The sequence below is a fragment of the Xanthomonas sp. WHRI 7064 genome, from assembly GCF_040202355.2.
GTDB classification, from domain to species: domain Bacteria; phylum Pseudomonadota; class Gammaproteobacteria; order Xanthomonadales; family Xanthomonadaceae; genus Xanthomonas; species Xanthomonas arboricola.
The window spans coordinates 4,124,894-4,240,236 of record NZ_CP167821.1; the positions used below are offsets into that span (position 1 = coordinate 4,124,894).

Sequence of the window (115,343 nt, forward strand, 5' to 3'; positions counted from 1 at the left end):
GCCCCGAAGGTGCGCAGCTTCATCGACTACCTGGTCGACAGCATGGGCGATCCCGGGCGCTGATGAGCCCGGCAACAGTACGTCCCGTCGATGGTCATTAACCTGACACGGCATGTGTGGTCACAATCGGGGCCCCCTCGACCCACAGGACTGCGCATGAGCAAGATCGCCATCATCTACTTCAGCGGCTACGGCCACACCGTCAAACTGGCCGAGGCCGTGCATGCCGGCGCCGCCAGTGTCGGCGAGGCCACGCTGTACCGCATCGATCAGGACGGCAACCTGCCCGACGACGCCTGGGAGGCGATCGGCGCAGCCGACGCCATCATCTACGGCAGCCCCACCTACATGGGCGGGCCGGCGTGGCAGTTCAAGAAGTTTGCCGACGCCAGCTCCAAGCCGTGGTTTGCGCAGGCCTGGAAGGACAAGATCGCCGCCGGCTTCACCAACTCGGCCTCGGTGAACGGCGACAAGTACGCCACCATCCAGTATTTCTGGACGCTGTCGCAGCAGCACGGCCAGGTCTGGGTGGGTACCGGCCTGCTGCCGTCCAACACCAAGGCGCACGGTCCGCAGGACATCAATTGGACCGCCGGCTCGGCAGGCGCGCTGGCGATCTCGCCCTCCGATGCCTCGCCGGAAGAAGCGCCGCGCAGCGGCGATCTGGAAACCGCCAAGCTGCTCGGCAAGCGCGTGGCCGAATTCGCCGGCAAGCTCAAGGGCTGAAGCGGCCAGTGGTAGCGCCTACATAAGAACACCCGTGCATGGCGGTGGGCCCTGGCCTGCCGACATGCGCGGGCTCTTGCGTTGAGTCGCGTCGCCCGCCCGCCTTTTGCGCGCTGTGCTGCCGACTGCTTGGCTGTGCGCCGTTTGCCTGCGCGCTCGGCGGACGCCACGGCAGCCCGCCAGCCGCCCATGGCCCGTCATCGCATGGGCCACATCGTGCTAACGCACGTCGCCGCATCCTCCCCTGACTTGTTCGCCGCACGGAGTTTCCTCCACCATGCAAACCCGCACGCTTGGCCGTTCCGGCCCCACCGTCTCTGCGCTCGGCCTCGGCTGTATGGGCATGAGCGCGTTCTACGGCGATCGCAGCGACGAGGCCGGCTCGATCGCGGTGATCCATCGCGCCCTCGACCACGGCGTCAGCCTGCTCGACACCGCCGACATGTACGGCCCGCACACCAATGAAATCCTGGTCGGCAAGGCCATTGCCGCGCGCCGGCACGAGGTGTTCCTGGCCACCAAGTTCGGCATCAAGCTCGACCCCAACGACCCGTCGGTGCGCGGCATCGACGGCAGCCCGGACTATGTGCAAGCGGCCTGCGAAGCCAGCCTGCGCCGCCTGGGCGTGGAGCACATCGACTTGTACTACCAGCACCGCGTGGACCCCAATGTGCCGATCGAAGACACCGTCGGTGCGATGTCGCGGCTAGTCGAACAGGGCAAGGTGCGTTTCCTGGGGCTGTCGGAAGCCGCTGCAGCCACCATCCGCCGTGCGCATGCGGTGCATCCCATCACCGCGGTGCAGACCGAATACTCGCTGTGGTCGCGCGAGCCCGAGGACAACGGCGTCTTTGCCACCGTGCGTGAGCTCGGGATCGGATTCGTTCCGTATTCGCCGCTGGGCCGCGGGTTCCTGACCGGCGCATTCGCCTCGCCGGACGACTTCGAGGCCGACGATTACCGTCGCCATTCGCCGCGTTTCCAGGGCGAGAACTTCACCCGCAACCTGCAACTGGTGGAGCAGGTCAAGGCGATCGCCGCCGACAAGGGCATCACGCCGGGGCAGCTGGCGCTGGCCTGGGTGCTGGCGCAGGGCCAGGACCTGGTGCCGATCCCGGGCACCAAGCGGCTGGCCTACCTGGAAGAAAACCTGGGCGCGCTCGATGTGGCGCTGATGCCGGACGAGCTCGCACGCATCGATGCGATCTTCCCGTTGCAGGCCGCATCCGGTACGCGGTATCCGGAAGCGATGATGGGCGCGCTCAGCCGCTGAGCGTGCTCACGTGAGTGCACGCAGTCGCAGCTGTGCGGCGATTGCGTGCGCTCACGCCATCGCACCGGTATGGCTCGCACACTTGGCATCACCACCGTCCGAGTGCCACGTCCTGCCATGCTGTCGTTCGTAATCCCCGCCCATGACGAGGCCGCGCTGATCGGCCAGACGCTGCAATGCCTGCAGGCCTGTGCGCAGGCCATGCAGCTGGACTACGAGGTCATCGTGGTGGCCGATGCCTGCGAGGACGACACCGCCGCCATCGCGCGCGCGGCCGGTGCGCAGGTGCTGGAGGTGCAACTGCGCCATATTGCCGCCACCCGCAATGCCGGCGCGCAGCAGGCGCAAGGCGATCGCCTGCTGTTTCTGGACGCCGATACGCTGATCAACCCGCAGGTGGTCGGCGCGGCGCTGGCGGCGCTGGATAACGGCGCGGTCGGCGGTGGCGCGCAGGTGCATCTGCAGGGCAGGCGCGCCTGGTTCGAACGCATGGCGCAGGCGACGTTCGGCTGGCTGTTCCGTCTCAGCGGCATTGCCCCGGGCTGCTTCCTGTTCTGCACGCGCGCGGCATACGTCAGCGCCGGCGGCTTCGATACGCGTTACTACGCCGGCGAAGACGTGGCATTGAGTCGCGCGCTGGCACGCTGCGGGCGGTTCGTGATCCTGCGCCAGACCGTACACACCTCCGACCGCAAGCTGCGCAGCTTTTCCAAGCGCGAGCACCTGAGCCTGCTGTTGCGCTTTCTGTGGCGCGGGCGCGGCATGCTGCAGACCCGCGATGCGCTGGGTTTCTGGTACCAGCGCCGGCGCTGAACCGCGCGTGTCCGCAGGCCGCCAGGCCGGCTGCGCGCTGCCATCGCGTCGGGACGTGGCGACGGCGGCAATTTACACTGGTATGTCTGTTTTTCGTTTCCGAGTTGTACTCGCATGGCTCTTCTGCACCGTCCTGTCCTGATCGCTGCGCTGTCGGCTGCCCTGCTGAGCACCGCCTCGTGCCACCGCGATGGCACCTCACCGGCAACGACGGGGCACGCCAAGCCCGCGCCCACCACGCCCAAACTGGGCGATTTCGGTTTTGATGCGGCAGGCATGGACCGCAGCGTGGCACCAGGCAACGACTTCTTCAGCTACGCCAGCGGCAACTGGGTCAGGACCACCCAGATCCCGGACGACCGCTCCAGCTTCAACAGCTTCGTCAGCATCGCGATCGAGACCGAGCAGCACAGCCGCGACATCATCGAAGGCGCCGCCGCCAACGACCGTGTCACCGGCGAAGACAAGCAGATTGGCGATTACTACGCGGCCTACATGGACGAAGCCGGGATCGAGGCCAAGGGCGTGCGCCCGGTACAACCGGAACTGGACGCGATTGCGCAGCTGGATGACAAGCAGGCGCTGGCGCGCACCCTGGGCGGCCAGCTGCGCGCCGATGTGGATCTGCTCAACTCCACCAACTTCCACACCGACCGGCTGTTCGGTCTGTGGATCTCGCAGGATCTGCATCACCCGGGCCGCTACGTGCCGTATCTGGTGCAGGGCGGCCTGGGCATGCCGGACCGCAGCTTCTATCTGGACGACGGGCGCATGACGCAGATGCGCGACGCCTACCGCGCGCACATCGTCAAGCTGCTGGAACTGGCCGGCATCGACGACGCGGCGGCCAGGGCCGAGCGGATCCTGGCCCTGGAAACCGCGATGGCGCGCGTGCATGCCACCGCCGAACAGACCAACAACGTGCAGGCCGGCGCCAACCCCTGGAAACAGGCCGATTTTGCGCGTAACGCGCCCGGCCTGGACTGGGCGCCGTTCTTCGAAGCGGCCGGCCTGAAGGCGCAGCAGGACTTCATCGTCTGGCAGCCCGGCGCGGTGACCGGGTTGTCGGCGCTGGTGCGCTCCGAGTCGCTGCAGACCTGGAAGGATTACCTGAGCTTTCGCGCCCTGGACCGCGCCTCGCCGTATCTGTCCAAGGCCTTTGCCGATGAGCGCTTTGCGTTCTACGGCACCACGCTGGAAGGCACACCGCAACAACGGCAGCGCTGGAAGCGCGGCATTGACGCCACCCACGCGGCCCTGGGCGAAGCGGTGGGCGAGCGCTATGTGCAGAAGTACGTCAGCGCCCAGACCAAGACGCGTGCCGAGGAGATGGTCAGGAACATCGTCACCGCCTTCGGCAAACGCATCGATGCGCTGGAGTGGATGAGCCCGCAGACCAAGCAGCATGCCAAGGCCAAGATTTCCGGGCTGACGGTGGCGGTGGGCTATCCGGACACCTGGCGCGACTACAGCGCGCTGGATGTGCGCCGCGACGACGCGCTGGGCAATGTGCAGCGCGCCGAGCTGTTCGAGTACCGGCGCAATCTGGCCAAGCTGGGTAAGGCCGTGGATCACCGCGAGTGGTACATGCTGCCGCAGGAGGTCAACGCGCTGAACGTACCGCTGGAAAACCGCCTGCTGTTTCCGGCCGCGATCCTGCAGCCGCCGTTCTTCGATCCGGCCGCAGACGATGCGGTGAACTACGGCGCCATCGGCGCGGTGATCGGCCACGAGATCAGCCACAGCTTCGACAACATGGGCGCGCAGTTCGACGAACATGGCGAACTGCACAACTGGTGGACGCCGCAGGACCTGAAAAAGTTCGAGGCCGCCGGCAATGCGCTCGCCGCGCAGTTCAGTGCGTACAAGCCGTTCGACGACCTGAGCGTCAACGGCAAGCTGACGCTGGGCGAGAACATCGCCGATGTCGCCGGCCTGGCCACTGCCTACGACGCCTATCAGCTGTCGCTGCAGGGCAAGCAGCCGCAGACCATCGACGGTTTCAGCCCGGACCAGCGCTTTTTCCTGGGCTTTGCCCAGGCCTGGCGCGGCAAGTACCGCGACGCGGCGCTACGCAACGCCGTACTCACCGACGTGCACGCACCCGGACGCTTCCGCGCGCAGACCGTGCGCAACCTCGATGCCTGGTATCCGGCGTTCAATGTGCAGCAGGGCGAGCAGTTGTACCTGCCGCCCGAGCAGCGGGTGCGGATCTGGTAGCAGACGCGGCGACGTCAAAATCCACGCCACACCCCTCTGGACATGGCTTGCACAGTAAACTGGGCGGACGGGGCGTCTTGATTCGGCCGAGCGTACCTGACCAGTGACTTGCTGGAAGTATGCAGTAAGCGGGAAGACGGGGGCCGACTCCTGATATCGGTACTGAAAGCGGACGTGATAGACGTGCACTTCGAGAGAGATGACGTTCCCGGGGGGATTGCCGGCCATACGCCTTTTGCCACTTGTCTGGCAGGCTTCGCGGCCTTTCTGGCGCTGTCCACCTTAGTGTTGATGGTCTGCCATGCAAGGGCTCTGACCTTTTCAACTGCCTGCTACGGGATAGGGCTAGCCGCCGCGCTTACGGTCACGGCAATGACGGTACAGATATGGCGTCAGGTCATGCGCTTAGAGAACCGTGGGCAGCGCTGGCACTTTGCCGGTGCGTTAACCTTGGCGATGCTGTCGGGCCTGATGGCCATGTCCATCAATCGCCCTGATGTGGACGACTCGATCTATGTCCCAAAGTCCCTGTTCTACCTGGAACATCCGGATGCACAGATCGACTCACAGGTCACGTGGTTGGCTGCGGTGGAGCAACGCCCAATTTCAGGTGTCTTTCCCTACTACGAGTTATCACAGGCTGCACTTGCACATCTGACGGGACGTCCGTATCTGGACCTTTACCATGTATTGTTACCTGGCATCGTCGGATTTCTGATGTATTCTGCGGCACTCGTCTTGCTCGGTCTTTTCGAAAACCGTCCAAACACAGTGCTTCTATGCAGTCTATTCTATCTACTGTTGATTTTTCTTCTGGGAGAAACACACCGCAGCTACGGGAATCTGAGCATTGCGCGCGCCTTCCATGGCAAATATATGTTCCTGTCCGTAGGTGCACCTAGCTGGATCTATTTTTCCTTGCGTTACCTGAGGCGTCCCAGCTGGTCACATTGGCTGATACTGGCCACGCTTGGCCTGGCCATGGCTGCAGCAACGCCGACGGCAATGATCTTTCTTCCTTTTCTTGCGCTGACCATCGCTTTCGCGAATCACATGCAGCTTTCCATTCGGCTGCCCAATGCTACCGACCTGGCCCAGGGACTACGTTATGGAGCCACGCTGATTCCGGTAATCCTCATGGCAGTCAGCTTTCGCTTCTATGCCGTGGACAATATTTCGGCCGGTAGCCAGATCAACGCGGGATTCCCGAAATCCTTCGCCGATCAGCTTGGCTTGATTGTCAATCCAGAATATCCACTGACACCGTGGCTATTTACCGTGTCCTTGCTGGCGATGCTGGCATTCTCGCCATACCGCCGTTTTTTTGCTGCATGGGTAATGGCGCTAGGCGTCATGCTGCTCAACCCTTGGATTTCCGATGTCGTGATTCAACATCTCACCACGGAGAACATCTACTGGCGCCTATTCTATCTCTTGCCATTCCCTTTGATGCCTGCACTGGCATTGGGTCTAGTTGTCAACGCCGGGCGCATCGGTGCCGCTTTGACAGTGCTAATAGTGTCGATCACTGGTTTTTTCGCACTGCGGGGGCCTACCTCGGTGCTCAGGCCCGAGAACGGCGCGACACTATCAACACCCGGCTATAAAATCGGCGAAGCCGACCGCGCGAGCTCGGAACAGGCGATCCGATGCGGGAATGCAGGCACGATCCTCGCACCGACCCAGATCGCGAGCAACATGCTGCTGTTGTCTGCGAGTTTTCCGCAATACATGATGCGCGACGATTATCTTGGCCTGATGTTATCCAGTGTTCCCAGCCAGATTTCATTGGAGCAGCGGAAGGCGGCAAGCGCCTACCTGTATCTGGACGATGGATCTACGATGGCGTCACTTGCATTCCGGACGCTGATCAGCTCGTCCCTTGCACCAGAACATATCCTTACCAGGGAGAGCGCCATCAATTTCAAGACGATATCCACTCAATTGACCGAGGCTGGTTATGTGGACCGGTGTGGCATCTCTGGCGGCTATCGCTTGTTCAGCCGCTTAAGGAACGATGCGCAATGACCAAGAAAGTCGCGATACTGCAGTCGAACTATATCCCTTGGAAAGGTTATTTTGACCTCATCGGCGCAGTGGATGAATTCATCCTCTACGACGATATGCAATACACCAGACGGGATTGGCGCAATCGAAACCAGATAAAAACACCGCAAGGCGTTCAGTGGCTAACGGTTCCGGTTCTATCGAAGGGCAAGTATCACCAGACAATTGCCGAAACTGAGCTCGATGGCGACGAGTGGACAGCATTGCACTGGCGAGCGCTCTCTCAAAACTATCGTCGTGCGCCTTTTTTTGCTCAGGTCGCAACCTGGCTGGAGCCACTCTATTTCGCTTCCTACACCCACCTTTCTCAGATGAATCGATGCTTCATTGAAGCAATTTGCCGTCAACTGAACATCACAACCCAGATCAGCAGCTCGACTGATCGCGTGATGCTGGAAGGAAAAACCGAACGACTGGCCGACCTATGCGCACAGGCAGGCGCCACCGAATACCTTTCAGGACCTGCGGCCAAGAATTACATCGATGAGGCTGTCTTCCGTGAGTTTGGCATCGCGCTGACCTGGTTCGATTACGCAGGATACTCGCCCTACCCGCAGTTATGGGGAGAATTCACCCATGGCGTCAGCGTGCTCGACTTACTCTTCAACTGCGGTCCAGATGCGCACAACTACATGAGATACGCACGCCCATGAAGCTGTCGATCGTTGCGACGCTATACCAGTCGGCGCCTTACTTGAGGGAATTTCACTCGCGAGCAACGGCGGCGGCGCGGCATTTGGCTGGTGATGATTACGAGATCCTGCTGGTCAACGATGGATCCCCGGACAAGAGCCTTGAGCTAGCCCTAGCTATAGCTGAGACAGACCCAATGCTAGTGGTCATCGACCTGTCCCGCAATTTCGGTCACCATAAAGCGATGATGACAGGACTCGCTCATGCCAGTGGCGAACTTGTTTTTCTACTCGACAGCGATCTCGAGGAGGAGCCGGAATGGCTGCATCAGTTTTTTGAAAAGATGCAGCGCGACGATTGCGATGTCGTCTATGGCGCTCAGCAACGACGCAAGGGCGGCATATTTGAGCAATGGAGTGGTGAGTGGTTCTACCGGGCATTCAAACTACTGACAGGCATGATGCTTCCCGAAAACGTGGTAACCGCAAGGCTGATGCGAAAGCGCTATGTGTCAGCACTTGTAGAACATCGTGAGCGCGAAGTTTTCATGGCCGGGCTCTGGCATATCACCGGCTTCGACCAGCGCGCCTGCCCTGTCAAGAAGCACAGCACCAGCGAGACCACTTATACATTGCACCGAAAACTCTCGCTGCTGATAAATTCAGTAACCTCGTTCAGCAATGTCCCGCTGGTGAGCATTTTTTACACAGGCGTAGCAATTTGCTGCATCTCTGTTGCCTACATTAGCTACCTACTCATTCACTGGGCGTTTCTGGCACGACCACTCAGCGGGTGGACATCGGTGATGGCTTCGATCTGGTTGCTGGGGGGCATGATCATTTCGTTTATAGGCATCATTGGCATCTACCTCTCCAAGATTTTCTCCGAAACCAAGCAGCGTCCCTATACGATCGTGAGGCAGATCCATGCAAAGCGGAAAGGCTGAGCTTCTTGCTGAAGTTGCAGGCTATTACAACGAAAAACTCGCCCAGTATGGAGAGACCGCCAAGGGAGTCGATTGGAATAGCGAAGCAAGTCAGTCGCTAAGATTCGAGCAGTTAAGCAAGATCAGTCAGGGCGTTGAAGAATACTCGTTGAATGACCTTGGCTGCGGCTATGGCGCACTCTATGAATTCTTGCGTGACCGAGGGTGCGTTGACTATGCCGGCTTCGACGTTTCCGCAAACATGATCGATGCGGCGCAGAAGCGCTATCAAGGTGATGCGCACGCACGTTTCGCCGTAGCAGGCGAACCGGACCGTGTCGGCGACTATGGTGTCGCGAGCGGCATCTTCAACGTTCGCCTCGATCAGGCTGAAGAGCGCTGGCAAGCGTATGTCGAGAACACGCTCGACATACTGGACCGAACCAGCCGCCTTGGTTTTTCGTTCAACTGCCTCACCAGTTATTCCGACCCCGATCGCATGCGCCCCAATCTTTACTACGCAGATCCATGCCACTACTTCGATCTATGCAAGCGACGCTATTCGCGCGATGTAGCGCTACTGCATGACTACGGGCTTTATGAATTTACGATTCTCGTAAGGAAGCAACGATGAGCAAGCAATCGCTGGTGATTTTTGGCTCGGGCGACATTGCGCAACTCGCCCATTACTATTTCAGCCACGACTCCGACTATGAAGTCGTAGCTTTCACCGTAGATGCCGCCTACGTACAAGGGGATTCCTTCTGCGATCTACCGGTCATCGCCTTCGAGCAGCTGACCGAGCACTATCCTCCCGAGAGCCACCTTGTTTTTGTGGCACTGAGCTATTCGAAGCTGAATTCCATCCGCAAGGAAAAATACCTTGCGGCAAAACAGGCAGGATATCGACTGGCAAGCTATATCAGTACCCGTGCCACTCTACTGAACGATGGCATGGTAGGCGAGAATTGCTTCATTCTTGAAGACAACACCATCCAACCGTTCGTGCAAATCGGCAACAACGTCACCTTGTGGAGTGGCAACCATATTGGTCACCATTCCATCATCCGAGATCATTGCTTCCTTGCTTCGCACGTGGTCGTTTCCGGCGGCGTCACGGTCGACGAGCAATGCTTCATCGGAGTCAATGCAACGTTGCGTGATCATATCCACATTGGCACCAGGACGGTCGTGGGTGCAGGCGTGCTGCTATTGGGTGATGCCGCCGCCGACGGGCTCTATATCGGCAGCGCAACAGAGCGCTCCCCTGTTCCCAGCAACCGGCTTAAGAAGATATGAAGCGAAGTCAATGGAGCACGGATCTGCATGCACGGCAGACAGCAACGCACCAGCTGAGCAATCACTGATGGCTCGTCCACTGGATTATCTTTATATCGTTGCCACCATTGTGTTCACGGTGTATGGGCAACTCATCTTGAAGTGGCGTATCGGCAAGTTGGGCGCACTGCCCACCGAAGCGCTGGCCAAGCTTAAATTCCTGGTGATGCTGCTACTGGATCCGGCAATCTTTTCCGGCTTTGCAGCCGCATTTCTGGCGTCGCTCGCCTGGATGGCGGCAATGACCCGCTTCGAACTCAGCCATGCATATCCCTTTATGAGCATGAACTTTGTCATCGTGGTATTGCTGAGCGCCTGGCTACTGTCCGAGCCATTGACCTGGCAACGACTGATCGGTGTCGGCTTGATCGTGGTAGGCACTGTGGTTGCTGCACGTGGCTGATTCATCGCTCGCGCATGGCTCACGCGTTCGTTGGACGCAAGCGAGCACGCTTGCATTTAGCGGCCTCCTGGTCTTTTTGCTATGCCTATGCTGGCCGCCGCGCTGGGAAACGAACGATGACGTAGGCATGTCCATGCTTGCGCACGGATATGGTATCGCGGCAAGCGGCAGCCCGAATATCGTCTTCTCCAATGTGGTCTGGGGTTATTTGGTACGCGCGCTACCTAGCATCGCGGGCGTTGATGGTTATTCGATCGCTACCCTGGGCGTTCTGGTACTGGTCGGCGCAGTCATTCTGCATGGACTCATGCGCCTCGGCAGTCACTGGCTGACCGCAATGGCTGCAGTACTGCTGCTGTTGGTGCGGCCGGTATTATTTCCGCAGTTCACTGTCAATGCGGGCCTACTTGCCGTCGCGGGATTGGTTTGTCTTGCCGTCCATGCGCGTCAGCGCAGTCTCTATGCTCTCTGGTGCGGTGTAGTGCTGTTGTTTTTCAGCTACCTGGTTCGTAGCCAGGAGTTGCTGCTGGTACTGGCGGTAGCGTTTCCTCTAGTCGGTTGGTTCATCCCGCAATCTTCGCGCGGTAGCCCCAGGTTGCTGCACCGTCGCAGGGCCCTGGCACGAATCGACACCCACTGGGTTGCGTTGGGTACGCTTGCGTTGTCAATGCTGATCGCCGGATGGCTGGATTGGCATGCATATCAGACTGTCGACTGGCAAGCTTTTCGTGAGCTCAATTTGAGCCGCGCTCCGTATACGGACTTTGGTGCGGCGCAGTCGCTACTACAGCGGCCGGAACTGCTTGCCCGGTACGGTTATTCCAGCAATGATCTTACCCTGATCTCGCGTTGGTTCTTTGTCGATCCGGCACTGGCCAATCCCGATGCGCTGACGTCCATGCTTGCCGACGCTGGATTTGTCCTTGTGCGCGATGGCGGCCTGCAATCTGGCTGGAAAGGACTACAAACCCTGCTGCACCCGGTCTTGTTGCCGCTGCTCATTCCCGCAGTGGTGTTGGCGTTACTCAGGCCAAACATGCGTGTCGGACTTGCCTGGCTCATGTGCATCGGCGCGCTGTTCGCTCTAGGGTTTATCGGTCGACCCGGCGTCATTCGCGTCTATGTGCCAGTACTTTCCCTGCTGTTGATCGCTCCGCTGCTGGCCCAGTCGACGTCGAACCGAGGCTCCCGCATCATCGCGGCCTTGCTTCTTACCGCGGCCGGAGTGGCCGCCGTCAATGCAGTCGCCGCATCACGAGCGACGCGCGAGCAAGACATGTTGATGCGTCAGAACCTGCGTGAGCTACCGCATGGATCGGTTGCCAGTTGGGGAAGCACCTTTCCGCTGGAGGCAGCCTATCCGGTGCTAGGCCAGGCTCCCGCAAGTCACAGTTATAGTCTCTATTCGCTAGGGGCCTTCACACTTGTTCCCAATTCTGTCGCTGCCAGCCAGACACGTGCGGGGCGCGGCCTGATAACCCAGTTCAAACAGCCAGTCGGGCTCACCTTGTTCGGCAATGACCAGCTATTCGATTTACTGGATGTCTATTGCCGGGAGCGCCTGCACGGAACACCACTGGTATTGCAGAACTGGCAATCAGCCAATCTCCACGCAACCAGGCGACGCTGCATCCAGCACTGAGCCGAGCACGTCGCTCATCCCGATCACAACCTATGTCTTCAACCTACGGATTCGCCGCATGACGACCGACACGATTCCCTTCAACTGGCCGCACATGACGGGGAAGGAGCTGTATTACATCGCAGAATCGCACTTCAATGGTCGGCTCGCCGGAGATGGTCCGTTCACCCGGCGCTGCCACGGATGGCTGGAAGCACGCACCGGTTACCGTGCACTTCTGACGCACTCCTGCACCGCAGCACTGGAGATCGCTGCCTTATTGCTGGATATCCAGCCGGGCGATGAGATCATCATGCCGTCGTACACATTTGTCTCGACCGCCAATGCGTTCGCGCTACGCGGCGGTGTGGCGGTGTTTGTGGACATTCGCGAAGACACCTTGAATCTGGACGAGACCCTGGTGGAGCAGGCGATCACCCCGCGTACGCGTGCCATCGTGCCGGTCCATTACGCCGGCGTCGCATGTGCAATGGACAGCATCCTGGACATTGCCGAACGACATGGGTTGCACGTCGTCGAGGATGCTGCGCAAGGCGTTATGGCGAGCTACAAAGGCAGCCCATTGGGTGCGCTTGGCCACATAGGCGCATACAGCTTTCATGAGACCAAAAACGTAATCTGCGGAGAAGGAGGAGCGCTGTTGGTACGTGATCCGGAGCTTGCGCAACGAGCCGAGGTCATTCGCGAAAAAGGTACAGATCGCAGCCGCTTCTTCCGGGGCGAGATCGATAAATACACCTGGCAAGAGCTGGGATCCTCGTTCCTGCCAGGTGAACTCACTGCGGCATTTCTATGGGCGCAATTGGAAGAAGCAGAACGCATCACCCAGGGAAGGTTGAAGACCTGGCAGCGCTATCATCAGGCCCTGCAACCACTCGAACAGACCGGCGCATTAAGACGTCCGATCATTCCGGACGACTGCCAGCACAACGCACATATGTATTACGTGCTTCTGGAGGATGGAAGTGAACGTCAGCGGGTTATGGAAACGCTCAAGGCGCAGGGTATCGGTTGCGTGTTCCACTATGTCCCGCTGCACACGTCTCCAGCAGGTCGACGCCATGGTCACGCGGCAGGCGACCTTCCGGTAACAGAGCGCCAGGCCGAACGGCTGCTGAGGCTTCCGCTATGGACGGGCCTGAGCGAAATGCAACAGGATCGTGTCATCGAAGCCTTGCAGCGCGCGTTGGCCTGAGCGTATCTGTAGCGTAGCTTGTGCCCGCCGGTTCTGCGGAACCGGTAAGGGTCCATGCGACATAACAAGTCATACCTCGACAGAGAAGTCGCTTCATGCCAGAACGCTGGAAAAAACTAGGCTTGGTCTTCGAGGCAAACGGACAACGCCCCTGGCTTGTTTCGCATGCTGCGGTACCGATTGCAGAGCGCATCGGAGCAGATCTTTATCGCATCTATTTCAGCAGCCGTGATCAACACAATCGCAGTGTGACCAGCTGGATAGTGATCGACATCCGCAGGCCGCAGGATGTGCTTGAGATCGCCTCGGAGCCGGTCCTGCTTCCCGGGCAATTGGGAGAATTCGACGACAGCGGTGCAATGGCAACCTGGCTCGCCGAGCAAGGCGAGCGTCGCTACCTGTATTACATAGGCTGGAACCTTGGCGTGACAGTGCCGTTCCGCAATGCGATCGGTCTGGCGATGTCTCCAGCTGAAAAAAACCTGTTTACTCGTTACCGCCCAGGTCCAATTGTCGATCGTTCGCCGGACGAGCCGCATTTTTGTGCGAGCTGCTGTGTGATTCCAGGGACGGATCTTTGGCGCATGTGGTACCTGTCCTGCACCGGTTGGGAGCTGCGCAATGGAAAGCCGGTGCATCGTTATCACATCAAATACGCCGAATCGCTAGATGGGATCCACTGGAACCGCGATGGCACGGTCGCCATCGATTTCGTCGACGCGCAGGAATATGCAATCTCCCGCCCATCTGTCATACAAGATCCGGATCGTTGGCGCATGTGGTACTCCTACCGTGGGCAAGCGTACCGTATTGGCTATGCCGAATCCGTGGATGGAGTGCGCTGGCAGCGGCTCGATGCACGCGCCGGTATTTCGCCGTCGGAAGCCGGATGGGACTCGGAGATGATCGAGTACCCATTCGTTTTCGACCACGATGGTCAGCGCTATATGCTCTATAACGGTAACGACTACGGCCGCAGCGGATTTGGCCTCGCCATGCTCGAACGCGACTAGTTCCCGTGCACTTTCCAGGCATGGTCGACAGCCGCGCGCTGCTTCCTGTCAGCAGTAGCTAGTCCGCCATCGTGCCACGCGTGGAATCAACGCCGACAGGCCACTCCAGCAACATCGTCTGCGGCAGCTGCATGCGGCGGCAGGCGCGTGCGGACAGCCCGTCGCGTAGCGCGATGCGGAACAAGGGCGACAGGCTGCGCAGCAGCCGCGCCGACGCATGTGCCTGTGCGCGCTGCGTGGTGGTGCGGCCGAGCATGTCGCTGGCCCAGCCCGGCAACAGGGCGGTACCGGCACCGAGGAACACCCCGCGCGACAGACCGGCCGCCGGCACCGGCAACTGGATGCTGGTGAGGATGTCGAGCACCTCGCGCGAGCGCGTGTCCATGCGCAATTGCCCGCGCACGGTGGCGAAATACGCATCGACCTGCGCCTCGCTGGCGGGCACATCGGTGGCGCCCAGCGCTTCGGCGACGCGGCGCGCTTCGTCGTAGTAACGATCGGCGATGTGCGCCGGCACGTCGCGGCAATAACGTCGGCAGCCCTGCAAAAAACCGTAGGCTTCGGTGACGTGCACCCAGGTCAGCAACTGCGGGTCGTTGGCGTCGTAAGGCACGCCGTCGGCGGTGTGGCCGTGGATATGCGAATGGATGCTGCGCACGCGGGCGATCAATTGCTCGGCTTCGGCGCGCGGAGCGTAGGTGGTGCCGGCGACGAAGTTTGTGGTGCGCCGCAACCGCCCGATCAAATCGGCGCGGAAGTTGGAATGGTCGTAGACCCCGGCCAGCGCGCGTGGATGCAGCAGTTGCAGCATCAATGCGCACAGTCCGCCGGACAACATGCCGGGGAATTCGGAATGCACGCGCCAGGTGACGCTGTCGGGCCCGAAGATGCCGGGATCCCCGAGTGGCTGGTCGTAGTCGATGGTGCTCTGGCCACGCGGAAACGCGCCCAGCACCCAGCGATGGATCTGCCTGGCGGCGGGAGCAGTGAGGGTACGCAGGACGGCTGACATGCGCGCAAGGATACCTAGGCGGCTGCAAGACCGCGTCGTGGTGCTGAGGGGCTGGGATTGGGGATCTGGGATTTGGGATTGGTGAAAGGCGGCGGCGTGTGCGCTGTTCGTCTCCATGCGCACCGACCGTCTCGACGGGTGCTTGCCCGCCTGTCGCGGGACCTTGCGCGGCATGCGTGCTTGCGCGGCGTTCACGCGATCTGTACACCGGACTGGGTCGCGCCGGTCGCAACCGCCACGGATGCAATCACGCAGGCGCGAGTGTGCAGTGCAACAAGAATGGCGGCGCACCGCAGCTGCAATCGCCCGGCAAACGCTGCAAAGCGCCTGAATACCGCGATTTGTGCGCCGGTGCGCAGGATTGGCTGGCCTTCGGCGCATAGCAGGCATTGCCAAGCACGGCGAAAGTGCTAGAACTAGGCCGTCCGCGCACCGGCCAGCATCACTGCCAGCCGCTGCCCGGTCGCTCCAGGGCACCGGCGCGTTGCCGGGTGCAGCAAGTCGTTCGTACCAGCCATCCGTCAGGAGCTTGTCATGATCGCTTTGTTCCAGGGTTTGGGCCTGCTATTGCAGGACAACGCACTCCATCGGCTCTCCTTCGACGAGCAGGTCGCGCACTGGCGCGAAAAGACCGACGAACAGCTCGACCAGGAGCTCAATCTGCTCAAGGTGGCCAAGAAACAGTGGGTGATCGCCTCGATCATCGGCTGGCAGGCGATCTCGCTGGTGCTGCTGGGCGTGATCACCCACCAGCTGTGGCAGAACGACTACCACCTCACCTTCAGCCGCGTGGTGATCATCTTTACCTCGTGGGCCTCGATCCTGTTCGTCATGTGGTACATCGCCGATCTGTTCGACCACAGCGCCGGTTTCGAACGCTGGCTGCGCGCCTTCAACAGCCGCGCACGGGTCACCCCGGATGCCGACTCGGTCGAATGCGTGGCCGATGCGCTGGACATGACACGCCGTTATCCGGAAGTGCTGCGCTACAAGCAGGAGGTCAGTTCCAGGCGCGAATTGCGCCACGAGGACATCGTCAACATGCGCGAGATGGGGCGGCTGCGTCGCTACACCGAATTGTTGCGTGATCTGGACCGCTTTGATGGTGCCCCGCGGCTGGTGGCCAATACCGCTCCCCACAGCGCGGCGGCGGGGACGCTGGCGTAGCGGTGTGGCGATGGATGCGGTGGTTGCCGCAAGGCATCGGCAGGGCCGCGCGTCGGGCGAAACGTCCTGATTGATGCGCCCGCTATCCGATCGCAACACGGCGTGCGCTGCCAGGCGGGGCCAATCGCTGCACTCCATCGCGTGCATGGCGACCAACAAAAAAACGGCCGGTGCAGTGCACCGGCCGTTCCTGTTTGCGACGCTCGGAGACAGGCGCCTGCTCGATACGTCATCAGCGATCAGGCGCTCACGCCTGCGCGACGGCCTTCTCCACCGACGGCGTACGCCAACCGCTGCGCACGCCCCAGATGTAGAACACCGCGCCGACTGCAGCCACTACCGCAAGATCGGTGCCGTAGCTGAGATAGCCATGGCCGCCGAAGTCGCTGCTGCCGGCCCAGGACAGCAGCGCGATCGTCGGCAGGTAGCAGATCATCCAGGCCGCGCCCTTGAGGTTGCGCCCAAGATCCGGCCAGCCCTGCTTGGCCTGGTAGTAGCAGTACACCGGCAGCGCCACGACCATCAGCAGGATGATCTCGCCGGTCAGCGGCCAGCGCGCCCAGTACAGCAGCTCGGTCGCCATCACGAAGGCCACGCCGGCCAGCACCGGCAGCGCGGCGATGCGCAGCGGGCGATGCAGCTCCGGCGCGTGCCGACGTAGCGCCATCGCGCTGATCGGGCCGGTGAGGTAGGAAATGATGGTCGCCACCGAGATCACCGCTGCCAGCGTGCCCCAGCCGCGGAAGAAGAACAGGAACACGAACGACACCGCCAGGTTGAAGAACATCGCCATGCGCGGCACGCCCCAGACCGGGTGCAGCTTGCCCAGCACCGAGGGCATGGTGCCGTTCTTTTCCATGCCGTAGACCATGCGCGCGGTGGTGGCGGTATAGGTGATGCCGGTACCGCTGGGGCTGACGAATGCATCGATGTACAGCAGCATCGCCAGCCAATGCAGGTTGACGATGATGGCCAGCTCGGCGAACGGCGAGCGGAAATCGATGCCGTGCCAACCGGCCTTGGCCAGCAGGTCCGGCGGTACCGCGCCGATATAGGCCACCTGCAGGATCACGTAGACCACCGTGGCCAGCGCGATCGAGCCCAGCACCGCGAACGGAATGCTGCGGCCCGGGTTGCGCGCTTCACCGGCCAGGTTCACCGGGCTCTGGAAGCCGTTGAAGCTGAAGACGATGCCGGCGGTGGCCACCGCGGTGAGCACCGCGGCCAGGTCGATCACGTGCGCATCGCCGTGGATGCCGACGCTGAAGTTTTCGCTGTGGAAGCCGCTGGCGATCAAGGCCACGCCGGTCGCCGCCGGCACCACCAGCTTGAACACGGTGATCAGCGTATTGGAGCGCGCGAACAGCTTGACGCTCCAGAAATTGAGGAAGAAATACACCAGCACCAGCACCGCCGAGATCAGCAGGCCGGGCACCGACAACTCCCCGGCCCCACCGGGTGCCTGCACATACAGTCCCTGCGCCCAGGCCCATGGCCAGGAGGCCATGTACTGCACCGAGGCCTCGGCCTCGACCGGGATCACCGACACGATCGCGATCCAGTTGGCCCAGCCGGCGATGAAGCCCACCAGCGAGCCGTGCGAGTAATGGCTGTAGCGCACCATGCCGCCGGACTCGGGGAACATCGCGCCCAGTTCCGCGTAGGACAGCGCGATGGTGGTGATGATCGCCGCACCCAGAATCCAGGCCCAGATCGCACCGGGGCCGGCCAGGCCGGCGGCGCGCCAGGCACCGAACAGCCAGCCGGAACCGATGATCGAGCCCAGGCCGGTGAGCATGAGGGCGAAGGGGCCAACGTCGCGGCGTAGCGATTGTTCGGACATGAGAAGCCTGGCAGTGAGGACGCCGTGAACCGGCAACAAGCCCGCAATGATCGCAGAAGCGGCCGCGGATCGTCAGTGCGTATTCAGGCTTGCGTCCGGTTGCAGCATGGCTTGCTACATAGTTGAAACATGTTTTCGCCGAGCCAGGACTGCAAGGCCCGCTCAGCCATGGCAGTCGGCGCTGGGCGCGCTGGTATCCACACAGGTATGCGCCTGACGCGGAATGCCGCGCAGTTCGCGCACCTGCCCCGGTGTCAGCGCAAAGCTGTCCAGCGTCCTGCGTGCGCAGGCCGGCGTGCCCGTGGTGTTGCCCGCAGCAGGCGCGGCGCAGTGTTCCTCGTACACCAGGTAATGGCAGCGACCGCTGCTGCTGGCCAGGCAATGCACATTGAGATCGGTGGCGGTGGCCAGGGTCTTGCTGAAGATCACGTCCTGGCCATTGCTGGTGGCGCGGGTGATGGAGGTGGTGCCGTTACGGTCGTGGCAACCGGCCAACGCAAGCAGGCAATACACGAGGGAGGCGATCAGGCGCATATCAGCAATCCTTTCAGTCGATGCGATCGGGGGAACTACATGCCGCGGAACAGGCTCATGAAGGGCTGGCTGACGGTGAGCGTTTCGCTGCGCCCGCGCAGCGCCAGGCGGCCCTTGCCGGTGTCCTCGCGCACCACCGAAGCGACCGCCTTCATGTTGACGATGGTGGAGCGGTGGATCTGCTTGAACACCTGCGGGTCCAGCACGTCGAGCAACTCGCGCAGCGGCGTGCGCAGGATCGCCTCGCCGGCGGCGGTCATCACCGTGGTGTATTTCTGGTCGGCCTGGAAATACGCCACCTCGTCCAGCGCGATCAGGCGCGTCTCGCGGCCGCTGCTGGCGGTGAGCCAGGCCAGTGGCGGCGCGACGCTGGGGGCAGCAGGGCGTGCGGACAGGCGCTTCAGCAAGGTCTCCAGCAGTTGGCCATCCGGCTGACCGGCGGCGGCGCGCTGCTGCACGCGCTGCCAGGTGGCCTGCAGGCGCTCGCGGCTGATCGGCTTGAGCAGGTAGTCCACCGCGCCGTGTTCGAACGCATCGATGGCGTACTGGTCGTAGGCAGTGACGAACACCACCTGGGTACGCGGGCTGACCTCGCGCAGCGCACCCGCCACCTCGATGCCGGTGAGCCCGGGCATGCGGATATCCAGAAACACCACATCCGGCTGCTGGGTGGCGATGGTCTCCAGCGCGCTGGCGCCGTCTTCGCATTCGCCCACCACCTGCAGCTGCGGGCACACCTCGGCCAGCAGCGCGAGCAGGGACTGCCGCAGCAACGCTTCGTCTTCGGCGATCACCGCACGCAGCGCGCTCATGCCTGCACCTGCGCGGTGGAGCTGTGCGCGCCGCGCAAGGGCGGCGGCATGCGTGTGGCGGTCATCTGCGCCGGCAGCGGCAGGCTGATGGTGGCGGCCACACCGCTGGGGAAATTGGACACGATGGCAAAGCTCGCCTTGCCGGCGTAGATCAACTGTAGCCGCTCGCGCAGGTTCTTCAGGCCGATGCCGGTGCCTTGGGTGTGGGTGCCGAAGCCCTGGCCATCGTCGGCCACGGTCAGCGTGGCGTGGTCGTCGACGCGACGCGCCAGGATCCATATCGTGCCGCCGCCGGGCTTGGGTTCCAGCCCGTGCTTGATCGCGTTCTCCACCAGGGTCTGCAGCATCATCGACGGCAGTTGCAGCGCGCGCAGCTCGTACGGCACCTCCACCTGCAGGGCCAGCCGCGTGCCCATGCGGATGCGCAGGATTTCCAGATAGGCCTGGGTGCGTTCGAGTTCCTCGCCCAGGGTGGAGATGGCCCCGTCGGCGCTGGGCAGCGAGCTGCGCAGGTACTGGATCAGGTGCCCGATCATGATCTCCGCGCGCGGCGGGTCGGTGCGTGCCAGCACCTGTGCGCTGGCCAGCGTGTTGTAGAGAAAGTGCGGCTCGACCTGGGCATGCAGCAGGTTCAGGCGGGCCACCGCCAGTTCCTTTTCCATCACCGATTGCTCGGCCGCGGCCTGCTCGTCGCGACGTTGCTCGCCGACCCGGCGCACCACCGCGCGATTGATCGCCTCGGCGTTCTCGTAATTGCTGCCTTCGTCCACCGCGAACAGGTCCACCCAGGCGCCGGCGTCGGGCTCGCACAGCACGGTGACGCTGCTGGTGCCCTGCCCCGGCGTGATCGTCACCAGTACCTGATTGCGCTTGATCGCAAAACGCGCGAACAGGTTCCAGCGCGAGGGCTGGCGTCCTTCGTAAGGGTCGATGCGGCGCACCTTGGCGCGGATCAGCAGGCTGCCGGGCGCGCATTCGATGTCCTGCACGCGCGGCAACGCGCGCACGGCCTCTTCGACCACAGCGAAGCTGGCCTGCACGTCCAGCGGCACCTCGATCTGGCGGCGCTGGCGGGTCGACAAGGTGTCGTGATCCAGCCGCCCGGCGATCAGGCGCACCCGCCGTACATGCGTGATCGCACTCATCAGGGCCAATGTCAGCAGCACCACGCAGATCAACCCGAAGAACGCGCCCGTGGAGCCGAACAACTGCGCCCACATGATCCCCGCCACCACCAATGCGGCGGCCCAGGCGAACACGATACGCACGATCAGGAAGACGCTGGCAGACACGGTGACGACTCGTTGGGTTGGGACGCGGCGAGCATAGCCGGCAAGCGATCGGGCGAAAGCCCCGGGCGACGAATGGCCGCCGGCGCGGCCTCAATTGCCCGGATCGCGGTGCGAAACCGGCCTAGTCGGCGGTGGCAGGCACAGATGCGCGCGGTATGCTCGGCGTGCGCGACCGGCGACTCTGCGGTGCCGGTCGCTGGCGCGCAGCGCAGGGCCTGGCGTTTACCGATACTGCACCGCGCGCGCTACGCGTGGCCGGCCGCGCGGGCACCGTTATCCCAATCACCTTCTCTACATCGCTCAGGAGCCGCATGCACCGTCGTCATTTCCTGCACAGCGCCGGTCTCGCGCTCGCGGCCGCTTCCAGCGGGAGCTGGGCCGCGACCGGCAAGGCGGCCGCTGCGCCGTCTTCGCCGCTACCCGCCATGCCGCCGGGCGCCTCGCCCGACCAGTTCGCCGCAGCGCCGCCGCTGGCGCCGATCCGTGCGGCGGTCGATCGCATCATCGCGATCAACGGCTGCACCCGTCCGTTCCGTGCACAAGGGCCGCGGATCGAGGCCGAGCGCATCGGCCGCAAGACGGTGGTGCACAACTACGGACATGGCGGCAGCGGGTGGTCGCTGTCGTGGGGCGCGGCCGAGCATGCGCTGCGGCTGGTGCGTGCCGCCGATGCGGATGCGCGCGAGCTGGCGGTGATCGGCTGCGGCGCGATCGGGCTGACCACCGCGCTGGTGGCGCAACGCGCGGGCCTGCGCGTGCGCATCTATGCGCGCGAGCGCCTGCCGGACGTGCGCTCGTTCTACGCCACCGGCGTGTGGTCGCCGGACTCACGCGTGTGCACCAGCGAACACGCCAGCGCGGATTTCAAAACCCGCTGGGAAGAGATGGCGCGCATCTCGTTTCGCCGCTACCAGACCCTGCTGGGCCTGCCGGGCGAGCCGATCGAATGGCGCGATGGCTATGCGTTGTCGGATGTGCCGTTCGATCAACCGAGCGCATCGGCCGAAGCGCATGAGCCGGACTACCCGCCACTGGAGCGCGACCTGCTCGACGATCTCGGCCCACGCTCGCAACCGGTTGCGCCCGGCAGTCATCCGTTTCCGGTGCCGTTCGTGCGCCGCTACAGCCAGCTCACCTTCAACCTCAGCGCCTATGCGCGCCTGCTGATGGACGACTTCCTGCAGGCCGGCGGCGAGCTGTACACGCGCAACTTCGAGCATCCGCGCCAGTTCGGCCAGCTGCGCGAGAAGATCCTGGTCAATGCCACCGGCTATGGCGCGCGCGCATTGCTTGGCGACGACAGCGTCATCCCGGTACGTGGGCAGACCGCACGCCTGATTCCGCAACCGGAAGTGACCTACGGGTTGGTCTGGCGCGGCCACAATCTCAATGTGGTGCCGCGTCGCGATGGTTTGCTGGTGCAGTCGCAAGGTGCCCACGATTTCAACAACCCCGATGCCACGCCGGATCACGCCGCGTCCGCAGCAGCGGTCCGCGAGCTGGCACGCTTGTTTCCTGCGCGCTGAATCGGTTTTCCCGCGCGTTGCGCTCAGGACTCGCCAAGCGAGGCCTGCAGCGCGCGGGCCAGTGCGGCATCGCCGCTGACCAGCTCGTCCCACCGCAAGGCCACGCCTTTGCGTCGGCCTTTTTCGACTAGCTTCAGGCCCTGCGGGTCGATGATCAAGGTATAGGCCTGCTCGCCGATCTGTAGCTCACGGCGTAACGGTTTGTCCAACGGCGTCATGGCAACTCCAGGGGCAAGAACGAGCCATCGGTTGTAGCGCATCAGCCTGCAACGGCGTGCATTCCCCGTCGTGCATGCCGCGCGGTGCCGATGCAATCGCTGCGCGTCCGTATCGACATCCGCGCAATGGCATCGACATCGGCACAGGCGCACCGGTGCCGCATGCAAGGCCGCGGTGTGCCTTGTGCGCACGCATCTCGAGGAGCCGGCATCAACCTCGGTCGCTTGCAGTGCAATGGCCACGGCTCGGCGCTGGCGAATCAAGTACATGCGCATCATCACCGCGCCACTCACGGCACAGGTCGTTATCGCCTCGGCATCACCGCATCCACCGATCGCGCTAACACGCCGACGATTAGCGTAGCGACCATGCGAGACAGCGTGAGCAAGCACGACAACAACGCTGCATTGCAGGCTTGGCGTGAGGCCAGGCAATGCGATGCCGAAGTGATGACGCAACTGGCTCGCACGCAATTGAAGGCAAGACGCACACACGCTGCACCGCACTGTTTATCCACCTATCCATCCAAAGGAGCCGCCCATGGCGATCAAGACAATTGAAGAGCTTTTCGTCCACGAGCTGTCGGACATCTACAGCGCAGAAAAGCAGTTGACAAAATCGCTGCCGCGTCTGGCACGTGCGGCCACCGAACCCAAGCTGGTGGAAGCGTTCAAGCTGCACCTGGAAGAAACCCAGGGCCAGATCGAACGCATCGACCAGATCGTCGAACTGCTTGGCATCAAGCTCAAGCGCATCAAATGTGCTGCGATGGAAGGCTTGGTCGAGGAAAGCCGCGAGGTGATCGACGAGATCGAAGAAGGTCCGGTACGCGATGCGGCACTGATCGGCGGCGCACAGAAGGTGGAGCATTACGAGATCGCCTCGTACGGCACCATCGCTGCGATTGCAAAGCAGCTCGGCTACACCGATGCGGTGAGCTTGCTGCTGTCGACGCTGGAAGAAGAAAAGGCCACCGATGAAAAGCTGACCCTGCTCGCCGAGCAAGGCGGCAATCAAAAGGCATCCAAGGCCAGCAAAGCGGCCTGATGCATCGCGCGGGCGGCGCTGCCGCCTGCGTGTGTCCGCATCCCGCGGGCAACCCCCACCCGTAGCCAGCCTCAGGTTTCTGCGCGCATGCCGCGTTGCAGTTGTCGCCGGGCGCCAGCCAGGAAATACGATCCATGTTTATGCATAACAAGCGTCTGATGTACACCGTTCGCGTTGCCGAACCCAATCCGGATCTGGCCACGTTGATGCTCGAGCAGTTCGGCGGACCGCAGGGCGAACTTGCTGCAGCAATGCAGTATTTCACCCAGGCATTGGGCGAAGACGATCCGGGCCGCAAGGATCTGTTGTTCGATATCGCCACCGAAGAACTGAGCCACCTGGAAATCATCGGCTCGATCATTGCCATGCTCAACAAGGGCCCGAAGGCCGTGTTGTCCGAAGGCATGGAAGAGGCGATGGAGATGCGCTCCATGACCCAGAACAGCACCAGCCACACCCAGCAGATCCTGTACGGTGGTGGCCCGGCGCTGGTCAACTCCAGTGGCGTGCCGTGGACATCGGCCTATGTCGATTCGATCGGTTGCCCGACCTCGGACATGCGCTCCAACATCGCTGCCGAAGCACGCGCCAAGCTGGTCTATGAGCGCCTGATCACCGTCACCGATGATCCGGGCATCGTGGATGCGCTGCGCTTCCTGATGACGCGCGAAGTGGCGCACCAGAAGTCGTTCGAGAAGGCGTTGTACTCGATCGAGCCGAACTTCCCGCCGGGCAAGCTGCCGGGCGACCCACGCTTTACCGACATCTACTACAACATGTCGCAGGGCGAAGGCGATACGGTCGGCCCGTGGAATGCCGGCGAGCAGTGGGACGTGGTGGCAGACCGTGAGCTGCAGTCCGCAGTCGACGGTGGCGATGGTTCGGCAACGGTTGCGCTGGATGCGACCCAGACCGAGGCATTGGATGCAATGTCGCTGCGCCTGCTGTCCAATCCAGAACTGGATCGGGTGACCGGTGCAGACCTGGGCGCAGGCCCGGGTGCCGGCTCCACCACCGGCGATATCCAACGCTGATCTTCAGCGCTAGCAGTTGCCGAGACTGGCCCGGGTCGTTCGCGACCCGGGCTTTTTAATGCGCACCCTACTGTGGGCAGCAGGCTGCATGCAGTTGGTCGTCTTGCGGTGGCTATCGTGACAACGTCTGAGTGTGGTCTGCGACGCCCGTGCAACACGGGTGGCTCATACAAGATGCCGAGGAATGCGCAAGGTTACCGGACGGCTGAAAAGAAAAGAGGCCCGACGGGCCTCCTGGTGTCACTGCGTGCCCACGCCTCTCACACCGGCGCGGCCTGCTGGGCATGCGCTTCGCTGGCCCACTCCGGCCGCACGCCTGCCGCAGTGGCGCAACGCTCCAGCCGCCATGGCAGTAGATGACGCATGGCCTCCTCGCCACTGACCTGTAGCCATTGCGTGGCATCGCCTTCGACGCATAACGGGCGCTGTGTCGGCAGGCTGGTCGAGGAAGCGACCAGTAACGAGAACCCCATCTGCAGGCGGCCACCGATATCCATGACATTGCGCAGGCCCGCGGCGTACAGCGCGCCACCGTCCTGACTCAACCAGGTCGCCGACGTGGCGCCATCAGCCGATGCGGCGCAGACAAAGCCACACAGCGGGATCAGGCAGCGCTGGGTTTCCCAGATGGCGAGGTCCACGCGCCCCAGCCACTCCGGCTCCTGGGTATTGATCGAGCGCTGCTGTCCCGGAGCACGTCGACCGAAGGTTGCACGCTCCTCGCGTTTGCCGCCACGGTCGGCAACCAGAATGTCGGCATCGGCACCGACACCGATCTCGACCCAGGCATTGCTCGCAACGCGGCCCGACAACTGAAGAATGCGCGTAATCATGTTTACTCCACTGTGCATCTTGATGACAGCAGGAGCTACGCACAATACGCGCCAAGTTTTTGGGATGCCGCGCAACGATGCACTGCAATGGTCTTGCATGACGGCCGTGGCATCGGCACCGTCGCGAGGTGCGAATCCGTCGCAACATCTGCACGCACGCGCAGGATTTTCCGTGAGGGGCGCGTCGGGATGCTCAGCATTTCGCACATCGGCATGGCAGCGCCCGCCAGAGTGCGCACGGACTGCACGCGCGCGTGCAGGTGTCTAGCGGTCGTGCAGCGAGGTCAACGGCAACTGGATCTCGCATTCCAGGCGTGTATCGCTGAGCTCGTAACGCGTCTGTGCGCCATGGCTGTACGGCAGCGCCTTTTCGATCAGACGGCGGCCGAATCCGCCGGCCTGGTCGCGGTCGTCGCGTCGCTGCTGGCTGGCGCCTTCTTCGATCCACGACAGCACCAGACGCGCGGAGGCGTCGTTGGCGGACACCACGTCCCAGCGCACCGACAGCGTACCGGTCTCCACCGCCAGCGCCCCGTACTTGAGCGCATTGGTTGCCAGTTCGTGCAGCGCCAGCGCCAGCGTCTGCACGGTGGACTTGCGCAGCGCCACGTCCGGGCCTTCCACCACGATGCGCTGTTGGTCGGGCTCGGCACCGAGCGCATCCAGCTCCATCCGCAGCAGCGCACCGATGGTGGTGGGTACGTTGTCCGACTGCGACAACAGCCCTTGCACACGCGACAACGCAGAGAGCCGGTCGTCGAACCTGCCGGCGAATTCCGGCATGCTGTGGCTGGTCTGGACGGTCTGCTTGGCAACCGACTGCACCACGGTGATCAGGTTGCGGGTGCGGTGCTGCAATTCGCTGACCAGCACGCGCTGCTCGTCCTGCAGGCGGCGCAGATTGTCTGATTCGGTCGAGGTTCCCAGCCATTCCAGCACCTGGCCGCGCTCGTCCAGCACCGGCGCACTGCGCGTATGGAACCAGCGGTAGCCGTCTTCAGCTGCGTTGAACAGGCGATGCTCCACATCCAGCCCGCCGGTACGCGTACTGTCGTGCCAGGCATTCAGTGTCAGCTCGCGCTCGTCCGGGTGCACCGCCTGCAGCCAGCCCAGTTCCAGGCTCTCGCCATCGCGTTGGCCGGTGTAGCTGGACCATTGCGGGCTGGACCAGGTCCAGCGGCCGCCATCGAGCGAGCGCCACACCAGTTGCGGAATGCCTTCCATCAAGGTGCGCAGGCGCTGCTCGCTGCTGCGCAACGCGCGCTCGGCGCGCGTCAGCGGAGTGACGTCCATGAAGGTCAACACTGCACCGCCGATGAAGTTGTTGACCGTGCGGTACGGCAGCACGCGCACCATGTAGCGCGCACGGGTGGCGGGGTTTTCCACCTCGCGGTCCAGCACCGCCAGCGTGCGGATCACCCGGCGCACGTCGTCCTGCAGCTCGTCGTAGGCCACGTGCAGCTTGATGTTGCTGATCGGCCGGTGGATGTCGCTTTCCACCAGCGGCAGGATGTCGGTGACCGCGGGAGTGAAGTTGGTGACGCGCAGCTCGTTGTCCAGGAACACGGTGGCGATCTGGGTGCTTTCCAGCAGGTTCTTCAGGTCGCTGTTGGCATGCGCAAGTTCCTGCACGCGGTGAGCCAGCTCGCCATTGACCGTGGTGACCTCCTCGTTGACCGACTGCAGTTCTTCCTTGGAGGTTTCCAGCTCTTCGTTGGCGCTCTGCAGTTCTTCGTTGAGCGACTGGTACTCCTCGTTGGAGGACTTGAGCTCCTCGTTGGTGCTCTCCAGCTCCTCGATCATCGACTGCAGCCGCTCGCGGGTCATGCGCAGCTCGTTCTCCAGCGCCTGCACGTGCGCATTGTCGGACACGGTATCTTTCGGCGGCGCCAGCTCGGCCAGTTCACGCGCTTCCACTTCCTGGAACAACACCACATAGCCGCGCGGCACGTCCGAATCGGAGGTCGGCTCCACGAACAGGTCCACCGCCAGGGTCGCCGCGTCCTCGTGCATCTGGATGCCCCTGGCCTGCACCGGCGTCATGTCCGCTTCGGCACGGCTGAGCGCGCTGCGCAACTCCAGGCGCAGGTCGCGGTGAACCAGGTTGAGCAGGTTGAGGCTGGGCGCGCCGCCGCCGGGACGGATGAAACGCCCGGCCTGCGAGGAGAAATGCAGCACGTCGAAATGCTCGTCCAGCACCGCATAGGCCGGGGCATAGCGATCGGCGATGCGCTCGCCGGCGCGCACCAGCGCATTGCTGACACTGCGCTGCTGGCGGTTGGCCGCCGGTGCATGGCCGTCGAGTCCGAGCGAAGACGACGGGAAGGTCGCATGCATGCGGCTGTCGGCATCGATCTTCTGGAACACGCGGAAGCTGCGCTCCACCGGTGCGAACAACTTTGCATGCCGCGAGACGTTTTCGGCGTTGCCCAGGAACAGATAGCCGCCGGGTTTGAGGGCGAAGTGAAACACCGGGATCACCCGGTTCTGCAGCTCGGCATCCAGGTAGATCAGCAGATTGCGGCACGACACCAGATCCAGCCGCGAGAACGGCGGGTCCTTGACGATGCTGTGCTGCGAGAACACGCATAGCTCGCGCAGCTGCTTGCTCACCACATAGGTATCGCCCTCCTTGACGAACCAGCGCTGCAGGCGCTCCGGCCCCACGTCGGCGACGATGCTGGACGAATAACGCCCCACCCGTGCGATGGCCAACGCCCGCCCGTCGATGTCGCTGGCGAAGATCTGGATGCGTGGCGCCACGTCCAGCGTCTGCGCGTGCTCGCGCAACAGCATCGCCAACGAATAGGCCTCTTCGCCGGTGGAGCAGCCCAGCACCCACACCCGCAGGTGATCGCCCGGCTGCTTGCCCTGGAACAGGCGCGGAATCACCTGCTGCTCCAGAAACTCGAACTCGCGGCGGTCGCGGAAGAACTGGGTCACGCCGATCAGCAGATCGTTGAACAGCAGCAGCGGTTCGTCGAAGCGGCTGCGCAGCTGCTCCAGATACTGCTCCAGCGTGTCCACCTGCACCACCTGCATGCGTCGCTGCACGCGGCGCAGGAAGGTGGCGCGCTTGTAGCCGTGGAAATCGTGGCCGGTGGCGTTGCGCAGGATGCTGGCGACCTGGCTGAGCTGATCGTTCTCGCTGCCGTTGCGCACGCCCACCGGTGCCGGATGACCGAAGCGATGGTGGCGTTGCATATGCGCCGCGATGCGTGCGGCCACGCGCGGCAGCGGCAGGATGTCGTCGCTGATGGCGGCCGGGTTGCCGGCACTGCGCAGATCCATGCCATGTAACGACGGGTCGTCCACCGCCAGCGCCAGACCGCCGCATTCCTTGATGGCGGCGGTGCCCAGGGTGCCGTCGCCATCGAAGCGGCCCATGATCAGGCCGATCACGTTGCCGTCCTGGTCGTGCGCCATCGAAACGAAGAAACTGTCGATCAAGCCGTGATCGCTGGCCTCCTCCAGGGGGCGCAGCCGCAGCCGGCCTTCTTCCAGGGTCACCAGGGTCTGGCTGGGCGGCAGGTAAATGCGCCCGGGATGCAGCGCATCGCCATCCTCGGGCGCCAGCAGCAGGCTGGATTGCGGGCCGAGCAACTCGCGCAGGCGCGGCTCGTCCAGCAGATGACGATCGCGCAGCAACAGCATGATGACCAGATTGGGCGCGCCGGTGACCGCGTCGAGCAGTTCGGCCAGGCGGGTGGCATCCAGACCATCGGCACCGACACCGAGAATGAATAACGGCGGTGGCGCCACGGCCTCGTGCGCAGGAGGCGCTGCGGTGTCGTCGCAGGAAGTGTCGTCGTCAGTCATTGCAGCCATCGCATCAATCGCGCCGGGTGTGGGCGCAATCGTCAATGATGGCGCAAACCTGCCTCTACTGCTACGCGACGTCTGAGCGATACAGCTGCCTTGCACAGACCGGTACTGGAAGCGCCTGCTTACGCGCGGCGTTAACCGACGCGACGCGCACTATGGCTTGCGCGTCGCCAGACAGCGCCACCGCTTTAGGAGTTCGCCATGCTGGACAATCCACTCAACGGCCGCCGCATCCTCGTGGTCGAGGACGACTACCTGCTGGCCGAATCGCTCAACGATCTGTTGGTGGAGGCCGGCGTCTATGTGCTTGGACCGGTGGGCAATGTGCCGGAGGCGCTGTCGCTGGTGACCTCCGGGCAGACCATCGATGGCGCATTGCTCGACGTCAATGTGCGTGGTCAACCGGTGTTTCCGGTTGCCGACGCACTGCTGGAGCGCGGCGTGCCATTTTCGTTCTGCTCCGGCTACGACCGCTACACGCTACCGCCGCGGTTTGCGCATCTGTCGTACTGCATGAAGCCGTACAACCCGCGCACCATCACCGCCCTGCTCAGCAACCAGACCCAGCCTGCCGAGCATTACTGATCGGCGCTGTCGCTGGACACCCCATCGTCCTGGCGCAGGGCGCGCTCTTCTTCGCCCAGTTGATTGAGCAACTCCACCGCCGATTGATGGGTAGTGCGCAAGGTCTCCATGGGCTTGGAAGTCTCATTGCGTAACGCATACAACGCAAAGCCCATCACATTGAGGCGATTGCGCAGCTGATGCAGCAGCTCGCGCCGCCGCCCCTGGGATGCATCGCCCACTACGCGTCCTTGTCGCTGAGCCGGTTGTGCAAGGTGCGCACGCTGATCCCCAACTCGCGCGCCGCCGCCTTCTTATTGAAGCGCGTGCGCGCCAAGGCCGCCTCGATCATGGCGTCTTCGGCCTGGCGCATGGTCCACCCTGCCGGAATCAGCAAGCCGTCTTCGTCGGCCTGCGGCACGGTCTGCACCACGTCCGGCGCGCTCAGCAGATCGCCGTCCGCGCGCAGGTACAGATAGCGGATGAACGAGCGCAGCTCGCGCACGTTACCCGGCCAGGTGTGGTACGCCAGATAGCGCAGCAACGACTTGGTCGGCAGCTTGCGGGTGCCGTACTTGACGTTGAGCTCATCGATCACGCGCAGGCCCAGCAGACGCGCATCGCCGCGACGCTCGCGCAGCGGCGGCACCTGGATCGGGTACTCGTTGAGCCGGTAAAACAGATCCTCGCGCAGCACACCGTGCTCGCGTTGCACATGCTGGTGGGTTGCCGCGACCACGCGCGCGTCCAGCGGGATCTCCTCGCTACCACCCACGCGCATGAAGCTGCGCGACTCGATCGCGCGCAGCAGGTAGACCTGCAGCCGGGTCGGCATCTCGCCGATCTCATCCAGGAACAGCGTGCCATCGGCGGCCTGCTCCAGGAATCCGGCATGCCGACGATCGGCGCCGGTGAAGCTGCCGCGCTCGTGGCCGAACAACTGGCTGGCCAGCAGTTCCTCGGGAATCGCCCCGCAGTTGACCGGCACGAAGCGACCACGCCGGCCGGAAACCCGATGGATCGCGCGCGCGACCAGATCCTTGCCGGTGCCGGTCTCGCCGGTCACCAGCACATTCAGATCGGTCGGCGCCACGCGCACGATGTCCTTGCGCAACAGCACGATGCTGTCGCTGTTGCCGATGATGCCCAGGTTGCCCTGCTGCGCTTCGCGCAGGCCGCCGAGCACGCGTTCCAGCCGTTCGGGCGCAAACGGCTTGGTGAGGAACTCGCTGACGCCGAACTGCTGCGCGCGGCCCTGGGTTTCGTAGGCGTAATCGCCCGAGACCACCACGATCTGCGGCGTGTGATCCGGGTCGAGCCGTTCGATGAGATCGAAACCGCTGCCGTCGGGCAGGCCAACGTCCACCACCAACAGGTCGGGGAAGTTGCTGTCCAGCCAACGGCTGGCTTCGCCAAGGGTGTGGATGCCCTTGGCACGGAAGCCGCTATCGGTGGCTAACTCAACCACCTGATCGCAGAACTCCACGTCGTCGTCGATGATGGCGCAGGAAAGACGGTCCATGGGCGCTTCTGTCCGCAATGACTAGTACATGTTCAGTTGAGAATTGTGACGGCGGCGCGAAAAACACGCCTGCACGTCACCACGAGATGGCACATCGTTGTCACGGCCGTCCGGCCGCGTGGGTGCTCGCTCCCCCAAGTCGAGCTCGCCGTAAAAGTTTGACCGAAGTACGCACGGCAATGCCGGATTACGCCAGTGCCAAGCGTCATGGTCGGGGTCGGTAAGCGCGTCGAATTGACCGAAACGCCAAGGAGCGCAAGGTTTGCGGGAGATGAGGGCAGCCCAAACACGGGTACCGCTGGACCGAGCTGACGGATCAGCTCGCTTGGCCTGCGCTACGACGCGCCTGCTGGACTGTCGGCTCGTGCCGACGTGGATCATTGCCGCTTGGGGCCTTGTGCAAGCGCGGCCGCAAGACGCCGGATGCGCTGTGTTGCCACTAGCCTACGCACTAGCCGTAGAGAAAATGTGCATGGGGTTGCCAAGGTCGGCGCTGTGATACGACGGCGGAGTTGCGTGCGCTTGCATCGCGAACACCGGAACTGCAGCGTTGAGCGCGACTCAGCGCTTCTCGGAGCCGTCTGGTCGTTCGTAATCGTGTTCGGGGTCGGCCTTGTTCACATCGCGGTCTTCGTCGGGCATGTCGTGCACCTTCCACTCGACATCCTCATTGCGCTGCTCCTGCGGCGTAAACGGCTTTTGCTGATCGTCATCCGGACCCCATGGCTTTTTCGGTTCACTGCCCATCGTCGTTCTCCTGCGTTGTGGTCTTGAGCCCACGCTAGGCCGGCATGCATTGCACAGCAGTGAACAAAGCTGCGCGATGGCGTGAAGCAATCGCCGCGCGCAAGCGGCGGCATCGTCAACACACACGCCGCCGACATTGCCTAGCCCGCGCGTTTACGTTTGCGCACGCACACTGCCGTTAATTGTGATGCGTCACACCGCCAGGAGACCGAAATGCCCGTACCCAACTATCCGCGCCCGCCGTTCAAGCCGCAGCAGCAGAACTTTCCCGGGCGTACCGACAAGATGGACCCACGCCCGGATCACGGCGAAGACAGCTATGTCGGTCATGGGCAGCTCACCGGCAAGCGCGCATTGATCACCGGCGGCGACAGCGGCATCGGCGCGGCCGTGGCGATCGCGTATGCACGCGAAGGTGCCGACGTGGCGATCGCCTATCTTCCCGATGAGCAGGAAGACGCCGCCAAAATCGGCGCATTGATCGAAAAGGCCGGCGTCAAGGCCTTGCTGGTTGGCTGCGATATCAGCGACCCCGCCCAGGCGGCTGCGTTGATCGAACAGGTCAACAGCACGTTCGGCGGCCTGGATATCCTGGTCAACAACGCCGGCTATCAAAAGTATTTTGAGAACTTCGAAGACATCACGTTGGAGGAATGGCGCAAGACCTTCGACACCAATGTGCATGCCGTGTTCCACCTGGTGCAGTTGTCGGTACCGCTGATGAAGGACGGCGGCTCCATCATCAATACCGCCTCGGTGCAGTCCAAGAAGCCGACGCCGAACATCCTGCCGTATGCCGCAACCAAGGGCGCGCTGGCCAACCTGACGATTGGCCTGGCAGGCGTGTTGGCCGACAAGCACATCCGCGTCAACGCGGTGCTGCCGGGTCCGATCTGGACACCGTTTATTCCCGCCGGCATGGATGAGGAGTCGGTGGAAAACTTCGGCGGCCAGACGCCGATGGGCCGCCCCGGTCAACCGGTGGAGCTGGCATCGGCGTACGTGATGCTGGCAGCCGATACCGCCAGCTACACCTCTGGTACGTTGCTGACCATTGCCGGTGGCGCGGTCACGCTGTAACGCTATCCAGCGCTGCAGCTGCGCGTAAAGCCCGCCTCGCTTGCTTAGCGAGGCGGGCTTTTTTATTGCCGCAGCGTGCGCTTGCAACTGCCTGATGCGAGCTCGTCCCTTGCACTGTACTGCCCACGCAACATGTCGCGCGCGCGCGCACCCACAGTCACGGTGAGGTTCCGGTCAAGGCCATACTCGCGTGACACGCACCCACCACTGTGCCTGCTCTCACGGCCCGCCTCCTACCGTAGGTGGCGTTGGACCGTGATGCACAACCCCTTTCTTCTCGCCCAGAGCTGCCTGCCACCCAATGCGTGGCGCAAGCGCACTGTCCTGCCGGCGCGATGACATCACGCAACACGCATGAAACGTGCGAGGTGGTGCATCCGCGCCATTGATAGGCCGGCGCGTCAGCGCCCTCCACAAGGCAGACATCCATGAGAATTTTGGTCACTGGCGGCACCGGCTATATCGGCTCACATACCTGCGTCGAGTTGGCGCGACGTGGCCATGAAGTGTGCATTGTCGATAATTTGAGCAACTCCTCCGAGCGCGTACTCGACCATCTGCAGCACCTGATGGGTTTCCGCCCGGACTTCCATCGCATGGATGTGCGCGCGCCCGAGCTGGCCGAGCTGCTGACTGCGAAGAAGATCGATGCGGTGCTGCATTTTGCCGCCCTCAAGGCGGTGGGCGAATCGGTGCGCGAGCCGTTGCTGTACTTCAACAACAACGTAACAGGCACGCTGGCGCTGCTGCGCGCGATGCGCACCGCCAAGGTAACCAAGCTGGTGTTCAGCTCCTCGGCCACCGTCTATGGCGATGCCAACACCAGCCCGATCCGCGAAGACGCGCCGCTGAAGGCGATCAATCCGTACGGGCGCACCAAGCTGATGATGGAAGAGATGATCGCCGACCTCAGCGCGGCCTGGCCGGAGTTCAATGCGGCGCTGCTGCGTTACTTCAACCCGGTCGGTGCACATCCTAGCGGGTATCTGGGCGAAGACCCGCGTGGCGTGCCGAACAATCTGATGCCCTACATCGCGCAGGTGGCGGTCGGCCGCCGCGATGCGCTGCAGGTCTTTGGCGATGACTATCCCACCGCCGATGGCACCGGCGTGCGCGACTACCTGCATGTGATGGATCTGGCACGCGCGCATGTGGATGCCATCGACTACCTGCAGCGCGAGCGCACCGGCCTGGTGGTGAACCTCGGCACCGGGCGCGGCTACAGCGTGCGCGAAGTGGCCGCCGCGTTCGAGCGCGCCAGTGGCCGGCGCATTCCGCTCAGTATTGCACCACGTCGCGGTGGCGATGTGGCGGTGTATTACGCCAACGCCACGCTCGCCCATCGCCTGCTCGGCTGGAAGGCCGAACACGACCTGGACCGCATGTGCCGCGATAGCTGGCGCTGGCAGTCCATGCATCCGGATGGCTACGCCACCTCGCGCCTGAGCCGGCCGCGCATGCCGGCTCCGGTGCCGGAAACCGAGCCTGCCCGCGACGCCGTGGCGCCGGTACGCCGCCTGTTGCCGGCTGCCGATGGCCGTCGTCGCAGCGAGCCGGCGCGCCCGCTGCTGCTGACGGACCGTCTGTCGCGCGCCTGATCGGCGCGCATTCCTTTTCTTCTAGTGAGGTCATTCCATGAGTTGGGCTGGTCAATTCCATTACGACATCGGCAAGACCCGCCGAGCCGTTTCCTCCGACAACACACCGCAGTTCGATCCGTCCCGGACCACCCTGCTGTGCCTGTCGCATCTGCGCTGGAGCTTCGTCTACCAGCGCCCGCAACATCTGATGGCGCGCTTTGCCGGCGACTTCAATGTGCTGTTCTGGGAAGAGCCGATCGCCTGCGATGAATCCGAGCCCTGGCTGCAGGTGCGTGGCGAGGAAGGTGGCCTGCATGTGTTGGTGCCGCGTCTGCCGGCCGGCTGTACCGGCGACGCCGCGGTGCAAGTGCAGCGCCAATTGCTGGACGGTTACCTGGCCGAGCTCGGCGTACGCGACCTGCTGCTGTGGTACTACACGCCGATGAGCCAGAGCTTCAGCGCGCATCTGCTTCCGCGTGCGATCGTCTACGACTGCATGGACGAGCTGTCGGCATTTCGCGGTGCGCCGCCCGAGTTGGTGCAGCGCGAGCGCGAGCTGTTGCAACGCGCCGACGTGGTGTTCACTGGTGGCTACAGCATCTGGGAAGCCAAGCGTGCGCTGCACTCCAACGCCCATGCCTTCCCCAGCAGCGTGGACGTGGCGCATTTCGCCGCCGCGCGCCAGCCGCAGCAGGAGCCGGCCGATCAAGCCGATATCCCGCACCCGCGTCTCGGCTTCTATGGCGTCATCGACGAGCGCTTCGACGTGGCCTTGCTGCGCGATATCGCCGAGCAGCGGCCACAGTGGCAGTTCGTGATGATCGGGCCGGTGGTCAAGATCGCCGCGTCCGAGCTGCCGCAGGCCGCCAACATCCATTACCTCGGCGGCAAGACCTACGACGAGCTGCCCGGCTACCTGTCCGGCTGGGAGGTGGCGCTGATGCCGTTCGCGATGAACGCCTCCACCCGTTTCATCAGCCCGACCAAGACCCCCGAATACCTGGCGGGCGGCTGCCCGGTGGTGTCCACACCCATCCACGATGTGGTGCGCACCTATGGCGACACCGGCGTGGTGCGCATTGCCGACACCGCCGCGGCCTTCGTCGCCGCCTGCGAGGCCGCGCTGCGCGACGGCGCCGATCGCGAGCAGCTGCTGGAAACCGCCGACCAGGTGCTGGGCGATATGTCCTGGGACCACACCTATGACTTGATGAAGGCGAAACTCACGTGGAAGCAATGACGCCTTCGGGCACCGTTCCGCTGGCGAGCACCCGCACCCTTGGCGGTACCCGGCGCGGATTCGATTACCTGATCATCGGTGCGGGCTTTGCCGGCAGCGTGCTGGCCGAGCGCCTGGCCGCAGGCCTGGGCAAGCGCGTGCTGGTGGTGGATCGTCGCCCGCATATCGGCGGTAACGCCTATGACTTCCACGATGACGCCGGTGTGCTGATCCATCGCTATGGCCCGCACATCTTCCACACCAATGCGCAGCGCATCGTGGATTATCTGTCCAACTTCACCCAGTGGCGGCCTTACGCGCATCGTGTGCTGGCGCAGGTAGGCGAGCAGCAGGTGCCGATCCCGATCAACATGACCACCTTGAACCGGCTCTACGGTTTGCAGCTCGCAACCGAACAAGACGCCGCTGCATTTCTGGCCAGCCGCGCCGAACCGGTGGCCGATATCCAGACCAGCGAAGACGTGGTGGTCAATCAGGTGGGCCGCGAATTGTACGAGACCTTCTTCCGCGGCTACACGCGCAAGCAATGGGGTCTGGATCCGTCGCAGCTGGACAAGTCGGTGACCTCGCGTGTGCCCACCCGCACCAATGACGACGACCGTTACTTCACCGACACCTTCCAGCAGATGCCACTGCACGGCTACACCCGCATGTTCGAACGCATGCTCGATCACCCCAACATCAAGGTGATGCTCAATACCGACTACCGCGAGATCCGCGACGAGCTGGACTACGACCAACTGGTCTACAGCGGGCCGGTGGATGAATACTTCGACTATTGCTACGGCAAGCTGCCGTATCGCTCGCTCAAGTTCGAGCACAGCACCGTGGATCAGGAACACTTTCAGGCGGTGGCCACGGTCAACTACCCGGCCGAAGATGTGGCCTACACGCGCATCACCGAGTACAAGCATCTGACCGGCCAGCAACATCCCAAGACCAGCCTCACCCACGAGTACCCATCGGCCGACGGCGACCCGTATTATCCGATTCCACGTGCGGAGAATGCCGCGCTGTACCGGCGCTACGAGCGCCTGGCGGCCGAGACGCCTAATGTCACCTTCCTTGGGCGGCTGGGCACCTACAAGTACTACAACATGGATCAGGTCGTCGGCCAGGCGCTGGCCTTGTTCAAGCGTATCGAAGAGTCCGAGCACCAACGCCGCGCCGAACTGATCGCCTGAGCCACCGGATGTCACCCCGCAGACGTCTGGTCGCGGGTGACGCATGAAGCGGCTCACCAGGCCGGCGTGTCGTGTCAGCCACTTTCCATTGCTCCGCTGCCAGACTGCGGCGGAGATGCAGCAGGACCCCAGATGCATAGCCCCACAGTGTTCGACAGTTTCTTCATGGCGGGGTTCGAGTGTTCGACCCATCGCCGTCGCGATGGCCGCCGGCTGGATCTGATCGCCGGCACCAGGCACGACCGCTGGGCGGCAAACGACTACCGCGCCGTCGCCGCTCACGGCATGCGCACGGCGCGCGATGGCTTGCGCTGGCACCTGATCGAGCAGCGGCCCGGACATTACGACTGGTCCAGCTTCCTGCCGATGCTGCATGCCGCCAATGCCGCCGGCACCCAGGTGATCTGGGACCTGTGCCATTACGGCTGGCCGGACGATGTGGATATCTGGAGCCCGCAATTCGTCGATCGCTTCGCACGATTTGCCGCCGCCGCGGCGCAATGCGTCAAGAACGAAACCGATGCGGTGCCGTTCTACGCGCCGCTCAACGAGATCTCGTTCTGGGCCTGGAACGGCGGCGATCACGCGCGCATGCATCCGCTGGCACGCGGGCGCGGTTTCGAGCTCAAGCATCAGCTGGTACGCGCTACCATCGCCGCGATCGATGCGGTGCGCCAGGTGGAATCGCGCGCGCGCTTCGTGCAGGTGGACCCGGCCATCCATGTGATCGCCTCCAACGACCGCCCCGGCCCGCGACGGGAAGCCGAACGTCTGCGGGTGGCGCAATTCGAAGCCTGGGACATGATCTGCGGCAAACAGTGGCCTGGCCTCGGCGGCGCGCCGCAGTATCTGGACATCGTCGGCCTCAACTACTACGCGGACAACCAGTGGTATCTGGGCGGTACGCCGATCCCGCGCACGTCCGCCGACCACCGCCCGCTGTCGGCGATCATGGATGAGTTCTGGCGGCGCTATCAGCGCCCACTGATCATCTCCGAAACCGGTGCGGAAGGTGACAAACGCGCCGGCTGGCTTGCGCACGTCGGCAGCGAAGTGGCACTGGCCATGCAGCAAAGCGTGCCGATGGAAGGGATTTGCCTGTATCCGGTGCTGGACTATCCGGGCTGGGACAACTACCGCCATTGCCCCACCGGCGTGTTCGGCTATGCCGACGAACACGGCCAGCGCCCATTGCATGACGGGCTGGCCGAGCAGTTGCGCCGCGAACACGAACGCTTTGGCCTGCCCGCACCGCAGCGTGCGCTGGCCGACATCGATACGTGAACACCGTCGCGCAGCCCGCCCTGTTGCCGGACACTCCCGCGCGTTTTCTATGGCATTACATTCGCCAGCGGCCCTGGCACTTTGCCGGGTTGCTGCTGCTGATCATCGGTGCCGCCGGCTGCGCGGTCTCGGTGCAATACGGCATGAAGGTGCTGGTCGATGCAATGGCCACCGACCAACGGAGCGAAGCCAATGTCTGGTTGCCGCTGGGCTTGTTCATTGGCCTGATCGCCATCGAAAACCTGCTGTGGCGGCTGGGCGGCTGGCTGGGCTGTCGCACCGTGGTGGCCAGCGTGGTGGATATCCGCGTGGATCTGTTCCGCCACCTCACCGGCCACCCGATGCGCTATTTCAGCGAACATTTTGCCGGCGCGCTGGGTAACCGCATCACCGCGCTGGGCAGCGCGGCCGGGCAGATCTATGGCGGGCTGGCCTGGAAGATCGTGCCGCCGATCGTGGACTTCATCGGCGCCATCGTGCTGCTGCTCACCGTGGACTGGCGCATGGCCGCTACCTTGATCGGCTTTATCGCGGTGGTGGCAGCCATCATCACCAGCTTCGGCATCCGCGGCCGCGCCAAGCACCAGCGCTTTGCCGCGCAGGCCGCGCGCGTGGGCGGCGAGCTGGTGGATGCGGTGTCCAATGTGTGGACGATCAAGGCGTTTGCCGCACGCGATCGCGAAAGCGCGCGGCTGGCCGAGCAGATCGGCTACGAGGCGGTCGCCCATCGCCGCAGCTGGATGTACGTGGAAAAGGCCCGCGTGATCCACGACATCTGCCTGTCGGTGATGGCCGGCGGCATGCTGATCTGGGCGATCAGCATGTGGCGCGCCGGCACGGTGAGCGCGGGCGATGTGGTGCTGGTCAGCGCGCTGACCTTCCGCATCCTGCACGGCTCGCGCGACCTGGCGCTGACGCTGGTGGACACCACCCAGCAGCTGGGCGCCATCGCCGACACGTTGCAGATCATCCTGCAACCACATGCCATCGTCGATGCGGACGCACCGCTGGCCCTGGCCCAGGGCGATGTGCGGTTCGAAGGGGTGCGCTTTGCCTATCCGGATCGGGCGGCAGTGCTGGATGGATTGAACCTGCACATCCCTGCCGGCCAGAAGGTCGGCATCGTCGGGCCCTCCGGTGCCGGCAAGTCCACCTTGATCGCGCTGATCCAGCGCCTGGACGATGTGCAGTCCGGACGCGTGCTGATCGATGGCCAGGACATCCGCAGCGTCAGCCAGGACAGTCTGCGCGAAAAGATTGCGGTGGTCCCGCAGGAAACCGCGCTGTTCAATCGCAGCATTGCCGACAACATCCGCTACGGCCGCCCGGAGGCCAGCGATGCGGAGGTGCAGGACGCTGCGCGGCACGCATTCTGCGATGGCTTCATCCGGCAGCTGCCGCAGGGCTACGACACGCAGGTCGGCGAACGCGGGGTCATGCTCTCGGGTGGTCAGCGCCAGCGTCTGGGCATCGCCCGTGCGTTCCTGAAGGACGCGCCGATCCTGATCCTGGATGAGGCCACCTCGGCACTGGATACCGAGTCGGAAGCGGAAATCCAGGCCGCGCTGGATCACCTGATGCGCGACCGCACGGTGCTGGCGGTGGCGCATCGTCTGTCCACGGTGATCGGCTTCGATCGTATCGTGGTGTTGCAGGAAGGCCGCGTGGTCGAAGACGGCAACCCGGCACAGCTGCGTGGTCACGGTGGTGTGTTCGATGGCCTGTGGCAACGCCAGGCGGCGGGATTCGAGCAGGCTGCGCCTGATGCGTCATGAAGACGCCCTTGCGATGAGATCGCCCGGTACTGGCTGAGCATGCAGGTATGCAGCAATCGGGTCGACGCGCGCCACCCATGCCCACAACGACAACAGGCAGCCGAAGCTGCCTGTTGTCTGCATCGCACCGCGCATCACGCGGTGCTCGCTCAACATCTCTGCCTGATCAGTGCGGCTGGTTCGACTTGGCGCGCAGCGACTTGGCATGCTCCAGATGCTGGGCAATGGTCTCGCGTGCACGCTGCAGTTCCTTGCCCAGATCGCTCGAACCCGGCTCGCTGGCCAGCTGCGCATCCAGCAACGTCAATGCCTGCTCGTGGCTGGTGACGCTGGCCTGCAGGTACTGCGTTTCGAACTCCTTGCCGTTCAAGCCTTCCAGACGCTTGCGGGTGCCGTCAGCGCGGGTGGTTGCAGCCTGCGCCAGCGTGCCGCTGCGATCCGGTGCAAACCGGCTGAGATCGGTGAGCGCCGCACTGTGGGCCTCGTCCATCTTGCGTGCAAACTGCAAGGTCTCGCCACCCAGGCCTTTCACGACTGCCAGCTGCGCCAGCGTGCGCTCCTGCTCGTTGAACACCACCAGGGCGCCAAGTGCCTGCTTGCGATCGCCGGAGATTGCAGCGGCATCACGCAGCGGGTCGCCATGTGGCGGCGTGCTGCCCGCATTGGCCGGCGCGCTCAGCGTCTGCTGTTGAATGTCGCGATCGTTGTTCTCCGGGCTGGCTGCTTCACCAGACTCGTTCTGACGACGCTGCCATGCCTTGTAAGCCACGTAGCCCACTGCACCGGCGGTCACCATCTTGAAAATTCCCATCGTTGTCTCCTGGTTGATCGCGCAAGGCACGATCGTTGATTGTCGGGGTCGCATGGTCGCTGAAGGCATGAGCTGCGAACGATTCAGCGTGGCATTCGAGAGTGCGAGCGCGCGGGTTATCCAGGCGTGACACACGCATCAACGCCGCGTCGCCAATCGAACGCGTCCACACCGTGCGCACGTGCCGTGCTGACGGACTTAACGGCGCGCTACCGACACTCCCTGTGTTGCCGCACATCGACGGCCTTTCCGGAGAACCCCCATGCTCGCCCTCAACTACCACGGCTCACGCGATGTCCGGGTCGAAACCGTGCCGGACCCGGTCCTGGTCGAACGCGACGATCTCATCCTGCGCGTGACCGCCACCGCCATCTGCGGCTCGGATCTGCATCTGTACCGCGGCAAGATCCCGGATCTGCGGCATGGCGATATTCTTGGCCATGAGTTCATGGGCATTGTCGAAGACGTGGGCCCCGACGTCACCGCCGTCAAACGCGGCGACCGCGTGGTGATCCCATTCGTGGTGGCCTGCGGGCGTTGCTTCCACTGCATGCTGCAGGAGTTTTCCGCCTGCGAGACCACCAACACCGGCAAGGGCGCGGCGCTCAACCACAAGGACATGCGGCCGCCGGCGGCGCTGTTCGGCTTCAGTCATCTGTACGGCGGTTTGTCCGGCGGGCAGGCCGAATACGTGCGCGTGCCCAAGGCCAATGTCGGGCCATTGGTGGTGCCCGATGCATTGCATGACGAGCAGGTACTGTTCCTGTCCGACATCCTGCCGACCGGCTATCAGGCGGTCATCGATGCCGGGGTCAAGCAGGGTTCGACCGTGGCGATCTTCGGTGCAGGCCCGGTGGGCCTGATGGCGGCGGCGTGCTGCCGCATGCTGGGCGCCGAGCGCATCTTCATGGTCGACCGGCATGCCTACCGGCTGGACTTCGCGTCCAAGGCCTACGGCATCATTCCGATCAACTTCGACGAGGTCAACGACCCGGCCGATGTCATCGTGTCGCAAACCGATGGCCGCGGCGTGGATGCCAGCATCGAAGCGGTGGGCTTCGAGGCCGAAGGCAGCGCGATAGAAACCGCGTTGACCAACTTGAAGCTGGAAGGCAGCAGCGGTGTTGCCATCCGCCAATGCATCGCGGCAACCCGCCGCTGCGGAGTGGTCAGCGTGCCGGGCGTGTATGCCGGCTTCATCCATGCCTTCATGTTCGGCGATGCCTTCGACAAGGGACTGAGCTTCAAGATGGGCCAGACCCATGTGCAGAAGCACATGCCGCACTTGCTGGAATGCATTGGCAATGGCGACCTCAAGCCCAGCGCGATCATCTCCCATCGCATGCCGCTGGCTGATGCAGCGCGTGGCTATGAGCTGTTCGACAAAAAGCAGGACGATTGCCGCAAGGTGGTGCTGACGCCGTAACAGCCAGCAACGCTACAAACGCAAACGGCGCGGTCGATGACCGCGCCGTTTGCGTTGCTGGCTCGTGTGGCCTGGTCAGTCCAGCGGCTTGGCCGGCACGAACGGCGACACCGGATCGCTGGCCGGAAAGGTTTCTTCCAGCGCATCGTCCTGCAAGGCGTCCTGCTTTTCCTTCTCGCTGCGTTGGTCGTCGTGATCGCCGGCCAGATCGGGCGCAGTTGCGTGTTGATGGGCAGTATTCATGGAATCTCCTGTCGCGTTGATGCGGACCACCCAACGCTACGGTGGTCTGCCAACGGCACAGGTGAAAGAGGTCTTCGCACTGGCGCGACAAAGGCAACCGTTTAGGCAAACGTCGGATGCATTGGCACGTTGGCGCAATATGGCGATCGTACGCATGCGGACCACAGCACGATTGAGCGCGCAGCATGCCGTGCTTGCGTCAACAGGCAGACGCGCAAGGCAATGCACTGCCGGCAACGCGATCATCGCGTTTTTGCGCCGCGAGATAACAGCCTGCTGCCGCCACGGCGGGGACCGGTTCACACCCCGGCGCGCCCAGGGTGTATGGTGCAAGGGCGGCCGGACTCCGGTGTCGCCTTCACTCTATCTGGCCTTCTCCATCAAGAATCTCTGCGAACGTTGCGACGCCGTCTGTTGCCGGCTCACCGTCATGGTCGATCCATCCGACCGCATCCCCAACCACTTGACCAGCGTGACACCGCAAGGTTGGCACGTGATGGCGCGTGACGAGGAAGGCTGGTGCGTGGCCATCGATGCGGCGCGCATGTGTTGTTCGATCTACGAGACGCGGCCGGCGATCTGCCGGCGTTTCGTCATGTCCGGGCCGTATTGCCGCGACGTGCGTGCCACCTACGACGACCAACGCCGGCGGGGCATTCCCTTGACGCTGTACAACGCATGAGGATTTCGCCATGAACAACTCCCGCCGTCAGTCGATGACCGTGAGCAATCAGCCAGGCAAGCCGCGTTTGTCCGAGCAACGGCTGGCCGCCGATCTGGAGGCGTTCCAGCAATCCGGTGGCGCGATCGAACGTCTGGGCGATACCCCGCTGCGTCGCGACAAGAAGCGCGGCGAGCCCGAGGCCGCCCCTGCCAAGGTAGTCAAAAAACCTGCTGCCAAGACAACCGACGCGTCCGAAGCAGAGACCGCGACAACCGCAACAACCGACGCCGAGTAAATGCGTCGCCGTGGCAGCACACCTGCGGTGTGACTGTCGATGCTGGAGTTGGGTGATTGATGCCGCGCCGCGTGCAGACACCCCGGCCGGCTGCAGGGCAGCGTCTTCTTCGACAATGGCCTGCGCCCGGCAGGCAGTCGCGAGTTACAGCAGTTGCGCGTGCTTGGTCGCGCCAAGTCCCTGCGCCAGGGAAGCCATTTCGTTGGCCAGTGTGATCAGATCGCCGCCGGCTTGTGCGGCAAGGGTCATGATGCGTTGATACGCGTCCCAGAAGTCCGGTCCACTGCCATAGGCAGCGTGGAACCCTTGTAACTCCAGGACCATGAGATCGGACACCTGCATGTCGCAGCGGTCCATTGCGGTCACCTCGTTGGGGAGTCGTCCCCGGACCGGCAGACTACACGCGTTCACCTTACAAAACAGGGTCGGCCGTGAGACAGCGCAGTTGTAGCTGAATTGGTCAGAGAGCAGGCGCAGACCGGCGTGATTGCGCTCGATCGCGCCCGCTGTCGCGTGTGCTGGCATGTGCGCTGACCCGAACCTGGCGCTGCATTGCGGCGCGCCGATGTGCACCATGCGCAACCGCTGCCGCGATCATGCACGACCCCACGCCAGGCGCCGCACTCACGCCGCATCCTGCAAGCCCTGCTGCAGGCATTCCAGCAACCGGCTCAGCTTGGGCAGCAGCTGGCGCGCGCGCATCCACACCAGATGCAGCGGCAGGCCTTCGGTATCGCACTGCGGCAGTACCGCGACCAGGCTGCCGCGCTGCAGATGCTGATCGATCAGCCAGGTCGGCAGCTGTGCGATACCCAGCCCGGCCACCACCGCATCCACCTGCGCCTCGGCATTGCCGAACACCACTCGTGCGTCCATCGCACGCTGTTCCACCGGCCCGGCGCCATGCCGCAGCAACCACGGGCTACTGCTGCCGTCGGCCTTGCCGTAGAGCACCGCATCGTGCGCCAGCAAGGCGGCGATGCTGTCGGGCGTGCCGCGCTGCGCCAGGTACTGCGGCGCGGCGCAGAACACGCGTTTTTCATGGCCCAGATAGCGGTGCCCCAGGCTGCTGTGCCACTGATCCGGCCCGCCGATGCGCACCGCGATGTCGATACCTTCTTCGGCCATGTCGACGAAGCGATCGGTGAACGAAATGACCGGTTGCAGGCCGGGATAACGCTGGAAGAACGGCAGCAGCACCGGCAACACCTTGTGCCGGCCGAAGCTCACCGGCAGGTCCAGCCGCAGCCGGCCCGTCGGCGCCTGGCCTTCGGCACGCAGCACATGCTCGGCCTCCTCCAGCTCGTCGAGCACCTTGACGCAGACCCGGTAGAACGCCGCGCCGGCGTCGGTCAGCGCCAGCCGCCGGGTGGTGCGTGCGAACAGGCGCACGCCCAGGCGCGTCTCCAGGCGTGCAATGGCCTTGCCCACTGCCGAGCTGGTCAGGCTGAGCCGCTCGGCGGCGGCCGTGAAGCTGCCGGCATCGGCGGCGCTGACGAAGATATCGATGCCTTTGACGCGTTCGGACGGATGCATGCCGGCACATTCAAGAACTGAAGTCCGCAATGTACGGAAAATACTCCCGATATACGACCTTAATTCTTTTCTATGATGACCAGCCCACACTGCGGCGCATGCCATGTCTGCTGTCGGCTCCACCTCCTCCCCCGTTTCCGCCACCGCGGCGCCAGTCGCTGCACGCAGCGGCCTGGCGATCTTCATCCTGGCGTTTGCCGCCTTCGTGATCGTCACCACCGAGTACCTGATCGTCGGGTTGTTGCCCGGCCTTGCACGCGACATGGAAATATCCATCTCCGCGGCCGGCCAGCTGGTGACCTTGTTCGCCTTCACCGTGATGCTGTTCGGCCCGCCGCTGACCGCGTGGCTGTCGCATCTGGATCGCAAGCGCCTGTTTGTGATGATCCTGCTGGTGTTTGCGGTCTCCAATGCGGTGGCCGCGCTGGCGCCCAATATCTGGGTGCTGGCCTTTGCCCGCTTCGTACCGGCGCTGGCGCTGCCGGTGTTCTGGGGAACCGCCAGCGAGACCGCCGGGCAACTGGCCGGGCCGCAGCACGCCGGGCGCGCGGTATCGCGGGTGTATCTGGGCATTTCGGCGGCGCTGCTGTTCGGCATTCCGCTGGGCACGGTGGCGGCCAACAGCATCGGCTGGCGTGGCGCGTTCTGGATCCTGGCCGCCCTGTCGCTGGCGATGGCCGCGGCGCTGGCGCTCTGGATGCCGACCGTGGCCCGCAGCGAGCGGGTGAATCTGCGTCAGCAGGCCGGCATCTTCGGCGAGCGCTTTTTCCTGGCCAATGTGATCCTGTCGGTGGTGGTCTTCACCGCCATGTTCACCGCCTACACCTATCTGGCCGACCTGCTGGAACGCAGCGTGGGCGTGCCGGCGGCGAATGTGGGCTGGTGGCTGATGGGCTTCGGCGCGATCGGCCTGATCGGCAACTGGCTGGGCGGGCGGGTGGTGGATCGCTCGCCGCTGCGTGCCACGGCGGTGTTCCTGCTGCTGCTCGCGCTGGGCATGGCCTTGTGCGTGCCGGTGGCCAAGACCGGCGTGCTGCTCTATCTGACCCTGGCGGTCTGGGGCATTGCCTACACCGCGCTGTTTCCGATCAGCCAGGTGCGGGTGATGAATTCGGTGACCCAATCGCAGGCACTGGCCGGCACCACCAATGTGTCGGCGGCCAATGCCGGCATCGGCATCGGCGCCATCATCGGCGGGCTGGTGATTCCGGCCTGGGGGCTGGGCAGCATCGGCTATGTGGCCGCTGCGGTGGCGCTGCTGGGCGTGGTGCTGATTCCGTTGGTACATCGCGCCCGAGGCTGAGATATCGCGTTGCGGGCCAGGCGCCCCTGGCCCGCAGCGTTGGTCGCGCTCGCTGTGCATGATCACGGAGCGCGCAGGCCAGATACCGCTGCAGATGGACTTGATCCTTGGGCGCTGCGCCCGCTGGATCACAGCCCTGCATGCTGCAATCGCACGCATGCCCCCACACCAGACCGGCTGAATGCCGCCGGGGCCGGCCTGCGCTGCAGGCCCGCAGCTGCCGTGCAAAGCGCCGAACGGCGCAACTTCCCGTGTAAAATGCGCGGTCTTTGACCGGAACAATGGCGAAAGCTTCTCCACGGGCGCCCCTGTCGGGCCCGGCGTTCATTCGCCTGCTTGCTCGCCTCACCGATGCCCACGTGGCCCAGTCCAACCATGCGCTCGCCGACCGGCTCAGCCAATGGATCGACTGGACGCGCGCGGTCGCCGTGTCAAAGGCGCTGGATGGCAAGCTGCCGGAGATCGACGCGCTGCCCGACACGCGCAGACTCGACACCGAGGCCTGCGCCCGCGTGCGCACCGGGCTGGCGACCAGCAGCGTGGTCGAGCTGGATACCGTGCTCGCGCGCGTGCGTCGTGATGCGCGCAGCGCCGCCGCTACCGACATCGACGCAGCGGCAGCGGCGCCCGCGCTCGACTATGCCCCGTTCCGCCAGCACTACCTGGCAATGCAACGCGCGATGCGCACCGCCACCGGCGACCTGCGTGGCCGCCTGCGCGACATGCTGGCGCTGGAATCCGCGCCGATGGCGCGGCTGGCCGAGGTGGATGCGGTGATGGAGCTGACCTTGAGCCCGCGCGAGCAGACCCTGCTGAATCATGTGCCGAACCTGCTCGGCGCGCATTTCGAGCGCCTGCGCGATGCCGCGCAGGCACAGAACCCGGCACCCGACGGCGAGGCCGCGCCACGCGCGGTCTCCGACGGCTGGCTGGATGTGTTTCGCAAAGACATGCAGAGCGTGTTGCTCGCCGAACTGGATGTCCGTTTTCACCCGATCGAAGGCCTGCTCGCAGCGCTTCGTACCCGCTAACTGGGACCTCATGTTCAGAACTCTCGTCCACCTGTGTGTGTTTGTCGTCGGCCTGTTGGCGGTTTGCTGGGTCGGCATCGGTTATCTGGGCTCCAACCCGCTCGGCGCCTGCGTCGCGGCAGTGATCGGCGCCTGTTATGTGGCCGGCGCGCTGGAGCTGTACCGCTACCGCCAGGCCAGCGCGACGCTGGATGCTGCCGTCACCGCATTGACCACCGCGCCATCGGCACTGGGCGAATGGCTGGAGCGCCTGCATCCGAGCCTGCGCAATGCGGTGCGCCTGCGCATCAAGGGCGAGCGCGTGGCGTTGCCGGCACCGGTGCTGACGCCGTATCTGGTCGGCCTGCTGGTATTGCTGGGCATGCTCGGCACCCTGCTCGGCATGATGGCCACGCTCAAGGGCACCGGCTTCGCATTGCAGAGCGCCACCGACCTGCAGGCCATCCGCGGCTCGCTGGCCGCGCCGGTGGAAGGCCTGGCGTTTGCGTTCGGCACCTCGATCGCCGGCGTTGCAACCTCCGCGATGCTGGGGCTGTTGTCGGCACTGTGCCGGCGCGAGCGGCTGCAGGCAGTGCAGCGGCTGGACCTGAAGATCGCCTCCGAGCTGCATCCGCATTCGGACGCGCACCAGCGTGGCGAAGTGTTCAAGTTGCAGCAGCAGCAAAGCGCACTGATGCCGACGCTGATCGATCGCCTGCAGACGCTGATGCACAGCATCGAGCAGCAGAGCATTGCCGCCGACGAACGCCTGGCCGCGCAGCAGGCCGAATTCCACGCCCGGAGCGAGGCGGCCTATGCGCGCCTGGCCACGGCGATGCAGCAATCGCTGCAGAGCGGCGTGGCAGAAAGCGCACGCGCGGTGGGCGCGGCCTTGCAGCCGGCGATGGAAGCGACCATGACCAGCATCGCGCGCGACACCGCCGCCTTGCACGAGCGCCTCACCCATGCCGTGCAGCAGCAACTGGACGGCATCACCAGCGGCTTCCAGCACAGCGCCAGTGCCGCGGCCGCGCACTGGACCAGCGCGCTCGCCGCGCAGGAACGCGCGCAGCAAGCGCTCGACACGCGGTTGCAGGCCACGCTGGAGCAGATCACACAGCAGACCACTGCCGTGCAGGACGGCGTCGGCACCGCCGTGCAGCAGCAGTTGCACGCGCTCAACGACGGCTTCCAGCACAGTGCGCAGACGGCCGCCGAGCACTGGCAGGCCGTGCTGGCTGCACAGGAACGTGCGCAGCACGCGTTGACCGAGCAGTTGCAGACCACGCTGGCGCAGATCGATCAGCGCAGCATCGCGGTGCAGGATGGCGTGACCCACGCGGTGCAGCAGCAGTTGGCCGCGCTCAATGACGGATTCGAACGCAGCAACGCCGACACGGCCGAGCACTGGGCGGCAGTGATCGCCGAGCAGCAGCGCGCAGGCGCGGCGTTGAACGCGCAATTGCAGGCCACGCTCGCACAGCTCGCCCAGCAGAGCAGCGCACTGCAGGACGGCGTGCACCAGGCCGTGCAGCAGCAACTCGACGGCCTGAGCAGCGGCTTCGAAAGCAGCACCGCCGCTGCCGCCGCCACCTGGACCGCGGCGGTGGCCGAACAGCAACGCGCAAACCACGCGCTGACGCAGGAGCTGCAGGGCACGCTGACCCAGTTCGCCAGCACCTTCGACGCACGCTCCAGCGCCCTGGTCGATGCGGTGTCCAGGCGCATGGATCAGTCCAGCAGCGAGACCGCCAGCGCCTGGAACGCCGCGCTGGCGCAGCAACAGGACGCCAGCGCCGCCTTGGCCGACCAGCACCAGGGCGCACTGGCAGCCGCCACCGCCAGCTTCGACGCGCATGCCGCCGCCCTGGTCGGCACCCTGCAGCAATCGCACACCGAGCTGCAGGCCGCACTGGAAGCCCGCGACACCCAGCGCCTGGCGCTGTGGAGCGAGCGCTTCAGCGCGATGAGCGCAGACCTGAGCACGCAGTGGGAGCGCACCGGCGAACGCGTCACCCAGCAACAGCAGGCGATCTGCGACACCCTGGCCAGCACTGCCAGCGAGCTGTCCACGCAGGCGCAGGCACAGGCCAGTGCCACCATCAGCGAAGTGGCGCGCCTGATGCAGATCGCCTCCGAAGCGCCCAAGGCGGCCGCCGATGTGGTGGCCGAGCTGCGCCAGAACCTGTCCGAGAGCATGGTGCGCGACACCGCCATGCTGGAAGAACGCAGCAAGCTGCTCGCCACCCTGGACACCTTGCTCAACGCGGTCAATCACGCCTCCACCGAACAACGCGCAGCGGTCGATGCGCTGGTCACCACCTCGGCCGACCTGCTGCAACGCGTGGGCACCCAGCTCACCGAGCAGATCGGCAGCGAGACCGGCAAGCTCGGCGCGGTGGCCGCACATGTCAGCGGCAGCGCGGTGGAAGTGGCCAGCCTGGGCGAAGCCTTCGGCGTGGCGGTGCAGCTGTTCAGCGGCTCCACCAGCGAGCTCAACGAGCGCCTGCAGCATGTCGCCAGCGCACTGGATGCCTCGCTGGCCCGCAGCGACGACCAACTGGCGTATTACGTGGCGCAGGCGCGCGAGGTGGTCGACCTCAGCATGCTGTCGCAGAAGCAGATCATCGAAGAACTGCGCCAGCTCGATCGCGGTCGCGGCGATGCCGGTGAGGCCGCTGCCGGCGAGGCCAGCGCGGCATGAGCGACGAGATCGACATCGACGGCGAATCGGGCACACCGATCTGGGCCGCCTTCGGCGACTTGATGTCGGTGCTGCTGGGCGCGTTCGTGCTGATCCTGGTCGGGGTGATCGGCGTGCAGCTGCAGCTGTCCAGCCGCCTGGACGAAGAGGTCAAACAGCGTCAGGCCGAAGCGCAGCGCCGCAAGACGCTGGAGCAGGCACTGGCGGCGCCGCTGGCCGCCGGCCGCGTGACCCTGGTCGACGGCCGCATCGGCATCCGCGGCAATGTGCTGTTCGCCTTCAATTCCGATCAGTTGCAGCCGGAAGGCCGTGAGGTGCTGAAGACGCTGGCCGCGCCGTTGACCGAATACCTGGCGGCGCGCGAGGAGATCCTGATGGTCAGCGGCTTTACCGACGACCGCCCGGTGCTGGGCGGCAACCGGCGCTACGCCGACAACTGGGAATTGTCGGCCCAACGCGCACTCACGGTGACGCGTGCATTGATCGCCGAAGGCGTGCCGGCCGCATCGGTGTTTGCCGCGGCCTTCGGTTCGCAACAGCCGGTGGATTCCAATGCCGATGAAACGCGCCGCGCCAGGAACCGCCGTGTGGAGATCGCACCGATTGCGCGCCCGTCCACCTCGCGCGCCTCTTCTGCCGCCAAGCCGACAGCAGCCGCAGGCACGCGATGAGCACGCAGGCGACATCCGCGCACGCGCGTCTGCAGCGCTGGCGCAGCCAGGGCGCCGACCGGCTGGATCCGGTACGTTTCCATCTGATGGAAACGCTGGCCGCGCGTGCCGGCACACAGGCCGAACCGGTGCGCGAGGTGCTGGAAGAAAAGCTGGGCAAGCTGGTCGATGCGTATGCGGCAACGGTGAAGCAAGCCGCGCGCCGCCGTGTCGCCAGCGCTGCCGCACAGCCGTCGCAACGCAGCGCGCTTGGCGCGTTAGCCGACCAGATGGCAGGCCACGCCGCGTTGATGGAAGTGGACAGCAGAAAGACCGCCAGCGCCGATGCCACGCAGTTTCCCGAGCTGCCGGCGCTGGAGGATTTTCGCCGCACCTGGACCACGGTGCGCACCGCCAGCCAGGTGCGGCAGTCGCTGCAGGACGCCCCCAAGGACGCCGGCCCGCTCAATTCCAGCGTGCTGGTGCATCGCTGCATCAGCCTGATGCGCGAGTGCTCGCCGGGTTATCTGCAGCACTTTCTTGGCTATGTCGATGCGCTGTCGTGGCTAGAACAGCTGCACAGCGGTGGCGCATTGGCCAGCGAGGACGCCGCGCCGGTGGCGCCGGGCAAGAAGCGCAGCAAGCGCCCGTCCACGCGGCGCAGCTAGCGCAACCAGCCAGTCGCGCCGGCACTGCACGCACACGGCGGCTGGCTGAAACCAGCATGGCGCACGTGTGCAGCACGATTGTGGCCAGTGCGCTGGTCGGCGTTGCTCGCATCCGCCGACCAGCGCTGGCGTGGTCCATCAAGCAGGCATGGTCGGACGTCGCCAGTCGGTGTCGATCACATGCCGGCGCTGATCAAAACCGCAGCCGCACACCCACCGTCCAGCTACGTGGCGCGCCCGGATACACCCACTGCTCGCTGTAGGAGAACGCGGCGTAACGGCGGTCGGTGAGGTTCTCGACCTTGGCATACAGGCGCAGGCGCTCGCTCAGGTCGTAATGCCCGACCAGGCGCCACACCGTGTACGCAGGCAGCACGAAGTCGGTATTGCTATCCACCGAGCCCAGCCGCTCACCGGTATGCGACACGCCCACGCCCACTGCCGCACTGCGCTTGCCGGTCAACGGCTGCTCATAGTTGACGAAGGCATTGCCGCTGAAGCGCGGCACGTTCGGAAAGCGGCGTCCCTCGGCCAGGCCGGTACCGGCGGCGGCCTCACTGCTGCGCGTCACCTGCGAGTCGGTATAGGCCAGGCCCACCGAGGCGGCCAGGTGCGGGGTCAGCCGCCCGAGCAGATCCAGCTCCACGCCCTGGCTGCGCATCTCGCCCACCGGCAGCGAAAAGCTGGTGTCGGCCGGATCCAGGCTCAGCACGTTCTTCTTGTCGATGCGGAACGCGGCCAGCGTCGCTTCCAGGCCATCGCCGGGCTGCACGTACTTCAAGCCGGTTTCCAGCGAGCGGCTTTTCTCCGGCGCGAAACTCTGCCCGTCCGCGCCCACGCCGCTGTTGGGACGAAAGCCCGCCGCAGCGCTGGCATACAGCGACAGCGCAGCGTCGACATGGAAGATCATGCCCGCACGCGGACTGACCACACCATCGGAGGCGCGCTGCGTCGCGCCGCGCAGCTGGTTGTCGAGATCCTGCTGGTAATGGTCGTAGCGCAGGCCGAGCAAGGCCTTCCAGCGCGCGCCAAGATCGAGCTGATCCTGCGCATAGACGCCCCACACCTGTTGGCGTTCTTCGGTGTCGGTGATGGTGACCAGCCGCCCCGGCTGCGCAACGCCGTACTGCGGCGTAAGCACGTCGATGCTGTACGGCGTGGCCGCAGAGCGGGCGCGCTGCTGGAAACGGCTGTCGTCGAAGCGATTGCCATCCACGCCGAACAACACGTTGTGGGTGACGCTGCCGGCCTGCAAGCTGCCGAGCAGTTCCGCACGCGCGGCGATATCGCGGCCCTGGTAATCGCGGTAGCGGCGCTCGCGGCGCAGCGTGCGCTCGTCGGCCTGCAGCGTCCACGGTTCGGTGGAAAACCCGCGCATGCCACTGTCGCGATAGGTCGCCCCGCCCTGCAGCGACCAGGTCTGGTTCAAGCCATGCACCACGAACACCTGGTGCCCGGTGGAATGCAGATCGATATCGCCATCGCGCGGCTCGCCCAGAAAACGCCCGGCCGGCAGCCGATTGGCATCGCCATCGATGGCGGTGACGCCGCGATCGAACGGCGCATGGATGCGCACGAATTCCAGCTCGTAGGACACCGTGGTATCGGGCGTCGGCATCCACAGCAGCGAGGGCGCCAGCAGCGTGTTGTCGCTATCGACGGTGTCGCGGAAGCTGTGCTGATCCTTGTGCATGACATTCAGCCGATAGGCCAGGTTCTCGCCCAGCGGGCCGGTGCTGTCGACCGCAGCGCGATAACTGTCGAAGCGCCCCGCCGACAGATCCACGCTGTGCTGCGGCTGAAACAACGGCTTCTTGGTGACGATATTGACCGCACCGCCCGGCTCGCCGCGCCCGTACAACGCCGAAGCCGGGCCCTTGATCACCTCGATGCTCTGCGTGTTGGCCGCATCGCGCAGACCGTTGTAGCCGCGGCTGGCATTGAAGCCGTTGACCATGTAGTCCGAGCTGAAATTCGGGTCGCCGGTGAAGCCGCGCATCGAATAGCTGTCCCACAAGCCGCCCAGGTTGTTGGCCTTGGTGATGCCGCTGGCCATCTCCAGCGCGCCGGCCAGATCGTTGACGCCGGCATCCTCAAGCAGGGTCTGGTCCAGCACGCGCGCACTGATCGGCAGGTCGCGCAGCGGCGCATCGGTCTTGGTGGCACCGGTCACGCTCAATGCGCGGTACGGCGTGTACTGGCTGCGCACCTGCACCGCATCCAGATCGCGCGCCTGCGGCTCGGCCGCCTCGGCAAGCGGACTGACGCCTGCGCAGCTCAGTGCACCGAGCAAAGGCAGCGTGTTGGACAGACGGCGGCGCGGCGTGAACACGGACATCGGGCAGGACTCCTGAAGCACCCGGGCGCGCTGGGCCCAGGTCGCAAGTGAGACAACGAAGGTGAGGGGTGACACGCAGCGGCCACTATGACGCAGGATCGGCGCTTGCATCGAAACGTGGCGCGCGCCCGAAGTCGTCGCGCGTAAACGGGCGGTCGCGGAACAGATAGCCGTAATAGAACGTCCGCAGTGCCTGGTGGTAGGCGCGGATGCGGTCCTGGTACGCCAGTTGCGCGCGCAGATCGGTGTCTGCCAGGCGCGTCAACGCGGCCTGCAACGCCACCGGCGGCAACACGCCGGCCACACGCTGCGCCAGCGCTTCGCGTCGCTGCAAACCTTGGCGATACGCTGCGACCTGTGGGGCCACCTGTTGGTCGCCGTTTTCGTGGAAGGCGAAATACCACTTGTAATGAAACGCGCCGGTCAGCGGCGCCGAGTCCGCCCACTGCGGGTTCTGCGCGTAGAAGGCCCGCATGGTGTCCTGGCGCGGAATATCCCAGGCGTGGTTGACCGCTTCGCGCTGCAGCCGCGCGATCTCGCTGCCTTGGTTGACCGGCACTGCCTGGTTGATTGCCACATGCGCCAACGCCGGTGCAACCAGCGCCAGCACCACCCAACAGGTCGCCAGGGCGGTGGCATGCGCGGCAGGGCGCCAATGGATGCGCCCGACCAGCACCGACAGCAGCACCCAGAACAGCAGATAGGCGCAGGTCAATGCCAGCACCGCGAGCTGCTGCAGCAGCGGCACCGCATTGAGGGTTGCGGCAATCACAAACGGCACACTCAGACACACCAGCACCGCAGCTGCACGCACCGCCACGCGCCGCACCAGCAACGCGGTGCCCGCGCCCGGCAATGCGGCGAGCATGCGCGCACGCCCGGCCTCGCGCTCGCCCGAGCGCAGATCGAACAGCAGCGCGATCACGAACAACGGCAGCAGGAACACCAGCACGAAGGCGTAGTCGAAGCGACCGGCCAGTGCCAGCTCCGGGTTGTAGCTATCGCCATCGTGGATCTGCGCTTCCAGGCCCAGCGCACGTACACGCAAAATGTACGGCGACACATCGCGCATGCCAACCGCGGCAAATGCCAGTGGCGTGGGCACATCCCAGGTCGGATGGAAGCTGTAGTAGGCCGCGCTGCCGGCGTCGTTGGAGCGCGCCACATAGTCTTGCACCGCTGCGATGTCCTCCTGCTGCAGCGCTGCAATACGCGCGATGTTGGCGCGTTGCGCAGCGATGAGGTGCTGGCCGGAGAGCAGGCTGCACACGGTCAACACCGCCAGCAACAGCAAGCCGGCCAGCGCGGCGCGTGCGCGCAGCAACAGCAGCAGTTCGTATTTCCATAGCAGCATCAGCGCGCCACTCCCACACGCCGGCCGGCCACCACCAGCATGCACAGCGCCGCCAGCAGCCAGGCACCGACCAGGCCGAGCGCCGCGCCCGCGGCGCGCAGCACCTCGGTGGTGGCCGGCGGCTGGAATGCGAACACCGGGATCGCATGCCAATGCGCGGAGGAGATGCGCTTGCGTTGGTCGGCACCGGCATCCTGCGCGGTGTCGTCGGCCATGCTTACCGCATCGGCCTGCAGCTGGTTGAGCTGCTGCACTAGCGTGTAGCGGTAACGCTCGGCCTGGGCGAGAAACCGCTCATGCGCACGCAGGTCGGTTTCTGCCAGCGTCATCGACAGCTCGCGCAGCGCAACCGTGGGGCTCAACAGGGCGAACGTGCGCACCAACAGATTCTGTTGCTGCTGGATGGCCGAATCACGCGCGGCATAGCGCTCGAACAGGCTCGCGGTGAGCCGCTCGCCTTCCAGCGCCAGCAGGCCCTTGTAGTTGACCGGCAGCTCTTCCACCCGCTGCACGCCATAGCGCGCCAGCGTCTGCTGCTTGAACTGCGCAAAGTGCGGGTCATCCGGGTTGTGGCTGTCGCCGAGCGTGCGCAGGTCGCGCTGGATCGCCACATCGGTCTCCAACCGCGTCGGCAGGCGGTACGCCGCACTGGCCACATCCGGCGCCACGCGCGGCACCAGCAGGGCCAGCCATACCCACACCGCCAGCGACACCAGCAACGCATCGCGGCCGCGCCGGCACAGCATCGACACCGACAGCACCAGCGCGCACCACACCAGCAGATACACCGCATACGCCAGCACCAGCAGCGCGACCCGCAGCGCCTGACCCGGCAACGACGCGATCGGCAGCAACCCGACCAGGGCCGGCAACAGGCAGGCAGCGGCCACCACCGCGAGTGCGAGATATTTGCCGCCGAACAATTGCCCACGCGTGGCACCCTGCAGCAACAGCGCACGCAAGGTACCAGTCTCCTGCTCGCGCGCCACCGCGCCATAGCCGAGAAATACCAGCAGCAGCGGCGCCAGCACCTGCAACACGAACGCGGGGGTGAGCTGGCCGAAGCGCACCAGCAGCGAGCTCTGACGCACATCGCCGAAGTTGGCGGTGTTCTGGCGATGACCTTCCAGGAACATGCTGTTGCCGGTGAACGCGTCCACGCCGGCATCGAAGGCGGCCAGCGCGGGCAACGGGCGATAGATGAAGTGGCCGTAATGCACCACCCGATGCGGGTGGCGGTCCGGCTGCGCTTCGAAGGCCTGCTGCGCGGCCAGTTGCTGGCGCGCACGGAACTCGGCCACCTCGCGCTGATGATGCGCGGCGGTCAATGCCGCAACCAGCGTGAGCAGCATCAGCAGCACCACACCGATGGCAGCGGAACGGTTGCGCGCCATGAAACGCAGTTCTTCGCGCGCGACCAGCAGCACAGGACTCATGCAGCCCGATCCTGCGCACGCGCAAAACGCGCATGCAAGCTGCGCACGTCGAAGCCGCTGTCGCCGGCACCGATGTCTTCGGCAATGCGCCCGTGTTCCAGGAACCCGATCCGGTCGGCGACATCCACTGCGCCGAGCAGGTCATGCGTCACCATCAGCACCGCGCCACCGCGCTCGCGCACGCTGCCGAGCAGCCGGTTGAAGTCGCCAATGGCGCGCGGGTCCAGGCCGGAGGTGGGCTCGTCCAGCAGCAACACCGGCACCTGGCGCAGCGTGGCAACCGCGATCGCCACCTTCTGGCGCATGCCCTTGGAAAAGCCCGCCAGCCGCTGGCGCCAGGCCTCACGCTGCAGGCCGGCAGCGGCCAGCGCCTGGCCGATCTCGGCCTGGCCGCGGCGCTGGCCGGCCAGCGCGAGCAAATAGTCGGCATTTTCCAGCGCGCTCAGGTGCTCGTAGAGCGCGACGTTTTCCGGCAGATAGGCCAGCCGCGCACGCGCGCCGCCAGGGTCGGCGACCGGGTCGATGCCATCGACCCGCAGGCTGCCGGAGGTGGGTTTGACGAAGCCGAGCAAGCTGGAAAGCGTGGAGGACTTGCCGGCGCCATTACCACCGAGCAAGGCGTAGACACTGCCGGGGGCGACCTGCAGATCCAGCCCCTGCAGCACGGCGCGGCCGCGGTAGGCCACGTGCAGGTTGCTGATCGAGATGGCGGGGGCGGCTTGAGAACTGGAAAGCATGGCAGGGCAATGGCTTTAACGAAATGATACGTTATCACATTGCGTTTGACGCTTGCAGTGGACCGGGCGACGCCGCGCAAATGTCAGCCGGAGCGGCGAACGCGCGGTGTTATCCCGCTCGGGCGACAGCACCACAGGAAGCTGGCTGCCAAGTGCTGCTGCGCGACCGTCGACGCGAGCGCGGCCCGTCAAATGTTACTGTATTACGAAAATGTCCTGCTGCTTGCTGCAGCGCCGGAGGCAGGAACTCCCTGCGCCGCGCGACCCTCGCCCAGGGAATGACCAGCCCTCCGACCCACGCAGTCCGCTGCAATAGATCGATGCGGCATCGCGCCCGTCGAACGCCGCCGCCGCTGCCGCTGCCGTCGCAACCACCCAGGAGCAGCAAGCCTTGCCACGTTCTCCCCTCAATCGAGATCCCGTACGTCCCACATGACTTCCGATACGCGCCCCTCTGCCCCGCACGCCTCGCCCCCTCCCGCACCCGCTTCCGGCAACGCCGCCGGACCTGCCAGCCGCAGCACCACACGTGCCGCTGCCGGCCTGCTCGCCGCAACCCTGTTCAGCGCCGCACAGGCCAGCGCGCAGTCCATCGATACCAGCGCGCCGCTGCCACCGGTACGTGCCTGGCATGGGGCCAGCGAGGCGTTGATCGTCACACCGGACGATCCGTGGAGCACCCCGGCAGAGCGCAACGATTTCGCCAGCACCCCCAGCTATGACGAGACGCGCGCGTGGCTGGAACGCCTGGTCGCCGCCTCGCCGCTGCTGTCGCTGGAGGTGTTCGGCAAGAGCAGCGAGGGCCGCGACCTGCTGCTGGTCCGCGCGCACAAGGGCGCGCCCGGCAAGCCGGTGGTGCTGGCGCAGGCCGGCATCCACGCCGGCGAGATCGATGGCAAGGATGCCGGCCTGATGTTGCTGCGCGATATCGCGCAACGCGGCAAGGACCACCTGCTCGACCAGGTGGATCTGGTGTTCGTGCCGATCTTCAATGCCGACGGTCACGAGCAGCGCGGCCCGCTAATCGGCGCCGCATTGCGTGGCCCGCAGCAGATGGGCTGGAACACCACCACGCGCGGCATCAATCTCAACCGCGACTACCTCACCCTGGAAGCGCCGGAAACGCGCGCGATGGTCGCGTTGCTGCATCGCCTGGATCCGGCGCTCTACATCGACCTGCATGTCAGCGGCGGACTGGATCACCAGTACGACATCACCTTTACCTTCGCCGGTTGGGGCACCTATGCGCGCTCGCGCGCCACTGCCGACTGGCTGCAGCAACGCTTTACGCCGGCGGTGAATACCGCATTGCGCAAACAGGGCCACGAACCGGCCATCTACCCGAGCCTGATCGACGAAGACGAGCCACGCTCGGGCCTGCGCTACGCGCCGGAAGGCCCGCGCTATTCCACCGGGTATGGCGACTTCGCCGGCATTCCCACCGTGCTGGTGGAGAACCATCGCCTGAAGTCGTACCGGCAGCGCGTGCTGGGCGACTATGTGCTGCTGGAAGCAGCACTGCGCGTGGTTGCCCGCGATGCAGGCAACATCGATGCGGCCAAACGCGCCGATCGCGCCGCCCGCCCGCAGGAACTGATGGTGGCCTGGGAACGCCTGCAACAGCCGATCGCCCAGGTGCCGTTCAAGGGCGTGAGCTACACCCGCGCGTTGTCGCCGGTGTCCGGGCGGCAGGAACTGCGCTGGGAGGGTCGCGATGAAACCTGGACCATGCCGGTGATCGGCTACCGCCAGACCCAGGCGGTGCGCTACCCGCTCGCCTGGTGGATCCCACCCGGCAATGACGATGTGGTGGAACTGCTCAAGGCGCACGGCATCACTTACGAACGCCTGCAGCAGCCGCGCCAGATCCAGGTGCAGCAGATCCGCGTAGTGAAGGATGCAGGCACGCAAACGCCGCACGCCGAGCACGTGGAAGAAACCTTCGCCGCCGGCAGCGTCCGCGTGCCTGCCGATCAACCGATGCGCATGCTGGCAGCGGCGCTACTGGAGCCGCAAAGCAGCGACTCGTTACTGGCCAGCGGGCGTTTCCGCAATGCCGGCAGCCCCGACAGCGGCTTGTACGGCGCCGAGCTGGTGGATTTCAGCGAGCGCGTGCTGCGCAGCGACGCCGCCCTGCGCGCCGCTTTCGAACGCAAGCTCGCAGACGATGCAGCATTCCGCGCCGATGGCGATGCGCGGCTGCAATGGATCTATGCGCGCTCGCCGTATGCGGCGATCACCGGCTGGCGTTATCCGGTGCGGCGCCAACTGGCGGAGTGACCCTGCGCATTGCCGATTGCACGCTGTGGGATCGGCAATGCGGCTTGACCCTCTTTCGTATCGCGCATTGCGCAAGGCCCGTGGCGACGGCAACGGCGACCGCATCGGCATCGATACCGGCAGCAACGTCGCTTGCATGCCGGCAGACAGGATGCTTCACCACGCACTGCGCGCTCCATCATGCGCGCGTGCCCCCGTGTCTGTCGTGCACGATCACGACCACATCAGCCACGCCACGCAGCGCGCTCAGCGCAGCGCCGGCGCTCCCACTGGCGCATGCTCGGCCATCAACGCACTCACCCACTCGATGAACACACGCAGCTTGGCGCTGACATGCCGGTTGGGCGGGAACGCGATCGACAGCGGCATCGGCTCCATCCGCCAGTCCTCGAACAGCGGCACCAGTTCGCCACTGGCCACATGCGCCCTGGCCATGTACACCGGCAACCACAGCACGCCCATGCCGGCCAGCCCGGCGGCCAGATAGGCGTTGCCGTCGTCGGACGCCACCACGTAACGCCCTTGCAGATGCACCGCCTCGCTGCCGCGCTGCATGACATAGGGTACGGTCTTGCTGCTGCGCCAGCGCATGAAGCCGACACAGCGGTGCCGGGTGTTTTCCAGTTCGCGCGGATGTGCCGGCGTGCCCAGCCGCTGCAGATACGCCGGCGCCACGTATACGCCCGCCTGCAGGTCGCCCACGCGGCGCGCGATCAGCGACTGATCGGTGATGGTGCCGCCGCGCACCACGCAATCCACGTGCTCGCCGATCAGGTCCACGCGGCGGTCGCTCACGCCCATGTCCAATTGGATATCCGGATAGCGCGCATGAAAGGCCGGCAGTGCCGGCATCAGGATCAGGCGCGCCAGCGGGCTGGGCACATCCACGCGCAGGCGCCCGCGCGGCAGCGCCGATGCATCGGACAGGCTGGTCTCGGCATCGTCCATGTCCGCCAGCAGCCGCAGCACGCGCTCGTAGTACGCCGCGCCATCGGCGGTGACATGCACCCGCCGCGTGGTGCGGTTGAGCAGCCTCACGCGCAGGCGTGCCTCCAGCTGCTGCACCAGCTGGGTCACGCTGGCCCGGCTCATGTGCAAGGTCTCGGCCGCCTTGGTGAAGCTGCCGGTCTCCACCACCCGCGCAAACGCCTGCATCGCGTCGAACCGGTCCATCGCCACTCCCGACTCCAAGATTGTTTGGATTCTACAAACAGTGATGGTCGGCATCGCCGATTTATCGCGCGCAGGCAAGCACCTACGCTGCCTGCCTGTTCCGATTCGCCACCCGATGGAGGTCACCATGGCAACACGTGAGGCAGTTTTTCCGCAGGGGCGGCACGCGCTGTACGAGCGCCACCGCTATTCGCCGGCAGTCCGCGCCGATGGCTTGCTGTTCGTCGCCGGCCAGGTCGGCAGCCGCGAAGACGGCTCGCCGGAACCGGAGCTGGAGGCAGAGATCGCCCGTGCCTTCGCCAATCTCGATGCCATCCTCGCCGCAGCCGGCTGCAGCACGCAGGACGTCGTCGACGTCACGTTGTTCATGCTCGACCCCGACGTGGTGTTCGAGGCCATGTGGGACAAGTGGGTGAGCTACTGGGGCCCGGCGCCCTACCCCACCGTCACCGCAGTGGGCGTGACCTGGCTGGCCGGCTTCCGCTTCGAGATCAAGGTGGTGGTGAAACTTCCGACATGGCAGCAGTAAACGTTTCCAGTAACTTGCCGGTTGTATCGCGTCGCGTCTGCATGCAGCCGAAGCAAAATCTCCGCCGGCCGCATCGCACTGGCGATAAGTAACTGGCGCGCCTACTGAAAATAATTCAAAGACCGCCAGGCCTGGCTCGCCAGTGCATGGCGTTTTTATTGCGCGCGCACTTCGGAGCAAACGCATCTCTATCGATTTTTCCCTGAAAAATAGGGATTTTTCTTTACCTCGCTCTTCACCGGCTGCGCTCATCCTCGGCAGGTCCGCGATGCGGACGATTATGTCCGCAGATATTCATTTTAGCTGTTTCAAACACCTAAATCACGCGCCTCGATAGGGCGTAACTATCGTCCACTTCTTGTGGTGCTTTGATTTCTTAACCGGTTTTTCCAAGTTGTAAAAATCTCGCTAAAGCAATGATGCAGACGGCCGCTACCGCAATCCAGGGCGTTGCGACGCTCATCACCGTTCTGCCCGCGCGCTTCCCATGGCGCTGCGTCCATCACCCACTCAGCCGAGATTTTCAATGAAATTGACCGTCAAGCTTCTCAGTGGCGCCATCGCCCTGGCGTCGTCGACCTGCGCCTACGCGCAGCAGGACTCGATGTTTTCCTTCAGCGGCTTCGGCACGCTGGGCGTGGTGCATTCGACCGAGGACCAGGCCGACTTCACGCCCGACATCCAGACCGTGGAGGGTGCCGGTGCCAGCCACTCCACCTCGGCACGTCCGGACTCGCGTATCGCCGGCCAGGTCAATGCCAACTTCACCGAGAAGTTCACCGGCGTGTTGCAGGTGACAAGTGAGTACGCCGAACGCGGCGATTACGATCCCAAGGTCACGCTGGCGCATGTGAAGTATCAGTTCGGCCCGCAGTTCGCCGCGCGCCTGGGCCGCATCACTGCGCCGCTGTACATGCTGTCCGAGTACCAGCGCGTCGGTTACGCCACCCCGTGGGTGCGTCCGCCGTACGAGGTCTACAACTACCTGCTGCCGATGGACGGCGTCGAAGGCGTGTACACCATCAACGCCGGCGAGAGTGTGGTCAGCGTGCAGGGCTTCTACGGCCGCATCAATTCGAAGAAGGCTGATGTGTACGCCATGCGCGGCCTGGCGCTGGGCCTGGAATCGGGTGCGTCCACGTTCCGCGCCGCCTACATTGTGGGCACCACCGATTTCGATACACCGGCGCTGGATCGCCTGTTCTCGGTCTATCAGCGCATCAATCCCGCACTGGCCGATCGCCTGACCACCTATGGCGTGGACGGCAGCTTTGCCAGCCTGGGTTACGCCTACGATCCGGGCAGCTGGTTCCTGCGCAGCGAAGTGATCCGCGCCGATTATTCGCCCTCGCTCAACGGCAAGACCACCTCCGGTTATCTCAGTGTCGGCGGTCGCTTCGGCACGCTGACGCCGTCGATCACCTATGCCAACGTCGATCGCAAGGGCCCGACCATCGCGGCCGGCCAGGATCCGGTCGGCGTGATGACGCGCGCACTGGCGCAGGCCGAAAGCGGCCGTCACAGCTTTACCGCATCGCTGCGTTGGGACGCGCGTGAAAGCGTCGCATTCAAGCTGCAGGCCAGCCACATCAACAACAACGCGGGCTCGTTCGGATCGTTGAACAACATCCAGCCGGGCTTCCGTCCGGGCGGCAGCTACAACCTGCTGTCGGCCTCCGTCGACTTCGTGTTCTAAGAGAGCCCCCATGACCATTTCCAAGTGTTTTGCAGTCTCCCTGCTTGCCGCGTTGTCGCTGAGCGCGTTCTGCGCCAATGCCGATGTCGTGGTGGTGATGTCGGCCAAGGGCGGCCCGGACAGCCTCAGCGCCGCGCAGGTGTCGCAGATCTTCCTGGCCAAATCCAACAGCCTGCCCGGTGGCGGCGCGGCGGTACCGATCGATCAGGAAGAAGGCGTCGCCACCCGCGATGAGTTCTACAAGAAAGTAGCCTCACGCGACGCGGCACAGCTGAAGTCGTACTGGTCGCAGCTGATGTTCACCGGCAAGGCGCAGCGTCCCAAACGTGTCAGTGGCGACGATGCGGTCAAGAAGGCCGTTGCCGCCACGCCCGGCGCCATCGGTTACATCAGTGCCAGCGCAGTCGACGCCAGCGTCAAGGTCGTCCTGAAGCCGTGACCCGCCACCTGCTCGAGACTCAAGTCATGAGACGCATCCTGTCGCTACCGTTGTTCTGGAAAATCCTGATGCCGGCCGCGGTGGCGATCCTTTGCCTATCGAGCTATGTGGCCTTCAGTACGCTGGTCTTTCACCGCAACAACGACCGCCTGGAAGCGGTACGCGACGTGCATTTCCCGATGCTCGACGCCATGACACGCAATGTGGCTGCGCTGGACAAGCTCATCAACGGGCTCAACGGCGCCGCTGCCGCCGGCGATGCCGACATGTTGGCGGCCACCAAGCCGGTGGCCGACGAGATCCACGCCTCCTACGTGAAACTGCAGAAATCCGATCCCGCCAATGCAAAGGAACTGGCAGGCCTGGGCAAGCAGTTTGATCAGTACTACAGCCTGGCGCACGGCGTGGCCGCCGCGTTCGTGGAACAGCGCGAACCGGATGCGGCGCAGATGAGCGCCATGGCACCGGCACTGGAAACCTATCGCACCACCCTGACCGCCATGCAGAAGCGTGCCGATGCACGTTTCCGCGGCACCGTGCAGGAAGCGGTGGACAGCTCGGTGGCGGCAAGCATCGGCGGGCTGGTGCTGGGTCTGGTCGGTGCGGTGCTGTGCATCGCCTTCGGCTGGATCGTGGCACGCGCCATCACGCAGCCGCTGCACCGTGCGGTGGGCATTGCGCATGCGGTGTCGTCGGGCAAACTGGACAACAGCATCTCGATCGACCGCAACGACGAGGTCGGCCAGCTGCTGCAGGCGATGGACAGCATGCAGCGTCAGCTGCGTCGGGTGATCCAGGCGCAGACCGACATGGGCGACAAGCATGAAGCCGGCATGGTCAGTCACCGTATCGCCGAGCAGGAATTCCCCGGCGAATTCGGCAGCATGGTGCGGGCCAGCAACGCGCTGGTGTCCAGCCATATCGCGGTGACGATGCAGATCGTCGCATTGACCGAGCGCTATGCCGCCGGCGACCTGTCGCAGCAGCTGGAGCCGTTGCCGGGCGAGAAGGCGGTGATCAGTCAATCGATCAACGATGTGCGGGCCAGCCTGTTGTCGATCAATGGCGAGATCAAGCGGCTGGCATCGGCCGCGGCGGCGGGCGACTTCAGCGCACGCGGCGACGAGACTGCGTTCGAGCATGATTTCCGCCAGATCGTGGTCGACCTCAATCACCTGATGAGCAGCTCGGACAAGAGCCTGGGTGCGGTGTCGCAGGTGTTGCAGGCGATTGCGAGCGGCGATCTGACCACGCGCATGCACGGCGACTTTGCCGGCGTGTTCGCACGCATGCGCGACGATGCCAACACCACGGTGGACCGCCTGACCGACATCGTCGGGCGCATCCAGCATTCCTCGTCGGAGATCGATACCGCGGCCGGTGAAATTGCCGCCGGCAATCAGGACCTGTCGCGGCGTACCGAGCAGCAGGCGGCCAGCCTGGAAGAAACCGCCGCCTCGATGGAGGAACTCACCTCCACCGTCAGGCAGAACGCTGAACACGCGCTGCAGGCCAATGAATTGGCGCGCAGTGCGGCCAGTGTGGCCTCCAAGGGCGGCGAGGTGGTCAGCCAGGTCGTCGGCACCATGTCGGGCATCGAAACCTCCTCGAAGAAGATCGCCGAGATCATCAGCGTCATCGATGGCATCGCGTTCCAGACCAATATCCTGGCCTTGAACGCGGCGGTGGAAGCCGCACGTGCCGGCGAACAGGGCCGCGGCTTTGCAGTGGTGGCCTCGGAGGTGCGCACTCTCGCGCAGCGTTCGTCCGCTGCGGCCAAGGAGATCAAGGAGCTGATCGACGCCTCGGTGGGCAAGGTGGCCGAAGGCTCGGTGCTGGTGCACAAGGCCGGTACCACCATGACCGAGATCGTCGCCAGCGTGAATCGGGTCACCGACATCATGGGCCAGATCACCGCCGCATCCAGCGAGCAATCGGCCGGCATCGAACAGGTCAACCAGACGGTGATCCAGATGGACGAAACCACCCAGCAGAATGCAGCGCTGGTCGAGGAAGCCATGGCCGCGGCACGGGCGATGGAAAAGCAGTCCAGCACCCTGACCCAGCTGGTCTCGCTGTTCCAGCTGCAGCCTGCCAGCGCACCGCAACTGGAAAAAGAGGTCGCATAGTCGACCGAGCGTATCGTCTCGCGACGTCTTTGACGCCCCCTTCTGCATGGACTGCAGAAGGGGGTTTGTTGTGTCCGCCGGTGGCGAACGCGGCGCAGGCCCGGCACCGTTTCAAGGCGAGCCACGCGCATCTTGCGCCGATGACCGGCCCCGCGGTGTTCGCGACTGCACCCCCCGCAGCTGTCCATCTGACCGCGGGTGCCGGCGTACCCCGACCTCCACGCGGGCGGTTGTCCGACAGCAGCAACCGCGCTCTGCTGATGGCGCAGCTGTGCGCCATCGCAAAAACCCTGGCGCGGAAGGGCATCCGCACGCTCCAGGCATAACCACGCGCTTATCGCCTGCCAGTCCGTATGCCGCTCAATGCGCGAGACCGGTCACAGTTTTGCCGGAAAAACTGACGTGACCGCACATTCCTCACGCCTACGTCACCACCAAGCAACATTTGCATGCGATAGCTGTCGCGCTCGCTAAAAAAGCGAGCCAACTATCCCCCTTCCAGCGCGCGTTCCGCTGAGCGTCGATCTGCCCCCGGCAGCCGGCGGTGGCGTCGTGCGTCCGATTGATTTTCCAGGAGATTCACTGCCCATGCGCTTCCGGACTTTCTTCGCCGTTCTGCTGTTCACCGCTGCCAGTGCCAGCGCAAACGCCCAGGTCGTCACCCTCAACAAGGGCGGCTACACCTTGCGCTACGACTGCACCAACCACACCGCGTTGCGCTACGAGTACGTGCTGCAAGCCGATACCGGCTCGGCCGCGCGTCCGTCCAGTTTCAATCTGGACACCGAACTGCCCAGCGGCTGCGCCGGCCAGACCTCCACCGCCTCCTACGCCAGCGTGCGCACCGGCTACGATCGCGGGCACCTGGTGACCTCCAACCACATGGACTACAACGCGACCTACATCCGTCGCGCCAACCTGATGTCCAACATCGTGCCGCAGGTGTCCAGCTTCAACCAGGGCATCTGGGTGCGCGCCGAAAACGTGGCCGAGTGTTACCGCGACATCGCCAGCGTGCAGGTCTACGGCGGTGTGATCTACAGCGACACGACCAACGATTACTTCCTGAGCAGCCACGGCATCCGCACCCCGGACTTCTTCTGGAAGACCATCATCACTGCCAACCCGGGCGGCGGCACCCGCGCGATCAGCTGGCTGATTCCCAACAGCGCCAACCTCGGTTCGCTGGACAGCTACATCGTCAGCATCGACGAACTGGAAGACCTCTACGGCGCCAGCACCATCGGCATCACCGCACCGGCCGCCGTCAAGGCCATGCTGCCCGCCACCACCTGGCCGCAGCCGAGCAATTGCGACCTGGGCTGAGTGCGGCTGCCCGCTTCTCCAGCCACGTCGATCAAGAGCGGCTGACACCATGTTGCGAGCAGGCGTCAGGTGGGTGCGGATGGCGCGTCCAGCATCGGAGTGTCCGAATGGCCCTTGCCGATGTCGGGCACCAGCCGTACCCACCTGGCGTTGAGCGCAGCAGCCTGCTCAGCCGCTCTACACCGCTGGGCGTGCGATCCAGCAGACAAGGCCCGGCATTCCCGGGCCTTGTCGTTGCAGGCGGCGGCAGGCCTGGCCCGCTGCAACGCGCACTCAGGCCTCGGGCGCGGCAAGCGCCGCAAACCAGTCCGCGTACGGCGTGTTCTTGACCAGATGCCGATTGAAGTCTTTGGCACCATCGCTCCACCACACCGGGCCGCGCTCTCCCAGCGCCGTCTTGGCACGATCGACCGCCGCACGCGCTGCAGCCAGCCGCCCGGCATCCTCGTCGCGCTTGGCCGCCTTGACCGCGCGTCGCGCGTCCATCAAGGCGCCGACCAGCCCGGCACGCACGTCTTCGCGCAGATGCGGGTTGGCGGTACGCCAGAGCCGGCCACGCACGATCAGATACCGGCCATCGGGCGTGGTGACAGGCGCAGCATCGGCGGCGGTCATTGCCAACGTACTCGCCAACAACCAAGTAACGTCGTGCAGACCAAGCCGCGCCTACTCGACCTGCGCAAAGCGGGGACGCGCAACGCCATCCACCTCGACCTGCTCGACGAACATCGCATACGGCCGCACCCACAGACCGACGTCGCTGTCCAACGGGCGATAGAGCACCATTGGGGCCAGTGTTTCGCTGCAGCGCACGACGCCGAGCACTTCATAACGGCCGCCCTTGAAGTGGCGGTACTGGCCCAGCGCGATGCTGGGCAATGGCGACAGGGAGGTGTCCATGGATGTCACAGGAATGGGCAATCCGCAAGTCTAGGCAGCATGGCCGGCCACAGCCAGCACATGCCGCGCAACCGGTGCCCTCTGCCGGGTTCAGCGTTGCACGGCCACGTGCAACGCTGCCACGCGCCTACTGGTCGTCGTCTTCGTCTTCGTCGTCTTCCGCGCCCAGGTCGTCATCGTCCTCGACCGGGTCTTCGATGCCATCGTCGTCATCGATCTCGCTGTCCTGTGCAGGCCCTTCCTGGATCGGTGTGCTGTCCCTGCCCGGTGCCTTGATGCCATTGGGCGGGGTCGGATCGTCTACGCCGCGGTTGCCGTTTTCGTCGTTGCTCATGGTCTGCTCCAGCGGTAAAAGACCGCACGGTCACCCTCCTCCCGCCGATGTGACGCGCACGTGTGTCCTGCACGATGGCAGCGCACCTGTGCGGCCACGCGTGAGGCGAACGAGCGCGACTGCATCCGGCCGGCGCCGGTGGCCGTAGTGATGAGAACGCCCACGGAGTCACCCGCATGCCGAGCCTGATCAGCGACCTGAAAGACCTGCTCGCCGCCTGGAAGGCCGAAGCCAGAACCTTCGATGCCTGCGACATGCCGGCCTCCGCGCTGGCCTTCCGCGACTGCCATCGTCGCCTGTCCGCGTTGCTGGACGACCATGCGCGCCACGCGGCGGCGCCGACGGACGCGCTGGCCGCGCACGAGCAGCCGGGCTCAGTGCCCCAGCTGCAGGCGCGCGCCATCGCGCCGATGGGTTCCTAAGGTTTCGATCAGCGTATCGCTGGCCTGATTCACGCCGATCACCTCGACTTCGGCGCCGTGCGCACGCAGCTTGAGCACCACCCGATCCAGCGCCGCCACCGCGCTGATGTCCCAGAAGTGCGCGTGGCTCAGATCGATCAGCACCTTCGGCGGCGTGCCCGGGAAATCGAAGCTGGCCACGAACTGCCCGGCCGATGCAAAGAACACCTGGCCGCGCACCGCATACACGCGCACTCCGTCGTCACGCTCGCTGGCCTGCACCTGCAACATGCGCCCGACCTTGCGCGCAAAGAACAGCGCCGACAGCAGCACCCCGGCCAGCACGCCGCGGGCAAGATCGTGCGTCCATACCGTGACCACGACGGTGCCCAGCATCACCACCGACGAACTCCCCGGGTGCGTGCGCAGATCGCGTAGCGAGCCCCAGCTGAAGGTGCCGATGCTGACCATGATCATCACCGCCACCAACGCCGCCATCGGGATCTGGCGCACCCAGGGCGCGCCATACACCACCATCAGCAGCAGGACGACGCCGGCCACCAGGCACGACAGGCGCCCGCGCCCGCCCGAGCGCACGTTGATCACCGATTGCCCGATCATCGCGCAGCCGGCCATGCCACCGAAGCACCCAGCCAGCAGGTTCGCCAGTCCCTGCCCTGCGCATTCGCGGTTGCGCTGCGACGGGGTGTCGGTGAGGTCTTCGACAATCTGCGCGGTCATCAACGACTCCAGCAGGCCCACCACGGCCAGCGTCGTCGACACTGGCAGCAGGATGCGCACGCTGTCCCACGTCAGCGGCACGTCCGGCAGCAGGAACACCGGCAGGCTGTCGGGCAGACGGCCCATGTCGCCCACGTTGCGGATGTCGATGTGCCAGTACGCGCACACCGCCGTCAGCACCACGATGGCGACCAGCGGCGAGGGAATCGCCGTGGTGAAGCGCGGCAGCAGATAGATGATGGCCAGGCCCGCTGCACACACCGCATGCACCGGCCATGGCATGCCGACCAACTCCGGCAACTGCGCCAGGAAGATCAGGATCGCCAACGCATTGACGAAGCCGGTGATCACCGAGCGCGAGACAAAGCGCATCAATGCGCCCAGGCGCAATGCCGCCGCGATCAGCTGCAGCACGCCGGCCAGCACGGTGGCCGCCAGCAGGTACTGCAGGCCGTGCTCCTTGACCAGGTCCACCATCAACAACGCCATTGCGCCGGTCGCGGCCGAAATCATGCCGGGCCGGCCACCGGCGATCGAAGTCACCACGGCAATGCAGAACGCCGCGTATAGCCCGACCTTGGGGTCGACGCCGGCAATGATCGAAAAGGCAATGGCTTCGGGAATCAGCGCAAGCGCGACCACGATGCCGGCGAGCACATCGCCACGCACGTTGCCGAGCCACTGCTGGCGCAACGAGAAAACTCTGGACATTGAAACGACTCCGCGCACCGGCAAACACACGGCGCGAATACATGAACGTCAAACACCTGGACCTTCGCAGCAACTGCGAGCGCGTGATGCCTTAGGTCAGGGTGGTGTCATGTGTCGGAAGAAATCGCTCTGGACGAGGCTGCATGCTAACGCGCTGAGGTCGGTCTGCACAACCCGATGGCGCGCTGCTGCGCACGCGCGTCGAGCCGAGCAACGCTGCCAATGCATGAGCAACATCAACGCACAGGCTGCTGGAAGCTGCGTGCTGGCATCGCATGCTGCCGCTGGCGATGGCAAGCTGCATGCGTCGCGGGCGCAGGGCGTTGCGTGAGACACCTTCTGCACGCGGTAGATCTACCGGGCCAGCATGCGCCCTGTCGCTTCAGCCGCTGCCGGCAGCGTGTGGCTCAGTCGTCGCCGAGCACACGCTCGCCCATCAGTTCGCGCTCGCGCTTTTCCAGTTCTTCGGCATAGCGCTTGCGCACGAAGCTTTCCGACAACACGCCCAGCACCTTGCGTTGTGCATCGATTACCGCCAGCTCGTCGGCCTGCGTGGCATCGAAAACCTTCATCACCGCCACGATGTCGGTGTCTGCCAGCAATGCCGCATCGCGGTGCTTGGCGTAGTCGCTCACCGGCGCATCGGCCTGCACGTTGTCCGCATACAGCACCGCCAGCGGCACCACACCGGCGTAATGGCCGGCGGCGTCTTCCAGCACCACGCGCTGCGTGGACCCCAATGGAAACCGCCGGCGAAACTCGCTCACCGTGGTGTCGTGCGCAGTGTGGTTGGCGTCCTTGCGCATCATCTTGCCGGCCGACAGATTGCGCACCCACCCCACGTCGCGTGCGCTGCGGATGTTCTCGCCACGCAGATGCAGGCGCCAGGTGGAGAACGAATAGCCAAACACCTGGCGCACCACGGTATTGGCCACCAGCACCGCCACCATCACCGCGCTCGCCAGCACAAAGTCGTGCGTGCCCTCCAGGATCAGCATGGCCATGGTCATCGGCGCACCGACAATGGCTGCCGCCAACGCAGCCATGCCCACCAACGAGGCGCTGGTGATGTCCACTGCCGCGGCGCCGACGAGCAGGTTCAGGAACACCGCAAACAGGCTGCCCACCAGCGAGCCCATGAACAGCGACGCGAAGAACAGCCCGCCACGGAAGCCGAAACCCAGCGAGATGCCCGACGCGATGCATTTGAGCACCAGCAAACCGGCCAATACCTGCAGCGTGCTGCTGCTGGTCAGGTCCAGATGCAGGGCGCCATGTCCCGACGACAGCACTTGCGGCGAATACATCGCCAGCGGAATCAGCAGCAACCCGCCCACCACCGGGCGCCCCCAGAGCGGCAGCTCGATCCGCCCCACGGCGCGTTCGATACCGGCCACCAGCCGCATCACCGCAATGCCGATCAACGCGCAGGTCAGCCCCAACGCGATGTAGATCGCATAGTCGCGCGGCTGCAATTGATAGGCGACCGCCGCCGGCAACGAATACGGCGCGGCACCGAGCGCGTTGGCCATGAATGCGCCGGCCAGCGCCGCCGCAGCTACCGGCGCAAGCGCCGACGGCGTATAGGCGCCGATCACGATCTCGAACGCGTAGAACGCACCGGCCAGTGGCGCCCCGAACGCACCGGCGATCGCGCCTGCCGCGCCGGCACCGACCAGCGTGCGCATGTCGGCCCGGCGTACCCGCAGGACACGGCCCAGCTGCGAACCGGCGCCTGCGCCCATCTGCGTATAGGTCGCCTCCAGCCCCACCGATGCGCCAAAGCCGTTGGACAGCAGCGTCTGCACCGCAACGATCAGGTTGTCGCGCATCGACATGCGCCCGCCGTGCAGGGCATTGGCTTCCACCGCATCCACCAGCGGCCGCTTGCGCCGCCGCGCCAGCAAGGCCACCAGGCCCACCAGCAGGCCGCCCAACGGCAACACCAGCAGCTGGGTGGCGGTGATCGATTCGGCGGTACTGAGCCGCTCGCCCGGCGCAAGCGCGTACAGCCAGGCCTGCAGCGCATGCGCCATGCCGGCCTGCACCACCATCAGTGCCGCCGCGATCAGCCCCACCACGGCTGCCAGCCCGATGAACCACAGATCGTTGGCGCGCAATTGCCGGCGCAACCACTCCAGCGGCCGTCGCCAAGGTACGGCCGCCGGGTGCACGGCGTGCGTGGGGTTGTGAGGAAGTGGCTGCATGGAAGACCAGCGCTCCGCCGGATCAGGGTGCCGGCGCACGGGAGACGTCAGCGATGCGGCCTAGTGTGCAGCAACCTGGCTGACCTGCCGCAGTCTGGCCGCGGCAGTGCAAGCGACGAACACAGCGGCGGCAGCTGGCGCAGGCCACGCGCCGGGGGACGGCGCGCTCACCCCAGTGCACACAGCGGCTTTTCCCCGGGGCGCAAGGTCAGCACACGCACACCGGTACGCGTGACCGCCACGGTGTGCTCGAACTGCGCCGACAACTTGCCGTCGCGCGTATGCACCGGCCATTGATCCGGCTCGGCGCGGATCGCCGCCCTGCCCTGGTTGATCATTGGCTCGATGGTGAACACCATGCCTTCCTGCAGCTGCATCCCGGTGCCGGCATGCCCGTAGTGCAGGATCTGCGGCTCTTCATGCATCTGCCGGCCGATGCCATGCCCGCAATATTCCTTCACCACGCTGTAGCCCTGCTCACGCGCATGCCGCGCGATCGCATGACCGATGTCGCCCAGCCGCGCGCCCGGACGCACCGCGGCAATCCCCTTCCACATCGCCTGATAGGTGGCCTGCACCAGCCGCCGCGCCGGATAGGCCACCTCGCCCACCAGATACGTCGTGCTGGAGTCGGCGATATAGCCATCCTTTTCCAGCGTGATATCCAGATTGACGATCTGCCCGCTCCGCAGCACGTCCGCGGCCGCGGGCACGCCATGGCACACCACATCATCGATCGAGGCATTGAGCACGAAGGGAAAGTCGTACTGCCCCTTGCTGGCCGGCCGCGCGCCCAGTTCGTCGACAATCATCCGCTCGACGAAGTCGTTGAGTTCCAGCGTGCTGCGGCCTGCCAGCGGCAGCTGATCCAGCGCATGGAACACCTGCGCCAGCAGCGCACCGGCGTTGGCCATCAACGCAATCTCCGCCGGCTGCTTGATCATGTCCGCGCCGGTTTCAGGGATTGCGACCGCACGCCTGCCGCGCGCAGTTCCTGCGCCACGATGTCCTGGAACGAGGATTCCGGATGCATCTCGCACAGCATGCCGACCTTGATCCAGAAAGTGGCCTGCGCGTTGATCGACCGGCTGGTCACCGTGCACGCGCGACGCAGTTGATCGTGCAGTTCGTCATCGATATTGACGATGCCCATGCAAGCTCCAATGTCGTGAATATACGGATCGTATATGAAACGTATAAACACCTGCAATGCCGGCAGTTGCCTGCGGCTGCGCTCGCTGGGTACCAGGCGAACGCAGCCGGGAAGACATCAGGCAGGGCAATGCTAGTGACCGGCAACCGGCGAGCGTGCCCCCGCAGCAAAGCCGTGCTGTCGGGCACGCCATGCAATCAGCAGCCCGATTGCCAGCAGCAAGGCCATGGCAGCCGGAAAGGTCTGCGCGCCCCATTGGTCCAGCAGCACGCCGCCCACCACGCCACCGCCAGCGATGACGCTGTTCCAGGCAACCACATTGAGCGACAGCGCAACATCGGCGCCCTCGCCTGCGCTGTCGGCAAGCGCGGTCTGCAGCAAGGTCGCCGCGCCGCCAAAGGTCAGGCCCCACACCGCCACACAGACGTAGACCACAGGCTGCACGTCTTGCAGCAATGCCAGCACCACTGAGATCGCAAGGAACGTCGCCAACGACACCAATACCGTGCCACGCAGGTGCTGCTCCACCAACTTTGCCGCCACGCCGATGCCGACCAGTGCCGCAACGCCGAAGATCAACAGCAACACGTCAACGCGATGTGCCAGCCCCGCGTGTGCGGCGAACGGCGCCACATAGGTGTACAGGATGTTGTGGGCCAGCATCCACGCCATCACGGTGGCGAGCACCGGGCGCACGCCCGGCGTGCCGAGCACCTTGCGCAACGGCACCCGCTGCGCTGCGGACTGGCCGGGGTAGTCGGGCACCTTCAGCAGCACCCACACGATCAGGATGAGCGTCAGTCCGGACATCGCGGCGAACGCGCTGCGCCAGCCCAGTATGCCGCCCATCCAGGTGCCCAGCGGCACGCCGAGGGAGAGCGCAACCGGCGTACCCACCATCGCAATCGCCATGGCCCTGCCCTGCTGGTCGGGCTGCACCATGCGCCGCGCGTAACCGGCAAGCAGGCTCCACGCCAGGCCTGCCGCTGCGCCGGCAAACAAGCGCGCCACCAGGGTCAGCGTATAACTGGTCGACAATGCGGTGACCGAGTTGAACAGCAGGAAGCCGACGATGGTGAGCAACAGGACGTTACGCCGCCTCCACTGCTGGGTCGCAATGGTCAGCGGAATTGCGGCAATCACCGACCCAAGCGCGTAGGCGGTCACCGTCTGCCCGGCCAGTGCCGGGCTGATACCAAGGCCTGCGGACATCTGCGGCAGCAGTCCTGCCGGCAGGGTTTCGGTCACGATGCAGATGAAACCGGTCATGGCCAGCGCCAACAGCGCGGCGACGGGCAATGGCGGCGGGATCGCGCTGGCAGTGGATGCAGTTGGAGAGGTCACACGCTGTCCTTCATTGGGGAGGGGGGAATGCTGGTCAGACCGCTACATATATATCGATCGATACACATCAAGACCAAAAAAAACAGGTCTTCGTCCTGAGACCTGCCGGTCGGCACCACTGAGGTTCTACATATGTATCGCTCGGTATATATATCTGCAGGGTGGCCGCGTTGTCAATGACATCTGTATCGACTAGTCTTGATGTAGAGATCGGAGGGCGCCATGGCGCAAATGGGACGGCCACGCAGCTTTGACCGTGACGCCGCGGTGGAAGAGGCGCTTCACCTGTTCTGGGAACAGGGCTACGAATCCACCTCGTTGAGCCAGCTCAAGGCCGCGATTGGTGGCGGCATCACCGCGCCCAGCTTCTATGCCGCCTTCGGCTCGAAGGAAGCGCTCTTCAAGGAATGCATGGACCGCTACCTGGCGACCTACGCCAGGGTGACCCACTGCTTGTGGGACGCCGCGCTCGGCCCCAGGCAGGCAGTGGAGCTTGCGCTGCGCCGCTCCGCCAAGATGCAGTGCGAGCGCGGCCACCCGAAGGGCTGCATGGTCACGCTGGGAGTGATGAGCGCGCCGTCGCCGGAGCTTTCGGCACTGTGCGCACCGCTGACGCGCTCGCGCGCACGCACGCGCGCCGGCATCCGCGCCTGCGTGGACCGCGCCATCGCCGGCGGCGAACTCGGGCCTGCCGCGGACGCCGCCGCACTGACCTGCGTGTTCGACAGTTTCCTGCTCGGGCTATCCACGCTGGCCCGGGATGGTATGAGCTTCAAGGCGATGGATGCCGCGATCACGCAGCTCATGGGGCTTTGGGACGCCCAGGCGCGCTAGGTAGGCAGCGCTTCAACCTGTGCGCCGCCGGAGGTATCGATGGCAGCGGCAGCGCGCATCGCTGTGCTGGTCTAGTCGAAGGTGCCGACAGCGGACAGCCGCACCAACTCGTCCACCACGTAGCGCACCTTCGGGCGCAGATGGCGCGTGCGCGGCCACAGCGCGAAGATTTCGATGCAATGGGCCGTGCACTCCTCCAGGACGAGCTGCAGCCTGCCCGACGGGATGTGCGGGCGCACCAGCGAAATCGGCATCTGGCAGATGCCCAGACCTGCGATTGCAGCGTCGATGACCGCGTCGCCGTCATTCAACTGATGCGTTCCTTGCGGCACAAAATCGCTGGCGCTCACCGTGTCGCCAAACCGCCAGCCGACAGGCTGGCCATTGCGGAAGCCGACGATGCTGCGATGCGCCTGCAGGTCCTTGATGGTGCGGGGAGTCCCGTGTGCAGCGAGATACCCAGGTGCGGCGCACAGCACCAGTCGCTGCCGCCCCAGTTTGCGCGCAACCAGGCCGCCGGAGCTTTCAACGCCGCCAAACCGGATCGTCAGGTCGATGCCTTCCTGGGCCGGGTCGATCAGATGGTCGTTGAAAGAAAGCGTGTAGTGAAGATCGGGATGCGCTGCACCGATGCGGAGCAGGATCGGCAGCATGACGTGGCGACCGAAAGACGACGGCATGTCCACGCGCAACCGGCCGCTGGGCAGTGACGACTGAGAGGCCAGGCCAGCTTCTGCGCTGGCGATCTCTTCCAACGCAGCAGCGCATGTCGCGAAATAGGATTCACCATCAGCAGTGAGCGCGATGCGGCGCGTGGTGCGATGGAACAGGCGCACGCCTAGCCGCGTCTCCAGGCGGGCGATCGCCTTGCCTACCGCCGAGCGCGAGATCCCCAGCGACTCGGCCGCCTCGGTGAACGTCCTGGAACGTGCCGCAGTGACGAAGGTGACCAGCCCATTGAGTGTCTCGACAGGGATCATCAGCGGCCTTTTGGGGAATCGATGTCCCTAATGGCGGGACGCCAAGCGCCTTTATGCGCGCCGAAGTCAACCTTACCTTCTTTAGCCTGTCCCCACCAACTAGCGCTCTCCTCATGACATCAACGATTTTCCAACGCTTCGATCTCGGCGACATCCGGCTGCGCAACCGCATCGTCATGGCACCGATGACCCGCGCGCGCAATCCGGGATGCGTGGCGAACGCATTGACGGCCACGTACTACGCTCAACGCGCGAGCGCAGGCCTGATCGTCAGCGAAGGCACTCCCGTCTCGCAGCAAGGCCAGGGCTACATCGATGTGCCCGGCATCTGGTCGCAGGAGCAGGTCGCCGGCTGGAAGATGGTGACCGATGCAGTGCATGCCCAACAGGGCAACATCTTCGCCCAGTTGTGGCATGTGGGCCGCATGTCGCATACCTCGCTGCAGCCCGATGGCGCCGATCCGGTGAGCGCGAGCACGCGCCCGGTGGCATCCAGCTCCAAGAGCTTTGCGTTTATCTACCGCGAAGACGGAACGCGCGGGACGGCTGAGCCCAGCCCGGCGCGTGCGCTTGAGACCGAAGAAGTGCCAGGCATCGTCCGCGATTTCGAGCAGGCGGCACAACGCGCGATCGACGCAGGATTCGACGGCATCGAGATCCATGCCGCCAACGGCTACCTCTTCGAGCAGTTCCTCAACCCGATCACCAATGACCGTGTCGACGCCTACGGCGGTTCGCTGCAGAACAGGGCGCGGCTCATTCTCGAGACCGTGGATGCGGTGGCAGCGCGCATCGGCTCACGCAAGGTGGGGATCCGCCTTGCACCGAACAATCGCCAATTCGACATGCCCGCGTACGCGGAGAGCGAGGCCAGCTACCTCTACCTGGCCGAAGAACTGGCCAAGCGCGAGCTTGCGTATGTGCATCTAAACGACAACCACGCAAACGGCTCGCCGGACATGAGCGAAACATTCCTCGCAGCGTTCAAGCGCACCTACGGCGGCACCGTGATCCTTGCGGGCAAATTGAACCTGGAGCGCGCGGCCCGGTTGATCGATCAGGCAGTGATCGACCTGGCCGCGTTCGGCCAGCCCTTCATTGCAAACCCGGACCTTGTGGCACGTCTGCAGACAGGCGCACCGCTCGCATCGCCGGATCGCGACACTTACTACGGCGGCGGCGCCGAGGGCTACACCGACTATCTGGCCGCAACCTGAAGCACAAGCATCCACCTTCGATGCATCCGCCGGCGGCTGACGCTGCGCGCTGCGATATTCCCCTCCAGAGGAATATCGCAGCGCGCATCGGCGTGCTCCTGCGCCAGGCTGCACCGCGTGTGGCGGTGTGTTTGAGTGACGTGTCTTCCATTGAGCTGGCGGTACGTGTGATCGCCGGCGGCGCGTCATCGGCCAACCTGCCCCAGCCAGCCTTGATGGACCTTCCAATGACCCTCGGTAGCGTGGACATGACAGCACGACAAGCGGCGGCGTGAGAGCCGCTTGCGGTCAGACGGGCGCGTTGGCCAATGCACGCCATTAGAGGTTGGGCGACATGGCAACTGCCTTGACCTTCGGCGCGTGTGCTCGCTCATCGAATACCAGAGCCCAGTCTGAAGATGCGGCAGGCACGACCGAGCACTGCCGCAGGTTCTCGAAATGAGTTCCCCGACTCCAAGGCTTTCTCGTTGACACGTGCCAGGAGCCGGAGCGAGTATTCATGCGTCGCCGCATATTCGGCGACCGGGCTTGGCGGCCTGACTGTCAGCGGCGAAAGCCGCATTGAGCATGCTCTGCGGCTTTTTCGTGCCCGGCGTTGTCTGTTTTTATGGACGGTCGGACGGGGAGGCTGCAAAGCCTGCCGGCGCTGACCCGGTCCGCCAACCCCGTTCGGTCGTCCACCCTGCTTGGCGGCGTGGTGGATGGTTCGCTCATTGAACTGGAGTCAGCACCATGTTCTACAACACCCAACAAGCACCCGCGTCTGTGGCGCGCCAGATCGGCCACCATATCGATCTGATCGCCAACGCTTTCGAATGCAGTCATGCGTGGCTGAACCAGATGGCACGCCTCGTAAGCACAGGCAAGGCCATCCACGCCCTCCCGTTTGCCGACAATAAAGCAGCAATCGCTGCAGTTGATCCCTTGTGCGCGCAGGTGCGGTCATGAGCACTAGCAAACAGTTCCGCGTCTGCACCGGCGTCACCCTCAGCTTCGAAATGATGCAGGGCTATGTGCTGGCCATGCTGCATTCCCACGCGCAGCCTGGTCTGCCGCCGATCCTGATCGCCTGCGAAGCCACGGGCCTTGATGACGTCTTGCCGGGCGGCGATGCGCAGAGCATCGTGCTGGGCCGGCTGCATGTCTGTATGCATGAAGACCAGGCAGTTGACGTCCTCACCTGGCTGCGCAGGCAAGCGCACCGTAACGGAGCGACACGATGACTACCGCACACGCAAACGCTTATCCAGAAGACGCCAACTACGCAATCAGCGAAGAAGAACACGACGTGTCTCGGTAGTTTCCGAGCCACAAAAAAGGCACTTGGGCGCGCGTCCAAGTGCCTGCGTTTCATTGGTGGCCCAGCAGGATCAGGCTAAGACAAAGGACGAGGGCACGCATGGGCGCTGTCAGCGGGACCAACAGCTGCGGGTAAGGGAAATACTTACAGGCATGTTCGCCTATTGCCGATAGCGGCTTGAGGCTTTTCCTATAATGATGGTGTGTCACTCGGCGAGCATCGACAGCCGATCGTCTGACACTGATGTTGGACGAACGTAGGTGCCGCTCATCAAGGAGGATGTCTATTGGGCGTCACCGCAATTCGGCACGTGGGCGATTACCTGCTCACGGCCCACAGCATTTCGTGCGACGGAAAGTTCGTGCCGGAGCTCCTGATTTCCAGGCCCGGCGGCATCACATTGCACCGATGCCAACTCAGAAATGCCACCTTTGCTGATCAGAGCGCAGCGTATGACTATGCCAAGCGCTGGATGGCTACGTGCTACGTGTCGAGCACGGGCTCGGTTAGCGCGCCCTAGCAGCAGGCAGACCTATCCTCTCTTGCTCGGCCAAGTCTTCGTAGCCCCCTCATTGCAGGAAGAGCCGCGCCAAGGCACGAGTTCCCGGGCATGTCGTTTGCGGGTTGGTAACCTAGCTTGTGAACTCCAGGCGGCGCTTTATCAAAGCGTCTGGTCGACGAACACAAGACGTGCCGCCCAGGCATCAAGCCGCCCATATCAGGACCACAGTCAAGATTTCGTGATAGGTGCCGCTAAGCAGTAACACGCACCAAGCAAACTCTACCGGACTGAACGAATCGACTGCCAAGGTAGCGCTTCAGGCTGCCTACTCTCCCCGTTCCCCATCGGCCCTCCCCACCCCCAGCCGCAGCACAAGGCCCCGCCATGCTAACCACGATCAAGAGCAAATTTTTACTAGCATTGTTGGGAACGCTGATTCCAAGCATCGTGCTCTGCCTATTTCTATTGAATAGCCTTCACACTTCCAAGAACAATGTTGGCACGCTCTATAATCGAGACTTCACAGGCTCTGCGCTTGCCAGCAGCATCGACGGTCAACTGACCCGGGTCGACATCAATATACTGCGCATGATTGCTATCGGCACGCCCGAACTGATCGCACAGTGGAAACAGGAGAACGAAAAGCGATTCACTCAAGTGGCTGCCAGCATCGTTGAGCTAAAACATTTGCTAAGCCAGGAAAAGGAACATACGGCTAAGTTGCAAGCAATCACGGCGAGCTATGCGTTGATGCAAGCAGGTATGCAGCGCCAAGTTGAGTTGATCGAAGCTGGCGATATTCCAGGAGGCGCCGAAGTCAATCGGACTCAGGTCAAAGACAATGCCGATGCCACCTTCGCTGGGCTTGCCACACTTCGTGAGGAGCTCGGCAATTCAGCCAAGCTACGTTATCAGCAGCAGCAGGCGGCCAACACGCGCGCAATGACCCTCTCTGCAGTTGCGCTAGCATTGATCACCTTAGCCGGAATCAGCATTGCCTTGATACTTGGCAATGCGATTTCTCGTTCGATCCGAGGGGCCGTGACGGCTGTAGAACACCTGTCAAACGGAGTGCTTAATGTCGACGTCAAGGTCACGGGTAAGGATGAAACCGTGCAACTGGCCAAAGCGGTCTATCGCATACGTGACCGTCTGCAAGGAGTCATTGCGGCGCAGCTAGAGATGGCACGCCAGCACGATGCCGGTGAGATCAGCTATCGCATGGATGAAGAAGCGTTTCCAGGCGAGTATGGCCACATGGTGCGCGACGCCAATGCCTTGGCCAACTCGCACATTGAAATCATGATGCGCTTGGCAAAGATTACAGGACGTTACGCGATTGGCGATCTTTCCGAGGATATGGATCGGCTACCTGGCGAAAAAGCTGTGCTCACCGAAACGATGGACCAGGTCAAGCATAATCTTACAGCGATCAATCAGGAGATAAGTCACCTCGCCTCAGCTGCTGCAGCAGGGGACTTTAGTGTGCGCGGCGATGCCGAGCGTTTCCAGTACGATTTCCGCGTGATGGTGGAGAGCTTGAACCAGCTGATGGCCACCGCCGACACGAACCTGCATTCGCTGTCTTCGCTGCTGCAGTCCATCGCCGCAGGCGACCTGACCGCACGCATGACCGGCGAGTTCAAGGGTGTGTTCGCGCAGATGCGCGATGACGCCAACACCACCGCCGCGCAGCTTGCCGAAATCGTCGGCCGCATCCAGCAGTCGGCAGTGTCGATCAATTCGGCGGCCAGCGAGATTGCCGCCGGCAACCAGGACCTGTCGCAGCGCACCGAACAACAGGCGGCCAACCTGGAAGAAACCGCTGCCTCGATGGAAGAGCTGACCTCCACCGTGCGCCAGAACGCCGAGCACGCACGTCAAGCCAACCAACTGGCGATTGGCGCGGCAGGCGTGGCGTCCCAGGGCGGCGAGATCGTGAGCAAGGTCGTGGGCACCATGGCCGGTATTGAAGCCTCGTCCAAGAAGATTGCCGACATCATCTCGGTCATCGACGGCATCTCGTTCCAGACCAACATCCTGGCCTTGAACGCGGCTGTGGAAGCGGCACGTGCCGGCGAACAGGGTCGCGGATTTGCCGTGGTTGCCTCAGAAGTGCGCACACTGGCCCAGCGCTCCACCGCAGCGGCCAAGGAGATCAAGACCCTGATCGACGATTCGGTCGAGCGGGTCGCCGAAGGCTCGACGCTGGTGCACACGGCAGGCACCACGATGGCCGAGATTGTCGCAAGCGTGCAACGCGTCACCGACATCATGGGTGAGATCTCCGCAGCGTCCCAGGAACAGTCGGCAGGCATCGAGCAGGTCAACACTACGGTCACGCAGATGGACGAAACGACGCAGCAGAACGCAGCCCTGGTTGAGGAAGCGACGGCTGCGGCCCGTTCCATGGAAGAGCAAGCAACGCAGCTCACCGAGGCAGTGGCGGTCTTCAAGATCGAAGAGGGGAAGGCTCTTCCGGTCGGTGCGGGTCATGCCAGGTCAGCCACTGCCAGCTCTGGCGGCAAGAAAGCGGCAGGTCCCCTGAAGACACCCTCAAAGGTTGTTCCGCACCGGGCACCACGCAAACTCGAGCCCATCACTGGCTCGACAGACGGCGCAGGTTGGCAGGAGTTTTGACCCAACCAATGTGGGCTCAGAATCTGGGCCCACTGGCGTTCTGAGCGGACACATCATTCCGCCAGGCCAAGCAAAGGCAAGCGCTTGTCCTGAACGGTCGCGTCCGCTATAAATGGCATGGCGAGCTTAACCATACCGACATAGCGGATGGACAGGCTTGCTCATAGCCAGGCTATGGGTGCGGCCACCGTCTGCGCATAAAAGGACGTCAATGCAAGGGCTGATAAGCGACCTGGAATTGTTGATGGCAGCCTGGGACGCGCAAGCAAAAAGTTTTGAGTCGTGCGATATGCCTGCATCAGCCCTTGCTTTTCGAGAGTGCCGGCGGCGCCTAGGCCTGCTCTTGGCATCGCATCTTGGAACCTCTGGCACACGCCATAGCGAAGTCGATTTCCTTTCTTAGAAGGGTTGCAGGCACGACGCTGCTTAAGCGTCTCGCGGAGTGAACGACCGTCTGTCCCGCGTTCGGCAAGATCAGATTGCCGCTATGGCATTGCTGAAACCATAGGTCTCGCGCCCTGTGGGGTGTCAGGAAATTCTAAGCCGGCCATCATCCCATGGCACCAAGCTGCCTGCGCATCGCTGACGCGCCTAAGTCTTTGCTACACACCGAAGTCACGAGACATCCGACCCGGCTGCCGCCATCGCAGTTTCTGAAGCGTTTCGAAACCACTGCCAGAGGCGCTTTGGTATCAAAGCGATAGAGGACCTTGTTCCCTGGAAACGCATTGATGGCTCCAACGTTCTGGCCGCCAGCTGGCCGCCAGTGATGTATCGAACCTCGGATTCCTCGATCTTCCAGTCCATCCCAGCCTGTTGCTTCCATGTCTCCATAGACTGCTGTCGAGCGAGCTGAGTACCTAGCCCATGCCAGGGCTTTGGGCCGACATAGGCCATTGATTCAAGCAAGTGCATTGTCGTTTCCTAATAGTTGATGGCATAAACGCACAAGGCCCGGACGAGCCGGGCCTTGTAAGAGGTAACGTTGATTGTGCTGATCAGTGATCGAAGAAATCGCTGCAGTTGGGGCAAGTAGACGCCACCGTGCATTTGACGCGCCCCGCCATGAAGGCTGTGACCACCACCATGATGCAGTAGATCAATTCGACCTTGCTCTTCATCATTACGTGCATCCTAAGCTGGCACTGCAATGCGGAGCGCCGAACGCGAAGCAGTTGGCGTACTGCTTCGTTTAGGTAGTATGGGTTTGAAAATATTTTGATCGAGCAATAGCGTTCCGTGAGGCATGGCTCCTTCTAAGCAGAGCTGCTCAGATTTCGCTGAGCTGTAGCCTTTATGAACAAATTTACACCGGCGGTTTCACTGGTCGAGCAGGATGCTGGTAGTAATCGACGCTACCTCAGCTTTGGTCGTCCGTGGCCTTGAGGCCATGCCAGGCCAGGATCTCGTCAACCCGACGCTCAACGAACTTGGCATCGTTCGAACTGAGTGCCTTCGCCTCGATGACCCGAGCCATACCCGCGAACGCCCGCAAGAAGTGGCGGCGATCCGGACTCGATGCCCGTAGTGCTGGCACTGCTGCATCTAAGTGTTCGAGGTGGATACGCAACTTGGCTCTGTCCATAGCCCAGAGTATCGACAGCGCTGTCGCAGCGTCTGAGACACATGACGCATCCCCTGAGAGTAAGGAGCTGGCGGAAGCTGTATGAGTGCCGGCAGGACGCTGCGCAAACGCAGCGCGGGATGAGCGACGTCGATTCCTCGTCGGGCTGAGTTTGCTTGCGCTTGGCCAAACTCGTGAACCATGGGCCTCAAGTCCATCGCGATGTCAGGAAGACCTAAGCCCATCGCCGCCCTATCCGATTTCAACCAGCAGGCACCCGCTCAAACGACGCGATATCGCGTTGTCCATTCAATAGCAGCGAAAGCACGGCGCTGCCATCCGGGCCGATCTGCATACTGGCTTGGCTATCGCTGAGCCGTCGGCAATATCCTCTATCGTTGGCTCCAATCCAGGCAGTTAAAGCGCCCGCATTACGTCCAGCGTAGCGTAATTCCACTTGGCAGTCGCGAGGAGCTCCATAGCGGAGGCGGCCGATGATATCTCCCGGCCTGACCGCGGCTGACACGATCTCTAGTTGTGCGGATATCAGCCCTGCTCCGCGCCAACGTCCAGCTTCGATCAGTCCTACGCTGCCCTGATTAAAGGCAATGACCATTGGCGCCTCGAGCCCTTGCAGGGTGAGTTGTATGCCTGCCGCAGACCCATCTGTCACTTGGATTTGGGCACGTCCGCCAGCCAGCGCGTCGCAGAACTTGCCACTGTTGCACGACAGCAACATGTAACCATCTGCCTGATCTCGCAACTCAAGCGCGCAATTGAAAGGAGGTCCAAACCGCACATCTCCAGTCTGGGGACTGTCGACTCCTGTCGCGCGCCCACTCAGGCGAACGTAGACCGGACCAGCTACGTCGCTGGCGGAAAGCGTTCCTCGCCAGTCACCGGTATGAATGGTGTCTGCAGGCGCCGCCGGAGTTGCCTGAGCTGCAGTCAGCGCCATACAGAGGGCAAGCGCCATAGGAAGGTGGAAGATATGACGCGGACAACGATGTTGACCAGACATTGGAAGCCCCGATAGCAAACTGGATGGGATGTAGAGACTGAGCACGCTGGTGTTCAGCAGACCAGGTGCAACTCCGGGCCTATATTCCAATTAAATAGCGCATGAATTCTCTAGGTACGTGCGGCTTCACGCGCGAATGACCCCATGCGCATGCCACATCAGCTAAAGGCTGGCCAGACGTTGCTTGAGACGCTGGATATCGCCTTCGACGTTGGGCTTCTTCACTACATTGAAAGCACCGAAGCACGGTAGGATCTCAAACCCACAGAACTTATAGACGGATGTCGTTGACGAGAAAAGTTCATCAAGCGACCGTCCTGCGTGCAGATGCTGTTCTGGATTGTTGAAAGCTTCCTCGGGTGTGTTCATAGTGAGGGATAGCAAGAATCGCTTTCCATGTAGCTTGCCACCAGAACCGTACTGCTTGGCTGGGTCTTTTTCTGTCCTGCCATCGTCACTGATAAAACTCTGCTGGATCATGCCTGCGGTAAACACCTCATCAATATATCGCTTGTATATCCACGGCGCTCTAAACCAGAAGACTGGCGATTGAGTCACGATCAAGTCTGCCCACAAATGTTTCTGGACCTCAGCATTGATGTCGTAACCACGCTCTATGTGCGTTTCTCGCACTTGGCTGCCCCTGGCTGACATCTCGTCCTTTACGACAGTCGCTAATGTGCGATTGAGGAGTCCATCGCTGATGCCAGGATAGCTCTGATTCGCATGAATGATCAGGACGTTCTTGGCAGTGGTCGCAGTCGCAGCAAAGGCAACAGCCCCATGTATTGCGACCGGGCGGGCAACACCCGGGACTAAGGCCGTTGCAGCTACAAACAAGCCCGCCTTTAGCAAGTCACGACGGCTGTTCTCAACAATTTCCCCGGATCGATCTAGAGGATGCATTGGTGTCCGCATTTGCGTTGCTCCGGAACCTATTAAACTTGGTCGGTCGGCATGATCCACAACTCACTGATAGAGATGTGACGTGGCCGAGTAACCATGTAGGCGACACCGTCGGCGATGTCGGCTGCACGCAGCACTTCGTGGGTCTCGTAAAAGGCTTGGATGCTCTCGCGCATAGATCCGCAGTTATGTGATCCCAGTTCCGTATCAACACCTCCCGGCTCTAACACACCAACGCGGACATGTCGTTTGGTGACTTCCTGACGCAGAGATTCGGTGAAGCCATTCACTCCGAATTTGGTCATGTTATAGACGCCGTAGTTAGCCCATGCGACACGACCTGCGATGGAGGAGATGTTGACAATATCAGCCACTCCGCGAGGGCTATCTTCAGCTGCGGAAAGTAAGTAGGGGAGCGCGGCATGCGTAATGTAAAGCAGGCCCGTCTGATTGACAGCAATCATCCGCTCCCATTCTTGTGGATCGGCACCAACAATGGGTCCAAGCAGCATCAGCCCGGCGTTATTAACAAGTATATCCAGGCGACCGAAATGCTCCACCACCATCCGAACTGCGGCCTCGGCTTGTATGCGATCGGAGATATCTGCCGGCACGGACAGTGCCGCGCCTCCTGCTTGAATAATCTCCTCTGCCAAGTCCTTTAGGCGATCTTGCCCGCGTGCGACCAATGCAACAGAAGCACCTTGAGCAGACAGTGTCAATGCAGTTGCATGTCCTATGCCGCTACTGGCTCCGGTGACCAGAACGACGGATCCACTGAGTCTGAGCGCATGGCTTTTCCTTACTCGCATCTAACGTGTGGAAGACCGATCACGACGCCTCGTGCCCGAGCGAAGACGACAGCTCACGGTGCGCATTGGCCTGCTCAAGCAGTGCGGTCGCCTTTGTCTCGAAGGTCTCCACTGCATCAGCCCCGCCAGCGAAGCGCGTTGGCGGTGTATGCAAACTGGCCAAGCGGACAACCGCAGCGGCAAGCTTGGCCGGGTCGCCTCCTTGCTTGCCATCCATGCTGCTCCATGCCTTGACGGTTTCCCGCGTGCGCTCAGCGTAGTCATCGATCAGCGGTTCGGCATAGGTTGTCGAATCTGCGGTCAACAGCTTTGTACGGAAGAAGCCAGGTTCAACCAGCATTGTCTGGATCCCAAAAGGAGCAATCTCTGGGGCAAGCGACTCCATCCAGCCTTCGAGGCCAAACTTTGCGGCAGCATAGGCGGTGCAGAAAGTGCCACCTGCAATGCCGGCAGTTGAGGAAATGGTGAGCAGCAGGCCTGACCGCTGCTTGCGCAGTACAGGCAATGCGGCACGCGCCACATTCATCGGGCCAAACAACAGCGTCTCGATTTGATCACGCACCTGATCCGGGGATAGCTCTTCAAAGAAGCCAGCGTAGAAGTTTCCCGCGTTGTTGACGACTACGTCGATACGCCCGAACGCCGCGACGGCCGACTGAATTGCGGCGGCCGCATCATCCGTACTTTTGACATCAAGCTTGACGATGCGCAGATCCTGGTGCTTGCCTAGGGCTGCCTCAACTTTCGCGATGTTGCGGCCAGTTGCAATCACTGCATGGCCCGCTGCCAACGCAGATTTCACAAGATCAACACCAAGTCCGCGGCCAGTTCCCGTGATAAACCAAACTTTTTTGTTCGCCATGATCATCTCCTGATAGTGTGCTCATTTTGCGCCCAAGGGCTCCGTCTAAATTGCACATTTCGCGGCACTGATTGCCTGAAACGATGAATCTCGAGCTCAACAATGAACCTTTGGGTTTGATATGCCGTGCTGGCCATTCAGGTTCAGTCATAGACAAAATGCATGGAGGCAATCTGCTCTTGCATACAAACCGATGAGGGGCTACGCGCACCCGATACCGAATGTCATGCCCGACGTTGCTTAGGGGCATCAACAGCATCTTCACCACGTGAAGATGCATATCCATGCCACAGCTAAACATTGGGAGGAATGCAACAACCCACCATCACCCCACCGCTGAAAGCATCTTTCGCGCCCTTTAGGCGGCGCAAAAAAAAGAATTTATAAGTAACTGACGTACAGGCGACGCGGACTCGCGATTGCACACGATCACCTCAATGCTGTTTAAGATGACTCCTATCGGCATTGGTCGTATGAGTGGAGGTATCGAGAGTGCGCAACTGGGCACTCAACTCTTGAAGGAGGTCCTCGCGACTCTTCTGCCAGTAGAAGCGACCACGGCGTAAGAAGATATGGCGGACCAATCTGCCGCCCTGTGACTCGACCGCCTTCGCGAATTCATCAATCTGATCCTGCTCGAACCGGCTATTGCCGGTTGTGATAAGTACAATTGCCTTGTTGCGTAGATCCGTTTGCGCTATGTAGGCCCACATAGGCGTGGCTGGACGAAACATCCATGTGGGCGTGACAAGGATAACCTGATGGGCGCTGTCAAGCTCGACTTCCTGTACGGTGATCTTCGGGATGACCGCGGCATTCGCGTCTTCGATAGCTTTTTGTTGGCCGGACAAGTCCAAGGGGTAATCGGCTTCAATTTTTGCGATCGGCGCATTGAACTGACGAGCCACATAGCGTGCGACCGCCTCGGAATGGCCCGAGCGAGAGTAATAAATCACCGCGACATTAGGGTTAGGAGCAGCACGCGGCGCATACCACATGCTAGCGACATAGGTGCGATCCTGTACCGTCATCCATGTGAAAGCAGCAACTCCAATCGTGACGATGACAGCGATAAGGATTGATGTCGGGCTGGTGATGAATGCCACAGCGATCTCCTGAAGATGATTTGTGTTCAGTGCTTGATCTGTAGTAACCCTAATCCGTGGAATCGAAGCATGATCGATGGTCGGTCGCTTATACCTGCAGCCTGTCATCCGAGGTAGTTGCACGTCTCTTCAACCACTGTGAAAAGCGACCTGATGGCGGGCAACCACACAATGACCACTACACACTTGCCATGGTCACTTCACTTGCTGAACTCCGCTTCCCAGCCCTGCAGCCAATAGGCGTACGGGACGGGTAATACCTCTTGGGGATTAGGCGCGCCAAGCTGCCGCGCCGCCTCATATGGCCAGTGGGGATTGGCTAGCAATGTTCTGGCTAGCATCACTAGATCGAGCCTTCCGTCGCGAACGAAGGCATCTGCATCATGAGGCTGGGTAATCATCCAACTGGTTGCAACCGGCAATCCAGTTGACTGCTTGACCATATCGGCATGCTCAACCATGAAGTTGGGCCCCCATGGCACATCCTCGCCTGGTATGGTGCCAGCTAAGCCCACGTCAACTAAGTCCAGTCCCTCGGCCTGGAGCCATTTCAAGGTCTGAAGCGCGTCTTCGAAGGAGGCCTGCTCGCCCTTCCCAAATTCGCGCATACCAAGGCGCACAGTCAACGGCAGGTTGTGGGGCCAGACCGCTCTCACTGCCGCCACCGTCTCCACGAGGAAACGAGCGCGATTTGTCAGGCTCCCGCCATACGCATCGGTTCTCTCGTTGGTCTTTCTAGATAGAAATGTCTGGCCGAGAAAGCCATGGGCGAAATGCAGTTCCAGCCACTCAAATCCGGCGTGTAGCGCGCGTTTGGCGGCAACAACGAAGTCAGACTGTGCATGGGCAATGTCTTCCATTGTCATAACCTTGGGAACATGTGGCTGCTGAGTCGAATAAGGCAGCGAGCTCGGCGCTTCAGGCGTCCATGCACGCGGGTCATCACTAGGCAGTGGGGTGCCTCCTAGCCACGGCGGCGTGCAGCCAGCCTTACGTCCTGCATGACCGATCTGGATGCCTGCAACCGCACCGGCGTCCTTGATGGCATGCACGACTTTCATGAAGCCATTGATATGACTGTCATCCCACAATCCGGCATCGCCTGGCGTAATACGCCCTTGCGGCGAGATTGCGGTGGCTTCCACAATGACAAGGCCTACACCGCCCCTGGCCAAGCTAGCGTAATGCGCGAAGTGCCAATCGTTGAGGTGTCCGTCAACGGCTGAGTACTGGCACATTGGAGACGCAACAATACGATTGCGCAGAGTCACACCCTTTAGGGTGAAAGGACTAAACAGTGCTGACATGGATGAACACTTCCGACTTCATGTTGCCGAAATTATGTGCAATACACCCATTTTACGGTTGCCCGGAGCAACGGATTACTTGCCTAATCTGATGCCTCCATGTGGGAAAGCGTCAGTACTGGGCCGCGCCATCAATGGTTTTAACGGCCCTTTCCCAAGTCTATTGTTGCAAAGAATCGACGATCACATCCGCACAAGCAATGCATTGACTCAACGACACCTGCGGCAAACTAGAGGCGGAGGTTGCCTCTCTGACAGGTTCTTGATCTCGTACCGCGTACAGAAATTCAGCATTTCCACTCCAGGGATACTGCTCGACCAGTCGTTCCAGGCAAGGCGCCCCGGTAGACGACGTTTTTTGGAAACTCATCGAGTTGTTACTCACGGGAGTGGCCGCACCGCCTAAAGCCCGGGCCTTGAGGAGATCTGAGCAGATCGGCCTGCGAAAAATTGCGTTAGCAAATTTCTCAGACGAAAGCATTTTCCGGGTATGTAAAAAAAAATCACCCTGTCAGGGCAACTCCTATTGATAAAATAAAATCTTTGCTATGGGGCACTGACGAATCGGTCGTATGCGGACGATTTATAGATGGCCGTTGACTAGCTCATCGGCAAGGGCGGGCAAGCGATAGACCTTACGCGCAGTTTCAACCAACGCCGCCGCGTCGACAGCAACAGCGCGGTTATTCGTGCCATCGTAGAAAAAATTCCCACCCAGCGAATGGATATTGCCGTCAAAAATCAATCCTACTGCACGGCCTTCGCGGTCGATCACTGGGCTGCCGGAGTTGCCGCCGATGATGTCGTTGTCGGTCACAAAGTTCATCGGCATGGTCAAATTCAAAGCACCCTTTGCTTTGATCCAGCTATCAGGCAACTTGTATGGATGGGCATCAGTGGCGCGAGCATAAAGGCCGGCGATGTAAGTGAATGGCTCCACATCGTGATCGACTTCGCGCCACCCCACGACCTTTCCGTAGGTCAAGCGCGGCGTGAAGGTAGCATCTGGATATCGCGAAGTGCCGTCCCGCGCAAACCTCGCCTGGGCAATTGCTTCACCAGCCTGCGCTGTTGGAGCTTCGACTTCCTCTTCGTATTGCTTGCGAATCTCGGCTGCTACTGGCTCTATTCCTCGGGCAAAGACGATCATTGGATCATCCGAAGCGGCGATGGCTTTGGCGCCGCCTTCCCATAGCTGCTTGCGCAGAGCTGGATCGGCCAGCTTGGTACCTTCGACTAGCGACTTAGCTAACTGCACGGGAGACTGTTTGCCTAACGTCTGGATGACGAAGGAATCATCGGTGCCCAATGCCTGGCGCATTTTCTCCATTGACCATGCCATGAGTGTTTGCTCGTATTGCGGATAGACCGGTACATCTGCTGTGACAGATTGCTCAATGGCTGGCAGGTTTGCTTCTCGATAAGGCGGCAAGCGCTCGGCATCGGGCTTGGCACGTTGCTCCGCGGCACGCACCAGCTTCATCGCATTTTTATAGAGTTGTGCACCAACGCCGATTCCACGATCATAAACGATCATGTTGTAGCGCTCCTGTAACACCTTATCGCGTTCTTGTGCCTTAGAAAGCATTGCCCAAGGATCACCAAACTCAGCTTTGCGCTCCTCGTCTGAAGCAATCCATTCACGCAGTGCGTCGTCCTCAGTCTTTTTTCGATTGACCAATCTTTGATTGTTAAGTGCTTCTAGCCATCCTTTGTATATCTTCAATGAGTTATCTAGCCCGTACATCTGGTCCTGTGTCTCTTTGGCTTGCTGCTCGCCGCCGCGACTGTACTGCCACAACACACCACGTAGTTCGGAAAGAAATGTAATATTTGGAATTAGACGATTTTCACGCATGTTAGAAAGTTGTAACCAGGGCATTTCGCGCTCAGTAGAACCCGGATTGCCAACCACAAAAGTCATTTCACCCGCCTTCGGGCTGTCAGTGCGGAATCTGAGGAAGTCCGGAGTTCTTGCTGGCTTTCCATCTACATAGGCACGGACGAACGTGACGTCGAGGTCGTAACGCGGGAAGTTGAAGTTGTCGGGATCTCCCCCAAAGAATGCAATGCTCTGCTCGGGGGCGAATACAAGGCGCACATCTTGGTAGCGGCGATACTTGTACATCGCATACCGGCCTCCGTGATAGAGCGAGACCATGTCGCAACGCCAAGCCTTGGGATCTCCTGAGACACAGATCTGCTCCAGCTGACTGCCTATGGCGCGTTCGGCCTTTATTCGCTCGCTACCCTGCTTACCCTCGGTCACCGAGTTGACCTTGGCGGTCACGTCGGTAATGGTGTCTAGCTGGTTGAGCTCTACATCAGGGCACTTGGGTTCCTGTTCTTGGCGCGAGGCGCCAAAGCCGTTGGCCATGTAGTTGACACCTTGCTTGGACAACTGCGACAGACAGGCATTAGCGCAGTGGTGATTGGTCATTACCAGACCATTGCCAGAAACAAATGAACCTGAGCAGCCCTCAGCTAAACGTACTGTCGCACGCTGCACACGGTGTACCCATTGTTGATCTGGGGAAAATCCGTAGCTCTGCTGCATCTGCTCGAGCGGCAAGCGGTCTAGAGGCCACATACCTTCCTCCGCAAAAGCGGCGCCGAATGTGCCTGTGGTCAGATGCAACAGCACCGCCAATATCAGTTGTTTCATCTGTCTGAATCCTCGGAAAGCGTTTAATGGTGATCTGCTGTACGCCGTGCGTGGCTCGCGATCTGGCTTTAAGGCGTTGATGCGCGTTTCCCCCGCAAACGGGCAACAAATGGGCCTCTCTAGCAATTGTTACAAAGTAACACTTAAGCCTTACACAACGGCCCTGCATCAGAAGTGGGCCTCTTCGGTCAGGCTAGCCGTGTTACGCGACAGCAAGTACGCCAATTAAATAAACAGTAGTGAAGAAGATCTATATTTCTGCTCATTCAGGCCATCCTCCTCGGCCTCGAATGGCATGCTGATGCAACATCGACGGCAATGGACGAATTACTGCTACCGTTATCGGCGGCGACTAACACCGGATGTCGATGTCGGCATGATGTCAGGCCTGACGGGATTGTCTTGTTCCACATACTGCAGCGGCCTTTTCCAGGTCCCCGCTGCGCTGACAGTGCCGGATGATGATTCGGGTGCAGCAGCGTCACTGTCCTTGTTCTCGACAGCACGCACGCGATCGCCGTTGCTGATGCCATCGGGTGGGCTGTCGATCACGCGCATGGTTGTGGTCAACTCGCCTTCCAGCGCGACCATGCGGCCGTAATCACGGCTGATCGATACCGACAGCAGGCGCACCTGGCTGTTCTCGCTCAGCGTCGCCACCTGTACGCCATCCTTGCCCAGGATCAGCGCGCTTGGTGGCAAGCCCAGGCCGAATACTCGCTGCGCAGGCGCGAAGCGCACCGTGGCATAGCTGCCAGGCAACAATTCGCCGTTGGGGTTGTCCACGATCAACTGCACCCGCATCGCGCCGGAGGCGCTATCGATGGCCTGCGCCAACGACAGCACCGTGGCCTCGTAGGTCTTGCCAGGATGCTCGGGCACGCTCAGCTGCGCTTTTGCACCGGTTTGTATCGCCGAAATCTGCCGCTGCGGCACGTTGACATAGACACGCAGTCGGTGGACATCGGACACCACGAACAATTCGCTACCGGCACTCATGCCGTCGTTGATCAACGCACCGATGTCGGTATTGCGCGCAGTGACGATGCCATCGAACGGTGCCACCAGCCGGCGGAAGCCTTGCAGGGTCTGCAGGCGCTGTACGTTGGCCTGCAAGGCCTCGACCTGCGACTGTTGCGCCTGCGCTGCTGCGATACGTTCTTCTGCATCCTGCCGCGCCACGGCCCTGCTCTCCAACAACAACTTCCAGCGATTTGCTGTGGCCTCGGCCTGATTGGCCTGGCTGCGCAAACTTCCAACCTCCGATCTGGCTTGTGCGAGTTGTTGATCGAGATCCGGCGTTTCGATTTCGGCCAGGGTTTGCCCGGCTTTGACCGCTTGCCCGATATCCACGCTCCAGCTTTTGAGATAGCCACTTGCACGTGCATAGATGGGCGCACGCGACCAGGCTTCGATGCGTCCAGGCAGGTCGACCGATGCAGCGTCCACCGGAGTCGGAGAGATCAGCTTGACGACCGGGTCGCTGCGTTCCTGCGCACGCTCGCGCAGCGCTTGGGCATGCGTCCAGCGCGAAGAAAGCCCGAAGATCACGATGGTGAGCGCGATGCACAGCACAACGATCAGTAGAAGGTGTCGACGTAACGCAGAAGGTTCGGGGGTCATGTCACGAGAGTCCTGAAGCGGGAAGCGGCTGTAGCGCAGTCGTGCGCGGCGCCGAGCGGCCATGCGCCAGGCTGAAAAGCACCGGCACACAGACCAGGGTGGCAAAGGTTGCGAAGAGCAGGCCGCCGATCACCGCGCGGCCCAATGGCGCGTTCTGCTCGCCGCCCTCGCCCACGCCCAGTGCCATCGGCAACATGCCGATGATCATCGCCAATGCGGTCATCAGTACCGGGCGAAAACGTACGAAGCCGGCTTCCAACGCCGCTGCGGTGGCATCGCCGAGCACCTCCAGGCGCTCCCGCGCAAAGCTCACCACCAATACGCTGTTGGCGGTGGCAACGCCCATGCACATGATGGCGCCGGTCAGTGCCGGCACCGACAGTGTCGTATTGGTCGCAAACAACATCCACACGATACCGGCCAGTGCCGCCGACAATGCGGAAACGATCACTGCCGGATCCAGCCATGACTGGAAGTTCACCACGATCAGGAAGTAGATCAGCACGATTGCGCCGAGCAGGCCGAAGAGCAGTCCGGAGAACGCCTTGTTCATGGTGTCGACCTGCCCCATCAGCTGCACGCTGGAACCCTTCGGCACCTGCTGCGCCGTCTCTTCCAATACACGGCGGATATCGGCAGCGATCGAGGCCAGATCGCGGCCTTCGATCGCGGTATGGATCTGCACCATCGGTTGAATATTGTATTGGCTGACCAGCGCATTTCCTGCGCTACGGGTCAGACTGGCAACGCCTCCCAGCGTGGTCTGGGCAATGCTAATTCCATCGCCCAACGGCAGATTGTTGAGCGCGGCCAGCGAGTCCAGTGCGTATTCGGGCGTCTGCATGACGATGGGATAGCTGACGCCGTTGGCGGGGTTGAGCCAATAGGTCGGCGACACCTGACTGCTACCGGCCAGATTGACCACCATGCTGTTGGTGACGTCGCGTGTGGTCACGCCCACTTGCTGTGCCTGGGTACGATCCAGGCTCACATCGAATTGCGGCGCCTTGTTGGATTGTTGGATGCGCGCATCGGCCACACCGGGAATCGCGCGGATGCGCTTGAGCAGCTGTTGCGCATAGACGAAGTTGCTACGAAGGTCTGCGCCGCGCACCTGCACGTCGATTGGCGCCGGTGCACCGAAGTTGAGAATCTGGCTGACGATGTCGGCAGGCGGAAACGAAAAGGTGGTATCCGGGAAAGCCGTCGGCAGCCGCTCGCGCAGCGCACGGATGTACTCGGCAGTGGGACGATGGCCCTGGCGCAATGCGATCTGGAAGTCGCCATCCTGCGATCCCATCACACCGGTATTGTTGTAGGTGACATTGGTGGGGCTGGCCGGTAGGCCGATGTTGTCCACCAGCGTTTCGATCTCCGCGTCAGGGATGACCTGGCGAATGGTCTTTTCGATCTGCGCAAACCGCGCTGCGGTTTCTTCCACACGCGTGCCGACCGGCACCCGCACATGCATCAACACCTGCCCCGAATCGACCGACGGAAAGAAGTTGGAGCCCAGAAACGGCACCAGACCGAAAGACAGCGCCACAGCCGTAAAGAAGCCGATGAGGAAGATCTTTCGGCTGTGCAGTGCACGCTGCAGCATGCCGTTGTAGCCGGACCGCAGGCGTTCGAATTTCAGCTCGAAGCGTCGCTTAAAGCGCACCAATACATTTTCTGAAGGCAAGAGTTCGGTGTTGTGGCCTTCCCCTTCGGCATGGCTGACATGGGGCTTGAGCAGGTACTTGGCCATCGTCGGCACCAGGGTGCGCGAAAGCACGAACGAGCACACCATGGCGAAGATCACGGATTCGGCCATCGGCACGAACAGAAAGCGCGAGACGCCTTCCAGAAAGAACATCGGCACGAACGTGATGCAGATGCACAGCAGCGAGACAAACGCCGGGGCCGCGATCTGCTGCGCGCCATCCAGGATTGCGGTCTCCACGTCCTTGCCTTGTTCCAAATGCCAGTTGACGTTTTCGATGGTCACCGTGGCGTCGTCGACCAGGATGCCGATCGCCAGCGCCAGGCCGCCGAGCGTCATCAGGTTCAACGTTTCGTCGAACAACGACAACGCCATGATTGAGCCGAGAATCGACAGCGGAATGGAGATTGCGATGATGACCGTGGAGCGCCAGCTGCCCAGAAACAGAAGGATCATGATGCTAGTCAGCACGGCGGCGATCACGCCCTCGATCGCCACACCCTTGACGGCGGCACGCACGAACACTGATTGATCGTTGATCGGTGAGATCCGCAAGGTGGCTGGCAGCAAGCCGCGCATCGCCTCGACCTTGGAGCGGATTCCATCGACGATCGCAAGCGTCGACGTCGAGCCATTCTTCAACACCGTCATCAATACCGAACGTCCGCCATCCACGTGCACGATGTTGCGTTGAGGCGCGCTGCCATCGCGGATATCGGCGACATCGCGCAGGTATACCATCGCGCCGTTGACCACTCGCACCGGTAGACGGCCGATGTCGTCCAGCGCCGATGGCGCATTGTTCAACTTCAGCGTGTATTCCAGGCTACCGATCTTCTGCGTGCCAATCGGTGTCAGCACGTTGTGCACCGCCAAGGCGGTGGAGATGTCCTGTGCAGACATGCCACGCGCTTGCAGCGCTTCCGGCTTGACGTCGATCTGCACCTGGCGTTGCCTGCCACCGAACGGCAACGGCATCACGGCGCCCGGCACGGTGACCAGCTGCGTGCGCATGGTGTTCATGCCGACGTCGTACAGCTCTTGCTCGGTCATGCCTTCGCCGGACAGCGCAAGTTGCACGATCGGCACCGTGGCTGCGTTGTAGTTCAGGATCAGCGGTGGGTTGACTCCCGGTGGCATCTGATTGAGCAGCGTCTGCGACACCGCAGTCACCTGCGCATTAGCGGTGGCCACGTCCACACCCGGCTGGAAAAAGATCTTGACGACGCTGATGCCGGGATAGGTATTGGCTTCGATATGTTCTACATCATTGACGGTAGAACTCAGCGCACGCTGGAACGGCGTGGAAATGCGTCCGGTCATTTCATCCGGCTGCAAGCCGGTGTATTGCCACGCCACCGCAATCACCGGAATGCGGATCTGCGGAAAGATATCAGTCGGCATCCGCAGTGCAGTGAGCACGCCGCCGATCAGGATCAGCAACGCCAATACCACAAACGTATAGGGTCGACGCAGGGCAGTATGGACAACCTGCATCAGCATAGAAAAGCTCCGTCAATCGGTGAGTGCAGCGTTACGCAGCAGATGCGATGGATCACTATCGAACTGCCCGCTTCAGGCTCGTGGAAATCCATCGGACTGCTGCGCAGGATCAACTGACACTTTTGCAAGCAGTCCGGGGTGCGAGAGGCCGGAGTGTAATCCGTTAAAAACGACCAATTACCAGGTTCTCGGCGCATACCGGCACGAGTTTCACTCATGAATCGGATGCTCGTTTGCTTGGTGCAGCGCATACGCGAAGACTTGTTGTCCCCCATCAATGCATGGCGTATTTGGCTTGCTAGATTTAAGGAGACCTTCGGCCGAAATAGCGGCCGAACGCTCTCTCCTATCACTCCGCTTTCAAACCAGATGGCTATCGAAGAAGCTGCTCAACTTATGCACTGCGGGTACGACGTACTGACGTTTGTCGTACATGTCGATATGAGTGGCGCCGGCAACCAGAAATAGTTCCTTCGGTTCAATGGCCTTGCTATAAGCATCCTGACTAAAGTAAAGACTATCGGCCTTGTCACCAGCTATCATCAAGATAGGACGTGGAGAGATGGTCTCCAGCGCCTCAAACGCGTAGAACGCCATCTGCGCAGGCAACGTTGAAAAGACTGCGCGACAAACCGCATTCGGATGCCGGCCTCGTGAGGTCCTGTAGTACTCGAAACCTTCTCGGTACATGACTGGTGTGCTGCTGGTGAAATCCTTTGCGGATTCTGGGACAGTCGCGGTTAGACGGACGGGCCCTCCCTGTGCTTCAAGGCTGCGTTGCAGACTGGCCTCTTTGAGTAACTTGATACGTTCGGCAGATTGACGTGATCCACCGAGCCCACTACGCCTGAGTCCGCCGATGTCGGCGGCACTAACTGTGGCCACTGCCTTGATGCGCAACTCCGTCTGCGCAGCATTGAGTGCGTAGCCGCCGCCGCCGCAAATTCCTAACAACCCGATCCTGTCGGGGTTGACGTTGGCGTGAGCGCTAAGAAAGTCGATCGAGCTGCTAACGTCATCCACGCGCGCTGCTGGCAGCTCCATCAGACGCGGCTCGCCACCGCTATCTCCCTGATAAGTCGCGTCAAAGGCAAGTGTGATGTAGCCCTTTCTTGCCAAGTGCAGCGCATACAACCCTGCGGTCTGTTCTTTCACGCCACCAATCGGATGCACGATGACAACGGCAGGGTACTTATTTGCCCCATCAAATCCTGGTGGTTTGAAGAGATTGGCAGCAATCTCTGTCTTTGTATTTCTATTGGCATATGTGACCCGCTCTACTGCAAGATCGGAAGCGTCCGCACTGCCAACCACCACCAGCTCGGGCCGTCGGGAAGATTGCGCATTGGCATTCTTGTGGGCGAGTAGCCCGCTGGACACCAGGGCAGCTGTGGAAATGGTCACCGCAGAGCTCCCCAGGAACTTACGCCTGTTTACATCGATATTGTGACCTTTCATCTTGCGACTCCACATTAGACAGAGTGGCGTCCATGGGACGCCACCCTTCTTTGGAAGGAATCCGTAAGCTCCTGATGCATCGAGCCTACGGTCTTACTCGTGCTCAACGATCGATCGCAGCCATGACGTTTTTCTCGTGTCGCTCGCCTTCCGCAGGTGTCAGGTTGTCAAGTCTTGAGAGCTGTTGCGCGCTTAGCTCTATGCTGTCGGCAACCGAGTTCTCCTCCATACGTGCAACCCTCTTGGTACCAGGAATCGGCGCGATGTCGTCACCCTGCGCCAGCAACCATGCAAGAGCAATCTGTGCCGGGGTTGCGCCCACTTCGTCGGCAATAGACTTCACTTCGTCAACGATACGCAGGTTGCGCTCGAAGTTCGCACCTGTAAATCGCGGATTTGTTTTGCGCCAGTCATCATCGGAAAGATCAGCAGGCGAGCGAATTTCCCCAGTCAGGAATCCGTGACCAAGCGGCGAGTACGGAACAAATCCGATACCCAGCTCACGAAGCAGCGGCAGTAGTTCTGCCTCTGGATCGCGCGTCCATAGCGAGTATTCGGTCTGCAACGCACTAATCGGATGAACAGCATGAGCGCGACGAATCGTGGCAGGACTTGCCTCGGAAAGGCCAATATGGCGGATCTTTCCTTGCATTACCAGATCCTTCAAGGTATCTACGACATGCTCAATCGGCGTATTAGGATCAACACGATGCTGGTAGTAGAGATCGATGTAATCAGTGCCCAAACGCCTGAGTGACCCCTCAACGGCAGTTTTGATGTTGGTCGGGCTGCTATCAAGCGTTCTTGGTCCAACATTTGCATGCGACAGCAATCCGAACTTGGTTGCCAACACGACGTGATCCCGCTTGCCTTTAAGCGCCTTTCCTACCAGTTCTTCGTTGACAAAAGGGCCGTAGATTTCAGCGGTATCGATATGGGTTATGCCAAGCTCGATGGCACGGTGAATGGTACGTATCGACTCGTCCTCGCTGCCCTGCCCGATATTGTAGTATCCAGACATCGACATCGCGCCGAGACCGATACGAGAGACTTCAAGATTACCGATTGATACTTTTTTCATTTCGTTTCCTTTGTTGATCCGCGATAGCGCAGATCAAGCAGTTCATTTTCTTGGGATTGCGCCGATCTGCTGGAGTACCGCAAACAAATCCAGCTGAGCCCGTTCTTCGACGATTTTTCCTTTCTTTAGGCGATAGAACGCCATGCTTTGCGCAGTCACCGGACGACCGGTTGCCGCAACACCTGCAAATGTTCCGCGATGAGTTCCTGTCATCGTGTAGCGAATAGCGACCGTGTCGCCGTCTGCGACCATCTGGTTCACCGTCCAAACCAAGTCAGGAAATGCTTCTTTGTTTGAGGCCACCAGACCGAGATAGGTCTTAAGCCCCTGCTGCTTTTGACCTGCGAAGTAAATGGTCACATCAGGACTGAGAAATTGCTCGGCTAGCTTGACATCGCCAGTTGGCAGGAACTCGTTGGTAAAACGTTGCATGATCCGCTTGTTTGACTCTGCTACCGACAACGTATGGCCGCTCTGCGAATCATGCACGGATGACGGTGATTGCACGGCAGCGGTGGACTCGCGCGAACATCCTGCCATCAGGATGGCAAGGGTCAGAATGAGCAGCGTAGGGCCGACTATTTTTTTGGTCACGGCGGATCTCTCTATGGTTATATACAGGCACCTGAATTGACTATCAAATCAATAGCAGCCAACTAATGCATGCGTCACGTTAAGTAATTATCGGAATTTCAGCAATCGATAGGAATCACAAACTGAAATTTCCAGTTTTACGACATGCATTTCTGGCTATTGCACATTAAATATGACGCGCAAACCAATCCAGCATGATCTCGGGATTATTCCCGAAATAGTTGTAGCCCTGGAAGCGCTGATCGGTTCCCTCTATCCAGAAAAGCTTTTTGTCTAGTGAGGAGAGCGTGTCGTAGATTTCTTGGACATTGGACGGCTTGGTTAGGAAATCGTCTCGCACTTGCGCGACAAGGGTTGGGATCGTTACTGCCTTTGCGTATTCCATCGGCCAGACGTCTGCAAGATGGAAGCCGGTACGCCGATGGAAGGCTGCGTCGAACAGCTGCAAACCATTGAGGATTTTGTGTGTCTCGACCGCTTTTTCGACGAAAACAGCAGGTGTTACAGGCTGCAATGCGATCATCGCCTTGACATGCCTGAACTCCTCCGGATGCTTCTTCATGCCAACAATCGTCGCATTCGCACCAAGGCAGCGGCTATACAGTGCTATGCGCATACTCTTTGTGCCAGAACGCGACTTGGCGTAGCGCAGAGATCCGACTACATCCCTGTACTCAAGAACTCCATGACCGTTGACACCGCCGCTACCCATGCCGCTCCGGCCATGATTCCGGATGTCGTAGGCAATGATGTTATAGCCTGCTTCATGTAAGACCTTGTACTCAGGGAGGAAATTGACTTCGAAGCCTCCGAAGTTCTTCCACGGATCAAGATGACCTGGATAACCATAGCGATTGCATGGCATGGGGTGGTTGCAGATGATCAAGCGGTCGGACTTGGCTGGAATAAACCAGCCTTCCACGGTGACACCATCCATCGCAGGGAAGAATATCTCTTCGAACTCCATACCGTACTCATTTGGCCAACGCAGTATGGGCGTCCGCGTCGAATGCGCCATAAGATCGGCGAGTCCATCGATGAACTCTTGTGATCTGGCTGCTGCAGCGCTTGCATCGGGGGGGCTGTTCGGGCCCTGAGATGCAGCGGCCGATGCAGATAGTCCTGCTGCCACTGGCAATGCTGCCAGGCTTACTCCCATCTTCAGAAGGCGGCGGCGCCCCGCCAGACTGGTGTCCTGACCATGCTCAAGAACATCGCTTTGGTGGTCCATATCGGTCTGCTCAGTTGGAAGGACGGCTGCAAGACGCTAGTGTCCTGATCCAAGTGCTCCACTGTTTGCTCGTTCCACCCGAATGTTTGCCTAAAATGATGACCGCGCGCACCTAGAACGCATAGGGCACCGGCGCCACGCTAGACTGTCGGCGGGAAATCGCCAGGATCTTCTATGAATAGCAAGCCTCTTACGACATCACCCACTCTCGCCGCACTAGCTGAAACGATTTCCGGAATTGCCCATACCGATGGCGATCATTCGACAGCGACCCCTGGGCTAACAGTTCATCGACGAAATGCACCAACCAAGCCCTTGCACTGCATCTACACCCTCGCAATCGGTGTGGTCGTACAGGGTGCCAAGCAGGTCATGCAAGGCGAGGAGGTCATGACTTACTCCCCGGGGCAATCGATGCTTACAACAATCGACCTGCCGGTAATTTCCCACGTCACTCACGCGAGCATCCATTCCCCTTTCTTGGGCCTGATGCTGACACTCGATAGTCGCCTGATAGGCGAACTGGCTTCTGAGATGGAACTGCCAGTGCGCATGAAGGAAGAAGCGTTCCGCACGATCTCCATTGAAACTCTGGATGACCCCTTGGTCGACGCACTCAATCGGTTGCTCCGCTTACAAAAAGAACCAATGCTGCTGCCGCTGCTAGCGCCTCTCATTCAGAGGGAAATCACTGCACGCTTGATGGCCGGGCCGCATGCTCCGCACTTGCATCACCTCGCAACAACCGGCTCACCAAGTCAGCATATCGCCAAAGCAGTTGCCTGGCTCAAGCAAAATTTTACAAGAACGCTGCAAATGGACGACTTAGCAGCACGTGCGCACATGAGTGCCTCGACGTTCCGCTTGCACTTCCGAGCGATCACGGGAACCAGTCCACTGCAGTATCAAAAGCAGCTACGTCTTCAAGAGGCTCGCCAGTTGATGCTTAATCAGAACGTCGATGCAAGCAACGCGGCCAGCCTAGTGGGCTATGAGAGCGCTTCTCAATTTAGCCGGGAATACAGCAGGCTATTCGGGGCCCCGCCTCAGCAAGATGCAAAGCGCCTGCGCCTTAGCTAGAACGATGAGCAAGTTCTCATGAGCTTACGTCAAGATTTCATTTCAAATCAAATTAGGCAATAAATTCACCTGATTAGGCAACTCTTTGCATGCCGGGCAGAACATGCTTGAAGCATTACTGAAGTCTCGATGCCTGAATGCCAGTTGGCATCGCTTTGTGGCTTTGGGAAAAAGCCAGCACGAAGGGAGAGGCCAGCATGACAGATCGAAAAAGACTTCAGCTCAGCATCAATGGTGAGCGTAAGACATTTGAGCTTGATACGCGGACCACGCTGCTTGACGCACTTCGAGAATTTGCCGCTCTTCCTGGCACCAAGAAAGGATGCGACCAAGGACAATGCGGTGCCTGCACCGTACATATTGACGGCCAACGCGTGTTGAGCTGCCTGACTCTTGCGGCGCAAGTCGAAGGGCGGGAGGTAACCACGATTGAAGGACTCGCGCCTTCGGACGGTGCATTGCATGTCGTACAGGCAGCATTCGTCGAATTCGATGCGTTTCAGTGCGGTTATTGCACCCCTGGACAGATCATGTCAGCCGTCGCCTGCATTCGTGACGGCCACACGGGTTCTGATGATGAAATTCGCGAATACATGAGCGGAAATATATGCCGCTGTGGCGCTTACCCACATATCGTCACCGCAGTGCGCGCGGCAGCGGCGCGTCTACAGGAGCGCAGCGCATGAAGACGTTCGACTATGTCAGGACCGACGATGTGAGTGAGGCACGCCAGCAGGCCAGTAAGCCGGCAACCAAGTTCCTGGCGGGTGGCACCACCTTGTTGGATCTGATGAAGTGCGGCGTCGAACGCCCTGCGCGGTTGGTCGACATCAGTCGGTTGCGGGGTTTGAGTGAGATCAATCTGGATGACAGGCGGATCCGGATCGGTGCTACAGCCAAGATGAGCCAAGTAGCCGCCGACGCGCAGATCAAGAAAAAAGCGCCTGTTCTCAGCGAAGCCTTGTGGCGCGCAGCATCACCTCAGCTGCGCAATATGGCCTCCATTGGCGGAAACCTCCTGCAGCGCACACGCTGCAGCTACTTTCGTGATCCTGCCGCTTATCCCGCATGCAACAAGCGCTCACCAGGATCAGGTTGTGCAGCGCTAGACGGCGTAAATCGTCAGCACGCGGTGTTGGGGGCTAGCGAAGCCTGCATTGCGATTTATCCCGGCGATCTGGCGGTAGCATTGGTGGCATTCGACGCGACAGTCCGTATTCGTGGCAACACCGAACGAACCGTGCTGGCGGATGACTTCTATCGGTTGCCTGGCCTCACTCCTCAGATCGAACATGACCTCTCGCCCGGCGAGATGATCATTGAAATAGATGTGCCAATCGTGCCGGCTCTGAAGCACTCGCACTACTTGAAGGTGCGTGACCGCGCGTCCTACGAGTTCGCTGCTGCAAGCGCCGCAGTTGGGATCGAGCTAGAAAGCGATGGACGCACGATTCGCGATGTTCGTATCGCATTGGGCGGTGTGGGCACCAAGCCGTGGCGTGCGCGCGCAGTCGAGCAGGCTCTGATTGGTAAGACTTTCTCCGAGCCGATGCTCCGTGAAGCAGCCAAGCACTCAATCGATGGCGCGGAAGCACGAGAACATAATGGCTACAAGATCACCCTGGCACCACGCGTAGTAGCGAGGGCACTGATGACTGCCGGAGGCCTAGCATGAGTTATTTTTTTCATCAGAAAATCAAGCGTCGCACATTGCTCAAGACTGCGGCAGCGGGCTCTGCTGTCGGCTATGGCGGGCTGGCCCTTTCGGTGCCGTCGAGTGAAATTTCTCCAGTCGTAGGCAAAGAGCCTAAGGGTGCACTTGGCGAGCGCGCCTCACGAAAGGATGGTGGGTTGAAGGTACGTGGAAAGGCTCGCTATGCCATCGAGCATGCGCTAGAAGGAATGCTTTACGGCGTAGCAGTACAATCAACCGTTGCCGCCGGACGCATCACCTTGATTGATGTCGCTCGGGCCGAACGCGCTCCGGGCGTCGTAGCGGTGTATACACATCGCAATCGCCTTGATATCCGCCCGGCAGTTCCTTTCATGAAAGGGGGATCTGCTACTGAGGCGTTCGTACCTCTGCAAGACGATCAAGTGCGCTGGAACGGTCAGCACATCGCATTGGTGGTGGCCAAGACGTTCGAGCAGGCAACCGAGGCCGCAAGTCTGGTACAGGTCAGCTACACGCAGACCAATGCAATCATCAATCCTGATGACAAGCGTGCCAAACCACAACCGATGAGCGATCTGCAAGTGAAGTGGGGGGATGCCGAATCCGCTATGGCAACTGCTGTAGTGACCATTGATGAGGTGTATACGACGCCCCGCGAATACAACGTTCCAATGGAGCCGCATGCTTGCATTGCGCACTGGAACAACGATGCACTGACTGTCTATGAATCGAGTCAGTGGGTCGGTGGCGCGCGCAATGTAATTGCCCAGTGGATGGGTGTGGAAATGGACAAGGTTCGCGTTGTCTCGCCATTCATCGGAGGCGGCTTCGGCTGCAAGATTGCGCCTCACCCACATGTCGCAATGACCTGCGCCGCCGCCAGAGTATTGGAACGCCCGGTGAAAGTTGCGCTGACGCGCCCGCAGACATTCACCGGATACGGTGGACGTCCACGCACGGGGCAGAAGCTGGCTTTGGGGGCTACAGCGCAAGGCTCACTTGTTTCGGTGGTCCATGACGGATGGAACGAGACAGCAATCGACGATGTCCATCTGGAACCCACCAATGTGGTGACTGCGCTCATGTATGCGTCACCTCATCTACTGGCTCGCCATAGCGTAATTCCTGTCAACACCGTGAACCCAGGGTGGATGAGGGCGCCTGGTGAGAATGTCAGCGCATTCGCCCTTGAAACCGCCATGGACGAACTGGCATACAAACTCGGTCTAGATCCGGTGGAGCTGCGCCTACGCAATTGGGCTGACCAGGACCCCAAGGCCAATATTCCTTGGTCGTCACGTCGTCTGCGCGAGGGATATGCAGCCGGTGCCGCTGCATTTGGCTGGGCAAAGCGCAATCCGGTACCGCGCTCGATGCGCGAAGGGCGTGAGCTGATTGGCTGGGGAATGGCTGCAGGCACCTACCCTGTCTGGCGCACGCCGAGTGAAGCTAAGATTGTGATCCACAAAGATGGGCAGATAGAGGTACTCAGCGGGGGCACGGATCTTGGTACAGGGACCTACACGATACTTGCGCAGACCGCAGCAGAGGTATTGGACGTGCCGACCAGTGCCGTGAGGGTCAGCCTTGGCGATACGGACCTCCCTCGCGCTGCGGTTGCCGGCGGCTCTCAGCTGGCTAATAACCTTACTGGGGCAGTGCATAAGGCGGCGGTTCTCGCGCGCAGCGAAGTGTTGAGAGTCGCAACGACCGATGCCAATTCCCCCTTGTACGGCATGGATATCGGCAAGCTTGTCTTTAAAAACGGACGCATCAAACCATCGCAACGACCTGGCGATGGAATTGCATTAGCTGACTTGTTGAAAGCCTTGGGCAGGGATCGCTTTGAAATTTCAGCGGACACCTTCAAAGCAGATTCGACCGAAGCTGACCGTGATGCAGCCGCCCACAGTTTCAGCCAGATGCTGCCCACCACAACAGGGGGTGTATCTGCGCACAGTTGGGGTGTGCACTTCGTGGAGGTACGAGTGGATGAAGACTTCGGTACGGTTCGCGTAAAGCGGATGGTAGCGGCCTTCGACAGTGGAAAACTCTACAACCCCAAGCTAGCCGAGAGTCAATGGATCGGCGGCATGATCATGGGTATAGGACAGGCCCTGCTCGAAGAGGGGCACATTGATGATAGGGATGGACGAGTTGTCAACGCCAACCTCGCCGACTACGCGGTGCCAGTTAACGCGGACGTTCCCGAGATCGTCACCATCGATGTCGGCTTGCCCGACTTCAAGGCCAGTGCGCTTGGAGGCAAGGCGGTGGGCGAACTTGGAATCGTTGGCGTCGCGGCGGCCATCGGTAACGCTGTCTATCACGCAACCGGCAAGCGCATACGCGACCTGCCGATCACGATGGACAAGCTGCTTGCATGATGCCCCTTCTTGTAACACTAGGAGGCAGCGGTCACGTCAAGAATCGATACTCTTATCGATGTCATGGGCTTGTACTTGACGTTCATTGCAACAGTACACGCTTGGCTATACCCATGGTTCTACCCCGGTGAGCACGCGACTGGCAACGAGCGCCACCCCGGCGCCGTTAGGACTGGAGTGGCCGGCTTGGCCCCACTACGCCTTGCAAGAAGATTTGCTGCCAATCCTCAGAGAATGGCATGCGATAGGTCGGCGGGTCGCACTCGCAACCTTGATAGAGGTTCATGGCTCATCACCACGGCAGTTGGGTAGCCAGATGATCGTCAGCGATCATGGGCATGTGGCGGGATATGTCTCTGGCGGCTGCGTGGAGGCAGCGGTTGCCCAGGAAGCAATACGTGCGCTGCATGACGGATCGCCACGCTTGCTAGACTATGGCCACGGTAGCGAGGTCATGGACATCCAACTGAGCTGTGGTGGCCGGATTGGCATCCTAGTCTGCCCACTCAATGATTTGAATGTCCATCTGGCACGATGGCTCGACGCTCGCCAGCAACGAAATCTCTTCTATGCTGCACTTGATCGTAGCACCGGCGGATTGCGTTACCCATCTTCACCAAGCCAACTGCATACCAACGAATTTCTGCTGACTTATCGACCACCGCCACGGTTGATTCTTGTGGGTTCAGACCCAGCAGTGCTCGCGCTGGTCACGCTGGCCCGCCAGATGGAGATCGAGCTTCGCGTATTACGTCCGCATGGCCCGAGTGAGCCACCTCCTGGCCTTCCCCATTCACATTACGACCGGCGTGCTCTTGGCGAAGCATTGGTGGATCTCGTACTGGACGCCAATTGCGCTTTGTACAGCCTCACCCACGATAACGAACTGGACCTACAGGTTGCGCGCCATGGGTTGGCTTCAGTCGCCGCCTGCGTTGGCATCCTGGGCAGTCGCCAAAAAAAAGAAACGCGCCTACGCGCGCTCCGTGAGCTCGGTCATGACGAACAATCTCTGGCACGTCTGCGGCTTCCTGCTGGTTGGCGTCTCGGTCATTCGTCTCCTCACTCCATCGCTGTCGGGATAATTGCAGAAACACTCGAAGCGATTGTCGGCGCAGCTGGGCATGGCTGCGACTGAGAGAGTTTTAGCGGGTCATCTTGCGGATTTCTCTGCGTGAGTCGCCAGAGCGACTCACGCAACCGGTATCAGCATGCTGAGATTAAGTCGTGACAAGTGTCTCTAAAGCCATGAATTACCGGTACTACCTTATACCAACCTTGTAGAGCGAGGAGATTTTTGTTGAAAGCATATCGATTGAATGACTTCACCGGCACAAAGGACCTTGTGCAAGTAGCCGAAGCAATTCCACGTCCCCAGCGGGGTGAGGTGCTGATTGGTGTCCGCGCCGTATCGCTCAACTTTCGGGACATAGCGATGCTACGCAACCAGTATCCTGTTCCACATCTCAAAGGTCTTATTCCAACCAGCGACGCAGCAGGCGAAGTGGTTGACGTCGGGGAAGACGTTTATAGATTCGCAGTGGGCGATCGGGTCATGAGCGTCTTTCATCCCGCTTGGCACGGGGGACGCCTGCCAACGAATGTCAATCGTCAGGCATACGGTGCCGCATCCAATGGATGGCTAGTGGAATACAAAGTTGTTAACCAGGAAGATCTGGTTGCTATTCCTGAAAACCTTTCCTACGAGGAAGCAGCAACACTTCCCTGCGCTGCTCTTACTGCCTGGAGCGCACTTACATTAGGTGAGCCTATTCGAGCAGGACACTCGGTCCTAATTCAAGGTACCGGTGGAGTTTCGATCTTTGGGCTACAGCTGGCCAAAAGTCTGGGAGCGACAGTTATCGCTACAACTTCCAGCTCTAAGAAGGCTGAACATTTGAAGCAATTGGGAGCAGATGAAGTTATTAATTACGTCACCGACCCGAAGTGGGGCTCTTCCGTAAGAGCTCTTACCGGCGGCAATGGCGTTGATCGAGTCATTGAGGTAGGCGGACCAGGCACGATCAATGAGAGCTTGGTCGCCGTACGCTTTGGCGGGGAGATATCGGCAATCGGCTTCCTCAACGGCGAAGATCGCAAGATCGATTTTTTTACACTCTTCGGAAGTGGAGCTACCTTCAGACACATCTCGGTTGGTAGCCGTGAAGGCCTCGAAGATCTTTTGTCTGCTGTCTCGATGTCAAATATTAGACCGGTGATCGATCGTGTATTTGATTTCGAAGATGCACGCGATGCTTTTTCTTACGTCGATCAAGGCTCACACTTCGGCAAAGTAGTCATTCGCCTTCCTCATAGCTAGGAACCAGTGACTTACTCATCTGCAATTGTCTTAATGATGAGAATTACATGAATCGCAGACGTCTAACACCCCCCTTACAGCAACCGGTAAATGAGTGAGGCCTGCTAGACACCGATCACAGCTATGATAGAGGGTGTGGAACTTCCCAGCCCTCTAAAAATATTCTCTACGTATTCGCTTATAGACTTTCATCCTGAAGCCAATCAATCCAATTTTTCAGAATTAGCGAAGACCTGCAGTCGAGAATTTTCAGGGTCTGGGGGCATGAATAACTTGCAAGAATGATCACCTGCATCGCAAAGCGCTGAATTTATTGACTTTTAATTGAACGTTAAAAACGGTCAACTCAACCGAAGTCTGCGGATATCCTTCAATGGAGGAGCTCCAAATAGGCGAGCATATTCACGACTGAATTGAGAAGGACTTTCATAACCCACACGTATGCCGGCCACGCCAGCGTCCATCTCTTCATTCAACATAAGCTGGCGCGCCTCCTGAAGCCGTAGCTGCTTCTGATACTGCAAAGGACTCATGCTGGCGATTTCGCGGAAATGCTGCCGAAATGTTGAGGGGCTCATGTTTGCAGATGAAGCCAGCTCCTCCATGCTAAAGGAGCGGTGGAAATTTTGTTTGAGCCAACCCATTACCCGAGCGATTTGTTGACTAGGCGTTCCGGAGGCGACGACATGCCGCAAATGCGGACCATGCGGCCCAGTGAGAAGGCGTACCGTAAGTTCGCGCCGTATCAGTGGTGCAAGTGAATTTATAAGACGTGGTTCGGAGGCCAACTTGATCAGGCGGAGCAACGCGTCGACTAGAGGAGCATCGAGAGGCTGCAACGATATAGGACGATAGGCAAAGTTCTTCGGCAGAGGGTGAAGATCGAGGCAAGCCACCTCCTCCAACACCATCTGCGCGTCCAAGCCTATAAGCATGCCGAGAAAAGGCTCCTCTCGCGTAGCCGACGAAACGTGCGTAACGACAGGAAGGTCAACTGTAGTAAGCAGAGAATTTCCAGGAGCAAAATCAAACACCTCTTCACCAAGCATCACCTGCTTGCCACCTTGAAGAGTTAATCCCAAGCCAAGGCCATAAATACATGGCATCGGCATCGCAGGCGCACTCCTGCGATGGACACTGAGTCCAGGTAGTGAAGTAGGAAAATCTCCATCACTTTGGGCAATACTAGCAGCGGCTTGAACAATTGTGGCCGGCAGTTTCACCATTGTCTGAAAGTCTGATTTCATGCATACCGGCTGAATTTTGAATTACTGACAGCTTCGACTCGTTCTCTCCGGCCGTCAACTAGGCTTCCTGGACATTCGTTACTTTAGGCAATTTATTCGACAGATAAGGCAAACTGCCCAGAGAATTTTCCTACCAGCTAATGCGGCGTGAAACGAGCCCATCCGCTTTCTTGCATTGTGATTTTGCCATCATTAGCAAGTCGGACCATGATGCCCGCTTCCCACCAGAAGCACCTAGAGCCCCTTACCCTTAGCTTACTTGCCGTTGTGTCCGTAGACCTTCTAAATAATCAGCCCATGCCTGCATCATCTTCTTGCGCTCTGGCAGGTGCGCCGTGCGGTTGTAGGCTCGCCCCAATGGATCACGCACTGCATGCGCGAGCTGATGCTCGATATAGTCTGGACGAAACCCCAGAACTTCATCGAGCACGGTCCGCGCCATCGCACGAAAGCCGTGACCTACAATGGTTTCGCCATCGAAACCCAAATTGCGAAGCGCGGCATTGACCGTGTTCTCGCTCATGGGGCGATCGGCGCTACGCACGCCGGGAAACACGTAGTCGCTGCGCTTGGTGAGTGGCCATAGTTCTTCAAGCACTGCCACTGCTTGTGCGGACAAAGGAACAACGTGCGCGGTCTTGGTCTTGCTAGTGACGTAGCGCCACTCACCGGCTTCCAAGTCGATATCCGTCCACTTTGCCTGCCGCAGTTCGCCAGGGCGCACAAAAAGCATGGGGGCAAGCTTGAGGGCCGCGCAAGTCACAGGCGAGCCCTGGTAGGCCCACAGCGCGCGCAGAAGCTCACCAATTCGCGCAGGCTCGGTCAGGCTTGCGAAATGCTTGGTTTGCGGCTGCTCCAATGCACCTACAAGGTCTTCAGCAGGATTTCGCTGAGCCCTGCCCGTCGCAATTGCATACCGGAAAACTCGTCCTGCATGAGACCGTGCCCGGTGGGCAGTCTCCACCACGCCCCTCTGTTCCAACTTCCTTAGAGCAGCCAGAAGAATGGGAGCACTGACATCAGTGATAGGCATATCAGCAATAAAAGCCAAATCCTTTTCAATTAGACGGCGCTCTCGCTTTACCGAACCTGGACCTAGCCCTTCCTTCGCTCGTTTAGCCAACAGCTCAAGCCCAATGGTTCCGAACGTAGTGTTCAAGCGCTCGGCTTGGACGGCTCGCTCAATCCGAGCGACATTGGCTGGGTTAGCTCCACCCTTCAGCAGCATGCGTAGCTTGTCGCGCTCTGCACGAGCCTGCATCAGTGAAAGCGCCGGGTACTCGTCGATGGTCACCATGCTTGGCTTACCTGCATACCGGTAGCGATACCGCCAAACCTTTGCACCAGTGGTACGCACCTCAATGCACAAACCGTTTGAGTCAGCTACCCGAAAGGCAGCATCCCTAGGTTTAAGCGCGCGAAGCTTTGTATCTGTAAGCATGTGGAGTCAGGCACCTGTGAGTCGGGCAGGCAAGATGCGATGGAACGACTCACAGCCCGACTCACTTCACACATGGATGCAGCTGGATCCAGCTGGACCTTGCAAGACCAAATACAAACGTTTTTCAGGGGACTTCTTGAACCTTCCGGACTATATCGGACGTTCTTGAACCGGAATTTGGTGGGCCCACCAGGATTCGAACCTGGAACCAAAGGATTATGAGTCCTCTGCTCTAACCGTTGAGCTATAGGCCCGGCAGGGTGGGTGGCGAGATGCGGGGCATGTCGGACCGTCCAGCTGAGGCGAAAGTTTACCTGTCCGCGCGCGTCGCTGTCTGCTGACATCAGGCATCGATGAGGAGAAGCGCCCGCACCCACCCGTGCCCGTGCATGCCCACAAAAAAAGCCCGGCGCGAGCCGGACTTCTAAATTTGTATGCGATCAGTGCGCTTTGCGCACCATTCGCGGTAGACGACCCGGATCGACAAGCACCTCAGCAATCCCGAATCCCCACTCCCCAATCCCGGCTACTAAGCCACCTCAAGCTGCGCATCGACCAATTGCCGGCCTGCGCGGAATCCCTGCGCGATGGCTTCCTGGTACGTCTCCCAGCCCGGTTCCCGGCCACCGATGCGTGGCTGGCGTTTGCCGCCCAGTGCATACACGTCGACCCATAGCGTCCACCTGGCGCCCGGGGACGCCTGCTCGGTGCGTACGCGAATCTCGTGCTCGCGGTATGTGGTGGTTTCAAAGCGGCTTTGCCTGCTCATACGACGGCCTCGTTTCCATTCGTCCATCAACTTAGAAGCCACGGCTAGAACGTCACGTGAGTCAGGCAGAAACATCGGCTTCATGTTGCGCCGCTGTCTGGCTTCGTCGCCGGGGCGTGAATGTCGCCTGCGCCATCCCCGGCGCATTGGTGCTTCGGCGACGTCCACCCGGCCAAGCATAGCTCGCGGCATGCCCCACAACGCAACAGCCCCGCATGTGCGGGGCTGTCGTGTGATCACTGCACCGATACGGCTACCGGATCAGTCGATGTCCAGGAACGAGCGCAGCTGTTCCGAACGGCTCGGGTGACGCAGTTTGCGCAACGCCTTGGCCTCTATCTGACGAATCCGCTCGCGGGTGACGTCGAACTGCTTGCCCACTTCTTCCAGCGTGTGATCGGTATTCATGTCGATACCGAAGCGCATCCGCAGCACCTTGGCCTCGCGCGGGGTCAGCCCTGCCAACACGTCCCGCACCGTCTCGGAGAGATTGATGTTGGTGGTGTTGTCGATCGGGGACTCCACGTTGGTGTCCTCGATGAAGTCGCCCAGATGCGAATCCTCGTCGTCGCCGATCGGGGTTTCCATCGAGATCGGCTCCTTGGCGATCTTCATCACCTTGCGGATCTTGTCCTCGGGCATGTCCATTTCCTTGGCCAGCTCCTCCGGCGTGGCCTCGCGGCCGAACTGCTGGAGCATCTGGCGGGAAATGCGGTTCAACTTGTTGATCGTTTCGATCATGTGCACCGGAATACGGATGGTGCGCGCCTGATCGGCGATCGAACGGGTGATGGCCTGACGGATCCACCACGTTGCATACGTCGAGAACTTGTAACCGCGGCGGTATTCGAACTTGTCCACGGCCTTCATCAGGCCGATGTTGCCTTCCTGGATCAGGTCGAGGAACTGCAGGCCGCGGTTGGTGTACTTCTTGGCGATGGAGATGACCAGGCGCAGGTTGGCCTCGACCATTTCCTTCTTGGCCTTGCGTGCCTTGGCTTCGCCATAGGCCATCGCGCGGCTGATCTCCTTGATCTCGCCCAGGGTCAGGTAGTTGGCCTTCTCCATCTCGATCGAGCCCTGCTGCTCGGAGACGATCTGGTCCTTGACGTCGCGCAGCGCCGACGACCACTTCTGCTTGCGCTTGAGTGCGTCTTCCACCCATTCCAGGTTGGTCTGGTTGCCTTCCCAGGAACGAATGAAATCCTTGCGCGGCATGCGTGCCACAGTGGTGGCCAGGTGCAGCACCTTGCGCTCGTGATCCTTGATGCCGTTGACCACGCCACGCAGCTGGGTAACCAGCGCATCGGTCAGCGGCAGCGGCAGCTTGAGCGTGGTGAAGATGGCGGCCATGTCCTCGCGCGCCTTGACCACCAGCTTGTGCTCGGCGCCGTTCTTGGCATAGATCTTCTTGAACTTGGCGTATTCGTTGGCCAGGTTCTCCATGCGCGTGGCCACTTCCACCGGGTCCGGACCGGTCGGGCCGGCCTCTTCCTCGGCAGCGTCGTCATCGCCGTCTTCGTCGTCGTCTTCATCGACCGCGTCTTCGTCGACCGCGACCGGGCCGGCGGCGGCCAGCGCAGCGGCGGCGGCGTCGGCTTCTTCGATTAGGTCGTTGAAGCCGACCACGATCTCGGCCAGACGCTTCTTGCCTTCCTTGTGCGCTTCGTAATCGGCCAGCAGCATTTCGGTCGACAGCGGGAACACACCCAGCGCTGCCTGGACCTGGCTCAGGCCTTCTTCGATACGCTTGGCGATGGCGATTTCGCCTTCGCGGGTCAGCAGCTCGACCGTGCCCATTTCGCGCATGTACATGCGCACCGGGTCGGTGGTGCGGCCACCTTCGGTGTCGAGCGCGGTCAACGCGGCGGCAGCTTCTTCGGCTGCGGTGTCGTCAACCTCGCGGTTGCCGGTGTTGCCATCGTTGAGCAACAGGGTTTCAGCATCGGGCGCAACTTCATGGACATCGATGCCCATGCCGTTGATCATGCTGATGATGTCTTCGATCTGCTCCGGGTCGACCAGGTCGTCGGGCAGGTGGTCATTGACTTCGGCGTAGGTCAGATAGCCCTGTTCCAGGCCCTTGCTGATCAGTAGCTTGATGTCGGATTGCTGGGCAGGACGTTCGTTGGCCATGAGTGCTCGCGCCACCGGCTTTGAGATTGGAAAGAGAACCTAGCATTATACCAGCGTGAAGCCCGGTCTGCCGGATTCAAGACAGGACCGCTGGTGGACGTGGGTTTCTAGGGTCTGAGGAGGAAGGTCACCGGGCCATCGTTGACCAGGTCGACAACCATATGGGCACCAAAGCGCCCGGTTTCCACCCCGCCGCGATGTTTTTGCCGGCAGATCGCCACCAATTGATTGAACGCCCGTTCAGCCTCCAACGGCGGCGCCGCCGTGCTGAAGCCGGGGCGATTGCCGGAACTGGTGTCCGCGGCCAGGGTGAACTGGCTGACCAGCAGCAGGCCGCCGCCGGTGTCGGTGAGTGAGCGGTTCATCTTGCCGGCGTCGTCGGCAAACACGCGGTAGCCGAGCAGGCGCTCGGCCAGGCGCCGGATCTGCGCGTCGCAGTCGCCGGGCTCGACCCCGACCAGGGCCAGCAGC

101 protein-coding genes, 1 tRNA gene and 1 other RNA gene (2 of these 103 running past the window's edge) are annotated in these 115,343 nt (G+C 62.1%); 52 read left to right on the forward strand and 51 right to left on the reverse strand.

The annotated features are described in order from the left end of the window. The 14 genes from ABQY74_RS17505 to ABQY74_RS17570 form a co-directional block, all read left to right on the forward strand. A protein-coding gene (locus tag ABQY74_RS17505) for a LysR family transcriptional regulator (protein ID WP_047127395.1) crosses the window boundary here: on the forward strand, positions 1 to 63 show its final stretch. Its footprint begins 831 nt before the window's first position; only the last 63 of its 894 coding nucleotides appear in the window; the start codon falls outside the window, past its left edge; the stop codon is at positions 61 to 63. 93 nt (positions 64 to 156) lie between these two features. Then, a complete protein-coding gene (locus tag ABQY74_RS17510) occupies positions 157 to 726 on the forward strand; it encodes a flavodoxin family protein (protein ID WP_039518741.1) in 570 nt (189 codons plus the stop codon). Positions 727 to 1,003: 277 nt separating this feature from the next. Further along, a complete protein-coding gene (locus ABQY74_RS17515) occupies positions 1,004 to 1,999 on the forward strand; it encodes an aldo/keto reductase (protein ID WP_024940767.1) in 996 nt (331 codons plus the stop codon). A gap of 117 nt (positions 2,000 to 2,116) precedes the next feature. Beyond that, the gene (locus ABQY74_RS17520) at positions 2,117 to 2,812 is read left to right on the forward strand and encodes a glycosyltransferase (RefSeq protein WP_102251142.1); all 696 of its coding nucleotides are present in this window, start codon (positions 2,117 to 2,119) and stop codon (positions 2,810 to 2,812) included. 150 nt (positions 2,813 to 2,962) lie between these two features. After that, on the forward strand, positions 2,963 to 5,032 hold the full coding sequence (locus tag ABQY74_RS17525; protein ID WP_349792689.1) for a M13 family metallopeptidase: 2,070 nt from the start codon (positions 2,963 to 2,965) through the stop codon (positions 5,030 to 5,032). Positions 5,033 to 5,206: 174 nt separating this feature from the next. Then, positions 5,207 to 7,060: a DUF6077 domain-containing protein gene (locus tag ABQY74_RS17530; RefSeq protein WP_146092811.1), complete on the forward strand. Its 1,854-nt coding sequence runs from the start codon at positions 5,207 to 5,209 to the stop codon at positions 7,058 to 7,060. After that, complete coding sequence (locus tag ABQY74_RS17535) at positions 7,057 to 7,752, forward strand: WbqC family protein (protein WP_046344525.1); 696 nt, start codon at positions 7,057 to 7,059, stop codon at positions 7,750 to 7,752. The genes ABQY74_RS17530 and ABQY74_RS17535 overlap by 4 nt, the downstream gene beginning before the upstream one ends. Then, on the forward strand, positions 7,749 to 8,678 hold the full coding sequence (locus ABQY74_RS17540) for a glycosyltransferase family 2 protein (RefSeq protein ID WP_349792507.1): 930 nt from the start codon (positions 7,749 to 7,751) through the stop codon (positions 8,676 to 8,678). Before ABQY74_RS17535 ends, ABQY74_RS17540 begins: the two co-directional genes overlap by 4 nt. After that, positions 8,659 to 9,291: a class I SAM-dependent methyltransferase gene (locus ABQY74_RS17545; RefSeq protein ID WP_046344529.1), complete on the forward strand. Its 633-nt coding sequence runs from the start codon at positions 8,659 to 8,661 to the stop codon at positions 9,289 to 9,291. The genes ABQY74_RS17540 and ABQY74_RS17545 overlap by 20 nt, the downstream gene beginning before the upstream one ends. Next, positions 9,288 to 9,956, forward strand: coding sequence for an acetyltransferase (locus ABQY74_RS17550; RefSeq protein WP_104555173.1), 669 nt, complete (start codon positions 9,288 to 9,290; stop codon positions 9,954 to 9,956). The genes ABQY74_RS17545 and ABQY74_RS17550 overlap by 4 nt, the downstream gene beginning before the upstream one ends. 67 nt (positions 9,957 to 10,023) lie before the next feature. Further along, the gene (locus ABQY74_RS17555) at positions 10,024 to 10,398 is read left to right on the forward strand and encodes an EamA family transporter (RefSeq protein WP_039518732.1); all 375 of its coding nucleotides are present in this window, start codon (positions 10,024 to 10,026) and stop codon (positions 10,396 to 10,398) included. Between the two features lie 127 nt (positions 10,399 to 10,525). Continuing rightward, a complete protein-coding gene (locus ABQY74_RS17560) occupies positions 10,526 to 12,040 on the forward strand; it encodes a hypothetical protein (protein ID WP_349792510.1) in 1,515 nt (504 codons plus the stop codon). Positions 12,041 to 12,098: 58 nt separating this feature from the next. Further along, entirely contained in the window at positions 12,099 to 13,235 is a 1,137-nt protein-coding gene (gene rffA, locus ABQY74_RS17565) for a dTDP-4-amino-4,6-dideoxygalactose transaminase (protein ID WP_104555171.1), read from the forward strand. A 95-nt stretch (positions 13,236 to 13,330) separates the two neighbouring features. After that, positions 13,331 to 14,248 carry a hypothetical protein gene (locus ABQY74_RS17570; protein ID WP_104555170.1) on the forward strand — a complete coding sequence of 306 codons (918 nt, stop codon included), beginning with the start codon at positions 13,331 to 13,333 and terminating at the stop codon, positions 14,246 to 14,248. A 58-nt stretch (positions 14,249 to 14,306) separates the two neighbouring features. Here the strand turns inward: ABQY74_RS17570 and ABQY74_RS17575 are convergent, their stop codons facing one another. Then, complete coding sequence (locus tag ABQY74_RS17575; RefSeq protein WP_104555169.1) at positions 14,307 to 15,260, reverse strand: oxygenase MpaB family protein; 954 nt, start codon at positions 15,258 to 15,260, stop codon at positions 14,307 to 14,309. A 534-nt stretch (positions 15,261 to 15,794) separates the two neighbouring features. On the opposite strand from ABQY74_RS17575, the gene ABQY74_RS17580 reads away from it, so the two are divergent. Further along, positions 15,795 to 16,427 carry a hypothetical protein gene (locus ABQY74_RS17580; RefSeq protein WP_024940771.1) on the forward strand — a complete coding sequence of 211 codons (633 nt, stop codon included), beginning with the start codon at positions 15,795 to 15,797 and terminating at the stop codon, positions 16,425 to 16,427. A gap of 247 nt (positions 16,428 to 16,674) precedes the next feature. On the opposite strand, the gene ABQY74_RS17585 is transcribed toward ABQY74_RS17580, so the two are convergent. The 4 genes from ABQY74_RS17585 to ABQY74_RS17600 form a co-directional block, all read right to left on the reverse strand. Further along, positions 16,675 to 18,270 carry an APC family permease gene (locus ABQY74_RS17585; protein ID WP_024940772.1) on the reverse strand — a complete coding sequence of 532 codons (1,596 nt, stop codon included), beginning with the start codon at positions 18,268 to 18,270 and terminating at the stop codon, positions 16,675 to 16,677. A 162-nt stretch (positions 18,271 to 18,432) separates the two neighbouring features. Next, entirely contained in the window at positions 18,433 to 18,804 is a 372-nt protein-coding gene (locus tag ABQY74_RS17590; RefSeq protein ID WP_024940773.1) for a hypothetical protein, read from the reverse strand. Positions 18,805 to 18,839: 35 nt separating this feature from the next. Continuing rightward, positions 18,840 to 19,616 (reverse strand): LytTR family DNA-binding domain-containing protein, encoded by a 777-nt coding sequence (locus ABQY74_RS17595; protein ID WP_039518725.1) that lies wholly within the window; start codon positions 19,614 to 19,616, stop codon positions 18,840 to 18,842. After that, positions 19,613 to 20,908, reverse strand: coding sequence for a histidine kinase (locus ABQY74_RS17600; protein WP_349792514.1), 1,296 nt, complete (start codon positions 20,906 to 20,908; stop codon positions 19,613 to 19,615). Before ABQY74_RS17600 ends, ABQY74_RS17595 begins: the two co-directional genes overlap by 4 nt. 311 nt (positions 20,909 to 21,219) lie before the next feature. Here ABQY74_RS17600 and ABQY74_RS17605 point away from each other — a divergent pair, with 311 nt between their 5' ends. Further along, positions 21,220 to 22,434, forward strand: a complete 1,215-nt coding sequence (locus ABQY74_RS17605) for an FAD-dependent oxidoreductase (protein ID WP_024938470.1) — start codon at positions 21,220 to 21,222, stop codon at positions 22,432 to 22,434. A gap of 23 nt (positions 22,435 to 22,457) precedes the next feature. On the opposite strand, the gene ABQY74_RS17610 is transcribed toward ABQY74_RS17605, so the two are convergent. Beyond that, positions 22,458 to 22,652 (reverse strand): hypothetical protein, encoded by a 195-nt coding sequence (locus tag ABQY74_RS17610; RefSeq protein ID WP_039816086.1) that lies wholly within the window; start codon positions 22,650 to 22,652, stop codon positions 22,458 to 22,460. Positions 22,653 to 22,742: 90 nt separating this feature from the next. Between ABQY74_RS17610 and ABQY74_RS17615 the strand changes: the two genes are divergently transcribed. The 3 genes from ABQY74_RS17615 (at position 22,743) to ABQY74_RS17625 (ending at position 24,734) form a co-directional block, all read left to right on the forward strand. Further along, a complete protein-coding gene (locus ABQY74_RS17615) occupies positions 22,743 to 23,213 on the forward strand; it encodes a hypothetical protein (RefSeq protein ID WP_349792516.1) in 471 nt (156 codons plus the stop codon). Then, positions 23,194 to 23,700, forward strand: a complete 507-nt coding sequence (locus tag ABQY74_RS17620; RefSeq protein WP_016900918.1) for a ferritin-like domain-containing protein — start codon at positions 23,194 to 23,196, stop codon at positions 23,698 to 23,700. Before ABQY74_RS17615 ends, ABQY74_RS17620 begins: the two co-directional genes overlap by 20 nt. Positions 23,701 to 23,834: 134 nt before the next feature. Then, a complete protein-coding gene (locus ABQY74_RS17625; RefSeq protein WP_024938472.1) occupies positions 23,835 to 24,734 on the forward strand; it encodes a manganese catalase family protein in 900 nt (299 codons plus the stop codon). A 260-nt stretch (positions 24,735 to 24,994) separates the two neighbouring features. On the opposite strand, the gene ABQY74_RS17630 is transcribed toward ABQY74_RS17625, so the two are convergent. Together ABQY74_RS17630 and ABQY74_RS17635 are read right to left on the reverse strand one after the other, a co-directional pair. Further along, positions 24,995 to 25,567, reverse strand: coding sequence for a hypothetical protein (locus tag ABQY74_RS17630; RefSeq protein WP_104574617.1), 573 nt, complete (start codon positions 25,565 to 25,567; stop codon positions 24,995 to 24,997). A gap of 264 nt (positions 25,568 to 25,831) precedes the next feature. Next, positions 25,832 to 29,386: a CheR family methyltransferase gene (locus ABQY74_RS17635; protein WP_349792518.1), complete on the reverse strand. Its 3,555-nt coding sequence runs from the start codon at positions 29,384 to 29,386 to the stop codon at positions 25,832 to 25,834. A gap of 207 nt (positions 29,387 to 29,593) precedes the next feature. On the opposite strand from ABQY74_RS17635, the gene ABQY74_RS17640 reads away from it, so the two are divergent. Then, entirely contained in the window at positions 29,594 to 29,977 is a 384-nt protein-coding gene (locus ABQY74_RS17640) for a response regulator (protein WP_039518715.1), read from the forward strand. Here the strand turns inward: ABQY74_RS17640 and ABQY74_RS17645 are convergent. The 3 genes from ABQY74_RS17645 to ABQY74_RS17655 all read right to left on the reverse strand — a co-directional run bounded on the left by ABQY74_RS17645 (position 29,971) and on the right by ABQY74_RS17655 (position 32,225). Further along, complete coding sequence (locus tag ABQY74_RS17645; RefSeq protein WP_039525141.1) at positions 29,971 to 30,198, reverse strand: hypothetical protein; 228 nt, start codon at positions 30,196 to 30,198, stop codon at positions 29,971 to 29,973. The two genes, ABQY74_RS17640 and ABQY74_RS17645, sit on opposite strands and share 7 nt — an antisense overlap. Beyond that, complete coding sequence (locus ABQY74_RS17650) at positions 30,198 to 31,478, reverse strand: sigma-54 dependent transcriptional regulator (RefSeq protein WP_016900924.1); 1,281 nt, start codon at positions 31,476 to 31,478, stop codon at positions 30,198 to 30,200. The genes ABQY74_RS17645 and ABQY74_RS17650 overlap by 1 nt, the downstream gene beginning before the upstream one ends. 561 nt (positions 31,479 to 32,039) lie before the next feature. Further along, positions 32,040 to 32,225: a hypothetical protein gene (locus ABQY74_RS17655; protein WP_016900925.1), complete on the reverse strand. Its 186-nt coding sequence runs from the start codon at positions 32,223 to 32,225 to the stop codon at positions 32,040 to 32,042. 213 nt (positions 32,226 to 32,438) lie between these two features. Between ABQY74_RS17655 and ABQY74_RS17660 the strand changes: the two genes are divergently transcribed. The 6 genes from ABQY74_RS17660 to ABQY74_RS17685 all read left to right on the forward strand — a co-directional run bounded on the left by ABQY74_RS17660 (position 32,439) and on the right by ABQY74_RS17685 (position 40,368). Continuing rightward, complete coding sequence (locus tag ABQY74_RS17660; RefSeq protein ID WP_104555164.1) at positions 32,439 to 33,305, forward strand: glucose 1-dehydrogenase; 867 nt, start codon at positions 32,439 to 32,441, stop codon at positions 33,303 to 33,305. Between the two features lie 428 nt (positions 33,306 to 33,733). Then, positions 33,734 to 34,903, forward strand: coding sequence for a UDP-glucose 4-epimerase GalE (gene galE / locus ABQY74_RS17665; protein WP_104555163.1), 1,170 nt, complete (start codon positions 33,734 to 33,736; stop codon positions 34,901 to 34,903). Positions 34,904 to 34,940: 37 nt separating this feature from the next. After that, the gene (locus ABQY74_RS17670) at positions 34,941 to 36,125 is read left to right on the forward strand and encodes a glycosyltransferase family 1 protein (protein WP_349792523.1); all 1,185 of its coding nucleotides are present in this window, start codon (positions 34,941 to 34,943) and stop codon (positions 36,123 to 36,125) included. Beyond that, a complete protein-coding gene (gene glf, locus ABQY74_RS17675) occupies positions 36,122 to 37,309 on the forward strand; it encodes a UDP-galactopyranose mutase (RefSeq protein WP_104555161.1) in 1,188 nt (395 codons plus the stop codon). The genes ABQY74_RS17670 and glf overlap by 4 nt, the downstream gene beginning before the upstream one ends. Before the next feature lie 132 nt (positions 37,310 to 37,441). Beyond that, on the forward strand, positions 37,442 to 38,593 hold the full coding sequence (locus ABQY74_RS17680; RefSeq protein WP_349792525.1) for a beta-glucosidase: 1,152 nt from the start codon (positions 37,442 to 37,444) through the stop codon (positions 38,591 to 38,593). Continuing rightward, the gene (locus tag ABQY74_RS17685) at positions 38,590 to 40,368 is read left to right on the forward strand and encodes an ABC transporter ATP-binding protein (protein ID WP_349792527.1); all 1,779 of its coding nucleotides are present in this window, start codon (positions 38,590 to 38,592) and stop codon (positions 40,366 to 40,368) included. The genes ABQY74_RS17680 and ABQY74_RS17685 overlap by 4 nt, the downstream gene beginning before the upstream one ends. Before the next feature lie 166 nt (positions 40,369 to 40,534). Here ABQY74_RS17685 and ABQY74_RS17690 read toward each other — a convergent pair whose 3' ends face one another. Then, on the reverse strand, positions 40,535 to 41,179 hold the full coding sequence (locus ABQY74_RS17690; RefSeq protein WP_104555159.1) for a DUF4142 domain-containing protein: 645 nt from the start codon (positions 41,177 to 41,179) through the stop codon (positions 40,535 to 40,537). Positions 41,180 to 41,441: 262 nt separating this feature from the next. Here ABQY74_RS17690 and ABQY74_RS17695 point away from each other — a divergent pair, with 262 nt between their 5' ends. After that, positions 41,442 to 42,605, forward strand: coding sequence for a zinc-dependent alcohol dehydrogenase (locus ABQY74_RS17695; protein ID WP_104555158.1), 1,164 nt, complete (start codon positions 41,442 to 41,444; stop codon positions 42,603 to 42,605). Between the two features lie 75 nt (positions 42,606 to 42,680). Here ABQY74_RS17695 and ABQY74_RS17700 read toward each other — a convergent pair whose 3' ends face one another. Beyond that, positions 42,681 to 42,848, reverse strand: a complete 168-nt coding sequence (locus ABQY74_RS17700) for a hypothetical protein (RefSeq protein ID WP_016900935.1) — start codon at positions 42,846 to 42,848, stop codon at positions 42,681 to 42,683. Positions 42,849 to 43,113: 265 nt separating this feature from the next. Here ABQY74_RS17700 and ABQY74_RS17705 point away from each other — a divergent pair, with 265 nt between their 5' ends. Together ABQY74_RS17705 and ABQY74_RS17710 are read left to right on the forward strand one after the other, a co-directional pair. Beyond that, a complete protein-coding gene (locus tag ABQY74_RS17705) occupies positions 43,114 to 43,530 on the forward strand; it encodes a YkgJ family cysteine cluster protein (RefSeq protein WP_026064007.1) in 417 nt (138 codons plus the stop codon). Positions 43,531 to 43,540: 10 nt separating this feature from the next. Beyond that, positions 43,541 to 43,807, forward strand: a complete 267-nt coding sequence (locus ABQY74_RS17710; RefSeq protein WP_104555157.1) for a hypothetical protein — start codon at positions 43,541 to 43,543, stop codon at positions 43,805 to 43,807. A gap of 144 nt (positions 43,808 to 43,951) precedes the next feature. Here ABQY74_RS17710 and ABQY74_RS17715 read toward each other — a convergent pair whose 3' ends face one another. Both ABQY74_RS17715 and ABQY74_RS17720 read right to left on the reverse strand, forming a co-directional pair. Next, on the reverse strand, positions 43,952 to 44,164 hold the full coding sequence (locus ABQY74_RS17715) for a hypothetical protein (RefSeq protein ID WP_016900938.1): 213 nt from the start codon (positions 44,162 to 44,164) through the stop codon (positions 43,952 to 43,954). 267 nt (positions 44,165 to 44,431) lie between these two features. Then, positions 44,432 to 45,343 carry a LysR family transcriptional regulator gene (locus ABQY74_RS17720; protein ID WP_024938482.1) on the reverse strand — a complete coding sequence of 304 codons (912 nt, stop codon included), beginning with the start codon at positions 45,341 to 45,343 and terminating at the stop codon, positions 44,432 to 44,434. A gap of 103 nt (positions 45,344 to 45,446) precedes the next feature. Between ABQY74_RS17720 and ABQY74_RS17725 the strand changes: the two genes are divergently transcribed. The 5 genes from ABQY74_RS17725 (at position 45,447) to ABQY74_RS17745 (ending at position 51,678) form a co-directional block, all read left to right on the forward strand. Continuing rightward, complete coding sequence (locus ABQY74_RS17725; RefSeq protein ID WP_349792530.1) at positions 45,447 to 46,646, forward strand: MFS transporter; 1,200 nt, start codon at positions 45,447 to 45,449, stop codon at positions 46,644 to 46,646. Between the two features lie 281 nt (positions 46,647 to 46,927). Further along, on the forward strand, positions 46,928 to 47,677 hold the full coding sequence (locus ABQY74_RS17730; RefSeq protein WP_349780418.1) for a DUF3348 domain-containing protein: 750 nt from the start codon (positions 46,928 to 46,930) through the stop codon (positions 47,675 to 47,677). A 10-nt stretch (positions 47,678 to 47,687) separates the two neighbouring features. Further along, positions 47,688 to 50,360 carry a DUF802 domain-containing protein gene (locus ABQY74_RS17735; RefSeq protein ID WP_349792532.1) on the forward strand — a complete coding sequence of 891 codons (2,673 nt, stop codon included), beginning with the start codon at positions 47,688 to 47,690 and terminating at the stop codon, positions 50,358 to 50,360. After that, a complete protein-coding gene (locus ABQY74_RS17740; protein ID WP_039525107.1) occupies positions 50,357 to 51,031 on the forward strand; it encodes an OmpA family protein in 675 nt (224 codons plus the stop codon). Before ABQY74_RS17735 ends, ABQY74_RS17740 begins: the two co-directional genes overlap by 4 nt. After that, entirely contained in the window at positions 51,028 to 51,678 is a 651-nt protein-coding gene (locus ABQY74_RS17745; RefSeq protein ID WP_349780420.1) for a DUF2894 domain-containing protein, read from the forward strand. Before ABQY74_RS17740 ends, ABQY74_RS17745 begins: the two co-directional genes overlap by 4 nt. Positions 51,679 to 51,871: 193 nt before the next feature. On the opposite strand, the gene ABQY74_RS17750 is transcribed toward ABQY74_RS17745, so the two are convergent. The 4 genes from ABQY74_RS17750 to ABQY74_RS17765 all read right to left on the reverse strand — a co-directional run bounded on the left by ABQY74_RS17750 (position 51,872) and on the right by ABQY74_RS17765 (position 57,543). Further along, positions 51,872 to 54,016: a TonB-dependent siderophore receptor gene (locus tag ABQY74_RS17750; protein WP_349792534.1), complete on the reverse strand. Its 2,145-nt coding sequence runs from the start codon at positions 54,014 to 54,016 to the stop codon at positions 51,872 to 51,874. 85 nt (positions 54,017 to 54,101) lie between these two features. Continuing rightward, positions 54,102 to 55,370: a DUF3526 domain-containing protein gene (locus ABQY74_RS17755; protein ID WP_104555275.1), complete on the reverse strand. Its 1,269-nt coding sequence runs from the start codon at positions 55,368 to 55,370 to the stop codon at positions 54,102 to 54,104. Then, on the reverse strand, positions 55,370 to 56,806 hold the full coding sequence (locus tag ABQY74_RS17760; RefSeq protein WP_016900947.1) for a DUF3526 domain-containing protein: 1,437 nt from the start codon (positions 56,804 to 56,806) through the stop codon (positions 55,370 to 55,372). The genes ABQY74_RS17755 and ABQY74_RS17760 overlap by 1 nt, the downstream gene beginning before the upstream one ends. Beyond that, complete coding sequence (locus ABQY74_RS17765; protein ID WP_349792537.1) at positions 56,803 to 57,543, reverse strand: ABC transporter ATP-binding protein; 741 nt, start codon at positions 57,541 to 57,543, stop codon at positions 56,803 to 56,805. The genes ABQY74_RS17760 and ABQY74_RS17765 overlap by 4 nt, the downstream gene beginning before the upstream one ends. A gap of 432 nt (positions 57,544 to 57,975) precedes the next feature. Between ABQY74_RS17765 and ABQY74_RS17770 the strand changes: the two genes are divergently transcribed. Continuing rightward, positions 57,976 to 59,823 (forward strand): M14 family metallopeptidase, encoded by a 1,848-nt coding sequence (locus ABQY74_RS17770; protein WP_372469951.1) that lies wholly within the window; start codon positions 57,976 to 57,978, stop codon positions 59,821 to 59,823. 246 nt (positions 59,824 to 60,069) lie between these two features. Here the strand turns inward: ABQY74_RS17770 and ABQY74_RS17775 are convergent, their stop codons facing one another. After that, positions 60,070 to 60,996 (reverse strand): LysR substrate-binding domain-containing protein, encoded by a 927-nt coding sequence (locus tag ABQY74_RS17775; RefSeq protein ID WP_372469952.1) that lies wholly within the window; start codon positions 60,994 to 60,996, stop codon positions 60,070 to 60,072. A gap of 127 nt (positions 60,997 to 61,123) precedes the next feature. Here ABQY74_RS17775 and ABQY74_RS17780 point away from each other — a divergent pair, with 127 nt between their 5' ends. From ABQY74_RS17780 to ABQY74_RS17800, 5 genes are all read left to right on the forward strand, one after another. Beyond that, positions 61,124 to 61,525: a Rid family hydrolase gene (locus ABQY74_RS17780; protein ID WP_126968767.1), complete on the forward strand. Its 402-nt coding sequence runs from the start codon at positions 61,124 to 61,126 to the stop codon at positions 61,523 to 61,525. Between the two features lie 526 nt (positions 61,526 to 62,051). Further along, on the forward strand, positions 62,052 to 63,221 hold the full coding sequence (locus ABQY74_RS17785) for a hypothetical protein (RefSeq protein ID WP_047129429.1): 1,170 nt from the start codon (positions 62,052 to 62,054) through the stop codon (positions 63,219 to 63,221). Positions 63,222 to 63,231: 10 nt separating this feature from the next. Then, positions 63,232 to 63,660, forward strand: a complete 429-nt coding sequence (locus ABQY74_RS17790; RefSeq protein WP_024938495.1) for a substrate-binding domain-containing protein — start codon at positions 63,232 to 63,234, stop codon at positions 63,658 to 63,660. Continuing rightward, on the forward strand, positions 63,657 to 65,789 hold the full coding sequence (locus ABQY74_RS17795) for a methyl-accepting chemotaxis protein (RefSeq protein ID WP_349792543.1): 2,133 nt from the start codon (positions 63,657 to 63,659) through the stop codon (positions 65,787 to 65,789). Before ABQY74_RS17790 ends, ABQY74_RS17795 begins: the two co-directional genes overlap by 4 nt. 588 nt (positions 65,790 to 66,377) lie before the next feature. Further along, on the forward strand, positions 66,378 to 67,115 hold the full coding sequence (locus tag ABQY74_RS17800; protein WP_039518674.1) for a DNA/RNA non-specific endonuclease: 738 nt from the start codon (positions 66,378 to 66,380) through the stop codon (positions 67,113 to 67,115). A gap of 39 nt (positions 67,116 to 67,154) precedes the next feature. Here ABQY74_RS17800 and ABQY74_RS17805 read toward each other — a convergent pair. The 4 genes from ABQY74_RS17805 to ABQY74_RS17820 form a co-directional block, all read right to left on the reverse strand. Continuing rightward, positions 67,155 to 67,231, reverse strand: a non-coding RNA gene (locus tag ABQY74_RS17805) — sX9 sRNA. A gap of 157 nt (positions 67,232 to 67,388) precedes the next feature. Then, entirely contained in the window at positions 67,389 to 67,730 is a 342-nt protein-coding gene (locus ABQY74_RS17810) for a hypothetical protein (RefSeq protein ID WP_104574649.1), read from the reverse strand. Between the two features lie 51 nt (positions 67,731 to 67,781). Beyond that, positions 67,782 to 68,015 carry a DUF1653 domain-containing protein gene (locus ABQY74_RS17815; protein ID WP_104574651.1) on the reverse strand — a complete coding sequence of 78 codons (234 nt, stop codon included), beginning with the start codon at positions 68,013 to 68,015 and terminating at the stop codon, positions 67,782 to 67,784. Between the two features lie 127 nt (positions 68,016 to 68,142). Beyond that, a complete protein-coding gene (locus tag ABQY74_RS17820) occupies positions 68,143 to 68,349 on the reverse strand; it encodes a hypothetical protein (protein WP_104574653.1) in 207 nt (68 codons plus the stop codon). A 176-nt stretch (positions 68,350 to 68,525) separates the two neighbouring features. Here ABQY74_RS17820 and ABQY74_RS17825 point away from each other — a divergent pair, with 176 nt between their 5' ends. Then, entirely contained in the window at positions 68,526 to 68,771 is a 246-nt protein-coding gene (locus tag ABQY74_RS17825) for a hypothetical protein (protein WP_039525069.1), read from the forward strand. Here the strand turns inward: ABQY74_RS17825 and ABQY74_RS17830 are convergent. The 5 genes from ABQY74_RS17830 to ABQY74_RS17850 form a co-directional block, all read right to left on the reverse strand. Next, positions 68,724 to 70,202: a SulP family inorganic anion transporter gene (locus ABQY74_RS17830; RefSeq protein ID WP_209024034.1), complete on the reverse strand. Its 1,479-nt coding sequence runs from the start codon at positions 70,200 to 70,202 to the stop codon at positions 68,724 to 68,726. The genes ABQY74_RS17825 and ABQY74_RS17830 overlap by 48 nt on opposite strands. A gap of 407 nt (positions 70,203 to 70,609) precedes the next feature. Next, complete coding sequence (locus tag ABQY74_RS17835; protein WP_104624080.1) at positions 70,610 to 72,409, reverse strand: chloride channel protein; 1,800 nt, start codon at positions 72,407 to 72,409, stop codon at positions 70,610 to 70,612. Between the two features lie 167 nt (positions 72,410 to 72,576). Further along, on the reverse strand, positions 72,577 to 73,353 hold the full coding sequence (map, locus tag ABQY74_RS17840; RefSeq protein WP_104570778.1) for a type I methionyl aminopeptidase: 777 nt from the start codon (positions 73,351 to 73,353) through the stop codon (positions 72,577 to 72,579). Then, on the reverse strand, positions 73,350 to 73,562 hold the full coding sequence (locus ABQY74_RS17845) for a ParD-like family protein (RefSeq protein ID WP_349792548.1): 213 nt from the start codon (positions 73,560 to 73,562) through the stop codon (positions 73,350 to 73,352). Before ABQY74_RS17845 ends, map begins: the two co-directional genes overlap by 4 nt. A 132-nt stretch (positions 73,563 to 73,694) precedes the next feature. Then, the gene (locus ABQY74_RS17850) at positions 73,695 to 74,831 is read right to left on the reverse strand and encodes an MFS transporter (RefSeq protein WP_372470103.1); all 1,137 of its coding nucleotides are present in this window, start codon (positions 74,829 to 74,831) and stop codon (positions 73,695 to 73,697) included. Positions 74,832 to 75,224: 393 nt separating this feature from the next. On the opposite strand from ABQY74_RS17850, the gene ABQY74_RS17855 reads away from it, so the two are divergent. After that, complete coding sequence (locus ABQY74_RS17855) at positions 75,225 to 75,740, forward strand: TetR/AcrR family transcriptional regulator (RefSeq protein ID WP_372469954.1); 516 nt, start codon at positions 75,225 to 75,227, stop codon at positions 75,738 to 75,740. A gap of 71 nt (positions 75,741 to 75,811) precedes the next feature. Here the strand turns inward: ABQY74_RS17855 and ABQY74_RS17860 are convergent, their stop codons facing one another. After that, positions 75,812 to 76,720: a LysR family transcriptional regulator gene (locus ABQY74_RS17860; RefSeq protein WP_349792552.1), complete on the reverse strand. Its 909-nt coding sequence runs from the start codon at positions 76,718 to 76,720 to the stop codon at positions 75,812 to 75,814. Between the two features lie 113 nt (positions 76,721 to 76,833). Here ABQY74_RS17860 and ABQY74_RS17865 point away from each other — a divergent pair, with 113 nt between their 5' ends. The 4 genes from ABQY74_RS17865 (at position 76,834) to ABQY74_RS17880 (ending at position 82,379) form a co-directional block, all read left to right on the forward strand. Next, a complete protein-coding gene (locus tag ABQY74_RS17865) occupies positions 76,834 to 77,937 on the forward strand; it encodes an alkene reductase (RefSeq protein ID WP_349792694.1) in 1,104 nt (367 codons plus the stop codon). A 732-nt stretch (positions 77,938 to 78,669) separates the two neighbouring features. After that, entirely contained in the window at positions 78,670 to 78,885 is a 216-nt protein-coding gene (locus ABQY74_RS17870; RefSeq protein WP_039525035.1) for a hypothetical protein, read from the forward strand. Then, entirely contained in the window at positions 78,882 to 79,160 is a 279-nt protein-coding gene (locus ABQY74_RS17875; RefSeq protein ID WP_039525032.1) for a hypothetical protein, read from the forward strand. Before ABQY74_RS17870 ends, ABQY74_RS17875 begins: the two co-directional genes overlap by 4 nt. A 963-nt stretch (positions 79,161 to 80,123) precedes the next feature. Then, on the forward strand, positions 80,124 to 82,379 hold the full coding sequence (locus tag ABQY74_RS17880; RefSeq protein WP_102583976.1) for a methyl-accepting chemotaxis protein: 2,256 nt from the start codon (positions 80,124 to 80,126) through the stop codon (positions 82,377 to 82,379). A 998-nt stretch (positions 82,380 to 83,377) separates the two neighbouring features. Here ABQY74_RS17880 and ABQY74_RS17885 read toward each other — a convergent pair. The 15 genes from ABQY74_RS17885 to ABQY74_RS17955 all read right to left on the reverse strand — a co-directional run bounded on the left by ABQY74_RS17885 (position 83,378) and on the right by ABQY74_RS17955 (position 101,817). Beyond that, on the reverse strand, positions 83,378 to 83,500 hold the full coding sequence (locus ABQY74_RS17885; protein WP_268987774.1) for a hypothetical protein: 123 nt from the start codon (positions 83,498 to 83,500) through the stop codon (positions 83,378 to 83,380). A 239-nt stretch (positions 83,501 to 83,739) separates the two neighbouring features. Further along, positions 83,740 to 83,964, reverse strand: coding sequence for a hypothetical protein (locus tag ABQY74_RS17890; protein WP_104575006.1), 225 nt, complete (start codon positions 83,962 to 83,964; stop codon positions 83,740 to 83,742). A gap of 241 nt (positions 83,965 to 84,205) precedes the next feature. Next, on the reverse strand, positions 84,206 to 84,964 hold the full coding sequence (locus ABQY74_RS17895) for a hypothetical protein (RefSeq protein WP_104575008.1): 759 nt from the start codon (positions 84,962 to 84,964) through the stop codon (positions 84,206 to 84,208). Positions 84,965 to 85,126: 162 nt separating this feature from the next. Further along, entirely contained in the window at positions 85,127 to 85,882 is a 756-nt protein-coding gene (locus ABQY74_RS17900) for an NAD(P)H-dependent oxidoreductase (protein ID WP_372469955.1), read from the reverse strand. Positions 85,883 to 85,902: 20 nt separating this feature from the next. Then, positions 85,903 to 86,592, reverse strand: a complete 690-nt coding sequence (locus ABQY74_RS17905; RefSeq protein WP_219821414.1) for an SDR family NAD(P)-dependent oxidoreductase — start codon at positions 86,590 to 86,592, stop codon at positions 85,903 to 85,905. 109 nt (positions 86,593 to 86,701) lie between these two features. Then, positions 86,702 to 87,544: an SDR family oxidoreductase gene (locus ABQY74_RS17910; RefSeq protein ID WP_349792556.1), complete on the reverse strand. Its 843-nt coding sequence runs from the start codon at positions 87,542 to 87,544 to the stop codon at positions 86,702 to 86,704. Positions 87,545 to 87,978: 434 nt separating this feature from the next. Continuing rightward, positions 87,979 to 88,650, reverse strand: coding sequence for a flavodoxin/nitric oxide synthase (locus ABQY74_RS17915; protein WP_181098429.1), 672 nt, complete (start codon positions 88,648 to 88,650; stop codon positions 87,979 to 87,981). A 200-nt stretch (positions 88,651 to 88,850) separates the two neighbouring features. Next, positions 88,851 to 89,957, reverse strand: a complete 1,107-nt coding sequence (locus tag ABQY74_RS17920; RefSeq protein WP_349792559.1) for an NADH:flavin oxidoreductase/NADH oxidase — start codon at positions 89,955 to 89,957, stop codon at positions 88,851 to 88,853. 583 nt (positions 89,958 to 90,540) lie between these two features. Continuing rightward, complete coding sequence (locus ABQY74_RS17925) at positions 90,541 to 92,622, reverse strand: S46 family peptidase (protein ID WP_104599904.1); 2,082 nt, start codon at positions 92,620 to 92,622, stop codon at positions 90,541 to 90,543. Between the two features lie 339 nt (positions 92,623 to 92,961). Beyond that, the gene (locus ABQY74_RS17930) at positions 92,962 to 94,245 is read right to left on the reverse strand and encodes an efflux RND transporter periplasmic adaptor subunit (RefSeq protein WP_104575018.1); all 1,284 of its coding nucleotides are present in this window, start codon (positions 94,243 to 94,245) and stop codon (positions 92,962 to 92,964) included. A 1-nt stretch (position 94,246) separates the two neighbouring features. Then, on the reverse strand, positions 94,247 to 97,447 hold the full coding sequence (locus tag ABQY74_RS17935) for an efflux RND transporter permease subunit (protein ID WP_349792561.1): 3,201 nt from the start codon (positions 97,445 to 97,447) through the stop codon (positions 94,247 to 94,249). 366 nt (positions 97,448 to 97,813) lie between these two features. Then, a complete protein-coding gene (locus ABQY74_RS17940) occupies positions 97,814 to 98,911 on the reverse strand; it encodes an alpha/beta hydrolase (RefSeq protein ID WP_104601257.1) in 1,098 nt (365 codons plus the stop codon). A gap of 103 nt (positions 98,912 to 99,014) precedes the next feature. After that, the gene (locus ABQY74_RS17945) at positions 99,015 to 99,992 is read right to left on the reverse strand and encodes an aldo/keto reductase (protein WP_104599902.1); all 978 of its coding nucleotides are present in this window, start codon (positions 99,990 to 99,992) and stop codon (positions 99,015 to 99,017) included. A 42-nt stretch (positions 99,993 to 100,034) separates the two neighbouring features. Beyond that, entirely contained in the window at positions 100,035 to 100,586 is a 552-nt protein-coding gene (locus ABQY74_RS17950; protein ID WP_104599901.1) for an ester cyclase, read from the reverse strand. Between the two features lie 166 nt (positions 100,587 to 100,752). Next, entirely contained in the window at positions 100,753 to 101,817 is a 1,065-nt protein-coding gene (locus ABQY74_RS17955) for a S9 family peptidase (RefSeq protein ID WP_104599900.1), read from the reverse strand. Positions 101,818 to 101,991: 174 nt separating this feature from the next. Here ABQY74_RS17955 and ABQY74_RS17960 point away from each other — a divergent pair, with 174 nt between their 5' ends. The 6 genes from ABQY74_RS17960 to ABQY74_RS17985 all read left to right on the forward strand — a co-directional run bounded on the left by ABQY74_RS17960 (position 101,992) and on the right by ABQY74_RS17985 (position 109,279). Then, positions 101,992 to 102,897: an AraC family transcriptional regulator gene (locus ABQY74_RS17960; protein ID WP_104575028.1), complete on the forward strand. Its 906-nt coding sequence runs from the start codon at positions 101,992 to 101,994 to the stop codon at positions 102,895 to 102,897. Between the two features lie 137 nt (positions 102,898 to 103,034). Further along, positions 103,035 to 103,583, forward strand: a complete 549-nt coding sequence (locus ABQY74_RS17965) for a (2Fe-2S)-binding protein (protein WP_219821118.1) — start codon at positions 103,035 to 103,037, stop codon at positions 103,581 to 103,583. Further along, positions 103,580 to 104,572, forward strand: a complete 993-nt coding sequence (locus tag ABQY74_RS17970) for a xanthine dehydrogenase family protein subunit M (RefSeq protein ID WP_104575030.1) — start codon at positions 103,580 to 103,582, stop codon at positions 104,570 to 104,572. The genes ABQY74_RS17965 and ABQY74_RS17970 overlap by 4 nt, the downstream gene beginning before the upstream one ends. Continuing rightward, positions 104,569 to 106,959, forward strand: a complete 2,391-nt coding sequence (locus ABQY74_RS17975) for a xanthine dehydrogenase family protein molybdopterin-binding subunit (RefSeq protein ID WP_349792566.1) — start codon at positions 104,569 to 104,571, stop codon at positions 106,957 to 106,959. Before ABQY74_RS17970 ends, ABQY74_RS17975 begins: the two co-directional genes overlap by 4 nt. Before the next feature lie 139 nt (positions 106,960 to 107,098). Further along, positions 107,099 to 108,097 (forward strand): XdhC family protein, encoded by a 999-nt coding sequence (locus tag ABQY74_RS17980; RefSeq protein WP_104575150.1) that lies wholly within the window; start codon positions 107,099 to 107,101, stop codon positions 108,095 to 108,097. Between the two features lie 162 nt (positions 108,098 to 108,259). Further along, a complete protein-coding gene (locus ABQY74_RS17985) occupies positions 108,260 to 109,279 on the forward strand; it encodes an NAD(P)-dependent alcohol dehydrogenase (RefSeq protein WP_104575152.1) in 1,020 nt (339 codons plus the stop codon). Between the two features lie 341 nt (positions 109,280 to 109,620). Here ABQY74_RS17985 and ABQY74_RS17990 read toward each other — a convergent pair whose 3' ends face one another. The 6 genes from ABQY74_RS17990 to dtd all read right to left on the reverse strand — a co-directional run. Further along, entirely contained in the window at positions 109,621 to 110,526 is a 906-nt protein-coding gene (locus tag ABQY74_RS17990) for an AraC family transcriptional regulator (protein ID WP_206514924.1), read from the reverse strand. A 250-nt stretch (positions 110,527 to 110,776) separates the two neighbouring features. Beyond that, positions 110,777 to 111,967 (reverse strand): integrase arm-type DNA-binding domain-containing protein, encoded by a 1,191-nt coding sequence (locus ABQY74_RS17995; protein WP_126968288.1) that lies wholly within the window; start codon positions 111,965 to 111,967, stop codon positions 110,777 to 110,779. Positions 111,968 to 112,145: 178 nt separating this feature from the next. Then, positions 112,146 to 112,221 (reverse strand) — tRNA-Ile (locus ABQY74_RS18000). 275 nt (positions 112,222 to 112,496) lie between these two features. Next, positions 112,497 to 112,811 carry a DUF6566 family protein gene (locus tag ABQY74_RS18005; RefSeq protein WP_102584025.1) on the reverse strand — a complete coding sequence of 105 codons (315 nt, stop codon included), beginning with the start codon at positions 112,809 to 112,811 and terminating at the stop codon, positions 112,497 to 112,499. 186 nt (positions 112,812 to 112,997) lie between these two features. After that, complete coding sequence (gene rpoD, locus ABQY74_RS18010; protein WP_016902493.1) at positions 112,998 to 114,872, reverse strand: RNA polymerase sigma factor RpoD; 1,875 nt, start codon at positions 114,870 to 114,872, stop codon at positions 112,998 to 113,000. A 107-nt stretch (positions 114,873 to 114,979) separates the two neighbouring features. Then, positions 114,980 to 115,343, reverse strand: the 3' portion of a protein-coding gene (gene dtd, locus ABQY74_RS18015) for a D-aminoacyl-tRNA deacylase (protein ID WP_349792569.1). It continues 77 nt past the right edge of the window; only the last 364 of its 441 coding nucleotides appear in the window; its start codon lies off the right edge, out of view; it ends in the stop codon at positions 114,980 to 114,982.

What these genes read in the sequence shown, in the direction of transcription:
- ABQY74_RS17755 (WP_104555275.1), bottom strand. Translation starts at nt 55,370, where the DNA reads ATGCTGCTATGGAAATACGAACTGCTGCTGTTGCTGCGCGCACGCGCC.
- ABQY74_RS17990 (WP_206514924.1), bottom strand. Translation starts at nt 110,526, where the DNA reads ATGAAATCAGACTTTCAGACAATGGTGAAACTGCCGGCCACAATTGTT.
- rffA (WP_104555171.1), top strand. Translation starts at nt 12,099, where the DNA reads ATGACGACCGACACGATTCCCTTCAACTGGCCGCACATGACGGGGAAG.
- ABQY74_RS17770 (WP_372469951.1), top strand. Translation starts at nt 57,976, where the DNA reads ATGACTTCCGATACGCGCCCCTCTGCCCCGCACGCCTCGCCCCCTCCC.
- ABQY74_RS17995 (WP_126968288.1), bottom strand. Translation starts at nt 111,967, where the DNA reads ATGCTTACAGATACAAAGCTTCGCGCGCTTAAACCTAGGGATGCTGCC.
- ABQY74_RS17920 (WP_349792559.1), bottom strand. Translation starts at nt 89,957, where the DNA reads ATGTCAGCACTGTTTAGTCCTTTCACCCTAAAGGGTGTGACTCTGCGC.
- ABQY74_RS17695 (WP_104555158.1), top strand. Translation starts at nt 41,442, where the DNA reads ATGCTCGCCCTCAACTACCACGGCTCACGCGATGTCCGGGTCGAAACC.
- ABQY74_RS17715 (WP_016900938.1), bottom strand. Translation starts at nt 44,164, where the DNA reads ATGGACCGCTGCGACATGCAGGTGTCCGATCTCATGGTCCTGGAGTTA.
- ABQY74_RS17765 (WP_349792537.1), bottom strand. Translation starts at nt 57,543, where the DNA reads ATGCTTTCCAGTTCTCAAGCCGCCCCCGCCATCTCGATCAGCAACCTG.
- ABQY74_RS17800 (WP_039518674.1), top strand. Translation starts at nt 66,378, where the DNA reads ATGCGCTTCCGGACTTTCTTCGCCGTTCTGCTGTTCACCGCTGCCAGT.
- ABQY74_RS17810 (WP_104574649.1), bottom strand. Translation starts at nt 67,730, where the DNA reads ATGACCGCCGCCGATGCTGCGCCTGTCACCACGCCCGATGGCCGGTAT.
- ABQY74_RS17835 (WP_104624080.1), bottom strand. Translation starts at nt 72,409, where the DNA reads ATGCAGCCACTTCCTCACAACCCCACGCACGCCGTGCACCCGGCGGCC.
- ABQY74_RS17510 (WP_039518741.1), top strand. Translation starts at nt 157, where the DNA reads ATGAGCAAGATCGCCATCATCTACTTCAGCGGCTACGGCCACACCGTC.
- ABQY74_RS17655 (WP_016900925.1), bottom strand. Translation starts at nt 32,225, where the DNA reads ATGGGCAGTGAACCGAAAAAGCCATGGGGTCCGGATGACGATCAGCAA.
- ABQY74_RS17780 (WP_126968767.1), top strand. Translation starts at nt 61,124, where the DNA reads ATGGCAACACGTGAGGCAGTTTTTCCGCAGGGGCGGCACGCGCTGTAC.
- ABQY74_RS17955 (WP_104599900.1), bottom strand. Translation starts at nt 101,817, where the DNA reads ATGGACCACCAAAGCGATGTTCTTGAGCATGGTCAGGACACCAGTCTG.
- ABQY74_RS17545 (WP_046344529.1), top strand. Translation starts at nt 8,659, where the DNA reads ATGCAAAGCGGAAAGGCTGAGCTTCTTGCTGAAGTTGCAGGCTATTAC.
- ABQY74_RS17930 (WP_104575018.1), bottom strand. Translation starts at nt 94,245, where the DNA reads ATGACCCCCGAACCTTCTGCGTTACGTCGACACCTTCTACTGATCGTT.
- ABQY74_RS17745 (WP_349780420.1), top strand. Translation starts at nt 51,028, where the DNA reads ATGAGCACGCAGGCGACATCCGCGCACGCGCGTCTGCAGCGCTGGCGC.
- ABQY74_RS17560 (WP_349792510.1), top strand. Translation starts at nt 10,526, where the DNA reads ATGTCCATGCTTGCGCACGGATATGGTATCGCGGCAAGCGGCAGCCCG.
- ABQY74_RS17680 (WP_349792525.1), top strand. Translation starts at nt 37,442, where the DNA reads ATGCATAGCCCCACAGTGTTCGACAGTTTCTTCATGGCGGGGTTCGAG.
- ABQY74_RS17960 (WP_104575028.1), top strand. Translation starts at nt 101,992, where the DNA reads ATGAATAGCAAGCCTCTTACGACATCACCCACTCTCGCCGCACTAGCT.
- ABQY74_RS17605 (WP_024938470.1), top strand. Translation starts at nt 21,220, where the DNA reads ATGCACCGTCGTCATTTCCTGCACAGCGCCGGTCTCGCGCTCGCGGCC.
- ABQY74_RS17550 (WP_104555173.1), top strand. Translation starts at nt 9,288, where the DNA reads ATGAGCAAGCAATCGCTGGTGATTTTTGGCTCGGGCGACATTGCGCAA.
- ABQY74_RS17620 (WP_016900918.1), top strand. Translation starts at nt 23,194, where the DNA reads ATGGCGATCAAGACAATTGAAGAGCTTTTCGTCCACGAGCTGTCGGAC.
- ABQY74_RS17870 (WP_039525035.1), top strand. Translation starts at nt 78,670, where the DNA reads ATGTTCTACAACACCCAACAAGCACCCGCGTCTGTGGCGCGCCAGATC.
- ABQY74_RS17845 (WP_349792548.1), bottom strand. Translation starts at nt 73,562, where the DNA reads ATGGGCATCGTCAATATCGATGACGAACTGCACGATCAACTGCGTCGC.
- ABQY74_RS18005 (WP_102584025.1), bottom strand. Translation starts at nt 112,811, where the DNA reads ATGTTTCTGCCTGACTCACGTGACGTTCTAGCCGTGGCTTCTAAGTTG.
- ABQY74_RS17585 (WP_024940772.1), bottom strand. Translation starts at nt 18,270, where the DNA reads ATGTCCGAACAATCGCTACGCCGCGACGTTGGCCCCTTCGCCCTCATG.
- ABQY74_RS17790 (WP_024938495.1), top strand. Translation starts at nt 63,232, where the DNA reads ATGACCATTTCCAAGTGTTTTGCAGTCTCCCTGCTTGCCGCGTTGTCG.
- ABQY74_RS17555 (WP_039518732.1), top strand. Translation starts at nt 10,024, where the DNA reads ATGGCTCGTCCACTGGATTATCTTTATATCGTTGCCACCATTGTGTTC.
- ABQY74_RS17625 (WP_024938472.1), top strand. Translation starts at nt 23,835, where the DNA reads ATGTTTATGCATAACAAGCGTCTGATGTACACCGTTCGCGTTGCCGAA.
- ABQY74_RS17735 (WP_349792532.1), top strand. Translation starts at nt 47,688, where the DNA reads ATGTTCAGAACTCTCGTCCACCTGTGTGTGTTTGTCGTCGGCCTGTTG.
- ABQY74_RS17700 (WP_016900935.1), bottom strand. Translation starts at nt 42,848, where the DNA reads ATGAATACTGCCCATCAACACGCAACTGCGCCCGATCTGGCCGGCGAT.
- ABQY74_RS17670 (WP_349792523.1), top strand. Translation starts at nt 34,941, where the DNA reads ATGAGTTGGGCTGGTCAATTCCATTACGACATCGGCAAGACCCGCCGA.
- glf (WP_104555161.1), top strand. Translation starts at nt 36,122, where the DNA reads ATGACGCCTTCGGGCACCGTTCCGCTGGCGAGCACCCGCACCCTTGGC.
- ABQY74_RS17880 (WP_102583976.1), top strand. Translation starts at nt 80,124, where the DNA reads ATGCTAACCACGATCAAGAGCAAATTTTTACTAGCATTGTTGGGAACG.
- ABQY74_RS17725 (WP_349792530.1), top strand. Translation starts at nt 45,447, where the DNA reads ATGTCTGCTGTCGGCTCCACCTCCTCCCCCGTTTCCGCCACCGCGGCG.
- ABQY74_RS17740 (WP_039525107.1), top strand. Translation starts at nt 50,357, where the DNA reads ATGAGCGACGAGATCGACATCGACGGCGAATCGGGCACACCGATCTGG.
- ABQY74_RS17580 (WP_024940771.1), top strand. Translation starts at nt 15,795, where the DNA reads ATGATCGCTTTGTTCCAGGGTTTGGGCCTGCTATTGCAGGACAACGCA.
- ABQY74_RS17820 (WP_104574653.1), bottom strand. Translation starts at nt 68,349, where the DNA reads ATGAGCAACGACGAAAACGGCAACCGCGGCGTAGACGATCCGACCCCG.
- ABQY74_RS17975 (WP_349792566.1), top strand. Translation starts at nt 104,569, where the DNA reads ATGAGTTATTTTTTTCATCAGAAAATCAAGCGTCGCACATTGCTCAAG.
- ABQY74_RS17825 (WP_039525069.1), top strand. Translation starts at nt 68,526, where the DNA reads ATGCCGAGCCTGATCAGCGACCTGAAAGACCTGCTCGCCGCCTGGAAG.
- ABQY74_RS17640 (WP_039518715.1), top strand. Translation starts at nt 29,594, where the DNA reads ATGCTGGACAATCCACTCAACGGCCGCCGCATCCTCGTGGTCGAGGAC.
- ABQY74_RS17885 (WP_268987774.1), bottom strand. Translation starts at nt 83,500, where the DNA reads ATGAAGAGCAAGGTCGAATTGATCTACTGCATCATGGTGGTGGTCACA.
- ABQY74_RS17865 (WP_349792694.1), top strand. Translation starts at nt 76,834, where the DNA reads ATGACATCAACGATTTTCCAACGCTTCGATCTCGGCGACATCCGGCTG.
- ABQY74_RS17710 (WP_104555157.1), top strand. Translation starts at nt 43,541, where the DNA reads ATGAACAACTCCCGCCGTCAGTCGATGACCGTGAGCAATCAGCCAGGC.
- ABQY74_RS17650 (WP_016900924.1), bottom strand. Translation starts at nt 31,478, where the DNA reads ATGGACCGTCTTTCCTGCGCCATCATCGACGACGACGTGGAGTTCTGC.
- ABQY74_RS17760 (WP_016900947.1), bottom strand. Translation starts at nt 56,806, where the DNA reads ATGAGTCCTGTGCTGCTGGTCGCGCGCGAAGAACTGCGTTTCATGGCG.
- ABQY74_RS17720 (WP_024938482.1), bottom strand. Translation starts at nt 45,343, where the DNA reads ATGCATCCGTCCGAACGCGTCAAAGGCATCGATATCTTCGTCAGCGCC.
- ABQY74_RS17940 (WP_104601257.1), bottom strand. Translation starts at nt 98,911, where the DNA reads ATGAAAGGTCACAATATCGATGTAAACAGGCGTAAGTTCCTGGGGAGC.
- ABQY74_RS17785 (WP_047129429.1), top strand. Translation starts at nt 62,052, where the DNA reads ATGAAATTGACCGTCAAGCTTCTCAGTGGCGCCATCGCCCTGGCGTCG.
- ABQY74_RS17570 (WP_104555170.1), top strand. Translation starts at nt 13,331, where the DNA reads ATGCCAGAACGCTGGAAAAAACTAGGCTTGGTCTTCGAGGCAAACGGA.
- ABQY74_RS17635 (WP_349792518.1), bottom strand. Translation starts at nt 29,386, where the DNA reads ATGACTGACGACGACACTTCCTGCGACGACACCGCAGCGCCTCCTGCG.
- ABQY74_RS17895 (WP_104575008.1), bottom strand. Translation starts at nt 84,964, where the DNA reads ATGTCTGGTCAACATCGTTGTCCGCGTCATATCTTCCACCTTCCTATG.
- map (WP_104570778.1), bottom strand. Translation starts at nt 73,353, where the DNA reads ATGATCAAGCAGCCGGCGGAGATTGCGTTGATGGCCAACGCCGGTGCG.
- ABQY74_RS17690 (WP_104555159.1), bottom strand. Translation starts at nt 41,179, where the DNA reads ATGGGAATTTTCAAGATGGTGACCGCCGGTGCAGTGGGCTACGTGGCT.
- ABQY74_RS17875 (WP_039525032.1), top strand. Translation starts at nt 78,882, where the DNA reads ATGAGCACTAGCAAACAGTTCCGCGTCTGCACCGGCGTCACCCTCAGC.
- ABQY74_RS17590 (WP_024940773.1), bottom strand. Translation starts at nt 18,804, where the DNA reads ATGCGCCTGATCGCCTCCCTCGTGTATTGCCTGCTTGCGTTGGCCGGT.
- ABQY74_RS17630 (WP_104574617.1), bottom strand. Translation starts at nt 25,567, where the DNA reads ATGATTACGCGCATTCTTCAGTTGTCGGGCCGCGTTGCGAGCAATGCC.
- ABQY74_RS17660 (WP_104555164.1), top strand. Translation starts at nt 32,439, where the DNA reads ATGCCCGTACCCAACTATCCGCGCCCGCCGTTCAAGCCGCAGCAGCAG.
- ABQY74_RS17515 (WP_024940767.1), top strand. Translation starts at nt 1,004, where the DNA reads ATGCAAACCCGCACGCTTGGCCGTTCCGGCCCCACCGTCTCTGCGCTC.
- rpoD (WP_016902493.1), bottom strand. Translation starts at nt 114,872, where the DNA reads ATGGCCAACGAACGTCCTGCCCAGCAATCCGACATCAAGCTACTGATC.
- ABQY74_RS17965 (WP_219821118.1), top strand. Translation starts at nt 103,035, where the DNA reads ATGCCAGTTGGCATCGCTTTGTGGCTTTGGGAAAAAGCCAGCACGAAG.
- galE (WP_104555163.1), top strand. Translation starts at nt 33,734, where the DNA reads ATGAGAATTTTGGTCACTGGCGGCACCGGCTATATCGGCTCACATACC.
- ABQY74_RS17890 (WP_104575006.1), bottom strand. Translation starts at nt 83,964, where the DNA reads ATGGACAGAGCCAAGTTGCGTATCCACCTCGAACACTTAGATGCAGCA.
- ABQY74_RS17945 (WP_104599902.1), bottom strand. Translation starts at nt 99,992, where the DNA reads ATGAAAAAAGTATCAATCGGTAATCTTGAAGTCTCTCGTATCGGTCTC.
- ABQY74_RS17750 (WP_349792534.1), bottom strand. Translation starts at nt 54,016, where the DNA reads ATGTCCGTGTTCACGCCGCGCCGCCGTCTGTCCAACACGCTGCCTTTG.
- ABQY74_RS17900 (WP_372469955.1), bottom strand. Translation starts at nt 85,882, where the DNA reads ATGCGGACACCAATGCATCCTCTAGATCGATCCGGGGAAATTGTTGAG.
- ABQY74_RS17535 (WP_046344525.1), top strand. Translation starts at nt 7,057, where the DNA reads ATGACCAAGAAAGTCGCGATACTGCAGTCGAACTATATCCCTTGGAAA.
- ABQY74_RS17520 (WP_102251142.1), top strand. Translation starts at nt 2,117, where the DNA reads ATGCTGTCGTTCGTAATCCCCGCCCATGACGAGGCCGCGCTGATCGGC.
- ABQY74_RS17815 (WP_104574651.1), bottom strand. Translation starts at nt 68,015, where the DNA reads ATGGACACCTCCCTGTCGCCATTGCCCAGCATCGCGCTGGGCCAGTAC.
- ABQY74_RS17935 (WP_349792561.1), bottom strand. Translation starts at nt 97,447, where the DNA reads ATGCAGGTTGTCCATACTGCCCTGCGTCGACCCTATACGTTTGTGGTA.
- ABQY74_RS17575 (WP_104555169.1), bottom strand. Translation starts at nt 15,260, where the DNA reads ATGTCAGCCGTCCTGCGTACCCTCACTGCTCCCGCCGCCAGGCAGATC.
- ABQY74_RS17925 (WP_104599904.1), bottom strand. Translation starts at nt 92,622, where the DNA reads ATGAAACAACTGATATTGGCGGTGCTGTTGCATCTGACCACAGGCACA.
- ABQY74_RS17850 (WP_372470103.1), bottom strand. Translation starts at nt 74,831, where the DNA reads ATGACCGGTTTCATCTGCATCGTGACCGAAACCCTGCCGGCAGGACTG.
- ABQY74_RS17615 (WP_349792516.1), top strand. Translation starts at nt 22,743, where the DNA reads ATGCAATCGCTGCGCGTCCGTATCGACATCCGCGCAATGGCATCGACA.
- ABQY74_RS17595 (WP_039518725.1), bottom strand. Translation starts at nt 19,616, where the DNA reads ATGAGCGCGCTGCGTGCGGTGATCGCCGAAGACGAAGCGTTGCTGCGG.
- ABQY74_RS17860 (WP_349792552.1), bottom strand. Translation starts at nt 76,720, where the DNA reads ATGATCCCTGTCGAGACACTCAATGGGCTGGTCACCTTCGTCACTGCG.
- ABQY74_RS17540 (WP_349792507.1), top strand. Translation starts at nt 7,749, where the DNA reads ATGAAGCTGTCGATCGTTGCGACGCTATACCAGTCGGCGCCTTACTTG.
- ABQY74_RS17830 (WP_209024034.1), bottom strand. Translation starts at nt 70,202, where the DNA reads ATGTCCAGAGTTTTCTCGTTGCGCCAGCAGTGGCTCGGCAACGTGCGT.
- ABQY74_RS17610 (WP_039816086.1), bottom strand. Translation starts at nt 22,652, where the DNA reads ATGACGCCGTTGGACAAACCGTTACGCCGTGAGCTACAGATCGGCGAG.
- ABQY74_RS17910 (WP_349792556.1), bottom strand. Translation starts at nt 87,544, where the DNA reads ATGGCGAACAAAAAAGTTTGGTTTATCACGGGAACTGGCCGCGGACTT.
- ABQY74_RS17775 (WP_372469952.1), bottom strand. Translation starts at nt 60,996, where the DNA reads ATGGACCGGTTCGACGCGATGCAGGCGTTTGCGCGGGTGGTGGAGACC.
- ABQY74_RS17970 (WP_104575030.1), top strand. Translation starts at nt 103,580, where the DNA reads ATGAAGACGTTCGACTATGTCAGGACCGACGATGTGAGTGAGGCACGC.
- ABQY74_RS17730 (WP_349780418.1), top strand. Translation starts at nt 46,928, where the DNA reads ATGGCGAAAGCTTCTCCACGGGCGCCCCTGTCGGGCCCGGCGTTCATT.